This window comes from Sorangium sp. So ce381 (assembly GCF_051473845.1).
Taxonomy (GTDB): Bacteria; Myxococcota_A; Polyangia; order Polyangiales; family Polyangiaceae; genus Sorangium; species Sorangium atrum.
On record NZ_CP150336.1, the window covers coordinates 10,780,858 to 10,896,200 of the forward strand.

Genomic DNA, 115,343 nt, shown 5'->3' on the forward strand with positions numbered 1-115,343 from the left:
CTCGGCGTGCTGCAGATCAGCGAGCGCGACAAGAACGCGCGCGCCATCGCGGACATGATGACGAACGAGGGGCACCGCCTCGCGATGGTCCAGGAGTACCTGCCCGCCGTCGTCCACGGCGACAAGCGCGTCCTCTTGCTCGACGGCGAGCCGCTCGGCGCCATCCTCCGGGTGCCCCGCGACGACGATCACCGCTCGAACATCCACGTCGGCGGGCGCGTCGTCTCGACGGAGCTCTCGCCGCGCGAGCTCGATCTCGTCCGCGCTGTCGCGCCTCGCCTCCGCGCCGACGGCCTCTTCTTCGTGGGCCTCGACGTCATCGGCGAGCGCCTGACCGAGGTGAACGTCACGAGCCCGACGGGGATCCAGGAGCTCGGGCGCTTCACCGGCGCGGATCCGGCGGCGAGGGTGATCGCCTGGGCCGAGGAGCGGGCGCGCGGCCGGTCCGCGCGCGCGTGAGCCACCTGGCTCCGGAAAGTTGGCCCGGAGCGCCCGCCTCTGCGAAGGCTCCCCCATGGGCGAGTCATTCGAGCGGTGTGCCGTCTGCAGCGACGGCGAGCAGGGCGATCGGGAGGGCGGCGCGCCCGGGGATCCTCGCGCGAGGACGCGGATGGCGCGCGTGGTCATCCAGGGGCGCTCGCTGAGCCTGTGCCGGACGCACGCGGCGACCGTGGCCGCCGCCATGCCGGAGACGTTCGAGGAGATGCGCGCGCTGTTCGTGGGACTCCAGCGCAGCGCGCAGCCGGCGCAGCGCGATCCGTCCGTCGAGCGCCGCTCCCCGATCGCGCGCCGCAGCCCCGAGGATCGGCGCGTCTTCCCCCCGCGGCCGGAAGGCCGGCGGATCGGTGGAGGACGCCGCGCCTCGGATCCGGGCGAGTGATCGCGACGGCGCCCTCCTGGCGCGCGCCGGAGCCCACCGCGCGCGCGCCGGAGCCCACCTCGCGCCGCTCTCCGGAGCGATGCCCGCGCTCCGCGCGGAGCGCCGCGGGCCGCCGGATGCGCGCGGCGCATGGTAAGTTCTCGCCATGAGGCCCCGCCGGCGCGTCGTCATCGGGATCGGGTCGAGCCTGGGCGATCGCCTGGCGACCCTCCGCGCCGCCATCGCGGCGCTCGGCGCTGATCCCGATCTCGACGTCGTCCGCGAGTCGTCGCGCTACGAGTCGCCGCCCGCAGGCGGCCCTCCGCAAGGCGACTACGTGAACGCCGCGGTGCTCATCGCCACGTCGCTGCCCGCGCGCCAGATCCTCGAGCGCACCCTCGCCGTGGAGCGCTCGCTCGGGCGGACGCGCCCCGATCCCGTGCGATGGGGGCCGCGCACGATCGATCTGGACCTGCTCTGGATCGAGGGCGAGGCCGTCGCGGAGCCGGATCTCGAGGTGCCTCACCCGCGCCTCTGCGGCCGTGTGTTCGCGCTCAGGCCGCTGCTCGACGTCGCCCCCGACGCGCGCGACCCTCGCACGGCCGTCGCCTACGCCGCGCTGCCCGAGGCGAACGCGCCGATTCGCAAGCTCGATCCGAGCTGATCTGCGCCGCAGCGACGCGCGGGCGTGGCGCTCAGTCCGAGCTGATCTGCGCCGCAGCGACGCGCGGGCGCGGCGCTCAGCGCGAGCGCGGCGGGCCGGAAGCGGCGCGGGATCGGAGGCCGGCGCTGCCGCCGGCGTACGACGCCGCGCTGCCGATCGTGACCACCACGACCAGCAGCAGCGCCCACCCCAGCGCGCCCGCCGGCGCGCCCTCGGCGAGGGCGAGCGCCCAGGCGAGCGCCGCGACGACGGCGCCGCTCGCGGCGGCCTCGCGCCGCCCGGCGCGCCCGCCGAACCGCCCCACGAGGTAGCCGCCGGCGACCCCGGCGAGCGCGAACGCGATCACGTTGAGCCCCACCATCGCGAGCCGCACCGAGCCCTCTGCCCCGGCGTCCCCCGTCCGCTCGATCATCTTGCGCAGCAGCGTGTTGACGAGGCCCGCGAGCGGCAGCCACGCGATGAAGATCGCCACCGTCCCGAGCGCGATCCAGTGCCACGGCGGCCGGTCCTCGCCCTCGTCGTCGCCGCTGCTCTGCAGCACGGGGAGCTTGCGCTTCTCCGGCGCTGCCGCGCCGCCGCCGGAGGGCGCCGCGCCGCCGCCGGAGGGCGCCGCGCCGCCGCCGGAGGGCGTCGCGCCTGCCGCGCCGCTGCCGACGACCGGGAGGCGTCGCTTCGGCGCGTCCCCCATGACGTCAGCTGGGCTTCGAGGTCGGGGGCGGCGCGGCGGCAGGAGCCTTCCGCCAGAACTTCCGCGCTTCGTCCTGCTGGCGGACCAGCCGCCGCTGCTCCTGGATCAGGCCGCCGTAAGCGCGAGGCACCCGCGGATCCTTCGCGAGCGCGTACAGGACCTGGAGCGCCGCCTCGGCGTCGTCCGTCGCGCGGTGCGCCTTCTCGAGCGAGATGCCGAGCCGCGCGGCCATGTCGCCGAGGGCGCGGCTCTCCTCGTTCTTGTAGAGCTCGCGGGCGAACGTGAGCGGATCGACCCAGTCGACCTCGCGCCGCATGGCGGGCGGCGGCTCTTGCGGACGCATGCCCACGCGCTCGAGCTCGGCGAGCAGGAACGAGCGGTCGAAGGTGGCGTTGTACGCGGCGGGGATCGCCCCCTTGAAGCAGGCGAGGATCTCCTCCGCCACCTCGGCGAACGACGGCTTGCCCTCGACGTCCGCGTCCTTGATCCCGTGGATGGCGGTGCTCTCCGCGGGGATGGGCCGCCCCGGGTGGATGAGCCAGTTGTAACGCGTCAGGATCTCCCCGGCGCGGCCGATGACGATGCCGAGCTCGATGATCCTGTCACCCGCCGGATCGCGCCCCGTGGTCTCGACGTCGACGAAGGCGATGGGCTGCTCGATCCAGGCGCTGCCCGCGTCGATCTCCGACGCGACGCCGACGGCGCGCACCTTGAGGAGGTGCGCGATCCCAGGATAGTGCCGGCCCGTCGGGAAGCAGCCGCACGGGTCGGCGACCTTCACGGCGTCCTCGGCTTGGCGGGCTGAGCGGGCTGGACGGGTGCAGCCGAGGTCGCGGGGCGCGCCGCGCCGCCCGCCGGCGTGCTGGTGCCGGCGGCGGGCGTCGCGCTGGCAGCAGGGGTCGCGCTGGCCGCGGGGATCGCGCTGCCGGAGGGCGGCGCGTCGCCTGCCTTCGGGGGCGCAGGCCGCGGCGTCTTGCCGAGGAGCTCCAGATCGAGCTTGACCCACGCCTCGAGATCCTCGCCGGGGTTCGTGAGGAGCTGGAGGTTGACCTCGCGGCCGTTGATGAAGATGAGGGGCGTCCCCTCGAGCCCGACCCCGTCGGCCTGCAGCTTGTCCTTGTCGATGCGCCCCTTGGTGTCGGTCGAGACGAGATCGGCGCGGAACTTCACCATGTCGAGCTTGAGCCGCTGCGCGTAACGCTCGAGGTCGGCCTGCTCGAGCTTGTCCTGGTTCTCGAAGAGGAGGTGGTGCATCTCCCAGAACTTGCCCTGGTTGAGCGCGGCGGTCGCCGCGCGCGCGGCGGGCTCGCCGTGGACGTGCGCCGAGAGCGGGTAGAACTTGAAGACGAGGCGCACCTGCCCGTCGAAGCGCTTCACGAGCCCCTCGAGCAGCGGCGCCATGAGCCTGCAGAACGGGCACTCGAAGTCGGCCCACTCGACGATCGTGATCGGCGCGTCGGGCGGCCCCATCTCCGGCGAGCCGTCGGTGGCGAGCGTCTTCACCTTGTTCGCGTCGAAGCGCATGTGGAACGCGTCCTCGCGCTCCTTCTTCGACCGGCCGTCCTTGACCTGATCGAGCAGGAGCTGCGCGGCGGGGAGGCACGCCTTGCACGCGCGCTGCTCCTTCACGCACTGCGCGATGCTCACGGGCGTGTCCGGGCAAGGGGAGAGGAGCTCGGAGACCTGTGCCCCCCACTCCCGGCGCTCGCGGGGTGTCAGCGAGGAGGTGTCCACGCCCGGCAGCGAGACCGTGACCTCCGGGCTCGCGGCCGGCTTGGGCTCGTTCGAGCTCGGGTTCCCAGGACAGCCCGTGGCGCCGATCGCGAGCAACGGCAACGCGAGGAGCGGCGGCATCCAGCGCAGGAATGACATCGCGGCGCGAGCTTAGTCGGACCCCTTGCGAGATGCTAGCGCGGGTGTAGCGTCAAGAGGTGCGGAGCGTCCTCTACCGCTTCCCGGATCTGCAGCAGTTCGAGCAAATCGTGTGCGATCCGGAGGAGCGTGACCTCGAGCTCGGGCTGCCCGCGGGGGAGGCCGTGGCCGACGGCGAGTGGGTGCTCGCCATCTTCGAGCTGGGCGAAAACCGCCGCGCGACGTCGGCCGCGGCGTGCGCGTCGGTCTCACCGGAGGGGGCGCGGCTCACGTTCGAGCCGCGCGACTGGCATCGCCTGGCCCACTTCGCGCGGACGGAGGCGCCCCGCCCCGGATCCGTGCCCGACACCGACGCCGCGGCGCTCCTCCGCGCCGCGGACGGAGCCGGCGCCGCGCCGGCCGGCGTCCAGGGCGCCGGCCCGGCGGGCCGGGCGCCGCCGCCCCCTGCGCCGCCTCGGCTGAAAGGCAAGGGCTCACGGGTCCTCGTTGTCGACGACGACCCCCACATCCGCGAGCTCCTGTCGGCGATGCTCGAGGCGGTCGAGCTCACCGTCGTCGCCGTCGCCAGCGCGGAAGAGGCGCTGGCGCGGGTCCGCGGCTCGCCGTTTCACCTCGTCGTCCTCGACTGGAACCTCCCGAAGATGACCGGCATCGACCTGTGCCGGACGCTGCGGCAGGAGCCCGGGCTCCGCGATCTTCCGGTCCTCTTCCTGACGGCGCACGCCTCTTCGCAGGACATGGTCGAGGCCTTCGCCAGCGGCGCCGACGACTACATGGTGAAGCCCTTCCGCGCCCCCGAGCTGGGGGCTCGCATCTTCAGCCTGCTCCGCCGGACGCGGCGCTTCACCTCCTGAGGCCCCTCGCCGCGGCGCAGCGGCTCCGCCGCGACGCGGGCTCGCGCTCGGTCACCGCACGCAGATTCCGCGCGCAGATTCCGCACGCAGATTCCGCGCTCAGAAGGCGACATCGACGTTGAGGTTGAGCACGCCGATGTTCTGCGTGTAGTGCCCGCCGGAGTCGGGAGCCCTCGAGTTGGGGTGCAGGCCCGCGGTGATGCTGTCCCCCGTGGTGTCGCGGTCGACGTAGAACAGCTGGGTATACGACGCGGCGAGGTGCAGCTGCTCCGCGACATGGAAGCGCCCGCCCAGGGAGAACGAGACGTCGTGGAAATCGACGCCCGATGGATCCAGGGTCTCGTCAGGAACTGCGTTGGAGTCGTACCCGAGGCCGCCGAAGAACTCGATCGCGGGCCGTGGCCAGTGGCTCCAGCCCACGCGCACGCCGAACGTGTCGTTCCAGCGGCGGGCGATGTTCTGGACCACGCGGGCCCCCTCTCCGGCGAAGCCGTCGCTGTCGATCGCGCACGCCGCGCCGACCTGGGTGAGGCACTGGTTTTCCATCGAGCTCCACCGCGTCCAGTCGCCGAAGAGCCGGACCTCGAAGCGCTCCGCCGGGACGAAGCGGGCGCCGAGCCGCACGATGTCCGGCAGGCCCTCGTGCAGCTCCACGTCGCTCGGGGAGCCCGACACGCCGCTGAAGCGGTTGGTGAGCGTGCCCTCGAGCGACTCTCCCCCCGTGACGTTCGGCCGCGACTGGTACGACGCGCCGATCCAGAGCTGCTCCGGCACCGCCTCGACCAGCGCGCCGACGCCGAAGCTCGCGTGGAAGCCGCTCACCTCGAGCAGCGAGCGCCCCTCGGTCGCAAGGAGGTTGTCGCCGGAGGCGTTGCGGGCGCGCACGGTGTTCACCTGGGTCCGAATCAGGTTGCCCGAGACGCCGAGGCTGAGGCGGAGCGACGGGATCTTGTAGGCGGCGGCGAGGGTGAAGAACATCGCCTGGAGCGAAGACTCGATGGAGTGCCAGCGCTGAACCCCGTCCACCGGCCCGGCGAGCTCGCGATTGCCCTCGAACGCCGCGTTCGTGTCCCAGGACGCGGCGCCGCCGAAGGGCACATAGACGCCGGCGCCCAGCGCCAGGTCGCCGAGTTTGGCCGACGCGCCGAGCATCGGCGCGGCAGCCACGTTGAACAGGGTCGCCTTCCCCGTGTTCGCCTGCGGCACCGTCACGTCATCGGTCGCCGCCGCCGCGTGCGTGTAGGACGCGGAGCGCAGCGCGATGGTTCCGTCCAGGAACAGGTGAATCCCCTCGCTCTCGGCGAGGCCTGCGGGGTTGTAGTAGACCGCGGTCGGATTGCTCGTGATCGGGTTGCCGTGCTCGCCGCCAAACCGCGCGGTCGCGAACCCACCGGCGAGCGCGGATCCGGTCCAGGCGAGACCGCCGAGGAGGCCGACGGAGATCGCGAAACAGGTGCGGTTGATGGACATATCCGGTGTTCTCGATTCTGAGGGCGGAGGAATGCGGCGCCTGCGGCGGACCCTGCATGGTAGGGTTGCAACTCCTGCCACGTCGGGGAATGTTCTACCCGCTCAAGTCAAATGTCACCTTTCGAACGGTGTCAAATGCTTTTCTCCCGCACCATCCGGACAACGCTCGCCTCAGCTGCCCTCACCTCCACCGCGCTCCTCATCGGCTGCGCCGACCCGGAAGGCAGATACGATGACTTCGAAGCTCGCGATACAACGATCCGCGAAGACCAGAGCAGCGGCGGCGAGGGTGGTGGTGGTGGCGGCGACGGAAATGGCGGCGCTGGTGGCGGAGCGGACAACTGCCTGCCGGAGGCGGGCGCGGTCGACGGCGATTTCCTCTTCAGCCTCTCGGCCTATCTCAACCCGCGGGCCCCTATCCTCTTCGTGGCCAGCCTGACCACCGAGGCCAGCGACGGCGGCCTGAGCTTCTCGCTCACCTTCCAGCCGCTCACGGCCGCCGATCGCAGGACGCCCACGGGCGAGCCGTTCGATGTGGGTCCCTTCGAGCTGACCGCCGATGGGAAGTTCACCGCGCAGCTGCCCACGCTCATCGTGCCGGGCGACGCCAACCCCATCTCCGGCAGCGAGCTCGAGGCCACCATCACGCTCACCGGCTCCCTCTGCGCGCCCGCCGACTTCATCTGTGGCGTTGTCACCGGCAGCGCGGCGAGGCCGATCCCCCTGAATCTCAAGGGCTCTACCTTCGCCATGGAGCGAATCGCCGATCCGAGCAGCTACCCGGCGCCGGTCATCAACTGCAAGAGAGACCCGGCGAGCCCGCTCCCGTGAGCGCCCGGTCGGGTCACGCCGCGGCCTCCGCCGCGGCGGCGCCTTCGAGCTCGATCAGCGAGATCTCGGACGGCGCGCCGACGCGCATCGGCGGCCCCCAGTAGCCCGTGCCGCGGCTCACGTAGATCTGGCTGTCGCCGTGCGAGGACAGCCCGGCCACGTAGGGCTGGTCGAGCCGCACGAAGAAGTTCCACGGGAAGATCTGACCACCGTGGGTGTGGCCGCTGAGCTGCAGGCCCACGCCCCGCTCCGCGGCCTCCAGGATCTGCTTGGGCTGGTGCGCGAGCAGCACGAGCTCCCGGGAAGGGTCCCGCCCCGCGAGCGCGCGCGCGAGGTCGGGGCCATGGCCGCGGCCCATGCCGCGGGAGCTCCAGTCGTCGACGCCGGCCAGGTCGAAGCCGTGCTCGCCGTCGCCGATCGAGACGCGCTCGTTGCGCAGCACCGTCACGCCGAGCCGGCGGAGCTCCGCGATCCACGCCTCGGCGCCGGAGTAGTACTCGTGGTTGCCCGTCACGAAGAAGACCCCGTGCTTGGCGCGCAGATCGGCGAGCGGCGCTGTGTGCTCGCGGAGCTCTTCCACGGAGCCGTCGACGAGATCGCCCGTGATCGCGACGAGATCCGGCTCGAGCGCGTTCACGCGCGCGACGACGCGCTCGAGCCACGCCCGGCCGATCGTCGGGCCGATGTGGAGGTCGGTCAGCTGAACCACGCGAAAGCCCGACATCGCCGCGGGGAGGCGGCGGAGGCGGACGCGCACCGGGCGGACGGCGACCTCGCCGAGGGCGCTCGCGGCGCCGGCGACGCCGAAGCCCATGGCGAGCGCTCCGGCCGCGCCCGCGAGGGCGCGCGAGAGGAAGGTGCGGCGCTCGCCGTCGAGCGGCTGGTTCAGGATCGCGGTGAGGCCGTGGGCGCCGAGGCGGACGAGCTCGGAGGTGAGCAGGAGGAAGAAGAGCAGGACGGCGAGCCCGACCCACGTGTAGACGACGCCGGCCACGACGCCGGCGATGTGCCGGGGCAGCGCGCGGGTGAGCAGGAGGCCGAGGGGCACCAGCGACGCGAGCACCACCAGGGCCACGCTGCCGACGCGGTGCCAGAGCGGGCCGAGCTCGGGCGCGCGGATCAGGCGCTGCCAGAGGTAGTAGTGGACGCCCGCCACGATGGCGCTGAAGACGGCGATGAAGATGACGAAGGAGAGGAGCGGCCGCTGCACGCGTCCAGCATGACCACGGCGGCGCGCGCCCGCCGCTCCGATCCGCGCGGGAGCCGGGCTCTACAACATTTCTTAACGGAGCGACGCGGCGGACGACGGCTACGACGTGCTGACACACACGCCGAACCCGGCGGGGTAGATCGCGCTGCCGCCCTGGCACTTGGCGCCTGCGCCGCAGTCCTGCGCCCTGCTGTCGATCCGGCAGAGCTGCTTGCACTGGTTCGTCAGCATCGAGCACACGAAGCCGGGCGCGCACGGGCAATGCTCGCCGGTCCGCCCCTCGCCGGGGACCACGCAGCTCGTCGTCCCATCCTCGCGGACGATCGTGCAGGTGAGGCCCGTCGGGCACACGCTGTCGTTCAAGAGCTCGCAGTTCATCGCGGGAACACAGACCGGGATCGGGACCGGAGCGCTCGCCTCGACGACCGACTCGGCCATCGGTCGCTCGTCGCAGTACGTCCCGGCCGCGCAGCTCTCGACGTGACCGCAGCAGTACTGCCGGCACACGCCGCCCTCGCCGTCGGCAGCCACGCACCCCAGGCCAGCCGCACAATCGGCGCCGCTGTGACAGGGGCCGCCTGCCTCGAAGCGGCCCGCCGGACGGCAGCTCGGGATCGCATCGCCGTCGTCGAGCACGAGCTGACAGTGCAGCGTCTGCGCGGCAGGGAGCCCCGTCCCCGTCCCGGTCCCCGCGTCGCCATCCGACGAGCACTCGGTCGGCTCGCCGCCTGGGGTGCAGCCATCGCCGCACAGGTAAGCGAAGCGGGTGTAGGGATCCTGCGCCTCCGGAGCCGCCGGGATGTTGACGTCCTCGCTCACGACGCCGCCGCCGCTGCCGCTGCTGGTACCGCTGGCGCTGCCGCTCGCAGGCGGAGGGCTGGCGCCCGATTGGGTCGACTCGCTGTCGCCCCCCCCACCCGTGAACAGCCCGCTGCCGTCGTCGTACCCACCCGCCGCATCGAAGTCGCCCATCGAGCACGCGGAGAGCGCGAAAACCCAGGTCGCAACGAGGCCAGAAAGCAGCCGGGCGTGGTGTGAGCTCATTCCAGGACTACCAGAAAAGCACAAGCGGAATGAGCGTATCATGTCGCCTCCTGCATTCACAGAATGTGCCCATTCGGTGTGTCGTCGCCAGGGCGCCGAGCGCAACCTGGGTGGGGGCGCCACCCTGCGCGCCGCGGACACGGATGCGCCTCGCCTGCGGGCGCCCCTGGCGCAAGCATGACGCCCGTGTCGCGCCGAGCGCCGGGCCTCGCGCGACGGTGTGTGACGGCGCCTACCGCGCCTCGATGTCGCGGGTGACCACGTTGCCCGCGCTGTCATAGGCGCGAACCGCGATCAGGTGCGCGCCAGGCGGCACGATCGCGCCGAGATCCGCTTCGAACGGCTCGACGGCCTCGTCGAAGACGCCGTCGCTCGGGAAGATGGGCCGCCACTCCTCCAGGCCCGCGATCGAGACCTCGATGCGCGCGACAGGACCGAGGCCGTCCGCGACCTCGCCCGTGAGCCGGCGCCCCTGCAGCGCGAGCGCCCGGAACAGCGGCGGCGTGTTGTCGACAAGGACGGTGCCCGACTCGAGGCTGTGGCGCAGCGTGCGCTCGGGCGGGTTCGCCAGCTCGTCGCTCGCCTCGACGAGGATGCGGTACTCGCCTTCGGGAAACGCGGTCGTGTCCCATACGTGCTCGGCGCGCGTCACCTTCTCGCCCGGCTTCAGCAGGCTGCGCCAGGTCGACTGCCCCTCCATCCGGTAGGAGAGGCGGTAGCGGAGGTCGTCCTGGTCTGGATTGTCGACCTTCCATGTCAGCTGGAGCGCGCTCACGGGCTTCGGCGCCTCCCCGCCCGAGGGCGGGAGGCTCGAGCGAGAGGGCTTGGTCTGCCCCTTCGGCGCGGCCTCGATCGACGTGACCACGGCGCGCGCGTTGTCGGTGACGAACGAGAGCTTCACCTCGCGGAGCACCGCGCCCGGATCGCGGCGCCAGCGCGCGCGGATCTGCGCGAAGCGCGCCGGCGGGCTCTTCGCGTCGCCCGGCGCGGCGAGCGCTGTGGACCACGGGCTCCAGGTGCCGTCCGGCGCGTCGGTGTTTCCGCTCCGGGTCTCGAGCTCCAGCGCGCCGTCGGAGCGCCACGCCAGGCGCCCGAACGTGGCCCGCAGCCCGGCGTCGAGCACCTTGCTCGTCCACACCGCGTCCGGGCCGCCGACGCCCTTCACCTCGTGGAAGACCGCGGGGTCGGTGGTCGCGACGAACCTGCGCTTCCCGGCCATCATGAAGGCGCCGACCTGGCGCTCGTCGGTGTCGGCGACGAGCCGCGCGACGTGGTTGTCGCTCACGGTGTAGAGCTGGCCTTCCGCGCCCGTCCCGACGTACGGCGCCAGGTCGTCGCCGAGGCCGAGCGAGACGTAGTGGGTGTCGTCGTCGCTCATCATCTTCTCGGCGACGCCGCTCCGATCGAAGCGCATGAGCACGCCCTTGCCGGGCTTCTGCGCTCGCGCCGGCTGCGGCGACGGCGGCCCGCTCCGGTTGCGCTTCGGCGGGGCGAACGCCTCGGCGTACTTGTTGGCGATCGCGTAGATCGCGCCGCCCTTCGCGCCCGGCGCGACGGCGATGGCCTTCACGTCGTCGGCGTCGAAGTCGTAGAGCACGGTCGCGCGCCCGGGCGCCGTGAGCTTGTAGAGGAGCGCCTTGCCGTTCGAGCCGGCGTAGACGGCGCCGTCGTCCCCGACGGCGACGCTCATGAGGTGCGGCTCGTCGCTGTCGAAGTACACCTGGGCCTTGCCCGCGGCGTCGACGCGGAAGAGCTTCCCGCCGGAGCCGGTCGCCGCGTAGAGCGCCTTCGCCCTGGGATCGTACGCGAGGCCCCACACGTCTTCGGTGTCGGGGAGCTCGGCGAACACCTTCGCCGGGCCGCCGTTGCCCGCGCCGCGCGGCAGGCGGAAGAGCTTGCCCTCGGGGAAGGTCCCCGCGATGACGTCGCCATCGAACGCCAGCGCGAGCGCGCTGACCGCCATCTGCCCGGTCGTGGCCACGAGCGCGACCCGGCCGCCCGAGACGCTGTAGATCTTGCCCTCGTTGCCCGTGCCGAGCAGCACCGTCCCGTCCGGCAGCACCACGGAGCTCCAGATGGACGTCGCGTCCGGCAGCGGCGTCGCGCCGAGCGTCAGCCCGGCGCGCACGGCGCCGTTCGAGTCCACGCTGACGCCGGTGAGATCCCCGCCCTTCAGGTCCTCGAGCGATCGGAGCTCGAAGCTGCGCGTGCCCACCGCGTGGGCCGGCAGCGCCACGAGCCCCGCGGCGGCGACGGCGGCGGCGAGGAGCCTGCGCGGAGAGGGGATGGTGCGGCGAGGGTGAGGCGATCGGGGATGGGCAGAAGAGCGCTCTGTGCTCATGGGTCGCAAGATGGAGGGGGTCAGGGAGAGGGGGGGCCAGGGAAGAGAGGGAGGCGGGAAACCGGCGGGCTCAGCGGAGGATAGGCCGGACCGTGACGCTCACGGAGTCTTTCCCGACCAGGAAGCGCTTGAGGGACACCGGCACCTGCACCTGCGCGCCGAAGGTCTCGGGCGCGTCGGAAGCGGAGCTCGGGCGCAGCGTGTCCATCGCGCCCGGGGGGAGCCGCGACGCGACCTTGCCGCGGTACGCCGCGCCGTTCTCCCGGAGCCGGAACGTCGCGACGACGCTCTCCGCGTCGTGGGTCTGGTTCGGCAGCATCGCCACGAGCTCGGCGACGTTGTTCGGGGTCGCCATCGGGCGCTCCACCTCGTAGCCGGGCGCGAGATCGATGTCCACCTGGCTGCCGGCGAGCTCGCGCGGCACCGGCACCTCGATGACGCGCGACTCGATGGGGCCCTGGTGAGGCTGGAGATCCAGGCGGATCCGCGCGGGCGCGCCCGCCTCGATCTCCGGCTCGAGCACCTTCGCGCCGCGCAGCAGGACGACCTCGCGGTCGAAGGTGACCTTCACGCGGGTGTCGACGCGCTCGATCGAGACGTCCTCCCAGGGGTTGTTGAGCAGCGCGCCCATCGCCCGGACGAGCCGGCTGCGGACGAAATCGTCGCTGCTGAGCGGGGTGCCGTTGCCGGCGCCGAAGTCGACGAGCGAGATGGTGCCGTAGCGCCCGATCTTCACCTGGCTCACCGCGCGCCAGGTCATGTCCCGCCGCTCGGCCGTCGTCGCCTCGACGGCGTTGCCGACGGCCATCGAGACGAAGGCGGGCGCGAGGAACTGATCGTGCGCGACCTCGACATTCCACGTCGGGTGCGGCGCGCCCTCCACGCCGTCGATCTGGACGCGCATCGGGAAGACCGGCGCCTTCGCCGAGCTGTCGACGACGATCGCGGCCTGCCGATCGTTCACCAGCGTGCCCAGGGGCCGCACCGCCTCGCCGATCTTGAAGCTCCGGTTCTGGCTCGCGAGGATCCAGTGGACGCGCGCGATCGCGGCGGGGAGGTTCGTGACGCCGCCGTTCATCATCGGGTGGCCGAACGCGACAAGCTTGTCGCCCGACACGCGCGTGACCGTGCCGATGCCCATCGCGGAGATGTCGCCGCGCACGAGCTCGACGCCGATGGCCCCCCCGTCGACGTACTTGGTCGGCGCGCCCGGCTCCGGGTTCGCGGACGAGCCGCCGCCGGCCTGCATCGGATCGAGCCCCATGGGGCCGAGCAGATCGCTCGCGATGCGCAGCGACGTCCCGCCGAGCCCGCCGAGCATCACCGGCGTCGAGGCGCGCGCGAGGCCCGTCGACTCGGGCGGGGCGAGCGACGACGCGACGCGCGCGGCGATCTGGCCGGCGTGGCCGGCGAGATCGTAGGCGTCGACGGCCCCCAAAAAGCCGTGGCTCCCGTGCAGGCGGGCCGGCGCGGCGGCGCGCGGCGGCGGCGTCGCACCACCGGCGCGGCTCACCGGGGCGGGCAGCGGGCCGCCGACCTTCGGGGCGATCCCGCGCGGGAGCGGGCGCGCGAGCTCGTCGAGCATCGACTTGATCGGGGTGACGCCGGCGATCGCCTCCGCGCCGAAGAGCCAGCCGTACGCGTAGGCGCCGATCATCTTGCCGTTCAGGTAGATCGGGCTGCCGCTCATCCCCGCCACGGTGCGAGCGACCTCGAGGCGCGGGTGCTGCGTCTTGATGAGGATGAGATCCTGGTTCGGCCGGAAGTTGCGGAGCGTCGAGATGACCTCGACGTCGAACTTCTCGGGCGTGGTGCCGGAGAACACGGTCAGGCCGTATCCCTTCATCCCCGGCTTCACCTCGGAGATCGGCAACGTGTCGGGCGGGGCGGAGATCGCCTGAGCCGCGCCCACGCCGACGGCGACGCTGCACGCCGCGCCGGCGAGCAGGCTCAGGGGGATGAGGCGGCCGTCGCGGTCGACGAGGGCGCGGGCGGCGCCGGCGATCGCCCTCGCGCCGCGGGTCGCGAGCGGGGCGGCGCGCGCGGTGAGGAAGGAATCAGGACGAAAACACGGCATGTTGCGCAGAGGCACGGCCCAAGCTTAGCCCGGATTTGGTAGCGCGACAGAGCGGGGGCCAGAGGCGCGCCGGGAGGTCGCCGCGCCACCCGGGGTCGCCGTTTTCCAGAGGCGGGGCGCGCCGGCGACGCTAGGCTTCGCCCCGTGAAGGATATCGCGGCGACCGCGACGCTCGTCCTTTCGTTCGCCGCCTGGGTGACCACCCACGTCGCGCTGGCCGCGCGGCTCGCGCTCCGGAGCCAGCCGCGCTGGCGCGGGCTCGTCGCGCTGGTGGTGCCGCCGCTCGCGCCGATGTACGGCTTCCGGCTGGGGTGGCGGCGGACGAGCACCCTGTGGCTCGTATGGCTCATCGTGTACGTGCTCGCGCTCCTCGTCGCGCGGGCGTGAGGAGCGGGGCGTGGCGCCTGACGTGAAGGCTGACGACGTGAGCGCGGGAATGACGGCGAAGCGGCGCCCGGGCGCGCCGCCCGCGATCCTCGTCGGCACGATGAACTTCGGCGGCCGCACGCCGCCCGAGGAGGCCGAGCGCATCACCCTGCGCGCGCTCGATCGAGGGATCACCGCGTTCGACACGGCCAACCTCTACCAGGACGGCGCGTCCGAGCGGATCCTCGGCCGGGCGCTCCGGGGCCGCCGGGCCGAGGCGCAGATCGCCACCAAGGTCGGCCTGCGCCGCCTCCGGGGCAGGCCCGAGGGGCTCGGGCGCGAGCGCGTGATCCGCGCCGTCGAGGAGAGCCTCGCGCGCCTCGGCACCGACCACGTCGACGTCTGCTATCTCCACGCGCCGGACCCGGAGACGCCCATCGAGGAGACGCTGGCGGCGATCGACGCCCTGCTCGAGCAGGGGAAGATCCTGCAGTACGGGGTCAGCAACTTCGCGTCGTGGCAGATCCTCGAGATCATCGCGCGCCGCGACGCCGTCGGGAGGCCGCGCCCCGCCGTCTCTCAGGTGCTCTACAACGCGCTGATCCGCCAGCTCGACGTCGAGTACGCCGCCTTCGCGCGGCGGTACGCGCTGGCCACCGCGGTGTACAACCCGCTCGCCGGCGGGCTCTTGACGGGGCGGCACGCCGGGCCGGAGGCGACGCAGGCGGGCTCGCGCTTCGAGGGCAACGGCCTCTACCAGCGCCGGTACTGGAGCAGGCGCATGTTCGAGCTCGCGGCCGGCTACGCCGCGATCGCGGCGGACGAGGGGACGAGCCTGATCTCGCTGTCGTACGCCTGGCTCGCGGGGCGGGACGTCGTCGACTCCATCCTGGTCGGCCCGGTCCGGGCAGAGCACCTCGACGCGGCGGCCGACGCCGTCGCGCGCCCGCTCTCGAAGGAGGCGGCGCGGCGCATGGACGCGCTCTACCGCGATCACCTGGGCACCGACGCGAGCTACGCGCGATGATCGATCTCCTGCTGCCCGAGGCCAGGGATCTCGATCTCGCGGGCCCCCTGGCCGACTACGCCGCCCGCGGCCACGCCCGCCTCGGGCGCGTGATGACCGACGCGGGGCTCGCGGCGCTGCGCGCGCGCTCGGATGACCTGATGCTCGGGCGCGTCACGTACCCCGGGCTCTTCTTCCAGCACGACGCCGCGTCGGGCCGCTACGAGGATCTGCCGTACGGCAAGGGCTACCAGGGGCCGAGCACGTCGTACCGGAAGCTCGAGAAGCTCGAGAAGGACCCGCTGTTCCTCGCCTGGATCGAGAACCCGCTCTTCGAGAGGATCGCGCGCGCGCTCATCGAGGGAGAGGTCTCCATCTACCGGGCCGTGCTCTTCAACAAGGCCGCGTCGGGGGGCACGCCGCTGCCCTGGCACCAGGACGGCGGCAGCTACTGGGGGCTGGATCGCGACCCCGAGCTGCAGATCTGGACCGCGCTCGACGACGCCCCCACAGCCGGCGGTTGCGTGGAGGTGCTGGAAGGCAGCCACATCGACGGGCTCGCGACGCCGCTCGGCGGCGTCGTTCCGAGCGACCGCGTGCGCGCGGCCGACGCGGACGCCCGCAAGATCGCGCTGCCGGCGCGCGCGGGCGAGGCCCTGCTGATCCACAACTACCTCTGGCACTGCTCCGCCGTGAACCGGAGCGGCCAGCCGCGCCGGGCCTTCACGGTCTGCTACATGAGCAGGGCGACCCGATGCCTCCGGAAGAAGAAGGCCCCACGCACGTTCACGCCGGTGTTCTGAGCTCCCCCGGGCAGGCGGCCCCGGCGCGGTCGGCGGCCCCTCGCTCGCCAGCCCTCCCTCCTCCGCCGGCTTCCCCGGTGCGTTCTCCGGCCGGCGTCGACGTTTCGAGAATTTTTCAAGCCGGTGTCGCGTCCAGTTTGCACCCGTGTCGTAAGGACGGACGCCTGTAGCCGCGGCAAAGTGCCGCACCCCCGCGGCGGCCTGCCGCGGCGTGGACCTTCAGTTATCCACAGCGGCAATCTGCCGCAGTCACGCGGCACTTTGCCGTCTTGTCGCACCCCGCCAGCAAGCCATAACTGCGCCCGCGCGTCCCTCCGACGCCCACCACAACCCTATGGCGCGGTTCCTGTTCCCACGATGGGCCAACAAAGTGGTTCCGTTGGGGCTGCTCTTCGGAGTCCTGCCCCTCGGCGCCGCTGTGATCGGCGGATTCTGGTACTACGGTACCAACAAACATATCGAGGTCGGGTATCAGCCGGATCAACCGGTTGACTATTCCCACAAGCTGCACGCCGGCGACCTCGGTATCGACTGCCGCTACTGTCACAGCACAGTAGAGGTCTCCAGCTTCGCCGCAGTTCCCCCCACCGAGACGTGCATGAACTGTCATGCCAAGGTGCGGCGGGACAGCGAAAAGCTCCTCCTCGTCCAGGAGAGCTGGGCGACGGATCAACCCATCCCCTGGGTGCGCGTCCACAACCTGCCGGACTACGCCTATTTCGACCACTCGGCCCACCTGGCCGCAGGGGTCGGCTGCGTGAGCTGTCACGGCCGCGTGGACCAGATGCACAAGGTCCGGCAGGTCCAGCCGCTCTCGATGGGATGGTGCCTGGACTGCCACCGCAATCCGGGTCCCAACCTCCGCAATCCCGCCGACGTCACCAAGATGGATATGGCACCCGCGACGGCCGCCATGGCGGGCGCCGGCATCCCGGCGAGCCACGAGCCTTACAACGATCGCGTGCCAGCGGTCACTTCCTCCGGGCGGCAGGTGCAGGCGCCGCTTCACTGCTCGGGGTGCCACCGATGAGTAAACGAACTCCTCTCCCCCTCGCCCAGGACCTCTCTGGAAAGACCTACTGGCGCAGCTTGAACGAGCTCTCCGGCTCGCCCGACTTCGTCGACGCGCTCGGGCGCGAGTTCCCGCCGGCCGCGTTCGAGCCGCCGGAGGGCGTCGGGCGGCGCACGTTCCTGAGCCTCATGGGCGCGTCGCTCGCGCTCGGTGGCCTCGTGGGCTGCCGCCGGCCCGTCGAGCAGATCCTGCCGTACTCGCGGACCCCGGAGGAGGTCATCCCGGGCAAGCCGCTGTTCTTCGCGACGGCGCTCCCGATGATGGGCACGGCCTTCGGCGTCATCGTCGAGAGCCACGAGGGGCGGCCCACCAAGATCGAGGGCAACCCGAAGCACCCCGAGAGCCTCGGCAGCACCACCCTCTACACCCAGGCCGCGGTCCTCGACCTCTACGATCCCGATCGCAGCAAGTCGCCGCGCGAGGGCGCGAACGAGAAGTCCTGGGACGACGCCGCGGCGTTCCTCCGCACCGAGGGCGACAAGCTCCGCGGCCGCGGCGGCAAGGGCCTCACGATCCTGACCGAGGCGCACCGGTCGCCGACGCTGGCCGCGCGCCTCGCGGATCTCCGCAAGACGCTGCCCGAGGCGCGCGTCGTCCGGTACGAGCCCTTCTCGCGCGACGCCGCGCGGGAGGGCGCGCGGATCGCGTTCGGCAAGCCGCTCGAGACCACGCTCGACCTGACGAAGGCGCGCGTGATCGTCGCGCTCGACGCCGACCTGTTCGCCTCCGACGGCAGCCCGCTCAAGCAGGCGCGCGCGTTCTCGGCGGGCCGCGCGGTCGACAAGGACCCGAAGGCGATGAACCGCCTCTACGCCGTCGAGAGCACCTTCACGATCACCGGCGCGGCCGCGGATCACCGGCTCCGCATCCAGAGCCGCAAGATCCCCGCCTTCGCCTTCGCCCTCGCGACCGAGCTCGGCAAGCGCGGGGTCGCGCTCGACGCGGAGCTGCTCAAGGCGCTCGAGGGCAAATCGGAGGGGCTCGACGCCAAGGCGACGCGGCACGTCGCCGCCATCGCCGCCGACCTCGCCGCCAACCGCGGCCAGGGCGCGCTCGTGGCCGGGCGCTCGCTGCCGAAGGAGGTCCACGCGCTCGTGCACCTCATCAACCTCGCCCTCGACAACACGGGCAAGGCGGTCCGGCTCGTCGCGCCCTTCGACGACTCGCGCGAGGGCCCCGAGGCGCTCGTCGAGCTCGCGCGCTCCATCGAGAAGAACGAGGTCGAGACGCTGATCATCCTGGGCGGCAACCCGGCCTTCGACGCGCCCGCGGACGCGCGCTTCGCCGACGCGCTCGCCAAGGTGGCCGTGAGCGTGCACGTCTCGACGCACGTCGACGAGACGAGCGAGCGCACCAAATGGCACCTGAACCGCGCCCATCCGCTGGAGTCGTGGAGCGACGTCCGGGCGGAGGACGGGACGGCCAGCGTCGCGCAGCCGCTCATCGCGCCGCTCTTCGGCGGCAGGACGGACGCCGAGGTCATCGAGCTGCTGCTCGGCGGCTCGCGGACGGCGTACGACCTGGTGCGGGCGACCTGGCTGACCGCCGAGGGCGCGAAGCGCACCGAGGACGACTTCCGCCGCGCGCTGCACGACGGCCTCGTCGCGGGCACCCAGCTCGCGGACGAGCAGGTGGCCGCCGCGGCGCAGGGCGCGATCGAGGCGCTGCGCGCGTTCGCGCCCGCCGCGGGCGAGGGCCTGGAGGTGACCTTCCGGCCCGACGTGCACGCGTGGGACGGCCGGTTCGCGAACAACGGGTGGCTCCAGGAGCTGCCCCACCCGATGACGAAGCTCACCTGGGGCAGCGCCGCGAACCTCTCGCCCTCGACGGCGGCGCGGCTCGGCCTGAAGGACGGCGACGTCGTGACGCTGACGGGCAGCGGCGCGTCGGTGCGGATCCCCGTCCTCGTCGCGCCGGGGCAGGCGGACGACTCGGTGGGCATCACCGTCGGCCAGGGCCGGCGCGCGCAGCTCCGGGTCGGCCACGGCGTCGGCGTCGACACGACCCCGCTGCGGAAGAGCGACGCCTTCGAGCTCGCCGGCGGCTTCTCGCTGGAGAAGGCCGGCGAGGTGGTGGCGCTGGCGCGCACGCAGGAGCACTTCGTGATGGAGGGCCGCCCGCTCGCGCGCGAGGGGACGCTCGACGAGTTCCAGAAGGACGCGGAGTTCGCCGCCAAGCAGGTGCACGTGCCGCCGCTGCTCAGCCTGTTCAAGGAGCCGAACCGGCGGCAGGGGCACGCGTGGGGCATGAGCATCGATCTCAACGCCTGCATCGGGTGCAACGCGTGCGTGGTCGCCTGCCAGGCCGAGAACAACATCCCGGTCGTCGGCGCCGAAGGCGTGCGCATGACGCGCGAGATGCACTGGCTCCGGATCGACCGCTACTTCCAGGGCACGGACCCGAACGAGCCGGAGAGCATCCAGCAGCCGCTCCCCTGCCAGCACTGCGAGAACGCGCCGTGCGAGCAGGTCTGCCCGGTCGCCGCCACGACGCACAGCCCCGAGGGGCTGAACGACATGGCGTACAACCGGTGCGTCGGCACGAAGTACTGCGCCAACAACTGCCCTTACAAGGTCCGTCGCTTCAACTTCCTCGAGTACGGCCAGCCCGACTCGGAGGAGCGGAAGATGCAGTTCAACCCCAACGTCACCGTCCGATCGCGGGGCGTCATGGAGAAGTGCACCTTCTGCGTGCAGCGGATCAACCACGCCAAGATCGACGCCAAGCGAGAGGGGCGGGAGCACATCAAGGACGGCGAGATCGTGACCGCGTGCCAGGGCGCTTGCCCGACGCAGGCCATCGTCTTCGGCGACCTCGACGACGCCACGAGCCAGGTGGCCGCCACGTCCGCTAGCCCGCGCGGTTACAGGCTGCTGGACGAGATCAACACCAAGCCGCGGGTCACCTACCTCGCCAAGATTCGCAACAAGAACCCGGAGCTCGCCGACGCATGAGCGCCACAGCACCCCTCCAGGTCGACCACCCCCGGCTCTCGGACCGCGCCGCCCTCTTGGACGAGGCGCCCCTCGTGCAGGGGAAGGACGACTTCCGCTCTCTCACCGACAAGGTCTCGGGCATCATCCTCAGCAAGCGCCCCCCGGGGTGGCTCGTCCTGCTGTGCCTTGCCCTCAGCATCCTCCTTATCCTCGCCGGCTCGCTCGCTCACCTCGTCGGTACCGGTATCGGTATCTGGGGGCTGAACACGACGGTCAACTGGGCGTGGGACATCACCGGCTTCGTGTTCTGGGTCGGTATCGGCCACGCCGGCACGCTGATCAGCGCCATCCTCTTCCTCTTCCGCCAGAAGTGGAGGACGAGCATCAACCGCGCCGCGGAGGCGATGACGATCTTCGCGGTCGCGTGCGCCGCCATCTACCCGGTGGCCCACCTGGGCCGGATCTGGTTCGCCCACTGGCTGTTCCCGATCCCGAACCAGATGAGCATCTGGCCGAACTTCAAGAGCCCGCTGCTCTGGGACGTGTTCGCCGTCTCGACCTACGCGACGGTCTCGACCCTGTTCTGGTTCGTCGGCCTCATCCCTGATCTCGCCACGATCCGCGACCGGGCCACGACCCGGACGAAGCAGATCGTCTTCGGGATCCTCTGCCTCGGCTGGCGCGGCTCGCACCGCCACTGGCTGCACTACGAGAAGGCCTACCTGATCTTCGCCGGGCTCTCGACGCCGCTCGTGCTCAGCGTGCACACGATCGTGTCGTTCGACTTCGCCGTCTCGATCGTCCCCGGCTGGCACACGACGATCTTCCCGCCGTACTTCGTCGCGGGCGCGATCTTCAGCGGGTTCGCGATGGTCGTCACGCTGATGGTGTTCGCGCGGAAGGCGTTCGGCCTCGAGGGCCTCATCACGATGCGGCACCTCGAGAACATGAACAAGGTCATCGTCGCGACCGGCACCATGGTCGGTTACGCGTACGGGATGGAGCTCTTCATCGCCTGGTACAGCGGCAACGGCTACGAGCAGTTCGCCTTCCGGAACCGCATCCTCGGCCCGTACGCCTGGGCCTACTGGACCATGGTGAGCTGCAACGTGATCTTCCCGCAGCTCTTCTGGTTCAAGAAGGTGCGCACCAGCATCCCCGCGATGTTCATCCTCTCGATCCTGGTCAACATCGGGATGTGGTTCGAGCGCTTCGTCATCATCGTGACGAGCCTCCACCGCGACTTCCTCCCCTCGAGCTGGACCTACTTCCGCCCGACCATCTGGGACATCTCGACGTTCTTCGGTTCGTTCGGCCTCTTCTTCACGCTCTTCCTGCTGTTCGTCCGCTACCTGCCGATGGTCGCGATCAGCGAGGTGAAGGGGGTCACGGCGGCGGCCGATCCTCACGGCTCGCACAGCAACGACGAGGCTCATCATGCAGCGTAACAGCGATGCCCGACGCCAGAAGCGCTCCGGGAAGCCCGCCTCGGCCGAGGAGGCACGAGCGCACAAGGGCTCCGCGCGCGACAGCCAGCCCGACATCGAGCCGCAGGGCCACGTGCCCGAGGACGACGCGGAGTACTCCGAGCCGCACGAGAGCGGGCCGCACGGTCAGGCCGCGCTCTCGATCGAGCGCAAGCTGGAGCGCAAGGCCGAGCAGGAGGCGGACGGGGAGTCGGCCCTGTTCGGGATCATGGGCTACTTCACGAGCCCGAAGGACATCTATCACGCGTGCGAGGCGCTCCGGGACGCCGGGTACAGCCGCTTCGACGCGCACACGCCGTTCCCCGTGCACGGGCTGGAGAAGGCGATGGGGCTCAAGCCGTCTCCGCTGCCGTGGCTCGTGCTCGGCGGCGGCACGGCGGGGCTCGCCAGCGCCATCGCGCTCGCCTGGTACACGCAGTACTACGACTATCCGCTCATCATCAGCGGCAAGCAGTCATTCTCGTACCAGGCCTTCATCCCCATCTTCTTCGAGCTCACGGTCCTCTTCGCGGCGCTCACGTGCTTCTTCGGGCTCTTCGCGCTCGGGCGCCTGCCCACCTTGTTCCACCCCACCATGACGCACCCCTCGTTCCCGCGCGCGACCGACGACGCCTTCTTCATCAGCGTCGAGGCGAGCGACCCGAAGTTCGATTCCACGGAGACGCGCAGCCTCCTCCAGCGCCTCGGCGCCCAGGGCATCCGGGAGGTCTCGTCGTGAAGCGCTGGAGCATTCCCCTCCTCCTCGTCCTGGCAGGCTGCCGTGGACAGGCGAGCAGCGATCCCCCGATCCACGTCTTCGGAGACATGGACTGGCAGCCCAAGTTCCAGCCCGAGGAGGGTACGCGCCTGTTCCCCGACGGGCGGGCGATGCGGCCGATCGTCGAAGGCACGGTGGCCCAGGGATCGCTCGACGAGAGCGAGGCCTTCCGCACCGGCAAGGAGAAGGACGGCGAGACGTTCCTGGCGTTTGCGCCCATCACCGTCGATGAGGCGGTGATCCGGCGCGGCCAGGATCGCTTCCACATCTACTGCACCCCGTGCCACGACCACAGCGGGAGCGGCCAGGGCATGGTGGTGAAGCGCGGATACCCGCCCCCCATCGACCTCGCGTCGGACCGGGCCCTCGGCCTGCCCGACGGCGAGATCTTCAACGTCATCACGAACGGCGTGCGCAACATGCCGGCTTATCGGAAGCAGATCCCGGTCAAGGACCGGTGGGCGATCGTCACGTGGGTGCGCGTGCTGCAGCACAGCCAGCACGCGCACATCGACGACGTGCCCGAGGCCCAGCGGGGCAACATCGCGAAGGAGAGCGGAACTCCATGAAGTCCCACGGAAGTGCTCTGGCCGAGGACACGAAGGTCCTCGATCCGGCGGTCGCGAAGCGGCTCGTCTCGGGGAGCATGGTGCTGGCGATCGTCGGCGTGGTGCTCTCGGCGGCGGCGGCGGTGACGGACACGAAGCGCTTTGCGTTCTCGTACCTCACCGGCTTCACGTGGCTCGTGACGATCGCGCTCGGCGCGCTGTTCTTCGTGATCATCCAGCACCTGACCCGCGCGCGCTGGTCGGCGGCCGCGCGCCGCCACATGGAGTGGATGAGCGGCATCCTGCCCGCCTGCATCGTGCTGTTCCTCCCGGTCGCGGTGCTCGCCCACGACATCTACCATCACTGGATGGGGCCCGACGCCGCGAACGATCATGTGCTCCACCAGAAGGCGCCCTACCTGAACCCGACCTTCTTCTACATCCGCGCCGTGGTGTTCCTCGCGGCGTGGGCGGGCCTCGCGCTCTGGTTCATCAAGACCTCCCGCGCGCAGGACAAGAGCGCCGATTTCCGGCCCACCGCGAGGATGCGCGCCGGCGCGGCCCCGGCCGTCATCGTCTTCGCCCTGACCATCTCGTTCGCGGCGTTCGACTGGCTGATGAGCATCGACCCGCACTGGTACTCGACGATCTTCGGCGTCTACGTGTTCGCCGGCTCGGCCACGAGCTCGCTCTCGGCGCTCGCGCTGATCACGATCGCGCTCCACAAGGCGGGGCTCCTGCGCAAGGTGAGCAACGTCGAGCGCCAGCACGACATCGGCAAGCTGCTCTTCGGTTTCACGATCTTCTGGGCCTACATCGCGTTCTCGCAGTTCATCCTGATCTGGTACGCGAACATCCCCGAGGAGACGATCTTCTACCGCCACCGCTGGGAGGGCTCGTGGCACGTCGTGAGCCTGGCCTTGCTGTTCGGGCACTTCGTCATCCCGTTCCTCGTCCTCCTGTCGCGGCACGCGAAGCGGAGCCCGCTCGTGCTCGGCGCGGCGTCGGTGCTCCTCCTCGTGATGCACTATGTCGACCTCTACTGGCTCGTCATGCCGAACGTGGATCACCACCTGCACCTGAGCTGGATCGACCTCGCCGGCCTGCTCGGCCCGCTGGGCGTGGGAGCCTGGATGCTCGCGCTCCAGGCGGCCAAGAGCCCGCTGTATCCCCTGAACGACCCTCACCTTGCCGAAGCGGCTCGGATCGACAACCCGTAAGGAGCCGGCCATGAGCGAAGCGACCGACAACACAGCGACCGATCACGACGAGGCCCAGGCCGAGGCGGATCGACCGAACAACTCGCTCATCTTCGTGATCGTGATCGCCACGCTGTTTTCCATCGTGGTGACCGTGCTCTTCGTCAACGAGATCTTCAAGTCGACGATGGAGCACGAGATCTCGAGCAAGGTGCTCGAGCCCCCGAACAGCGCGCTCCGCGGCCTGCGGGCCATGGAGCAGGAGCGGCTCAGCCGCTACCAGTGGGCCGACGAGAAGAAGGGCGTCGTCCGCATCCCGGTCGATCAGGCCGTCGCGCTCACGCTGAAGGACTACCAGGAGAGGCGCGTGAGGAGCGCGGCCGCTCCCGCTGCGACGGCCGAGCCCGCGCAGCCCGCGGACGGCGCGGCGAAGCCCGACGAGGGCGCCGCCGCCGGCGAGCCGTCGAAGGCCGAGGACGCAGCGAAGCCGGGCGACAAGGACGCGGCGAAGCCCTCGGACGCCGCCAAGCCTGCCGCCACGGCCACGCCTGCGAAGCCTGCCGAGTCGGCCAAGCCGGCCGAGGCCGTGAAGCCCGCCAAGCCCGCGGACGCGAAGCCCGCCCAGCCTGCAGGCGCGGCGCCCAAGCCCGCGGCCCCGGCGACCCCCGCTCCGGAGCAGTGATGTCCCGCCCGCTGTCTAGCCTGCTCGCCGTTCTCGCGCTCGTGGTGGCCACGGTCACCCCGGCGCGGAGCGCGCGAGCTGCGGACACGACCATCCCCACCGAGCTCACCGGCATCGACATCGACGAGCGGCCGGGAGCCCTGCTCCCGCAGAAGCTCCGGCTCCGCGACCAGTCGGGGCAGGAGGTCGAGCTCGCCAAGTACGCGGCGGGGGACAAGCCCCTCGTCCTGGTGCTCGGTTACTTCGAGTGCCCGATGCTGTGCTCGCTGGTCCTGAACGGCGTGCTCCAGGCCATGAAGGAGAGCGCCTGGAGCGCGGGCAAGGAGTACCGCACCCTCGTCGTGAGCTTCGACCCCCGGGACACGCCCGAAGCCGGGCGCAAGAAGCGGGCGAACTACATCGAGGCGTACGGCAGGCCGGTCACCGGCGACGGCTTCGACTTCCTCGTCGGCGACGAGGCGTCGGTGCGCGCGCTCGCCGACGCGGTGGGCTTCCACTACCGGTGGGACGAGACGACGAAGCAGTACGCGCACGCGGCGGGCGCGTTCGTCTTCACGCCGGATGGACGCCTGTCGCGCACGCTCTACGGCATCTCCTTCCCACAGAAGAACTTCGGCCTCGCGCTGCGCGAAGCGGGCAGCGGGCAGGTCGGGAGCACCTGGGATCGCGTGCTCTTGTTCTGTTTTCACTACGATCCCAACGCCCGAGGGTACGTCCTGGCGACGAAGCGGCTGATGATGGCGTCAGGCGCCGTCACCGTCGTGCTCCTCGGGCTCTGGCTGATTCGCTTCTGGCGGACTGAACGCTCCCGCACGAGGGTGCGCGTAAACGAGGCTTCCTAGGTACAAGGTGGCGGAGCCACAACTATGGTGATGAAAAACCCGATCGAACTCGGCTCCTTCTGGCTGCCCCGCCAGGGCTCGACGCTCGCTGAGCGAATCGACTCCGCGTGGGCTGCGGCTTACTGGGTCTCCGTCCTCTTTTTCATCCTGGTGGCGGGGGCGACGGTCCTCTTCGCCATCAAGTACAAACGGCGCAGCGAGCGCGACAAGACGAGCCCCATCGACCACAGCACGACGGTCGAGGTCGTGTGGACGCTGATCCCGCTCGCCATCGTGATCTCGCTCTTCTTCGTGGGCATGCGCGGCTACGTGCACGCCTCCGTCGCGCCGGCCGAGGCCTATGAGATCAACGCCACGGGCGAGATGTACCTGTGGACGTTCACCTACCCCGACGGGACGACGACCGTGAACGAGCTCGCCGTGCCGCGGGGGCGTCCGGTGCGGATCATCCTGAGCTCGAAGGACATCCTCCACGCCTTCTTCATCCCGGAGTTCCGGGTGAAGCAGGACGTGGTCCCGGGCTCGTACACGTCGGTGTGGTTCGAGGCGACCGAGGCGCGCGAGACGGTGCTCCTGTGCGCCGAGTACTGCGGCTCCGGTCACTCCGACATGATGGCCACCGTCAAGGTGCTGGAGCCGTCGGACTTCGACAAGTGGCTCGAGGGCAACAACAACAGCGACCTGCCCCCCGAGGAGCTCGGCAAGCTGCTCTTCGCCAAGCGGAGCTGCGCGACCTGCCACTCGCTCGACGGGACGCGGATCCAGGGCCCGTCGCTCAAGGCTGTCTTCGGCCGCGAGGAGGAGCTCGCGGACGGGGCCAAGGTCGTCGTGGATGAGAACTACATCCGCGAGAGCCTGTTCAACCCCGGCGGCCAGGTCGTGCGCGGCTATCCGCCGGTGATGCCGTCGTTCAAGGGGCTCCTGAAGGACAAAGAAGTGGACGCGCTCATCGCTTATCTGAAGACGGTGAAGTGAGCGCCGGGGAGAAGCAGTCATGTCGCAGACCGTAACAACCCTCGACGTCAATACGGCACCCGACGGCGGCCACGGAACGGACTACATCCGGGCCCAGAGCGGGATCATGTCGTGGCTCACCACGGTCGATCACAAGCGGATCGGCCTGATGTACCTCATCAGCACGTTCATCGCGTTCGCGATGGGCGGCGTGTTCGCGCTCATCCTCCGGCTCGAGCTCCTGACGCCGAAGGAGACGATCATGAGCGCGAACACCTACAACCAGATGTTCACGCTGCACGGCGCGGTGATGACGTTCCTGTTCATCATCCCGAGCATCCCCGGCGCGCTCGGCAACTTCCTCCTGCCGATCATGATCGGCGCGAAGGACGTCGCCTTCCCCAAGCTGAACCTCCTCAGCCTGTACCTCTACTGGATCGGCGCCCTCTTCACGCTGTCGTCGCTCATCACGGGCGGCATCGACACCGGCTGGACGTTCTATGTGCCGTACTCGAGCACGGTGACCACGACGTCGGTCCTGAGCGTCACGTTCGGCGTGTTCATCCTGGGCTTCTCCAGCGTCCTCACGGGGCTGAACTTCATCGTCACGATGCACAAGCTCCGGGCGCCGGGGATGGGCTGGTACAAGATGCCGCTCATGCTCTGGGCGATCTACGCGACCAGCATCGTCCAGATCCTCGCCACGCCGGTCCTCGGCATCACGCTCCTCCTGCTCATCGCGGAGCGCGCGTTCCACATCGGCATCTTCGACCCGGCGCTCGGCGGCGACCCGGTGCTCTACCAGCACTTCTTCTGGTTCTACAGCCACCCGGCCGTCTACATCATGATCCTTCCGGGCATGGGCATCATCAGCGAGCTCATCTCCGTCCACGCGCGGCGCAGGGTCTTCGGCTACAAGGCCATCGCGTTCTCCAGCGTCGCCATCGCCCTGGTCGGCTTCCTCGTGTGGGGCCACCACATGTTCACCTCGGGCCAGAGCGAGTTCGCGGCGATCATGTTCTCGTTCCTGACCTTCCTCGTCGCCATCCCCAGCGGGGTCAAGGTCTTCAACTGGATCGCGACGCTGTGGCGCGGCTCCATCAGCTACAGCGCGCCGATGCTGTACGCGCTGTCGTTCCTCATCCTCTTCTCGATCGGCGGGCTCACCGGCATCTTCCTCGGGATGCTCAGCGTCGACCTGCACCTCCACGACACGTACTTCGTTGTCGCGCACTTCCACTACGTGATGGTCGGCGGCACCGTCATCGCCTACATCGGCGGGCTCCACCACTGGTGGCCCAAGATCACCGGGAAGATGTACTCGGAGCGGCTCGCGACGATCTCCTGCGCGCTCGTCTTCATCGGCTTCAACGTGACGTTCTTCTCGCAGTTCATCATGGGCAGCCGCGGGATGCCGCGCCGCTACTACAACTACCTGGACCAGTTCCAGCCGCTGCACGCCTTCTCGACCGTGGGCTCGTGGATCCTGGGCCTCGGCTTCCTCGTGATGATCATCTGCTTCATCAAGTCGCTGCGCTCCGGCGCGCCGGCGCCGGCGAACCCCTGGGGCGGCCTCAGCCTCGAGTGGACCACCGCCTCCCCGCCCATCACCGAGAACTTCGTCCGCACCCCGGTCGTGACCAAGGGCGCATACGACTTCAACACGGAGAACGCATGAGCGCGCACGCCGAGGCCGCCGACCGGCCGAACAAGGCAGGCACCGCCCTGTCCCCCGACTTCCACGTCGCCCATCATTTCGATTCCGCCGACACGCAGTTCGACGCCGGCCGGATGGGCATCTGGCTCTTCCTGGTCACGGAGATCCTGCTCTTCGGCGGGCTGTTCTGCGCGTTCGCCATCTTCCGCGGCTGGTTCTTCGATTCGTTCGTGGAGGCCCACCACCACCTCGACAAGGTGATGGGCGGCATCAACACGATCGTGCTCATCTGTTCCAGCCTCACGATGGCGCTCGCCGTCCGGTCTGCGCAGCGGAGCGACAAGAAGAACACCACGCGGCTGCTCGTGGTGACCCTGCTCTGCGCGGCCGTATTCCTCGTGATCAAGTACTTCGAGTACCAGCACAAGTTCCACGACGGCCTGCTGCCCGGGAAGTACTTCACCGCCCAGGGCTTCACCACGGCCCACGCGGGGACGTTCTTCGCCATCTACTTCATGATGACGGGCATCCACGGCCTGCACGTCGTCATCGGGATGGGGCTCATCACGTGGATCCTCATCCGCAACACGCGCGGTGAGTTCTCGAGCCGTTACTACTCGCCGGTCGAAGGGGTGGGGCTGTACTGGCACCTCGTCGACCTCATCTGGATCTATCTCTTCCCCCTGCTCTACCTGGTGGGCTGAGGCCTAGAGGACCGCATGTCGACACACGCAGAAGCAGCCGGCGCGCACGGGCACGGGCACGGCCATGGCCATGGCGCCGATCACGTGCCTCACGTCCTGCCGCTCAAGGTCTACATCGCCACGTGGCTCGCGCTGCTCGTGCTCACGGTCGTCACCGTGGGCGCGAGCTACGTCGACCTCGGCGCCGCCAACCTGGCGATCGCGATCATCATCGCGACGACGAAGGCGGGCGTCGTGGCGCTCATCTTCATGCACCTCAAGTGGGACCATAAGTTCCACGCCCTGATCTTCGCGTCGTCGCTCATCTTCCTGGCGATCTTCATCGGCTTCACGATGTTCGACACGGCCAACCGCGGCCGGGCCGAGCAGATCGAGGCCGAGCGGCCGGCGGACATCAAGGCGCCGTTCGACGGCAAGCGCGCCGCCGACGACTGGAGGATGAAGCGCTCGCACAAGGCGCCGCCGCCGCCCGAGCACGGCGCGCACGGCGGCGGAGCCGAAGAGGCCAAGTGACCGGCCCGGGGCCGAGCGCCCCGCCGGCACGAGGCCGGATGTAATCCGGCCAACAATCTCAAGTCACTGATTTCGCTGGGGTTTTTCCTGATAGCCCCAGGATGTGGGCCGGGGCGCACCTCGCGCGTGCTCGCGGCTTTCGTGCGCGGTACAAGGGAGCGGATGCAAGGCAACGTCGGAAGGTTGCTCCGGGATGGACGCCGGACGCCTCGACCGCGCCCTGGAAAGCCCCTCTGTCCGCGCGCGGATGCAATCCTCCTTCCAGCCATGGTCGCTTGACGCAGGTCCCGACCCCGCCAAGAGCAGCGCGCCCCCGGCGGCGCGCCGGCGGCTCGCGGTCCTGCTCTCCGGGCCGAAGCCCCCGTCCTGGGACACCGCCGACAGGTGGCTGATCCAGCTGCGGTGGGGGGCGATCGCGGGGATGATCGCGACAACGGTCGCGGGCAGGAAGCTCGTCCCCGAGCTCGGGCTCGCTCCGCTGATCGTCGGCATCGCCGCGATCGCGGCGGCCAACGTCGCCTGGACCGTCCGGGTCCAGCGCGCGCGCCGGCCGGACGGGGGCGAGCCCTCGGCGCGCGAGCCCGCGCAGGATCACGCGCGCGCCCAGCTCGTGGGCGACGTGATCGCGAACGCCTGGATGCTCTGGTTCTCGGGCGGGCTGGCGAATCCGTTCGCCGTCTTCCTCGCCTTCCACATCGCCCTCTCCGGCCTCCTCTGCCCGCGGCGCACGACCGTGCTCGTGGGCCTGTTGACGCTGGCCGCGATCGCCGTGCTCACGTACGCGGCGCCGCTGCCGCTCGACGCGGCGCCGCTCGGTGGCGAGCGCATCCGGCGGCTCGGCGACCTCGTGTCGCTCACGTCGCTGACGCTGTTCCTCGGCTTCTTCGTCGTCGTCTACGCGCACAGGCTCGAGGAGCTCCGGCAGCAGAGCCAGCGGAACGAGCGGCTGGCGATGCTCGGCCGCATGGTCGGCGGGATGTCGCACGAGCTCAGCACGCCGCTCGCGACGATCCTCCTCGCGAGCAAGGACCTCGTCGACGTGGCGCGGGAGACGGGCTCCGAGGACGCGGCGCGCATGGCCGAGACCGTGGCCGGCGAGGCGCGGCGCGCGAGCGACATCATCGGGCTGATGCGCGGCCAGATCCGGCTCGATCAGCGGCTGGAGCCGCTGGAGCTCACCCGCTTCGTGCGCGACCTGACGAAGGTCGAGCTCGCGCGGCTCGGCTACCGCGGCGCGCTCGCGTTCGATACGCCGCGGCCGGTGCAGGCGGACGTGCTGCGGCCGGCGCTCTGCCAGGTGCTCGTCAACCTGCTCGCCAACGCCGCCGAGGCGACGGCCGGCTCGGCCGAGCAGCGGATCGAGGTGAGCGTCGTCGAGCGCGGCGACGTCTGCGAGATCGCGGTCTCCGACAACGGGCCGGGGCTCAACCCCGACATCGCCGGGCGGCTCGGGGAGCCGTTCCAGACGACGAAGATGGAGCAGGGAGGCATGGGGCTCGGGCTCTACATCAGCTCGATGATGGCCTCCCGCATGAACGCGGTGCTGCGCATGGAGAGCGTCGAGACCGGCGGCGCGAAGGCGACCTTGCGCCTCCGCCTCGACGGGAGCACGGACCCCATGGACACGGATCTCCCCGGCGCGCTGAAGCGCTCCGGGGCCGCCTGAGGTGAAGATGACGCGACGGATCGAGACGGCGCTCCTCGTGGACGACGACGACGCGTTCCGCACCACCCTGCAGGGCGCGCTGCGCCGCCGCGGGGTCGTGGCGAGGACCGCGGCGACGATCGACGAGGGGCTCGTGGCGCTCGAGTACGAGCCGGTGGACCTCGTGGTCATCGACTACCGCATGCCGCGCGGCGACGGGCTCAGCGCGCTCGCCCAGTACCGCAAGCTGCAGCCCGACGCGGCGATCGTGATGCTGACCGGGTTCGGGGACATCCCGCTCGCGGTGGCGGCGATGCGCGAGGGCGCCGACACGCTGCTCAGCAAGCCCGTCGACGCGGACAAGCTGCTGCGCGAGGCCGCGAACCTCCGGGACCGCCAACGCCCCCCGCCCTCGGCGGCGCCGACGCCGCCGCCGGGGAGCCTGAAGCTCGACGATCTCGAGCGCGAGGCGATCCGCGCCGCGCTGAGGGAGTCGGGCGGCGTGGTGGCCACCGCGGCGAAGCTGCTGGGGATCGACCGGCGGACGCTGCAGCGGAAGCTGAAGAAGCTCGGTTAGCTCCGCCCGCCCGGGGTCTGGCGAGGGATCCGGAGAGAGGCAGATTCCTGGCAGGCCTTCTGACCCGCGGGGCTAGGGCTTGCCGAGCGCGTCGAGCGCGCCGACGATGTCCCTCACGACGTCCTCGGTCTCCTCGATGCCGACCGACAGGCGGATCAGCGCGGGGGAGATGCCGATCGCCGCTAGCTGCTCGTCGCTGAGCTCGTGGAAGCTCATGATGCAGGGCTGCTCGATGAGCGTCTCCACGCCGCCGAAGCTCGGTGCGATCGCCGCGATGCGCGCGCCGTCCACGACGCGCGACGCCGCCTCTCGCCCGCCGCGCACGATGAAGCTCACGACCCCGCCGAAGCCGCGCATCTGCTCGGCCGCGACCTTGTGATCCGGGTGGGACGGGAGCCCCGGGTAGAACACCCGCTCCACCGCGGGGTGCGCCTCGAGCGCGCGCGCCACGGCGAGCCCGGTCGCGTTCTGCCGCTCGACGCGGAGCGCGAGCGTCTTCATCCCGCGCCCGATCAGCGCCGCGGCGTGGGGATCCATGATGCTCCCAAGGACGCTCCGCATGTCGCGGATCAGCGAGATCAGCGCGCTCGATCCGGAGACCGCGCCGCCGAGGACGTCGTTGTGGCCCGACAGGTACTTGCTGGCGCTGTGGACCACGAGGTCGATGCCGCGGCCGATCGGGTCGGAGTTGCAGGGGGTCGCGAACGTCGCGTCGACGACCGTCTTCACCCGCGCCTTCTTGCAGATCTCGGCGAAGCGGGACAGGTCGATACAGTGGAGGTAAGGGTTCGTCGGCGACTCGCTGAGCGCGAAGCGCGTGCGCGGCCGGATGGCCGCCTCGAGCTGATCGAACGCGCCCGGGTCGATCAGCGTGTGCTCGACGCCGAGCCGAGAGAGCACGTTGATCACGAACTGCCGCGTGCGGCGGTACACGTCGCGGAACAGGATGACGTGGTCGCCCGCCTTGAGGAGCGCGAACGCCGTGGTCGTCACCGCCGCCATCCCGCTCGCGAAGAGCAGGGCGTCCTCCGCGCGATCGAGCGCCGCGATGCGCTGCTCGACCTCGCGCACCGTGGGATTGCCGTAGCGACCGTACTCCTGCCGCTCGGGATCCACGTCGCCTCCGGCGAAATAGCGCTCGAGGTCCGCCGTGTTCGCAAAGGTGTACGTCGCCGTCTGCGCGATCGCAGGCGCGAGGGTGTGGGAGGGGCGCTGGCGGAGTACGCCCGCGTGCACGGCTTCGGTCGAGTTCGGCAGAGCGATCTTCATGGTGCTGGAGGCCGGATACCACGTGGAACCGGCCGTGATAATTGTCGCACTTGACGCGTCGGAAATATAGGGAATACCATCGGTTATGTCGCAACGAGTCGAGCGCCTTGCGGCGGCCATCGACGTACACGCCGAGAACGTCGCCAAATTCAAACGTGGTGAGCTGACCCCCGACCAGTTCCGCCCGCTGCGGCTGGCCATGGGTGTCTACGCGCAGCTCGCGCACGTGAAGCACATGCAGCGGATCAAGATTCCTGGAGGGCAGCTCACGGCTGCGCAGCTGGAAGCCCTCGCGGAAGTCACGGAGCGGTGGGGGCGCGGCCTAGCGCACGTCACGACCCGCCAGGACATCCAGCTCCACTACCTGGAGATCGAAGAGACGATCGACCTGCAGCGCGTGCTCGTGCGCGCGGGGGTGACGACGGTCGGCGCGTGCGCGGACACGCTCCGCAACATCACCGCGTCCCACCTCGCTGGCGTGGTCGAGGACGAGGTGTTCGACGTGACGCCTTACGCGCTCGCGGTCACCCAACACTTCCTCTTCCACGAGCACAACCGGCGGCTACCGCGGAAGTTCAAGGTGGCCTTCTCGGGGAGCGCGCGCGATCACGCGCAGATCATGATCAACGACGTCGGCCTGCTCGCGAAGATCGGCGACCGCGGGCGCGGCTTCGCGGTGTACGTGGCCGGCTCGCTCGGCTCGACGCCCGAGATCGCGCACCTCTGGAAGGAGTTCATCCCGGAGTCCGATCTGCTGCCGGTGTGCGAGGCCGTGGTGAGCGTGTTCCACCGGGACGGAGAGCGGAAGAACCGGAAGAAGGCGCGCCTCAAGTTCCTGCTGCGCAAGATCGGCGAGGCGGAGTTCCTGCGCAGGCTCGACGAGGAGTTCGATCGCATCAAGGCGGAGCGCGGCGAGGCGCTCGCGGCCGAGCTGACGGAGGAGGTGGCCGGGTACCGGGAGAACGATCCTCCCCCGCTCACGCCGCTGCGGGAGACGCTCGGCGACGGCGCGTTCGCGCGCTGGAAGCGGACCAACACGATCGCGCAGAAGCAGCCCGGCTACCGGGTGGCGACCGTCAAGCTGCCGCTCGGCGACATCACCGGCGAGCAGCTGAGGCGCCTGGCCGACATCTCGCGGCGCTACGGCAACGGCGAGGTGCGGGCGACGAACACCCAGAACTTCGTGCTGCGCTGGGTGCCGGAGGGGCAGCTGCTCAGCCTGCACCGCGAGCTCTCGCAGATCGGCCTCGCCGAGGCGGACTCGGGGCACATCACGGACGTGGTGACCTGCCCCGGCGGCGACTACTGCACGCTCGCGATCACGAAGAGCATGGAGGTCGGCACGCGCATCCGGGATCACCTGGTGCCGAACGGCAGCCGCCAGGAGACCGACGACTTCGTCAGCGCCCTCGGCGAGTTCGACATCAAGATCTCGGGGTGCCCGAACTCGTGCGGCCAGCACCACGTCGCGGACATCGGGATGACGGGCCTGATGGTGAAGGGCAAGGACGGCGTGGAGCGCCCGCACTACTCGCTCCGCGTGGGCGGCTGCTGCGGCCCGAGCGCGCGCATCGGCGAGCGCCTCGACGGCCGCATCCCCGAGGAGGAGACGCCCAAGGTCATCGCCGCGATCGCGCGCTTCTACATGGCCGGCCGCGCCGAGGGCGAGAGCTTCCGCGACTTCGTCACGCGCAAGGGCGTGCAGGAGATCACCCGCGCCGGCTTCGCGGCCGCCGAGGGCGCCCTCTGACCGAGCCCCCGTCGTCCCGCGCCCCGCTCAGCTGCGGCGGCGCGGGATGAGGGGGGGATCGCCTGCGAACGGGTTCATCGACAGCGCGGCCAGCACGCCGGCCGCGCCCGCCTTCACCTTTTCCATCCCCGGAGCGACCGGCGCGAGCTCCTCGCGCTCCTCCAGGAGCTCGGGGGGGATCTCGAGCATGAACCGGCTCGGCGTCCTCGGCACCATCTTGCCGCGCGAGCCGCGGTGCTTGGCCCGCGTGAGGTAGAGCCGATCGCGGGCCCGGGTGACCGCGACGTAGAAGAGCCGCCGCTCCTCCTCGATGCTGTGACCGCCCGTGTCGCCGCCCTCCGCGCCGCTCGGCGCGGCGTCCGTGGCGCGCTCGTCGAGGCTGCGCTGGTGAGGCATCAACCCCTCCTCCAGGCCGATCACGAACACGTACGGGAACTCGAGCCCCTTCGCGCCGTGCATCGTGGTGAGCGTCACCCGATCGGTGGCCTCCTCTTCCTCGGAGTCCTGCCGCAGGGCGAGCAGCCGCAGGAACTCGGCGAAGCTCGCGCGGTCCCCCTTCCCCTTCTCGTCGCGGCGCGCGAAGACGTTGAGCAGGCCCTCGATGTTGCCCCAGCGGCGCGCCGCGGCGTTGGCCGTGGACGAGCCGGCCATGATGTCTTCCTTGAAGCCGGCGTCGGCGAGGAGCGCGCGGGCGACCTCCGCGGAGGGCTCGCCGCGCTCGAACCGCGCGCGCGTGGCCTCGATGATCCGGAGCAGCTGGCGGCAGCCCTCGATCGCGGCGGCGGTCAGCTCGTGGACGGCGTGCGGCCGCGACACCGCCGTCCAGAGCGTCGCGTCGTGCGCCGTCGCGTAAGCGCCGAGCTTGGCCACCGCGACGTCGCCGATGCCCCGCGCGGGGTAGTTCAGGATGCGCCGCAGGCACATCTCGTCGCCCGGGTTGAGCGCGACGCGGAGGTAGGCGATGAGATCCTTGACCTCCTTGCGCTCGAAGAACTGCTGGCCGCCGATCATCCGGATCGGGATCTGCCGCTCCTTGAGGGCCGACTCGATCGCGGCCGCCTGGAGGTTCGAGCGGTACAGCACGGCGATGTCCTTCGGCCGCGCGGCCTCCCGCTCCAGGAGGCGCTGCGCCTCCGTGGCCACGAAGCTCGCTTCGACGTCGGGGTCCACGCAGATGATGGACCGCACCTTGTCGCCCTCCACGCGGGTGGCGATGAGCGACTTCTTGTGCCGCCGGGCGCCGGACTTGGCGAGCACCGCGTTCGCGACGTCGAGGATCGGCTTGCGGGAGCGGTAGTTGTGCTCGAGCTTGACGACCTTCGCGCCCGAGAAGTGCTCCTCGAAATCGAGGATGTTGCGCACGTCGGCGCCGCGCCAGGCGTAGATCGACTGGTCGTCGTCGCCGACGACGACCACGTTGCGGTGCTCGCCGCAGAGCAGGCGCAGGAGCTCCAGCTGGGCGCGGTTCGTGTCCTGGTACTCGTCGACGATCACGAAGCGGTAGCGCATCCGCCAGCGCTCGAGGACGTCGGCGCGCGACTGCCAGAGGCGGACCACCTCGCAGATGAGATCGTCGAAGTCGAACGCCTGGAACGAGCGCAGCGCCGCCATGTAGCGCGGGTACACGAGCATCGAGATCTCGTCGTACTCGTCGATGCCCTTGCCCTGCCGCTGGGCCTCGGCCCAGGTCTCGGCGTCGAGGAACGCGTTCTTGGCGTTCGAGATGCGCGAGAGGATCGCGCTGACGTCGTAGCTCTTGCCGGCGCGGAGCTCGCGGAGGATCTCGCGGATGACCCCCAGGGCGTCGGACTGGTCGAAGATGGCGAAGGAGCCGCCGCGCAGGCCGAGGGCGCGGGTCTCCGCGCCGAGGACGTCGAGCCCGAAGCGGTGGAAGGTGCAGACCTTGAGCTCGCGCGCGACCTTGGAGCCGACGAGCTTGCCGACGCGCTCGTGCATCTCGGCGGCGGCCTTGTTGGTGAAGGTCATCGCCAGCATGGAGCGCGCCGGGATGCCGCGATCGAGGAGGCGGGCGATCCGCGTGGTCACCACGCGCGTCTTGCCGGAACCTGCGCCGGCGAGCACCAGCATTGGCCCGAGCTCGTGCTCGACGGCCGCACGTTGAGACGGGTTCAATAAGTCCGACACCGTGCCGTGGCCTAGCCCGGCGCGCGGCGGAGCGGGAGCTTGATTTTATCGGAGCGCGGAGGAGGCGCTGGATGCGCGCTGGAAAGGCTCAGATGCCGGGCGGCGTGGCGAACTGCCCAGGGAACGGGTCCGCCTCCCGGCGGCGCTGGACCTCGTCGAACGTCCAGGGCGTCGTCCCGCGCTCATTGAAGAGGGCGACGCCGATCACGCCGACGTTCCTCGTGTCGCCGTGCTTCTGGTTCGCGTAGGAGCCGCGGACCGAGCCGAAGCGGAACGCGGCGACCGTGTCCACGGACTGGCGGAAGCCGTCGATCTCGAGCTCGCCGTGGGGATCGATCAGGTAACCGCGCTTGCTGAACGCCGCGGCCTGGCCGTCCATGACGTCGAGGCCGTCGACGGAGACGACGCACTCGAGCCGGTTCGGCGTGAGGTTGCGCAGCACGATGCTGTAGCGCTGGCCGGCCTCGCCGACGACGTGGGTCTTCTCGCCGGCGACGAAGCCGCTCAGGAAGCCGCCGCCCTCGCCGCGGAGCCCGACCGCGACCGCGCCGCCGGCCAGCGTGAAGGCCTGCGGCGACGTGCGGCGGAAGCCGGACGCGCTCGCCATGGCGCGGGCGCCCTCGGCGTCGTTGTAGAAAAGGCTCGCGACGACGAAGGGGCGGTTGACGTCGGCCCGGACGAACGGCGCGGTCGAGATGCGCGACACGCGCGTCTCACCCCACTCGGTGCCGAGGCCCGGGCGATCGATGGGCTCCGGCGCGACCTGGCTGCTCGGCGCCTTGCGCGCCGCCCCCTCGGCGCGCGAGGCGCCGCCCGCGGCGGAGGGCTGCTCCAGCGCGGCCGAAGGCGCCGCGGGCGAGGCGTCGGGCGACGGCGGCGCGGCGGGCGCGCCCGGCTCGAACGCGGCGCCGTCCTCGAACCCCTGTGCGCCGGAGGGCTCGGGAGCGCCCGTGATCGCGCGTCCCCCCTTTGCCGTGGGATCCGCCGGCCGGGCCGCGGTGCCGCCGCCGCAGCCGGCGGTGCCCGCGAGGAGCGATATCGCCAAACAAGCCAGCCCGATTCGTCGCATCCGGTTCATGGTCCCTCCACTCCGCAACTGCGGTGTCGACGCGGTGTCGACGCGGTGTCGACCAAAGAACGGGCTCGACGAGGCTACCTTACAGCCGAGCGCGCCTGCGCCGCGGCGGGCGCGGACGGCGGCGCAGGCGCGGCGTGCTCGCTCGCCGCGATCCAGCGCTGCCCGAGCGCGAGCCCGAGCGCGGCCGACGCGACGGCGAGCGCGCCGATGGCGAGCGCGCAGACGGCGAGCGCGGAGGCGCGCGACGCCGCACGGGCGACGGGCCGCGCCGGAGGTGCGCGCCGCGTCGAGCGCGCCCTCGGGCGGCGCGAGAGGCGCGCGGCGCCGGCCGACGCGGCGAGCAGCGGTCGGCGGAGCACCTCGGCGGGCACCTCGCCGCGCGCAGGCGTGCAGGCCGCGACGGCGTCGGCCGTGGTCGGGGTGAGCGCGGTCGCGCTGACCGCCGGCGCGGCGCTCGACTGCGATCCGTCGTGCAGCCGGCCGTGCAATCGGCGCACAGCGGCTTCCATGTCGGCGGCCGTCTGGAAGCGATGCTCGGGCGCCTTCGCGATCGCGCGCAGGATCAGCTGCTCGAGCGGCGCCGGGATCGGCTGCGGCGCGAAGCGCGAGGGAGGAGGAGGCTCGCGCTCGCAGTGAGCGAAGCGGAGCGCGTCGCCCCGGCCGCGCAGCTCGTCGAAGGGGCCCCGCCCGGCGACGAGCTCGTAGAGGACGAGGCCCATCGCATAGATATCCGCGCGCGGATCGATCGGCTGGGCGGCGCACTGCTCGGGCGCCATCGTCCTGGGCGTGCCGATGACGGCGTCCGGGGCGGTCATCGAGGCGCTTGCGTGGAGGAGCTTCGCGACGCCGAAGTCGAGGACCTTGAGCGTGCCGTCATCGCACAGGAACAGGTTCTCGAGCTTGAGATCGCGGTGGACGATGCCCGCCGCGTGCGCGAGCGACAGCGCGGACAGGGCCTGCAGGACCAGGTCGAGCGCTGTCGGGACCGCGACCACGCCGAGGCGCGCGAGCTCGGTCCGGAGATCGCGCCCCTCGAGGAGCTCCATGGCGAAGTAGGGGCGGCCGCCGTCGGTCGCGCCGAGGTCGAACACGCCGGGGAGGCCAGGGTGTCGCAGGCGGGCGATCGAGCGCGCCTCGGCGCGCAGGCGCGCCGAGAGATCGCTGCGGCCGGCGTGGCTGCGGTGCAGCACCTTGACCGCGAACCGGCGGCCGAGCGCCCGGTGCTCGACCTCGTACACCTCGCCCATGCCGCCCTGACCGAGCAGGCGCAGCACGACGTACGGCGTGCCCCGCAGCGGCTCCCCCTCGCCCAGCGCGCGGAGCGGCCACGCGTCTTCGAGCGGCTCGCCCTCGCCTCTCGCGCGGAGCGGCCGCGCGAAAGGGGCCCTCGGCGCGAGCGACACCCCGCCCGCGTAGAGCAGCGTGCGCGCCCCGGAGCACTCGGCGGACGCGCCGCTCATCGCGCCCCTCCGGCCGCGAGGCGCGCCCGCGCGCTGCGCTCGCCGTCCGGCGGCGAGGCGCGCCCCGCTCCGCCGAGAGCCGGCGTCTCCCTGCCCCCGCCTTCGCCCTGCGCCTCCGCGAGCGCGGCGGCCATCGCGTCCGCCGTCTGCCAGCGGAGCCCCGGATCCTTCTCGAGCGCGCGCGCGACGGCATGATCGAGCGCCGGAGGCACCCAGAGGAGCGAGCGAAGCCGCGGCGCCGGTGTGCCGAGGTGCGCCCGCATCACCGCCATCGAGTCGACCACCGGAAACGGACCACGCCCTGTGATCGCCTCGAAGAGCAGGAGGCCCACCGCGTACACGTCGGTGCGAGCGTCGACCTCCTCGCCGCGGATCTGCTCGGGCGACAGGTAGCGCGGCGTGCCGAGGACGTTCGAGCCTGTCGACGGCTCCAGCCCCTCGCGGCTCACCTTCGCGATGCCGAAGTCGATGAGCACCGCGTGCTCGGCCTCGGGCGCACCGGACGCGCTGTCCAGATCGGCCAGGCCCTGCTCGGCGCAGCTCGATTGCGCGAGGAAGACGTTCGCCGGCTTGATGTCGCGGTGGACGACGCCGGCGCGGTGCGTCGCCGCGAGCCCGCCGAGCACCTGGATGGCGACGCGCACGGCGGTGGGCGTCGCGAGCGGTCCGCGCGCGTCGAGCCGCTCGCGCATCGTCTCGCCGAAGAGGCGCGGCATGACGAGGAAGGGCCGGCCGTCGCTCGTCACGCCGACCTCCTCGACCTTGACGATGTGGGGATGGCTCAGCGCCGACAGAGTGCGCCCCTCCTGGACCAGGCGCGCTCCGATCTCGCTCGACCCCTCGTGCATGGCGCGGAGCAGCTTGAGCGCCCGCAGCTGGCCGCGGCGCCCGGTCACCTCGAAGACCTCCGAGCACGAGCCTGCTCCGATCCGACGGAGCACACGGTAGGAAGTCCCCGGCAGCGGCTGTCCGTCTTTCTTTTGCACCATGTCCGTCGACCTCCCTTGCGGGGGCGCGCGGCGGAGCGCCGGCGCCTTCGTTCGGGAAGGGAATCGTCGCTCTCGCGGCGGAAGTTGCGCGAACAAACCGCTCAGATCATCAAAAAACGCGCAATCAACGGATGTGCAGTGCGGCGCGCTGCGAGCCGTTCAGGGCTGTACAAGGGGCGCGCGGCCTTCGCTCAGTGATAGAGGAACCACCGGACGCCCGGCTTGATCTCCATATGATAATGGTCGACGTGCGCCGCATTGAAATTGGGCGTCAGCACGTATGTAAAAATCCCGAGATCCGCCGCTTCGCACACGATGGACCGGAGCTCGCGCGCCTCGGGGAGCTCGGGCTGGGGCGCCCCCTCACCGCAGGTCTTGTCCCCGATGCGGCCGTGGAAGTGGCGCGCGACGCTGATCCAGGTGCCGTCGCGCTTCTTGAGCGCGCCGACGTCGATGGCCAGGCCGGCGGGATGCCGCGTGCCAGGCGGAGCCCACGTACCGCGAGGCTTCTGCGCTGCATCGCTGCGCAGAGCGACGTCGCCACGGTGCTTGACCGCAGACGTCGTGGCCCGGGTCGGCTCCACGGCTTTGCGCCGAGCAGCGCGGCGCGCTCCGACCTTGCCGGCGGCCTTGGCTTGCCCGCTGCGCGCCGCGATCGTGCGCGTGCGCTGGCCAGGAGCCTTGGATGCGGCGCTTGGCTCGGCTTCCGAGGCGCCCTTCTCCTTCGGCGCGGCCTGCGCTGCGGCCTTCTCCTTGGGCGCGGCCTCGGCCGCCCCCTTCTCCTTCGGCGCAGCCCCCGCTGAGGCCTTCTCTTTGGGCGCGGCCCCCGCTGAGGCCTTCTCCTTCGGCGCAGCCTGCGCCGCCCCTTTCTGCGTCGGCCCGGCCTCCGCTGAGGCCTTCTCCTTCGGCCCGGCCTCGGTGGCCCCCTTCTCCTTCAGGCGTCGCGGTGGCTCATCAGGCGCCTTCGACGCCCCATCGAGCGCGCCCTTCTTGCCGAGCTCCACCGGCGGCGCGGGCTCGACCGGCGAGGCCTGCCTCGTCGATTCCTCGCGGGCAGCGCCGTCCGCAGCCTCCGCCTGTTTCACCGCGCTGTCAGCGGCCTTCGCATGCGCGATGGGGTGCCCGTGCTCTCCGTCGCCGTCCACGCCCTCGCCGCCGCGCATCGGCACGTTGGGCCGATACATCGTGTAATGGACGACCTCGTCGATATCGTGCCTCGAGAGCACGGCCGCGAAATCGTCGAGGGCGAGCGCGAGGCGCGCGTCCAGGATCTCGAACATGCTCGTCACGCGCTGCTCGGGCGGGAGCACCGAATGAAAGTACACGCCGCTCAGCCGACCCGTGAGCCGGATCGGAGCGCGCACCCCGGGCGCGTGGTCGACCTTGAGATACAGGATCTTCCGGCGATCCAGCTCCGCCAGCGCCTCTTCGTTCGTCATGTTGGCATAGCGGTACGCCGGGGACGCCTCGGCGACGCTCGCCTCCGGCATCATGAGGAACGGCGACGCGGCCGACGCGGGCGCCGGACCGAGCGTCGCGACGGACGCAAGCAGCGCGCAGGCCAACGGCTTCATCAGACAGCGAAGTCGGGAAAACGCCACAGCGGCCGCACTCTAACGTGACCGGGCTGGAAGGCTAGAAAATGGGCGTTGGCTGGACCCGTGTGCAGCGCTCGAATCGCGCCGCCGTGAGCGCTGACCATCGCGGAGGGACATCCTGGCGGCTAGGCTGAGCGCGCGCGGCCGCGAACCCTGGTCGCCGAGACCCCCGCGTAAGCGCCCGCACCGCGCACTCCCCCTCCGCGACGAACACGCCTTGCAGCCGCCCACACCCATCGAACCGAGCCGCGACGCCCGCCCACGTGCCGGCGACGAGACACCTGCCGCGCCGGCGGACGCGAACGCCGTCCATGCGAGCGTCGGCGAGCGCCCGCGGGCGCCCGAGCCGACGGCCGCGCGCGCGCTCCTCGCCGCTGGCGTCACGACGGCCGCCGTGACGGCGGTGTCCTACGCGGCGCCGAAGAGCTACGCCGGGACGCTCGTCGGCCTCACCTTCTTCGCGGCGACGTTCTGGCTCGTGCTGAGGTACGACGAGTCGACGATCCGCGCCCACGGCCTGTCGCTCGGGGGGCTCCTGGAGCCCGTGCCGCTGTCGCCGAAGCGCCTCGTCCGCGCCGCGCTCCACGCCGTCGCCTGGGCGGCGCTGGTCGCCGCGATCGTCTTCCCGCTCTTCTGGCTGGGCTACCGGCTGTACTGGGGCGCGACCTCGCCGTTCGCGCTGCGCCCGCCGCCCTCGCTCGCCGACGAGATCGCCGCGCAGCTGCTCGTGGTCGCGCTGCCCGAGGAGGCGTTCTTCCGGGGCTACCTCCAGAGCGCCCTCGACCGCGTCTTCCCGCCGCGCTTCCGCGTCGCCGGCGCGACGCTCGGCCCGGCGTGGCTCCTCTCGTCGGCGATCTTCGCGCTCGGCCACGTGCTCACGATCCAGCACCCGGCCCGGCTCGCCGTCTTCTTCCCCGCGCTCCTCTTCGGATGGCTGCGGGCGCGCACCGGCGGCATCGGAGCGTCGCTCGTGTTCCACGCGGCGTGCAACCTCCTCTCCCTCACCCTCGCCCGCGGCTACGGCCTGTCGCCATGAGCGCCTCGCTCTAGGGCGCGGACCGCGCCTTTCGCAGCGCTCCGGCGCGCCGTCGCGTCACACCGGCGGTCGCGAGGCCGGCGGCGGTCGCGACGTCGGCGGCGGTCGTGACGTCGGCGACTTCAGCGAGGGTGGCGGCTGCGACGTGTGCGGGCCCAGCGGGAGGCTCGGACCGGGGATGCCCGCGCGCGTGTCGACCGCCCAGAGGACGATCGCGGCGACGACCGGGCCGATGAAGATCCCCGCCGCGCCGAACAGCTCGAGCCCGCCGAAGATGGCGAGGAGCGCGATGAGCGGGTGCATGCCGCCGTGGGAGCTCTGGACCCACGGCCGGATCACGTTGTCCGAGAGCCCGACGACGACCGCCGCGGCGCACATGCCGACGCCCGCCCCGATGCGCCCGACGACGAACAGGTAGATGGCCGCACCCAGCGTGACCGGCGTGGTGCCGATCATGGGGACGAGCGAGAGCAGCGTGGCCAGGAGGCCGAAGAGGAACGCGCCCGGCACCTTGCAGGCAAACAGCGCGATCGTCGTCAGCGTCCCCTGGACGGCCGCCGTCGCGAGCAGGCCGAGGACGGCGCCGTGCACCGTGTCCTGGATCGACGCGAAGAGGACGTCCGTCTCCTCGTTCCTGAACGGCGACTGCGTGAGCAGCCAGCGCAGCAGCAGGCCCCCGTCGCGGAGCAGGTAGTAGAGCCCGACGATGAACAGGAACGCGTCGACGATCGTCTGCGGCACCGCGGCGACCATGCCGCCCGCGAAGCCGGCGATCGAGCTGCCCACCCGCTGGAACAGGTTGCTCACGTACGTGCGGACATCGTCCCCGGACAGGCCGGCCCTGTTGAGGAGCCCCGTTATCCTCCCGTCGTTCAGGAGGCCTTGGACCCGCTCGATCGTGTTCGACCAGTCCCGCGCGAAGAAGCGGCTTATCGAGGCGGAGGCCTCGATGATGATCACCGCGAGCGGGATGCACACGAGGATGATCACGCCCACCGTCGAGATCGCGGGCGCGAACTTGCGGAAGCGGCCGAGTCGAGGCGCGAGGCGGCCCTGGAGCGGAGAGACGAGGAGCGCGACCAGACCGCCGAGCAGGACGGGGACGAGCAGCCCCTTCACCATCCAGAAGAACAGAGCGATGAGCCCCGCCCGGAGGGCGAACGACAGCCATCGATCGGACTGAAACTCTTGCTGCATCGCCGGGTGCGCTCGCTCCTGGCGCCGCGATCAGCGGCCCATCGCGGGCAAGGTAGGGTGGGCCTCCGGCAACCACCAGCGATTTCCGCGTTGCGCAAGCGCGGCGCCCCGGTTCCGGGCTACAGTCAGGCTCGGCGGACGACCGCGGGGGCGCACGGCCGTCTCCGCAGCCGCATCGGCTGGAGGGAACGAGGATGAGCACGAGCGGAGGCGGAGTTCCGCCCGGTGGCGGAGGCTGGGGCAACGCAGGCGGCTGGGGGAATGGCGGCTGGGGGTCCAACCCGCCGGGCGGCCAGGGCGTGGCGCCGGGCGAAGGTGGCGGCGCATCCTCGTCGGGCGGATACCCGCCGCCTCCACCCGGCGGATACCCGCCGCCGGGTGGATACCCGCCTCCTGGCGCAGGATGGGGCGCGCCCCCAGGCGGCTACGGCGCGCCGCCTGGAGGCGGCTGGGGCCCGCCGCCGGCTCATGGCGGCGGACCGCCTCACGGCGCCCCGGCGCACGCCTATTCCGACAAGGACCAGGCGACAGCCTTCATGCTCGCGGTGTTTCTCGGGACCTTCGGCGTCGATCGCTTCTACCTGGGCCAGACGGGGCTCGGGCTCCTGAAGCTGTTCACGTGCGGTGGCCTCGGCTTCTGGAGCCTCATCGATACGATCCTGATCGGCACCGGATCGATGCGAGACGCTCAGGGGCTCGTGCTCAAGCGCGACCCGCCCGTCGGCCACCCGACCAAGAGCCAGTCCACGCTGTTCTTGCTCTCCTATTTCCTCGGCTACTTTGGCGTAGATCGCTTCTATCTGGGACAGACCGGGCTCGGCATAGCGAAGCTCTTGACGTGCGGCGGGCTCGGCATCTGGTCGCTGATCGACATCCTCATGATCGGCATGGGCCGCTTCCGCGACGCAGAGGGCAACTCGCTGCGGTTCGAGCGCTGACCGAGGGCACACCGGGTCAGGAGGGGATCGAGCGGAGATACCGAGCCTCGCTGGCCGTCGCCGCGCGGCGGCGCGGCGGGGCTACTCCAGCGCGAGCATCCGCACGGAGCGAGGCACGAGCCGCACCTCGAGCGCCCCGCGCCGCGCCTCGAAGTGCGCGTCGTCCAGCACATCGCGCGCGCGCTGCGCGCTGACGGTGACGCGCGCCACCACATCCGCGTCCCCGGGGTTCAGCAGGAAGAGCACCCGCGGCGTGCCCGACGCGTCCTCGTGCAGCGTGGCGAACACGCTGTCCGGATCACACGCGAAGGTCGGCAGGCCGAGCGCGTCGATGGCGCGCGACACCGCGGCGTCGGCCGCGGCGGGGTCGTCCTGGAGGAGCGCCGGCAGGTTCTGGCCGGGGGCGAGGAGCCGCTTCAGATCGTAGGGCCGCGGCAGCTGGCGGAAGGCGCCGTCGAAGGTGGGCTCGCGGGGGCCGAGCGTGATCAGCGTCCCCTGCCTGGACGTCGCCTCGAGCCACGCGAACAGCTCCGGGCTCAGGCCGCCCGAGGTGGCGCAGATGACCCAGCGCGCCCCGACGAGCGAGATGTCGCGATCCTCGCCGCCGACGTGGGCGTAGGGGACGCCGCGCGCGTCGAGCGCCTCCTCGAACGCGCGCACGAACGTGTCGGACTCCACCGCCAGCGGGTAGCCGAGCCCGAGGTCGTCCTCGAGGCAGCGATCGCGGGCGCCGAAGTTCATGATCGAGAAGAACGCCCCGGTGAGCGGGCCGAAGGCGTGCATCACGCGGGAGAGCCGGCGCTCCGTGCGCGGCGTGACGATGCGCACCGGCGCCGGGCGGCGGAGCTCGTGGAACCTCGTCGCCTCGAGGGCCGCGGAGAGCTTCCGCCAGAACGCGGCGAAGGGGCGAGGACGGCCGCGCGGATCGATCGGCGCGCCGATCCAGCGGTCGCGCTCGACCGCCATGTAGATGTTGTACCCGCGCAGCCCGTAGGCGAGCGCGGCCATCATCACGAACACGCTGTCGCGCTCCTCGAGCGGCGGGAAGAACGGAGGGAAGCCGGCGCCCATCTCGCACGCGAACGGCGGCAGCGAGAGCGCCTCGCAGCGCACGGCGAGCTCGCTCGTCCGGCGGGCGATGATCTGCCGGGTGCTCGGGCTCGCGATGCTGTAGTAGTCGAGGCCGACGAGGTCGACGACGCGCGAGATGCGCGCAGGGTTGAGCGGCGTCGCGTCCTGTCCCATCGGGAAATTGTGCATCGTGGGCAGGCCATCGACGCCCGCCGCGGAGAGCGCCCTCGCGAAGCGGCCCATGGCGGTCTCGAGGAGGTGCTCGTGGAACTCGCTCCAGTCGAGGTGGCGCGCGAGATCGCCCGGCGTCTCGGCGTCGAACGCGACCGGCGGCGTGATCGTGGCGAACCGCAGGTCGCCCTCCTCGGCCTGCGCGCGCTCGCGGGCGACAGCGCGCACGAGCGTCGCGCCGACGTCCTCGGCCGCGTCGCCCTCCGGCGTGGGCTCCGCCCGCTTCGCGTAGGCGCGCTGGAGCGCCTCGATCGTCCGGTACTTCTCGCGCAGGAAGTCGCGGTACAGCGAGATCGCGTCCGGGTGGTAATCCTGATCGTACGCCCCGTCGCGGAAGTAGAGCGCGCCCTCGTTGTCGATCTGCAAGAGCACGATGGGCCCGTCCGGGTAGAGGTGCGGCTTCAGGACCGGGGCGAGCGCGTTGAAATAGCGGGCGACCTCGTCGTGGAATGCGTTGCTCGCGTAGCTCGGGACCGGGAACCCGTACGGCAACATCGGGAGCACGACCGGGTTGTTCCGCGCCGAGCGGGCCTGGCAGCTCGGGTCCCAGATGACGCGCTCGGGGATGCCGAAGCAGGTGAGCTCCGCGTTGATGTGCGGGCCAGGGCGGGCGATGACGTAAAAACCGAGCTCGTGCGCGAGGCGGAGAAAGGCGCCGACGTCGCGGCGCGGATCGGCCCGGCCGAAATCGAACTGCCCCGGGCCGGTCTCGTGGACGGCCCACGGCACATAGATGTCGATCAGGTGAACGCCGAGCGAGCGCGTGGCCTCGAGGCAGGCGCGCCAGTGCTGCGGGTCGAGCCGCCAGTAGTGCACGCTGCCGGCGTACAGCGGGACCAGCTTGCCGCCGATGTCCAGGCCGCCCGGGGCAAGGCGTACCCCCCGCGCGAAACGTTCCTCTGGAGAGCTCGCGTCCTGCGTCGTGGCCACGCGCGCGCACACTAGCAAGGATCGCAGGGAGATCGATACCGCCGCGTTCGGCCCGGCGCGCGCCGGACGGGGCGACGTCGGTCCTTGACTCAGCGCTCAGCGCTCAGCGCAGGATCGCCACCGAGCGCGCCACGAAGTCGTAAACGGGCCCCCAGTAGACCCCGAGCAGCAGGGTCGGAGCCGCGAGTGCGCACGTCGTCGCGCCGAGCAGCGGCCGCACCGGCGTGGGCTCGGTGCGATCGCTCTTCTCGAGATACATCGTGCGGAGCAGGCGCGCGTAATAGAAGAGCGAGATCACGCTGTTCAGCACACCGACGACCGCGAGGACCCAGCTCCACGCGCCCCCGGCGGCGAGCAGCGCCGAGAAGAGATAGAACTTGCCGATGAAGCCGGCCATCGGGGGCAGGCCGGTGAGCGAGACGAGGAACACGGCCATCGCCGCGGCGACGAGCGGGGCGCGGCGCCCGAGCCCCCGGAAGGAGGCGAACGTCTCGTCTCCGGCGCTCTCCTCGGCCACGGCCATCACCACCATGAACGCGCCGAGGTTCATGAAGCAGTAGGTGACGATGTAGAACGCGATCGCGGCGACGCCGGCGCCGCTGAACACCGAGAAGCCGAGCAGCATGTACCCCGCGTGCGCGATGCTCGAGTAGGCGAGCATGCGCTTCACGTTCTCCTGCTCGAGCGCCGACAGGTTGCCGACGGTCATGGTCGCCATCGCGAGGCACCCGAAGAGCACCGGCCACGGCGTCGCGACGCCGGGCGACGCGCTCCCGGCGCCGAGCGCGTCCGAGAAGAAGCGGATCAGCACCGCGAAGCCCGCCGCCTTCGGCCCCACCGAGAGGAGCGCGGTCACCGGGGTCGGCGCGCCCTCGTACACGTCGGGCGTCCACATGTGGAACGGGGCGGCGCTGATCTTGTAACCGAACCCCGCGAGCATGAAGGCCGTGCCGACGAACACGACCTCCGGCACCTTGCCCTGCTGCGCCGTGAGCGCGGCGATCCGCGCCCCGCACTCGTCGAGCCGCATCGACGCGGTGATGCCGAAGATCCAGCTCATCCCGTAGAGCATGATCCCCGACGCGACGCCGCCGAAGATGACGTACTTGAGCGCCGCCTCGCTCGATTTCGCGTCGTTGATCTTGAAGCCCGCCAGCACGAAGCTGATGATGCTGACGAGCTCGAGCGACAGGTAGATGAGCAGCAGGTGGCGGCTCGCCGCCATCAGGTTCATGCCCAGCGAGAGCACGAGGATCAGCGTGAAGAGCTCGCCCGAGTCGCGGCGGAGCTCGGGCTCGATCCCAGGGGCCCGCGGGGGCACCAAGAAGAGGACGATCGCCCCGGTGACGAGCGCGAAGATCACGCGGAAGAGGTTCGAGAAGCGATCGAACGCGAGCAGGCCGTGGAAGAGCGCGCGAGGGCCGGCGTCCGTCGCCAGGAAGTACGCGCCCAGCCCGCCTGACCAGGCGAGCGCCGCGAGGCTGAGGATCACGAGGCCGGCGAGCTTGAGGCGCGCCGGGGACGCGAGGTCCCACACGACGAGCAGCAGGGCCGCCGCGATGAGGCCGAGCTCCGGCGCGAAGTAGGCGAGGCTCGCCACGTTGTCGAGGGCGCGGGGTTCCACGGCTTACCTGGCGCTGGCGAGGGCGCCCTGGCCCGGCGAGGCGCCCTCATCCGGGGCGCCCGCGCGGGCGTACGCGGCGCCGCCCACGCTGTCCACGCTCGGCGCGCCGGCGATCTGGGACTGCCCCGGCCTGTCGACGAGGCGATGCACCTCGAGGGCCCCGCGATCGATGAGGCTGAGCAGCGGGCGCGGCCAGAAGCCGAGGACGAGGACCAGCGCCGCGAGCGGCGCGATCGACGCGAGCTCTCGCCCGCTGATCTCCGGGAACTTCCCGCCGAACGGCTCGAGGTACTTGCTCTGCCGCCACGACGCGCGGAACGTGCCGAGGAACATCCGCTGGAGGGCCCAGAGGTGGTAGGCCGCGGTGACGATCACGCCGACGGCGGCGAGGATCGTGAGGGCGCGGTAGCGCGGGAAGGCGCCGATGAACGTCATCGCCTCCCCCCAGAAGCCGGACAGGCCCGGCAGGCCGAGCGACGCCATGAACGCGAAGCCGACGAGCGCCGTGTAGAGCGGCATCTCGGAGGCGAGGCCGCCGAACCTGTCGATGTCGCGCGTGTGCACGCGGTCGTAGACCACGCCGACCAGGGTGAAGAGCATCCCGGTGATCAGGCCGTGGTTGAACATCTGGACGAGGCAGGCCTGGATGCCCTGCGGCGTCATCGCGCCGAGCGCCAGCAGCGTGAAGCCCATGTGGCTGACGGAGGAGTAGGCCACGAGCTTCTTCAGGTCGCTCTGCGCCATGGCGCAGAAGGCGCCGTAGAGGATGTTGACCACCCCGAACACCGCCATGGCCGGCGCGGCCCACTGCGTCGCCTCGGGCAGCAGGGTGAAGTTGATGCGGAGGATGCCGTAGGTGCCCATCTTGAGGAGCACCCCCGCGAGGATCACGCTGATCGCCGTGGGCGCCTCCACGTGGGCGTCCGGCAGCCAGGTGTGGAACGGGAACATCGGGATCTTGATCGCGAACCCGACGAACAGCCAGATCCAGACCACCTTCACCGCGGCGGCGCCGAGGATCGTGAGCCCCTGCGCCGCCCAGGCGACCCGAGAGAGCTCCGGGATCGAGAAGATGCGCTCGGTGGCCTGGCCGTCGACCAGGTAGGTGTGGCCGGCGTTCAGGTAGAACCAGATGAACGCGAGCAGCATGAAGACGCTGCCGGCCAGCGTGTAGAGGAAGAACTTGATCGCCGCGTACTCGCGCCGCGGTCCGCCCCAGATGCCGATGAGGAAGTACATCGGCAGGAGCATCACCTCCCAGAAGACGAAGAAGAGGAACAGGTCGAGCGCGATGAAGACGCCGAACATCCCCGTGACGAGGAGGTTGTACATCGCGAAGTAGCCCTTGAGCTGGTCGTGGACGCTGTAGCTCGCGAGGGCGCCCACGAACGAGATCAGCGCCGTGAGCAGGACCATCGAGATCGACACGCCGTCGACGCCGACGAAGTACTCGACGTTCAGCGAGCGGATCCACACGCCGTGCTCGATGAACTGGTAGCCGTCGTTCCCGTCGGCCCTCGTGAAGCCTCGGTCGAACTGCGCGTAGAGCCACGCGGCGAGGACGAGGTTCACGCCCATCAGCACGACGGTCATCAGCCGGAGCTTCCTGTCGTCCCGGTAACGAAAGAGGTGCGCGAGGAAGACAGCGACCACGCCGAGCAGCGGCAGGAACGTCAGGATCGAGAGGATGTGGTCGCCGACGAAGCCGAGGCTGCTCCCGCGCTCCGCGTGGATGCCCATCGCGACGGTCCGCCCCGGCACTGCTGCGCCGGCCGCCACCGCGTCCGACTCGACGACGACGTGCCCGTAGAGCTCGCGCGCGCGCACGCCCGCGGTCTTCCACCGGACCACGACCTTCCGGCTCGCGCCCGGCGCGAGGGTCGCCGAGGCGCCGCCGCCCTCGAGCTCCACGCTGACGCCCGGCGGGACGCGCGGGTCCTCGGGGGACGTCCGCACGATCACCCGCGTCACCTTCAAGGGGCCGTCGCCCTGGTTCTCGATCGTGAACGAGCCGACGTGGTCCGGCCCGCTCGCGGCGAGCTCGACAGGCGCGCCGGGCGGCTCCGCGCGCAGCGCGATCTGGCCGCGCGGCCCGGGCGCCCTCGGCGCATCGAGCGCCTGCGCCAGCGCCGGCGGCGCCGCCCCGAGCACGACGGAGAGCGCGACCAGGAGGGGGAGCAGGAGCTTCATCGAGGTGGACCTGGCCGATCTCGCGAGGGCGAATCCACGGCGCATGCTGACGAGGGAGAGGTTCGACATCGGCCGTTCACCGCAGGAAGTAATGAACGATGCTGAACAAGGCGACGCCGCCCAGGAGGAAATAGACGTAGCTCTGGATGCGCCCGGTCTGCAGGGTGCGGAGCTTCGCCCCGGCGCTCAGCGTGCCCTCGGCGACGAGGTTCACGACGCCGTCGACGAGGTACCGATCGATGGCGCCCGTGACCCAGGCGGCGGCCCGGGCCAGGACCGCGACCCCGTTGACGATGCCATCGACGATCCATCGATCCATCTCGGCGAAGAAGAGGCGCAGCGAGAGGGCGGCGCGCACCACCGTCGCGTCGTAGATCTCGTCGACGTAGTACTTGTTCGAGAGGAGCTGGAAGCCCGGGAGCCGCCGCTCCTCATCGGCCCAGCGCGGAGAGCGACGCGCGCCGTACCGGGCGCGCGCGAGCGAGAAGGCGACGATCGCGCCGCCGACGGAGAGCGCCATGAGCGCGAGCTCGAGCCCCAGCCCGTGGCGCCGGAACGAGACCTCCGCGTGAGCGAACACCGGATGGAGCCACACCTCCAGCAGGGGCTCGCCGTGGCCGCCGACAAAGTGGCTGGAGAAGCCGAACACGACGCCCGCGAACGCCGACAGGACCGCCAGCACCGCGAGCACCCAGGTGATCGCCGGCGGCGACTCGTGGACCCGGGTCTCGATCTCCTTTCGGGCGTGGGGCCCCTCGAACGTCAGGAAGTAGCTCCGCCACATGTAGAACGAGGTGCCGAGCGCCGCCGCGAGGCCCATCGCATAGAGGAGCAGCCCCGGGATCGGGCCGGTGTTCTCGGTGCCGAACGCCTTCCAGAGGATCTCGTCCTTGGACCAGAAGCCCGCGAAGAACGGGATGGGCGCGGCGGTGATCGCGAGGCACGCCGCCTGGTACGTCTTTGCCGTGAGCGGCATGACGCGGCGGAGGCCGCCCATGTTGCGCATGTCCTGGGCCGCGGCCTCGTCGTGCTCCACCGCGTGCATCCCGTGGATCACCGAGCCGGAGCCGAGGAACAGGCACGCCTTGAAGAAGGCGTGTGTCATCAGGTGGAACACGGCGGCCCAGTACGCCCCGACGCCGACCCCGATGAACATGAAGCCGAGCTGGCTCACCGTGCTGTAGGCGAGCACCTTCTTGATGTCGTACTGGAAGAAGCCAATCGTCGCCGCGAGGAGCGCCGTCGAGGCCCCGATCAGCGCGATGACGCCGCCTGCAACGGGGCTCAGCGAGAACAGGAAGCTGAGGCGCGCGACCATGTAAACGCCCGCCGTGACCATGGTGGCGGCGTGGATCAGCGCGGAGACGGGGGTCGGGCCGGCCATCGCGTCGGGCAGCCACACGTAGAGCGGGATCTGGGCGCTCTTGCCGGCGGCGCCGACGAAGAGGAAGAGACAGGCCAGCGTGATCAGCGCGACGCCGCCCCACACCGTCTTCGACTCGAGGGCATCCTTGAGGAATGCCTTGCCGCTCGCGTCCTTGATCACGAGCTGATCGTGGATCTCGCGGAACGTGACCGTCGAGCCCACGGTCGCCACCACGATCTCCTTGCCCGGCTCGACGCGCATCCGCTCGATCGCGGCGATCTCGACGCCGTCGCCCCCGATCACGGCGCCGTCGCCCGGCACGATCACCACGGAGTGCGCCCCGGCGTCGATCTCCTTGCGGATGAAGGGGGACACGCCGAACGGCCGCGGGTTCGAGGCGAGCTGAGCGGCGTCGGCGATACCGAGGTAGACGCGCGCGCCGGGATGACCGGTGAAGGTGAGATATCCCTTCGCCCCGGCGAGCGGCTGCGCCCGGCGCTCGCCCGCCTTGCCCCCGGCGCCGTCATGCGCCCCGGCGGAGGCGCCGTGATCGCCGCGCGCCTCCTCGGCCACCGCGATGAAGCGCGCGCGGTAATCGGAGAGGAACCGGCCGTCGTCGAGCCACCTGGCGCCGAGACCCCAGAAGAGGAGCGCGAGGCCGCACACGAAGCCCCAGTCGCCGATCCGGTTCACGACGAAGGCCTTCATGCCGGCAGAGGCCTTCTTGTAGTCGCTGTACCAGAACCCGATGAGCAGATAGCTGCAGAGGCCGACGCCCTCCCAGCCGAAGAACATCACGATGAAGTTGTCCCCGAGGACGAGGAGCAACATCGAGAAGACGAAGAGGTTCAGGTACGTAAAGAATCGCCAGTACGCTGGCTCGGCCTCCATGTACGAGGCGGCGTAAACATGGATGAGCGCGCCGACGCCGGTGATGATCAGCGTCATGAGGCAGCTCAGCGGATCCATCACGAACGCGAAGTTCGCGTCGAGCGATCCGATGCGGATCATCTGCCAGGCGAAGCTGTAGAGCGCGCGTTCCCCCGGAGCGAGCCCGACGAGCTGGACGAAGCTCGCGAGCCCGAGAGCGAAGGCGCCCAGCATGGCGCCCACCGCGACGAGCGTGACGCCGAAGCTCCCGATGTGGAGCCGCTTCGAAACATCGCGGCCGAACGCGCTCCGCTGCAACGCGCGGCCGAACAGCGCGTTGATCACCGCGCCGAGCATCGGCAGGAGCGGAATCCACCAGAGTGGCGTCAGCGCCGTGTGAACGTGCGTGACCTGGCCGGAGTAGTCGGGCATCGTTGGGGCAGCCGGTGAGAACATGGGCCGGCACGCGCGTCTTGCTCTGCAACCACCCCGCGACGTGTCAGTCGGCTCTGGTGACTCCCCCGCGGAACCGGAGGAGCCGCACGTTAATGGAGGGCCACTGGGCGGGTCAATACTTCCATCCGCCCTGTTCCACGGCGAGACGCGCCGCCTCTGCGTGCATCTCGCACCTCTGCGAGGTCACCCGTCGGTCGTCCTCGAGGCGTCGTCCTCGCGTCCCGCGTCGCCGCTCGGTGACGGCGCCGCGCCGCCGAGCCGCGTCACGCGCCGGATCGCGAGCCACAGATCCCGCCTGCCCTCGCCGGTGATCGACGAGAAGCCGATCGCGCGGCGGAGGGCGCCGCCCGCCGTGCGCGGGGCCGCCGCGGACAGCTGGTCCATCGCGCGCCGGACCGACGAGCGCGGCACCTTGTCGACCTTCGTCGCGACGAGCAGCAGCTCCACCGGCCGCCGGGCGACGTCGCGGGACGCCTCGATGAAGCGGATGAGCTCGAGATCGTCCTCCTCGAGGCCCCGCCGCGCATCGACAAGGAGCAGCACCGCGGCGAGCGTGACGCGCCCGCGCAGGTACCCCTCGATGAGCGACGCCCACGCCGCTTGCTCCGACTTCGAGCGCCGGGTGAAGCCGTACCCCGGCAGATCCACGAGCTGGAACACCGCGCCGTCGCGGGCCCGCGCCTCATAGAGGTTGATCTGCCGCGTCGAGCCCGGGTTCGAGCTCGTCCGCACGAGCCCTTTGCGCTCGACGAGCGTGTTGATGAGGCTCGACTTGCCGACGTTCGACCGCCCGCCGAACGCCACCTCCGCGCTGACGGGCGGAGGGAGCGACGCGAGCGAGCCCGCGCCGGCGACGAAGGACGAGTCGACGATCTGGAACGGATCGAGCTGCCGCTCGGCGCGGGCCGTCGGAGCAGCTTGAGGCTTGGGGGCGCGGCGGGAGGTGGTCACTTCGAGCGAGGCGGCTGGAACTGCGGCTTGCACTCGTCGCACTGGCAGAGCGAGCGCAGGTACCGGAAGGTGTAGATGCCCGAGTCGTGCCGATCGCCCCACGAGAACTGGAGGGCGTAGTTGCCGACCTGCTCGATCTCGCGGACGTTCAGGTCACCGCCGGGCACGAAGTTGATCGTGCCGCCGTGCCCCTGGCAGTTCGCGCACGGGCAGTACCCGCGCAGGATCTCGTGCGGAAGGACGCTGCGGTGGCCGTCGGCCCAGTGGATCTCCATCACCCGCGCTCCGTGCGGCGCCTTGACCTGAGTGGGAGTGAGCTTCGGATCCTGCGGCATCGTGCCCTTCCAGCCGACGGCAGTACCACGCCGATCCGGCGCTGCAAAGCGCGGCGGCGCGTCGACCGGGCGCCGCTCCGCTTTTCTCGGATCCGGCGGTGTCTCCGAGGCTTCCAGGGCTCCCGCCGGGCTCGACCGCGCCGGTGCTCTCCGCGCCCTCCGGGGCGCCTCGGGCTGGCCGAAGCGGGAGCGGACCGCGGCTACTGCACGTTATCCAGCGGCGACCACCCGCGCATCGACGGCGGCGAGCGTCGCCTCGACGCGCTCGAGGATCGTCACGACGGCGGCGCCCTCGTCGAGCGGCGTCAGCGGCGGCGCGCGGTCCTCGACGCAGCGGAGGAAGTGCTCGATCTCCACGGAGAGCGGCTCGCGCCACGGCACCTCGAGCTCGCGCCCTGCCGGAGCGAGCTCGAGGTGCGAGGCGCGCTCGCCGGCCGGCGCGCCCGCCGCGGCGCCGCGCGCGTCCAGGAACAGGATGCGGTCGGGCGCGCGCACGTCGTCGAAGACCGCGACGCCCGCGCTGCCGACGAGCCGCAGCCGCCGCTCCTTGGTCGGGCTCGACGAGCAGAGCTCGATCCGCGCCGCGAGGCCGCTCTCCAGGCGCGCCTCGAGCGTGACGAGCTCGCCGCACGGCGAGAGGTGGGCCCGCGCCTCGGCGAGCGGGCTCGAGTCGAGCGCCGAGAGCAACGACAGGTCGTGCGGCCCGAGCGTCCAGAGCGCCGACCGGGCCCCGCCGACGGCGCCGGCGGCGCCGGCGCTCATCGACAGGCGCGCCGCGCTGAAGCTCACGAGATCGCCGAGGCGCCGCTCGCGCGCGAGCGCGACGAGGCGCACCACGGAGGGGTGGTAGCGGAGCAGGTGGCCGACCATGCCGATCCGGCCGAGCGCCGCGGCGCGGGAAGCGCAGCGATCGGCCTGCGCGGCGGAGAGGGCCAGCGGCTTCTCCACGAAGACGTCCGCGCCGGCCTCGATGGCCCGCAGCGCGAGCTCGGCGTGGCTCGCCGCGGGGGTCGCGATGACCACCGCGTCCACGCGCGCGGCCAGCGCCTCGTCGATGGTGCGCACGAGCCGCGCCCGCGGGGCGAGCGCGCGCGCCCGCGAGAGGCGGCCGCGGTCGACGTCCGCCACGGCGATCACCCGCGCCCGCGCGTTCTCCGACAGCGCGCGGAGGAGCTTCTCCCCCCACCGCCCGCAGCCCACCAGCGCGACGCGGACGCTCGCGGCGCTCACGGCGCCCCCGGCGCGGCGGCGGACTCGGCCGGCCGGAGCGCGAGCTCGCCGAGGATCGCTTCGCCCTCGGCGTTGCCCGGGTGGATCGAGGGCCCGTTGATGTCGACGAGGAAGTCGTACGGCGCGCGCGCCTCGCCCTCGATCGTCGCGCGCACGCGGACGTGCTGGAAGCAGGCCGACTCGGTCATGGTGCTCCAGGCGGGCGCCTTTCCCGGGTGCCGCGCGCCGATCGCCTCCGGCACGCTCCGGCCGCCCTCGGGGCGGTACTGCTGCACGACGCCGAGCGCCGCCCTGCGGTCCGAGGCGTTGAACCTCGCCTGCGTCCAGAGGACCGCGCCGCCGGCGGCGGCGCTGGTGCCCACGAGCAGCAGCATCCGCACCGCCTTGCCGTAGTCCATCCGCGAGCCGTATAGCCCCGGCGCTCGAGGAGAGCCAGCCGGGGCGGGGCGCCGCCTAACCCACGAACGATCCGAGCCCGCGGAACCTGCGGTACCGGTCGTCGACGAGCTCCTCCGGCCCGAGCCCGTCCATCGACGTGAGCGTCGCCCAGAGCGCCTTGTCGAGCCGCACCGCGGCGTCGTCGTGGTCCTGGTGCGCGCCGCCGGTCGGCTCCTCGACGATCGTGTCGACGACGCCGAGCTGCAGCAGATCCGGCGCGGTGATCTTGAGCCGGGCCGCGGCCTCGTCGGCGCGGGAGCCGTCCTTCCAGAGGATGGCCGCGCAGCCCTCCGGCGAGATGACCGAGTAGCAGCTGAACTCGAGCACCAGCACCCGGTTGGCGACGCCGAGCGCCAGCGCGCCGCCCGAGCCCCCCTCGCCGATGACGGTCGCCACGATCGGCACCCCGACCCGCGCCATCGCGGCGAGCGCGGCGCCGATCGCCTCGCTCTGGCCGCGCTCCTCGGCGCCGATGCCCGGGTAGGCGCCCATCGTGTCGATGAACGTCAGGATCGGGAGCCCGAACCTGTCGGCCATCTCGTAGAGCCGGATGGCCTTCCGGTAGCCCTCCGGGTGCGGCATCCCGAAGTTGCGCTTCACGTTCTCCTTCGCGCCGCGCCCCTTCTGGTGGCCCACCACCACCACGCTCCGCCCGTGGTACGTCGCGAGCCCGCCGACGATGGAGCAGTCGTCGGCGAAGCGCCGATCGCCCTTCAGCTCGACCCAGTCGGTGAAGAGCCGCTTGATGTAGTCGAGCGTGTAGGGCCGGTTCGCGTGCCGCGAGAGCAGCACCTTCTGCATCGGCGTGAGGCCCGCGAAGATCTCGCGCGCCAGCCGGCCGGTGTTGTCCTCGAGCTGGGCGAGCTCCGGCTCGAACCGCGGGTCCGCCGCGGCGAGCGCGCGCAGCTCCCGCACCTTCTCGATGAGCTCTGCGACAGGTTTCTCAAAGGGTAGGATCGAAGCAGCCACGGCGCGGACCCTAACGCTGCAGCGGGCGGACGGCTACGGCGCTGTGCTGCCGCGCCGCATCGTCCGCGGGATGACGCGCGCGCACGCCCCGGCCGATCGGCCGAGGCGCCGCGTCGCCTCGGTCATTCGGGGAGCGCGTTGGTCGGCTCGGCGTGGATGAAGGCGTTCGCCGGGACCTGCGACATCGGCCGGCTCCGGATGACGTTGTAGATCGTGACCGGCTTGTCCTTGCCCTTCACCTTGGCGGGCTGGAGCTCCTCGGTCTCGAACCTTCCGCCGAGCTGCGCGTACGTGCTCTCGCTGATGACGATCTGCCCGGCCAGCGCGATGGAGCAGAGCCGCGCCGACGTGTTCGCCACGTCCCCGATCACCGTGTAGCTGAGCGCCTTCGAGCTCCCGATGTAGCCGGCGACGAGCGGGCCGGTGTGGATCCCGATGCCCACCGCGAGCGGCAGCTCGCCCTTCTCGAGCCGCTCGCGGTTGAACTCGCCGAGCACCTCGCCCATCTTCAGGGCGCACTCCACGCTGCGGACCGCATCGTCCCGGTGGGCGACCGGCGCGCCCCAGAGCGCCATGATCCCGTCGCCCATGAACTTGTCGAGCGTGCCTTCGAACTGGAAGATGGTGTCGACCATCCGCTCGAAGTACTCGTTCAGCATCTCGACGAGCTCCTCGGGCCGCTTGCTCTCGGCCATGCGCGTGAAGCCGCGGATGTCGCTGTTGAAGACGGTGCACTCCTCGACGTGCTGGCCGCCCTGCTTCACGGCGAGCTGGCCGCTCAGGACGCGCTCGGCGATGTTCGGCGAGAGCAGCCGGCGCAGCTGCTCGCGCGTGACGATCTCGTTCTCGATCTTCTTCCCGAGGATGTTGATCTCGATGAACATCGCCGCCTGATAGGCGATGGCCGTCACCAGCTCGAGGTCCTTGGGCTGGAACTGCGCGAGCGTCTCCGAGTCGAGCCAGAGCACGCCGAGCACCTCGCTGTTGTGCTGCAGCGGGGCAACGATCGCCGAGCTGATCCGGTTCAAGATCATGCTCTTGCCCTTCGACGCCGCGAAGTCCATCGCCGCGTCGTGGGTCAGAACCGCCGCCCGCTCGTGGACGACGTGGTTCAGGATCGTCGACGACACGCTGATCGGCGCCGTCGTCCCGTCGCGCCGCTGCATGGCCTGCGGGGTGAGCTCGCCGTTCTCGTTGCGCAGGAAGATCACCCCGCGGTCGGCGCGGATGAACTTGAACACGCTCGTGAGGATCTTCTCGAGCAGCTTCGTCGTGTCGCGCTCGGCGGCGATCTCGCGGGACAGCTCGTGCGACAGGCGCAGCCGCTCGTAGTCGGCGCGCAGCTGGTTCATGTCGTTGGCGATCCGATCGAACGCCAGGAACCCCTTGTCGACAGCGGCGATCTGGGTCCCGATCTGCCGGGCCTGATCGTTCACGTCGATGCGGGTGCCCTGCGCGACGAACGAGCCTCCGTGCGCCCCCGAGCGCCCTGGCAGCGGCGCCGTCCCGCCCGGCCCGGCGCCCAGCGGCGGCGGCGGCACGTACGGCTGGCGCGTCACCGGCGGCGCCGCCGGCGTACCCGGGAGCGGCGGCTGCGGCTGGCGCTGGTACTGCGGCGGCTGCGGCGGATAGCCGTGGCCCGGCGGCTGCGCCGGCGCCGCGCCCTGGTGGTTGACCACGGGCGGCCAGCCCGGGACGAGGGGCGGCGCGACCGGGGCGCCCGGATCGTCGAAGCGGCCACGCGTGGACCCCAGGGCGATCTCGTCCCCGTGCTTGAGCGGCGCTTCGCCCCGGACACGCTCGCTGTTGATGAACGTGCCGTTCAGGCTCCCCAGATCGCGCAGGACGAAGTGATCGCCCCGCTGCTCGATGATGCAGTGCTCCTTGGAGACGATCTTGTCGAGCAACTGGATGGAGTTGTTCGGGTGGCGCCCCAGCGAGTTCACGGGTCGCAGATCGATCGCCTGCTGGCCCTCGGCGGTCTGCAGGATGAGGCGGGCCATCGGTTCTGGCAGATTACCCAGCCGGGCACGGACCGACAATCTTTCCGGCCGAAGTCCAGCGTCGGCCGAGGAAAGCGGCCGTGCCGGGCCGCGCCCAATGCGCCTCGGCCCCGCTGGAAACACCTGCGCCGAGCTCGACCGCCCGGGGCGGCTGCCGTCGGCTGTCGCATGGATACCTGACCGGATGATTAGCCTGCCGGGCCCTGCATCTCATGGAGGCGTCGCCTGGAACGGCTATGCGCCCACATGCCGCCGCGTTAGTCGGCCGCATGGATTCCGCGTACCTCCTCGCGATCGACCAGGGCACCACCGGAACGACGTCTCTCCTCATGGACACGTCGGGCGCGACGCTGGGCCGCGCCACGCGCGAATTTCGCCAGCACTTCCCGGAGCCGGGCCTCGTCGAGCACGACCCGGAGGAGATCTGGCAGAGCGTTCAGGATGCCGTGGGCGAGACGCTCAGGGCGGCGGGCGTGGCCGGCAGCGCGATCAAGGCCATCGGCATCACGAACCAGCGCGAGACGACGCTCGTCTGGGAGCGCGCGACCGGGCGCCCGATCCACCGCGCGATCGTGTGGCAGGACCGCCGCACGGCGGCACGCTGCGCCGAGCTCCGCGCCGCGGGACACGAGCAGGCGGTCGAGGAGACCACCGGCCTCGTGCTCGATCCGTACTTCAGCGGCACGAAGCTCGCGTGGCTCCTGGACAACGTGCCCGGCGCGCGCGCGCGCGCCGAGCGCGGCGAGCTCTGCTTCGGCACCATCGACAGCTTCCTCGTCTGGCGGCTCTCGGGCGACGCGGCCGGCGGCTCGCCGGTGCACGCGACCGACGTCACCAACGCGTCGCGCACGCTGCTCATGAGCCTCGCGTCGCTGAGCTGGGACGACGCGATGCTCGCGATGCTCCAGATCCCGCGCCCGCTCTTGCCGCAGATCGTCGGGTCGGCGGGCCGCATCGCGGCGACTCGCGGCTTCCCGCACCTGCCCGACGGCATCCCGATCGCCGGCGTCGCGGGCGACCAGCAGGCGGCCCTCTTCGGCCAGGCCTGCTTCGCGACGGGCGACGCGAAGTGCACCTATGGCACCGGCGCGTTCGTGCTGGCCAACATCGGCGATCGCCCGCTGAGGAGCCGCTTCGGCCTGCTCACCTCCGTCGGGTGGAAGATCGGCTCCGAGGTGGTCTTTGCGCTCGAAGGAAGCGCCTTTATCGCCGGCGCGGCGGTGCAGTGGCTCCGCGACGGCCTGGGCCTCATCAAGAGCGCGGCGGAGATCGAGGCGCTCGCCCGCAGCGTGCCCTCGAGCGAGGGCGTCACGTTCGTCCCGGCGCTCTCGGGCCTCGGCGCGCCCTACTGGGATCCGGACGCTCGCGGGATCATCTCCGGCGTGACGCGCGGCACGACCGCGGCGCACCTCGCCCGCGCGACGCTCGAGGGAATCGCGCTCTCCGTGACGGATCTCGTGCGGGCCATGGCCGACGACCTGGGCCACCCGCTGCGCCGGATGCGCGTGGACGGCGGCGCCGCCGCGAACGACCTGCTCATGCAGTTCCAGGCGGACGTGGCGAACGTCGCTATCGAGCGCCCCACCGACCTGGAGACGACGGCGCGAGGCGCGGCAATGCTCGCCGGGGTCGGCGCCGGCCTCTTCCTCACAAAGGAGGACGCGGCCCGCATGTCCCGTGTGGGGCAGAGCTTCCAGGTCGCGATGAGCGAAGCGGATCGATCCGCCCACCTCCACCGCTGGGCCGACGCCATCGCCCGCACGCGCTCGAAGCGCAGCTGAGCACTCGCCGATTCCCCTGAATTTCCACGCTGTTTTCCGCTTGAACCAGGTCTTCCGAAGCTCTCTCCCGAGCCGTCGTCGCGCCGCGGCTCGGCGGCCGAACGGGCTTCCGGATCAAGGAATCAACCCTAGGTTGCGAGAGTTAGGCCCAGAAGCCCCCAACCAGCGTAGAGTGCTATGACGACGGCGCATTTCCGTTCAAACTTGGTGCACTTGAACCGAGGCGCGCGGCCAGCCCACCGCCGCCTCGCTGCTTTCGATGGAGACGAGGAGGACATGCCGACTACCGAGAATGCTTCAGCCGGCGGGACGGCCGTTCGCGACATCCCGATCGACTGGGAGGCGCTGGAGGACGCCTTCGAGAACAACGCCCCAGAGGTGCACTCGTACCTGCACCTCGGCACGGGCGACGTGCTGCGGGTGGTCGATGGCGTGGCGGATCCGCAGATGCACGCGCGCATCGCGGCGGACGCGAACTACCTCCGGATCGATCCCGTGAGCTCGCGCGAGCAGTACCGGTGGATGGAGCGCTACATCCCGATGGTGGAAGACATGGATCTCCAGGCGAAGCTCAGCCAGGCGATCGATGGCAAGGGCGCGTTCCGTCGCTTCAAGGATGTGTTGATGTCCTACGGTCCGGAGCGGGAGCGCTGGTTCGCGTTCCGCAGCGAGCGGCTGCGGATCTTCATGGAGGCGTGGCTGAGCGCTCACGCGCTGAACCCGGTCCCTCGCCCGCTCTGGGTGCCGGAGGTGCCGGCTCGCCCGGAGGCGGTCGTCCCCGCGGCCCCTGCGGTGGAGCCGCCGGCGCGCGAGCGCGAGCGTGAAGAGACGCGAGAGCCCCGCCGCGGCAAGAGCGTGGAGAGCCTGCGCAAGAACCTCCGCGACATCGCCGAGGCGCTCGGTCCGCGGGATCTCGACACGCTGACGGCGTTCGCGGAGTTCCTGAAGGCGCGCCGCGCGGCGCGCTCGTTCGCGCACCACTACCACGAGGCCCAGGGGCCGGTGGACGACGACGCCGGGCCTGCTTCGCAGGAGATCGCGAGCGAGTCGCGCAGCGATACGGCGTGAGGGCGCGCCGCCGGCGCCGCGATCGCGGCGCCGGGGCGCTGGCCTGAGGGTGGGTGGGGGAACGGAAGAGAGCGGCGGCTTCGAGGACCGAGCGGTCTAGAAGTACCAGTCGGTACGGGCACCGATGTACTGGCCGACCTTCGAGCCGACGCCCGGACCGGCGCCAACCCGCTGCAGGTAGCCGGACATCGCCGCATCCCTCGCGACATCGTTGTAGATGGCGAGCGAGTAGATGAGCTTGAAGTGCGGCCGCGCGCCGGCGCTCAGCTCGCCCGTCGGCACGAGGGTCGGGACGACCGAGACCTTGACCGCGGTGCCCAGGTCGCCGTCGCCGTCCTTCCGGCCCTGGAACGAGGCCTCGACGACGGGGTGGAAGTTCTTGTGCGCGAAGATCGTGGCGTTCGCCTGGACCGAGAAGTCCATCTGCTTCTCGAGGGCGGTGGGGGGCGCGGCGCCCTCGGCCTCGTACGCCGCCTTCGTGTAGTGGAAGGTGGCGAGGCCTTCCAGGGCGGCGGCGTCGCCGAGCCGGAAGCCGAGGTGCTCGACCGCCTCGATGGCGAAGGAGCCCGCGAAGGTGCCGTCCTCGTTCGGGGCGCCCCAGGTCTGGTACGTCTTCGCGCCGCCGGCGGCGCCGTTGGCGATGCCGGTGCCGAAGCGCACCGCCGTGTCGCTCCAGTTGCCCTGGCCGAGGCCGAGGTGGAGCTTCGCGCCGATGACGCCGCCGAAGTCCGCCGGCGCGTTGTCGGGCACCGCCCACCCCTCACCCCGCTTCGCGGCCGGCAGGACGTGGAACTCGCCGTGGACCTTGACGTGGTGCTTGGCCTCGCCGCCGAACTCCGCCTTGTAGTTGCCGGCGAAGACGGTGCGGAAGCGCTCGACGTCCACGCCGCCGTCGCCGTTCACGTCGACGTTGTAGGGGGGCGTGGTGTTGCCAAAGCCGCGATACCCGAGGATCGCGAGCTGAAGGCCGCCGTACTTGATGCCGCCGCCCTGGCCGCTGAGGTCGTCGAGGTAGAAGTAGTCGCCGATCGGCGCGTACTGCTCGCGGAAGAACTTCGCGCCGCCCCAGACGCTGAGGCCCGGGACGAGGAAGTTGCCGGCCTCGATGTACGCCTGGTTGAACTGCACCGTGATCGACTGGCCACCGTTCGAGGACGGCTGCATGAACGGCCCGCCGTACTGGTTCCAGATGGCGAAGGTCATCTCGGACTTGACGTAGAAGTCATCCGGCGTCGCGCCCTTCACCACGTGCGCGACGAACGACGGCTCGGAGTAATCGCCCTCTTCGTAGCGGCCGCCGATGCCGAACCCGAGCAGGTTCAGGGACGCGCCCTGGACGTTCTGCCCGTAGACCGGGGACCACGCCATGCCGAGGCGTGAGTACCAGTGCCACTCAAAATTCTCGCTCCCCACCGCGTGAGCCGACCGCGGCGCCGCCGTGAGGCAAAGGGCGGAGACGGAAAGCAGCCCGAGGGCTCGGACAGCGGCGCGCCGACCCGCGATTCGCTTGCTGGGGACCGACGACCTGTCTCTCATAAGTGATGTCATCGAACGACGCTCCTATCCATTCTCTGGGAGTGTGCTTGGGGTGATGGGAGGTGATTCGGCCAGATGGCCAAGCGCGGCAGAGGTAGTGGCCTGTCAAGAGAATCTAAGTTGACTCTGTAGGAAAGAGCCACCCGCTGCCACACATGCGGGGCCCGCGGGGGGCACAGTTAACAGGAACGTTCTGTTCATGTCAAAGGTCTCCGAACCGCCTTCGGCAGTTTGTCATCTTCTGCGGCGCGTTATTATTAAGTAATCGAAATCACTTGGTTAAGCAGGACCCGCCCTCTTCTTCGGGCCAGGAACGGGGGTCTGAAATGACGCGACGCACCAAAAACAGGCTCGTGCTGGCTCTCGCGCTGGCTGAAGTGTTGCCAGAAGAATTCACGGGTGCCCCCTGGTGCGTTACCGGGTGCGCGCCGCGCGCGTGACCGCGCGTGACACGGACAGGAAGGGTGCATTGGCGAGCCCCGGCCAGCTGCGCTTTCGCAGCTCGGTGGCGCCGCCGCGCCCGACGATGTGCCGCGTGTTTCGGGACCACGAACCTGGCTTTTCATGTCGACACCTGGCCGGGGCGCCGCCGGGGTGCTCGTCTCTCTCTCCTGGGTTGAACCCAGAGCGACCCCTCGCCCCGGTGAGCTTCATTGACGCTCGCCGGCGCACCGGACGCGCCGCGCCAGCGAGCCGATCCTGCGCGCGCGCGCAGGATCGGCTCGCCGAGCGCAGGCCGCGCAGCCGGATCGCCCTCGGTCGACACGATAACGCGTCGCGTCGCAACGGCGCAAGGACCTGCGCAGATCCAGAGCGGGCCAGTCTCGATTGCAGTGCAGCGCGGGTGGACATGTTCTTGTCCAGGAAGGGCGTTGCGCTGTCGCCCCGAGACATCCCAGGTGCTTCGGCGAGGCCGGGTGTGCCGGCAGCCCCCGGGCGCGGTTGCGGCGAGCGCCGCGATGCCACCGACTCGCCGCACCGAACGCTTGAGTTGAACGAGAGGCCTCCATCCTTCGCGTGGACAGCGGCATGTGAGCCCTCTTCGCGATGTCTGGTGCCGTCCATCGATATCGAGAGGTGGAATCGACCCGCGAGATGGACTTCCGCTCTCTCGCCGCTCGGTCATGCCACACCTGGCGCGCGACCGACCGGCCGCTCGCCACGTCGCGCGGCGCGGCTCAGCGAGCGGGCATGATGCTCAAGGAGACCCGGGCCCGCGCGTTCTGGTAGTACGCGTCGAGCGCCTGGGCGAGCCGCTGCCCGACATACCAGCGCTTCAGCGCCGGGGCGACCTCCTCGTAGCGTTGATCCTTGAACGGCGTGGCGCCGGAGCGCAGGACGATCTTGAGCTCGAAATCGGTGGGCTCGAGCATCGGCGCGACCATGCGGTCCAGGTACAAGCTCGCGCGCGCCTGACGGCGCAGCAGCGCGTCGAGCTCGTCGGAGCTCATCCCCTCGGCGGCCGCCGCGGCCAGGAGGCGCGCGCGGCCGCGAGCGCGCTGCTCCAGCGCGATCCGGGCGGCCTCGGCCCGCTGCGCCACCTCGGTCGAGGTCGGCGCCGGCGAGATCGGCAGGCTGGCGAGCAGCGTCTCTGCGATGTGCCTGTCGAGCGCGGCGCGGACGTGCCTGTCCCGGTAGAGCCCGGGCTCCGCGTCGGGATCCGCGAGCGCCTCGATGCGCGCCTCGAAGGCGAGCTCCCGCTCGAAGATGAACTGAGGTCGGCGCACACCGCCCGTCTCCGGCGCATGCCAGCGCACGACGACGCGGTCGAGCGGCACCGGCGCCGCCGCCGACGTCGCGGCCTGGCCATGGGCGCTCGGGGTCAACGACGCGAGCGCGAGCGACGCGAGCAGCGTCGTGAGGAGCCCGGAGCGGCGCACACCGGCAGGCTAGCGCAACGGCGCCGCGCATCCCATCCCGGGCTGCGCCGCGGCTGCTCGCGGAGCGTCGGTCAGCCGAGCGTCGGTTCGCGGAGGGTCCGCGCGCGGGCAGCGGGTATAGAATGGCGCCATGTACAGGCAGTTCGCGCTCGAGGGCGAGGTCCACGCCTCGCTCGACTGTGTGCCGCTCTCGGTGCGGCGGAAGCTGGACCTCGCCGAGATCAAGATCTCGCTCGCAGGGTGGCAGGCGCTGTCGCGCGCGGAGCGGCTCGCCCTGTGTCACCTGCCGGCCGACACGGACGAGGAGGTCGCCGTCTACGCCGAGGTGCTCCGCGGCTTCGCGGAGCGCGCCGGGGTCGCCCTCGCCCCCCTCGCGGGCGCGCCGGTGCGCCGCGCGGCCTGGGACCGGGACAGCGTCAGCGCGCGGCTGCGCGACCGGCTCGGCCCGGACGGCGCGCTCGACGAGGGCGCGCTCGGCCGCCTGGCAGAGCTGACCGAGGAGGAGCGCTACGCCATCGTCAAGCTTGCGGATCCGAAGCGCGGGCCCGAGAAGCTGCGCGCGCTGCTCGGCGAGCTCGGGCTGTCCCGGGACGCCGGCGGCGAGCGGCCGCCCGGCTGAGCAGCCGAGCGGCGCGCCGCTGTCGCCCGCTCGATCCATGCCCGCCGCGCTGCCCCTCCGCCGTGCCACCGCCGTCGTCGCGGCGCTCGCCGCCCTGTCGCTGTTCCTGCCCGCGCGCGGCGAGGCGCCCCGCGGCGAGGGCGAGCGCGCGGCGGTCCGCGTGGGCCTCGTCTTCGACGTCGGCGGGCGCGGGGACAAGAGCTTCAACGACGCCGCGGATCTCGGGCTCGCCCGCGCCGCGCGCGAGCTCGGCGTGACCACCGAGGTGCTCGAGCCGAGCGGCGCGGAGGATCGCGAAGCGGCGATGCGGCTGTTCGCGGCGCGCGGGTTCGACCTCGTGATCGGCGTCGGCTTCATCTTCTCGACCGACGTCGAGGTCGTCGCGCGCGGGTTCCCGGCCACCCGCTTCGCGTGCCTCGACTACGCGCCGCCGCCGTCCGGCGCGCTGCCGGAGAACCTCGCAGGCATCACCTTTCGCGAAGAAGAGGGGACCTTTCTGGTCGGCGCCGTCGCCGGGCTCACGACGGCGACGGGCCGCGTCGGCTTCATCGGCGGCATGGACATGCCGCTCATCCGCAAGTTCGAGGCGGGCTACCGCGCGGGCGTGCGAGAGGTCTGCCCCGCGTGCGACGTCAGCGTCGCCTACGCCGGGACCACGCCCGACGCGTTCCGCGATCCGGTGAAGGGCAAGGCGCTCGCCGTGAGCCAGGCCGCGGCGGGCGCCGATGTCCTCTTCCACGTCTCCGGAGCGACGGGTCACGGCGTGCTCGAGGCGGCGCGCGACATGGGCGTCAAGGCGATCGGCGTCGACAGGGACCAGCACGACGAGATGCCAGGGACGGTGCTCACCAGCATGATCAAGCGCGCCGACGTGGCGGTCTTCGAGGTGATCCGCGCGCTCGTGGAGGGTCGCTTCGAGGGCGGCCTCTCGTCGTTCGGCCTGGCCGAGGGCGGCGTCGGCTACGTGAGCGAAGGCCCGCACGCGGCGGGGATCCCGGGCGCGACGAAGGCGCGGGTGAGCGCGCTGTCCGCGCGGATCGCGCGGGGCGAGCTCGTGGTCCCCTCGCGCTGACGTCCGCGGCGGCGGAGCGTCAGCGCGCCGCGCTCACCACTTCACCATGACCTTCGACGGGTTGACCTCCGCGGTGACGCGCGGAACGTCGACGAGCACGTCGAGGAAGTCGCTGCCCGGCTGGCTCAGATCGAGGTTCGCCGCCTTGGGCTCCACGCGCGCCACAATGGCGTCGGCGTTGACGGCGCCCACGTCCTCCGGCGTCCCCGTGATCCGCACCTGCACGACGGCCGGCGCGACCGTCGCGCGCGGGATGCCGATCACCTCGACCTTGCGCTCGAACGTCCGCGTGGCGAGCTCGCGCCCGATCTCCAGCGTCGCCATCACGCTCTCGAAGCTGTACGTCACGAGCTTCGGCGGCCGATCGAGCGCGAGCTGCCGCTGGTAGGTGCCCTCCGTGAGGCCGCTGATGTCGAACGGCGCGGTGCGCGCGAGCTGCATCACGTCGACGACCGAGCGCGGGCCGCGGGCGCTGACCATCGGCGGCTCGACCGAGACCATCCCCTTCACGAGGAACCCCTGCGCGGCGTCCCCGGTGCGGGGCACGTGCACCGGGATGGCCCGGGTCACGACGTCGTCCCAGCCGAGCTCGATCGTCGACGGGTACATCTGCTCGACCACCAGCCCGGCCGGCACGTGGAACATCGAGGCGTCGAGATCGATGTGCGTCACCGTGCCGTTGCGGAGATCGAGCCGCAGCGTCCCGAGGCTCTCGGCGCGCAGATCGTCGAGCTGCGTCCGGGAGCCCCGCACCGTGACCGCCACCTCGTTCGGGATCTGGGTCATGAGCTGCCGGTTGCTCGACTCGGGCGGGAGGATCGAGACGACGCTGAGCATCAGCGTGCGCTGCGCGTTCTCCGCGCCGTGGATGAAGGCGTAGAGGCACAGCGCGAAGGTGATCGAGAGCAGCTTGAGGCCGAGGTTGTCGAGCAGCGCCGAGCGGAGCGCCTCGCGGATGCCGGCAAGCGTCATGGCTCATCTCGCGGGGGCATCCCCTCCGCGCTCCCCTTGGATGCGGCGGTCGCCGCCACCTGCCCGGTCGGGACGAAGGTGCGCTGTGACGGGACGGGAGAGTCGGTCGCGGCCGCCGCGGGGACGTCGACCATGGCCGGCCGGCCGCGCTCGGACGGGTGATCCGCGTCCTGCGGCGTGGCCGGCCCCCCCGAGCCCCGCGCCTCGGCCGCGGCGCGCAGGTCGGCGCTGGATCCCATCGCGGCGCGCGCCTCGGCGCCCGAGCGCATCGGCGTGGACGTCGACATCCGCGCCATCGGCCGCGCGTCGGGGTCCACGGCCGCCCTGATCATCGAGGACGTCTTCGAGACCGGCGCTGCTGCAGGCTTGGCCTCGATCGGCGCAGGCTTCGCGGCGGCGGGCTTGCCAGGCTCGTGCGCCTGCCCGGCGCCTTGCGTCGTGCCCACGGCGGGGCCGCGCGCCGCCGCCGGCGTAGGGAGGCTCGCGCGGCCGACCTGGGCGACCTTCTTGGCGAAGCGCCGCCTGCGCGACGAGCGGCCGAAGAGCCCGAGCAGCGCGTGCCGCAGCGACTGGCCGTCGAGGTTCGAGACGATGTTGCCGCTGAAGCAGAAGCTGATCGTGCCGCGCTCCTCGCTGACGACGACGACGACCGCGTCGGTCTCCTCGGTGATCCCGAGCGCGGCGCGGTGGCGGGAGCCGAGGCTGGCGTCGAGGATCTTGGTCTCCGGCATCGGGAAGAAGACGCCGGCGCGCGCGATCTTGAGATCGCGGATCAGCACCGCGCCGTCGTGCAGCTTGTTCACCGACTCGGGGACGAACAGCGAGACGAGCAGCTCTCGGGTGACGACCGAGTCGATGTGGATCCCCTCGCTCTTCACGAACTCCAGCACGTTGGCGTCCTGCTCGAAGGCGATGATCGCGCCCATGCGGTGGCGGGCGAGCTCGGTCGCGGCGGCGACCACCTCGTCGATGACGCGCGACTGCTGCTCGCGGCCGCTCGTGAACCAGTTGCTGCCGCCCACGCGGATGAGGGCGCGGCGGATGTCGTTCTGGAAGACGACGACCACGATGAGGATGATCGAGGAGAGGAGCCAGGAGAGGAGGTTGAGGAGCGTGGTCAGGCCGAAGATCTTCGCCCCGAGATAGATGAGGAAGACGATGCCGAGCCCGAGGCCCATCTGCATCGCGCGGGTCCCGCGCAGCACGAGGAGCGCGCGATAGACGACGTAGGCGACGATGAAGATGTCGAAGAAGTCCCGGATGACCTGCGTCGCCGGCCTCACCGAGAAGAGGCGGAGGAACCCTTCAACCATCGCCGCGCGCCCCCTGGGCGACGGGGCCATCCGCGCGCCGACGGTCGCCGGCGCCCGCGCGCTCGATCGCGCGCATCACGTCGAGGGCCTGGCGCACGGGGAGGACGTCGTGGACACGGACCGCCGCGGCGCCGCGCGCGACGCACGCGAGCGCGGCGGCGACGGTGCCGCCGAGGCGGTCGGGGGGCGGCGCGAGCGGCGCTTCCCCGCCGTCGCCTCGCCCCGCGGCCTCCGAGGCCGCGGCGCGCGCCAGGAACGACTTGCGGCTCGGCCCGACGAGCACGGGAAAGCCGAGGGCGCAGAGCTCGCGCAGCCTGGCGCACAGCTCGAGCGACTGCCGCGCGTTCTTGGCGAAGCCGAGGCCCGGATCGAGGACGAGCTCGCCCTCCGGCAGGCCCGCCTCGAGCGCCCGCGCGGCGGCGCTCGACCACTCGCGGGCCACGTCGGCCACGACGTCGCCGTAGGCGTCGTCGGGGTACGCGGAGAAGCCGGCCATCGCCGACATCGGTCCGCGGCTGTGCATGAGCACGAGCGACGCCCCGCGCCGAGCGCAGAGCGCGCCGAGCTCCGCCGCGCTGTCGAGCGAGATCGAGTTGACCACGGCCGCGCCGTCGTCGAGCGCGCGCGCCGCCACGGCGGGGGAGGTCGTGTCGATGGAGACCACCGCTCCCCTCCTCACCGCGTCGCGCACGCTCCCGCCGATGCGCGCGATCTGCTCGTCATCCGGCACGGGCCGCGCGCCCGGCCGCGTCGACTCCGCGCCGATGTCGATCATGTCTGCCCCCTCGGAGAGCATCGCATCGATCTGCGCGAGAGCCGTATCTTCATCCGCAAAGCGACCGCCATCGGAGAACGAGTCCGGCGTGCGGTTCAGGACCCCCATGATCACCACGCTCCTGCGGCGTTCGAGCAGCATGCGCAGCGGGGACATTTCCTGTGGGTAGCAACTTTTGCGCCGAACGGCAATTGTCTGCTCGAATCGATGTTTTCCAGGAGCAATTGGAACATCGCGAGGGTGGTCCGGCGCCTTGCGCTCCCGCCAATGTTGGGTGGGCCGACGGGCGCGCGCCGGCGTTGGACGGCGCACCGGCGTCCACATTCGCTTCGGGCGCCGGCTTCCCGGCGGCCGCCCCGCCCTCGGGCGGGGACTCGGAGCGGATCATGGGGAAGAAAGGGAACCGAGGGAACGGACGGAACGCAGAGAACCGAGGCAATCAAGCAAGGGGGCGGCGTGCCCGGGGGCCCGCGCTCCGCGCGCCGCTGACTCGGCCTTGCTTCTTTGCTAGGGTCCCGCCTACACATTGACATCGGCGGCCCCTCGCGGTCGTCCGGTGGAGGCGGGGAGACGCGCGAGCGTGCCCCGTCAACCGTTTCTCAGGCTGCACCAGCGGACGATACCGAGCGGTTCCATGCTGCGCACGCGTATCCGGGCAGGTCCCCTCGCCGGCTTCGTCTTGAGCGCCCTCTTCGCGGCGTGCTTCGCCGTGCTCGGCGTCGGCGAGCTCTTCATCCCTGCGCTCAGCCCCGAGATGGGCAAGCCTGCGCCCGTGACGCTGCGCGTCCCGTACGGTCCACGGATCGTGCGCGACACGCACGACGGGAGCTTCACGCTCTCTTACGAGCACAGGCGCGTGATCGTGCCGCGCGGCACGGTCCTCTCGGAGCACAACGAGGATCACAACGCCGCGATGGCGTACGAGACGGTGCGGCGGATGAGGCGGCCCGGGCTCGGCGCGCGCCTCGCGAGCATGTACGCCATCTACCTCATCGTCTGCCTGATGCTGACGGTCTACCTGCGTCGCTTCGGGCAGAACCGGGTGCGGCTGCTCCGCACGCAGGTGGGCATGTTCGTCCTGATGACGGGCTCGCTCATCGTCGCGAAGCTCCTCCTGCTCTTCACGGCGCTGCCCGAGTTCTGGATGCCGGTCGCGGCGCTCCCGCTCTGGGTCGCGATCGCGTTCGATCGGCGGACCGCGTTCCTCGTCGAGGTCGGGGTGGCGTTCATCGCGTCGTCGCTGCTCCGGTTCGACGTGGTGCTCCTGTCGGTGCTGCTCGTGCGCGGCATCGCCGCGACGATGTTCTTCTTCAAGCGCAAGGGCTCGCGGCAGCTGCTCGTCGCGGGCAGCCTGGCGGGCATCGCCGGCGCGATCGGGTTCATCGCGCTGACCGTGCTGTTCGAGGGGAGCTTCGATCTCGGCGCCGATCTGAAGCGCTGGCTCGGCTCCAACGTCCTGGCCTGCGTCGGCGGGGGCCTGCTCGTCGGCGTGCTCGGTCGGAGCCTGAGGGAGCCGGCCGAGCGGGCGATGGGGCACGTGCCCCGCGACAAGCTGCTCGACCTCACCGACCTGGAGCAGCCGCTGCTCAAGAAGATGGCGGCGGAGGCGCCGGGCAGCTGGGAGCACGCGCGCGCGATGGCGAACCTCGCCGAGGCCTCGGCCGCGGCGATCGGCGCCGACGCGCTGCTGACGCGCGTGGGCGCCTACTACCACGACCTCGGCAAGACCGTGCAGCCCAAGTACTTCATCGAGAACCTCCCGCACGGCGAGCGATCGCCGCACGAGGAGCTCGAGCCGGAGGTGAGCGCCGACGCGATCATGGCGCACGTCGTGATGGGCACGAAGATCCTGCGCGAGGGCAACATCCCCGAGCCGGTGGTCGAGTTCGCGTACACCCACCACGGCACGCAGGTCGTCGAGTATTTCTGGCACAAGTGCGTCGAGCACGGGAACCCGAAGGATCTGACGCAGGAGCACTTCCGCTATCCCGGCATGAAGCCGCAGACGAAGGAGACGGCCATCCTGATGCTCGTCGACTCCATCGAGGCGGCGTCGCGGACCATCTGGCCGCCCGAGCACAAGAAGTTCGAGGAGATGATCCAGCGGGTGATGTTCTCGAAGCTCGCGTCTGGCCAGCTCGATCAATCCGGGCTGACGATCGAGGACCTGCGCATCATGACGAGCCGGATGGCGTCGACGCTTGTCAACATGTACCACGGGCGCATCAAGTACCCGTGGCAGCGCGAGAGCGATCGCGCCGGGCACACGCCTGCGCCGCCGACGGTCACGCCGCACCCCACGCGCCCCGCCACGCCCACGCCCGTCCCGGCGTCCAGCGCGCCGGGTCGGGACGGGAGCGCTGCCCCGCCGCCCTCTTCGAGCGCACGGGGCGCCGCCCCGTCGCCCTCTTCGAGCGCGCGGGGCGCCGTCCCGCCGCCCCCCTCGAGCACACGGGGCGCCGTCCCGCCGCCCTCCTCGAGCACACGGGGCGCTGTCGCGCCCGTCGTCGTCGACGAGGCCGGAGGGCCCGTGAAGGACGAGAGCCCGGCGGAGTCCGTGCGGACGCCGAGGAAGACGCACTGAGCAGGCCGGGCGCGCCGCGCGCTCCCGCGGAGGCCGAGCGGCCTGCTCCAGGAAAGGACGGTCCGATGCCTCCCATGATCGAGCAGAGCTTCATGAAGGCCCTCTTCCACGGCATCATCGCCGAGGACATCATCTTCCCGTATCCCGAGATGCCGGCCGAGGACCGGGAGACGACGTCGATGATGCTCGACAGCGTGCGGAGGTTCTTCGCGTCGAGCGTCGACAGCGGCCGGATCGACCGGGAGCACGCCATCGATCCGGGCCTCCTGGCCGAGATGAAGAGGCTCGGCCTGATGGGCCTGCAGATCCCGGCCGAGCACGGCGGCGTCAACCTCAGCAACATGGCGTATGCGCGCGTGATGCAGGAGATCGGCGGGCTCGACGCGTCGATCGCCGTCACCCTCGGCGCGCACCAGTCGATCGGCTTCAAGGCGATCCAGCTCTTCGGGACGGAGGAGCAGAAGCAGCGGTATCTCCCGAAGCTCGCGACCGGCGAGTGGATGGCGGCCTTCGCCCTGACGGAGCCGGGCGCCGGCTCCGACGCCGCGGCGATCAGGACGCGCGCCGAGATATCGGCCGACGGCTCGTACTACACGCTGAACGGGTCGAAGATCTGGATCACGAACGGAGGCTTCGCCGACGTCTTCACGGTGTTCGCCCGGACCTCGGCGCTCGAGGAGGGGAACAAGCCGAAGCTCACCGCCTTCATCGTGGAGCGGAGCATGGGCGTGAAGAGCGGGCCGAACGAGCAGAAGCTCGGGATCCGCGGCTCGTCGACGACGGAGCTCTTCTTCGACGACGTGAGGGTGCCGCGCGAGAACGTGCTGGGCGAGGTCGGCAAGGGCTTCAAGGTCGCCGTCGAGGTGCTCAACAACGGGCGCCTCGGGCTCTCGGCGGGGTGCGTCGGCGGGTGCAACACGCTGATCCGGATGGCGCTCGACCGGGTCCAGGAGCGGCGCGCGTTCGGCCGGAGCATCGGCGACTTCGGGCTCATCAAGGACAAGATCGCGACGATGCTGGCGCACACGTATGCGCTCGAGTCCATCACGTACCTGACGGCGAGCCTCGTCGACGCCAAGGTCCCCGACTTCTCGATCGAGAGCGCGATCTGCAAGGTCATGGGGAGCGAGACCCTCTGGTTCGTGGTCAACGAGACGCTCCAGATCGCGGCCGGCATCGGCTACATGGAGGAGTACCCCTACGAGCGCCACCTGCGCGACGCTCGGATCAACATGATCTTCGAGGGGACGAACGAGATCCTGCGCTGTTTCATGGCGCTCTCCGGGATGAGCGGCCCGGGCAAGGCGCTCGCGGACGTCGCGAAGGCGATGCGAGAGCCCATCAAGGGCTTCGGGCTGCTCAGCGATTTCGCGCTCCGCAAGGCGCGGTCGGTGCTCGGGCGCGAGCGGATGTCGAAGGCGCACCCGCTGCTCAGCCGGGAGGCGGTGATCTTCGAGGACTGCACCGCCGAGCTCGCCACCCACAGCGAGGACATGCTCCGGAAGCACGGGCGGGAGATCGCGGAGATGCAGTATGCGCAGCGCCGCATCGCGGAGATGGCCATCGATCTCTACTGCATGGCCGCGTGCATCTCGCGCACGACCCGGGCCATCGAGCGGCGCGGGGAGGACGGCGCGCGGCGGGAGATCGATCTCACGACCGTGTTCACCGGCATGGCGCAGAAGCGGCTGCGGCAGCACGTCGCCGACTTCCAGAAGAACGACGACGAGCTGCGCAAGGCCATCGCGGTGCGAGCGTATGCGGATCGCGCCTACCCCTTCGATATCCTGTAATCGCAGGCTGCCGCACCTCGGCAGACATCGATTCACCTCAAGTCACATCGAGTCACACGTGCGCCATGCGCGTTTCGGCGCAGCACGCTCATTCCTTGTGAGCTGCGCTCTGTTTCGGGACGTTTTCGGATCACCGTCCGGACGGATTGCTCTATAGTTTGATCAGGCGTAGTATCGGGGGTGGGCCCTTCGACAGGAATCGGGTGATCACTTGTCCCAGGCTAGAGCAGTGGGTGGCAGGTGCGGAGCCATGAAGGAGACTGCTGAAGGTCGTGCCGTGATGGACAAGTACCGTCTCGAGCGCAGGCTCGGAGGCGGTGGGATGGGTGATCTGTGGCTGGGCTTCGATATCAAGCTCAGGCGGCGGGTCGTCATCAAGTTCATCCGCAGCTTCGCGGCGACGGAGCCCGAGCTCATCGCCCGCTTCGAGCGCGAGGCCCGCGCGTCCGCGCGTGTCCGGAGCCCCTACGTCATCGAGACCTACGATTACGGCGTCGATCGCGGCTGCGCGTTCATCGTGATGGAGTACCTCGAGGGAGAGGACCTGAATCGCCGCCTCGAACGCGAGGAGCGGATCCCGCTCGCGCAGGCGACGACCTTGTTCACGCAGCTCGGCAAGGCCCTCGACGCGATCCACGCCGCGGGGGTGATCCACCGGGATCTGAAGCCGGGGAACATCTTCATCACGTCTTCGGCCGGCGACGATCTGGTCAAGGTCCTCGATTTCGGCGTCGCGAAGTCGTCCTGCTCTCGCGATCGGATCACGAAGACGGGCATGGTCCTCGGGACGCCCAGGTACATGAGCCCCGAGCAGACCATGGCGCCCAGGCAGGTCGATTACAGGAGCGATCTCTGGTCGATGGCGGTGATCCTTTACCGCGCGATCACCGGCCAGTGTCCTTTCGCGGGCGCCAACATCAATGAGCTGGTCAGGCACATCTGCCAGACGTCGTTCCCGAAGGCGTCCGAGCTCGCGCCGGAGCTCCCGCCCGGGATCGACGCGTTCTTCGCCCGGACGTTCGAGTTCGAGCCCGAGGCGCGGTTCCAGTCGGGCAAGGAGATGATGGAAGCGTTCTCCGCGATCGTGCAGGCGCCGGCCTCCCTGCCATCGTCGGAGTCGCTGCGAGCGATCCCCGTCCCGCCGCCGTCCGAGCGGAGCGCGATCGTGAAGCGGAGCGCGATAGGCGCGGTCGCGGCCCCGCTCCGCTGCACGATGGATGATCAGACGACCATGGCCGCCATGCTGGCGACGCCTGCGAACGATCTCGGCAGCACCACGGCGACGGACGCGGCCGTCGAGCCCGCCTCCGCCTCGTGCGACCGGCAGAGCGAGGTCGTGCTGGACAGCCGCGTCCTTCCGCCGCTGCGGGTCCCCTGGATGGTCGCCGTCGGCCTGCTCATCGCGGCCGCCTGCGTCGTTGGCCACAGCGTGGCCCAGGGCGCGCCGTGGTCGCTCGAGGCCGCGGAGAGCCCGGCGCCCACGGGACCTTGATCTCGAGGGGCGCCGCGACGCCGCCGTGGCGCTCGCATCACGGGCCATCGCCAGCGCGTCGGCGCCGCTACCGCGCGCTGGTCGTGGGCGCCTCGGTGATACCGGACGTCCACTTGAGCTTCGGGGCGCCCTCGTCGATCCAGCGGTCGCGCACCCGGCGCGCGAGCTCGGGGTGCTGGGTCGACTTCACGGCCATCGCGGCCACGAGGCATGTCCCCGGCCACGACTCGTAGACGGCGATCGCTCCGACGTACTCGTCGCTCACGAGCACCGAGTCGACGCTGCCCTCGAGGACCTTGAACACGAGCGGCCGCACCTCGCCGTCGATCTCCTGCGTCGTGCGGATGATCTGCGCCTCCCCGAGCCGCACGCCATAACCGTCGGCGAGCGGCGCGTTCTTCGCCCAGAACTCGTCGAGGCAGCTGTCCGGGTCGCTCGGCCCCGAGGTGGTCGTGTACACGACCGACAGGGCGGCGTAGTGCTCGTCGCCGTACCGGAAGGTCGCGCGCGTCGGGTAGGTCAAGACCCGCACCCTGCGCCAGCTCTTCCAGTCGACAAGCGGTACGTCGAGCGTGTTGAACCGGTCCTGCCGCCTGCCCCACGGCTCGGCCAGCAGCCGCTCTAGCGCGGCCCGCTCCGGGTCTGCCGCGTCGCCCCCCGGGTTCTCGCGGGTGACCGAAGCCGGCGTGGGAGGCAACCCCGGCGGCCTCGTCGGGGGGGTGCTGCTGCAGGCGACGACCGCGAGGGACGCGACGAGCGGGACCACCGGCGCGGCCCTCCGGCGTGTGGACGAGCGCGCAGTCGACCTGGAGCAGGACATGAGCAACACGAGCCTCGGCGAGCGGCCTCATCGACGGCGGTCACGCGGGCGGATCCCGCGGCGCCGCTACAATCCGACCTCGCGCATCGCGATTTTATTCTTGTCGAAGACGCCCAGACCGAGCTCGCCCGCGATGCGGATGTACGAGGGTTCACGGCTCGCCTCTTTCAGCGTGGGCAGCCCGTTCTCCTTGCGCCACGCCTCGATCACGCCCCAGCCGATCACGTCCATCGCGACCGGATCGGTCGTGGCGTAGACCGACTCGTGGAGGACACGCCGCTTCGGGTTCTTGTCGAGCGGGCCCTGGTCGTAGATGAGCTTGAAGCCGTCCGTGATGTGCAGGCGGACACGGCTCTTCACGACGTCCTGCCCGTAGAGCTCCGCGATCTGCGGACTCGCGGTGTGCTCATGGAAGGAGTGCGGGTTGATCGTCGTGCCATGGGTGATGTTCTTGAGGCAGCCGGTATAGCCGCAGATCGAGTGGTCCTTGATCAACGAGACGTTGATCACCGCGGTCGCCTCGGTGAACGGGCGCACGAACTTGGTGGGGATGCCGCAGACCGAGATGCTCGGCATCACCGCGTCCTTGTTCTCGTGAACCGCGGCGCGGATCCCGGCCGGGAACTCGGCAGCAGGCTTGGCGCTGCGGTCGGCGCAGCGGGTGCCGGCGAGGAAGGACGGGTACTGCTCGAAGATCTCCACGTTCTCCGCGGGGACGCCCGCCGCGATCACCCCGCGCACGATCTCGAGCACGAGCTCCTTGTTGGTGGCCATGGTCGCCCCCTTCTGGCCGGCGATCCCGTTGGTCTTGATCGCCACGCGGTCGTCCTTGTGGACGAACCGCGCGAAGGCGGCCCCGAGGTCCGCCTTTCCGGTGAGCTCGGCCATGGCCCGCTCGAGCATCACCTTCGCCGCGGACGCGTCGGGCCAGAGGCCGTTCGGCTGCATCGAGTTCGACTTCGTGACCTTCACGATCTTCCCCGGAATGGAGAGCGGTGTGAAGCCGGGGGGCGGCGTGGCCGCGAGGCTCAGGGGCTCCTCGGCGAACGCCGCGCGCGAGCCGAGGAGCGCGGCGCCCGCGGCGCCGGCGACGAGCCCGCCGAGGAAGCCTCGGCGCGAGCGCCCCGCGGGGCCGGGATCAACGAAGCGACGGGGATCGTGGGGCATAAGACCTCGTGGTGAGCGCCTTGCGGCGGTGGTGGATGCCGCCGGTCGCGGGGCGCCCGGGGCGGTGATGGTAGCCGAGCTTCTCGCTCGAGACACGGCGCTCGGCCGCCCGCCGGCGAGGTCGACCGCGCCGCGCCGGCCGCGCCGCGCGCCTCCGCCATGGCGGCGCCAGGCCCCGGAGCGCCTGGCACCAGGGATTTGCTCGGGTTTCCAGGCAAGCGCGCGCCGGCACGCCGTTCGCCAGGCGACCACGCCGAGGAGACGAACGCCGCTCGCTTGTGCGCGGAGGGCGACGTCCTTGGCATGGGAAGGAGACGCGGAACGATGCAAACGACATCGAAGGGGACGGGCTCGCACGCCGGGCCGGCAGATGCAGTGCAGGACGACGAGGTGTGTCGCCCGTGGCGAGAGCGAGCGCTGGCAGCGCTGAGGGACTCGGCCTGGACCGCGCTGGGCGGCAAGGTCGCGGCCTACGTTGCGGGGTTCTTCGCGCTGGCGCTCGTGGGCTCCGGGCATGCGCTGAGCCTGCTCCCGGCCCGCCCGGCCAACCCGGGCCGCCCGGCAGACCCGACCGCAGGGCTGGCGATGGTCGCCGGCGATCCAGCGCCGCTCGGCTCCGCGGTAAGCCCCCCGCCCCAGGCCACCTCCGAGCCGGCCGCCGATGCGGGGGCTGCGGCGGTAGAGCCGCCGCCGCCCAGCGATGGCGGGGCGGGCGCTCCCGCTGGCGTGACCGCAGACGGAAAGGTCGTGCTGAACCTCGCGACCGAGGCGGACCTCATGCGCCTTCCGGGCGTCGGTCCAGCGAAGGCGGCCGCGATCCTGGCGCTCCGCGCCAAGCTCAAGCGCTTCCGGAAGGTCGATGACCTGCTCCGGGTCAAGGGGCTGGGCCGGCGGTCGCTGAAGCGGCTGAGGCCGCTCGTGCTCGTCGATCCGCCTTGACGCTGGACGCGAGCCGCAGCGCAGCGGCCCGCTCGCCCTTTCGGCGGCCCACTCGCCTTTTCGGTCGAACCACCTTTTCCGTCGAGCCGCCTTTTCGGTCGAGCCGTCCAGACAAGGAGTCTGCAAGGGCCGGTAAACGCGCCGAGCGCGAGATGTCGAGTCACGGGGAGCTCGCTGTCTTCGGTATCCGTCTCCCCGCAACGAGGTTGCGCGCGCGACTCCAGGCATCGCGGGCGTGGCGCGCGGCGACTCCCTGGGACCGGCGCGGTCTGGCGAGCTCTCGCGCGGATGCCCCCTTGCCCCCCCGGGGCGCTCGGGCACACTGCGCCGCGATGCACGTCCACTTCGTCGCCGTCTCGGGCACCGGCATGGGTGCGCTGGCGGGGCTCTTCAAGGCCGCGGGGCACGACGTCTCGGGCTCCGACGTCTCGTTCTACCCGCCCATGGGGCCGGCCCTCGAGCGGTGGGGCATCCGCCTCCTGACCGGGTTCGATCCCGCGCACCTCGACCCCCGGCCCGATCTCGTCGTGATCGGCAACGTCTGCCGCCCGACGAACCCCGAGGCCCGCGCCGCGATCGACGGAGGCATGCGGGTGACCACGATGGCGCACGCGCTCGCGGATCACATGCTCGCCGGCCGCTCCCCGCTCGTCGTGGCCGGCACGCACGGCAAGACGACGACGAGCTCGATGTGCGCGTGGATCCTCCACGAGGCGGGCAGGGACCCTGGCTTCCTCATCGGCGGCCTGCCGAAGAACTTCGAGGCGAGCTTCCGCCTGCCCCGGAGCGCCTCCTCGGCGAGCGACCGCCGCGGCCTGCCGCTCCTCGGCGAGGCGGGCGCGGGTCGCCGCAGGACGCCGTTCGTCGTCGAAGGCGACGAGTACGACACCGCCTTCTTCGAGAAGACGCCGAAGTTCTGGCACTACCAGCCCGAGGTGGGGGTCGTCACGTCGATGGAGCACGATCACATCGACATCTACCCCGACGCCGCGTCCTACGAGGCAGCGTTCCGCGGGTTCGTCGAGCGGATCCCGGAGACCGGGCTCCTCGTGGCGGCGGCGCACGATCCGCGGGTCGTCGAGGTGGTGTCGCGCTCGGCGCGCGCAGAGGTCGCGTGGTTCGCGCTCGAGGGCGACGACACGCACGGGCAGCCGCCGCACTGGCTCGCCGCGCCCGCGGAGGCCGGCGAGAGCGGCCAGTCGTTCGATCTGTACGCCGGCGGCGTCCTGGCCGGGCGCTTCGCCCTGCAGATGCCGGGGCACCACAACGTGCGCAACGCCATCGCCGCGATCGCGGCCGCGGCGCAGGGCTTCGGCGTGCCGCTCTCGACCGCGACCACGGCGCTCGCCGGCTTCACGGGCGTCCGGCGCCGGCAGGACCTCCTCTTCGAGGCGCGCGGGGTCCGCGTCTACGACGACTTCGCGCACCACCCGACCGCGGTGGACGAGACGCTGCGCGCGCTCCGGTCCAGGCACCCGGGAGGCGCGCTGTGGGCGGTGTTCGAGCCGCGCAGCGCGACCGCGTGCCGCGCCCTCCACCAGGAGCCCTACGCGCGCGCGTTCGACGCGGCCGACCGCGTCGTGCTGGCGCCGCTCGGGCGCCCCGACATCGCCGCCGGCGAGCGGCTCGATCTCGACAGGCTGGTGCACGACCTCGAGCGCGGGGGCAAGCGCGCGGAGGCGGCGGGCTCGGTGGACGCGATCGTCGCAGCGATCGCGCGCGACGCGCGGGAGGGCGACACGATCGCGCTCCTCTCCAACGGGGCGTTCGGCGGCATCTACGAGAAGCTCCGCGGCGCGCTGTCGGCGGGGGCGCGATGAGCGGGCGCGGATCAGCCGAGCTGCTCGAGCTCTCCGCGATCGCGCTGCGCGTCGCCGAGGAGGCAGCGGCGCTCGTCCTGGCCGGGTTCCGGGCAGGGCCGCGCGGCCTGCACGTGGAGGAGAAGGGGCCGCACGACCTCGTGACCGAGTTCGACCGGGCGAGCGAGGACCTGCTCGTCGCGCGGCTCAACGCGCTCACGCCCGGCGTCGCCGTCGTCGGCGAGGAGCAGAGCGCCGCGCGCCGCGAGGAGCCGCGCGGCGGGCTCGTCTGGTACGTCGATCCGCTCGATGGCACGACGAACTTCGTCCACGGCCACCCGTTCTGGTGCGTGTCCGTCGGCCTGATGGATGACGACGTGCCCGTCGCCGGCGCCGTCGTCGCGCCCGCGCTCGGGCTTCGCTGGACGGGCTTCCGGCCGCGCGAACCAGGCCCGCGCGACGCCGCTCGCGCGCCGGTGAGCACGGCGGCGATCGACGGAGAGGCGCGCCGCAACGGCGAGCGATGCACGGTCAGCGCCACGGCGTCGCTGCAGCGCGCGATGGTGGCGACCGGCTTCCCGCCGATCCGCGACCGGGCGCCGGACAACAACTTCGACGCCTTCATGACCGTCAAGCGCAACGCTCAGGCCGTGCGTCGTTGCGGCAGCGCGGCCATCGATCTCTGCATGGTCGCGGACGGAACCTACGATGCGTACTGGGAGCGCCGGTTGTATGCGTGGGACGTCGCCGCCGGAAGCGCGATCGTGCGCGGCGCGGGCGGCGTCATCACCGCGCTCGACGGCGGTGCGCCGAACTACCCTACAGGCAACATCGTGGCGTCGAACGGCCTCGTCCATGCCGCCATCGTCGCGCTGTTCTCTCACCCGGGCCCGCCGACCTGCTAGGCGCCGGCCAGCTCGGGGCTACCCGTACGCCATCAGGCTCTCATGCCTGACCCGTGAATGACTCGCGGGCGAATCGAGCGAGATCCGTGCGCGATTCATGCATGACCCGTGCGAGGCGAGGCGAGCGACGTGAACCGCGAGCGACGTGCGGCGCGCGCCGCGCGACGAGTGGCGAACGGCGAGCGTCAAGAGTCAAGAGCGTCAAACGTCAGACGACGAGCGCGCCCATCAAAACATGAGCAAAACATGAGGACGTGCGGAAGAGCGGTTGACGGAGCCGCCCAGTGAACTATCCTATGGTTGTTCCCTCTGCCGACTTCGTGAGGCGCTGGACGATTGAATCCCGAGTAAGCAAGAACCAGGGAGCCAACAACGATACCGTGGTGAGCTAGGCCCGGAACCATTCACCGGGAAGCCTGAAGCGGTACTTAGGCTCCCACCTAGCAGCTATGCTAGGGGTTCAAGTCCTTCGGCCCACGTCCTCGGCGGTACGGAACATCTCTCTCCTGCGGGCCGTCCAAGCGGCCCGCAGTTTTTTGATGTCCTCGACATGCGCCCGGCGGCCGGCGCAGCGCGGCGTCACCTGACGGCGGGGGGTACCCCGCCTGGGCGCGGCGCTCGCGGCGCTCGCGGCATGGAGCGCGGCTCGAAACAAGGCCGAGCACACCGCACAAGGAACGGGGAGCCCGGGGGGCGGCTCAGGCGGGGCACGCGGAGCACGGCCCGGCTTTTGTTTCCGTTCTCATCCCCCTTCCGGTAGCTTCGGGCCTGCGATGGATACGAGATCCCCTCGATCTGCAGGTGCGCAGCACGGCGAGCAGCGCCCGCTCGTCGGCGCAGCGCGGTTTGGGTCGTCAGGCCACCTCGCGCGCCGCCTCCCCGGCGGCTCGCGCTTCGTCCGGCGCCTGGCCTTGACGCTCGCGATCCTCACCGTGCCCGGCGCCGCCCTGGCAGCGGTGACGATCAAGGGCCGGACCACGGGCATGCCCAAGCTCCTGAACCCGGTCTGGAACGAGGCCAAGGACCCGAAGACGAACCGGTACACCTTCCGCGAGCCGTCCCCGACCGTCCGCGCCGATGTCCGCGCGCTCTTCGGCTACGCGCCGAAGGAGCTGTGCATCGCCGCGCTCGGCGAGAAGGGCGCGCCGCTCAAGACGCCGCGATCGATCGTCATCGCGGGCGGCCGCACCTCCCCGGTGACGGTCGTCGTCGCCGAGGGCCAGCAGATCCAGTTCGAGAACCAGGACCCGTTCCCGCACAAGATCTACGACGTCGGCAACAAGGGGCTCCAGCCGGTCGAGATCGCCGCGGCCAAGACCCGCGCCTGGACGCCGCCAGGCCCCGGCAAATACGAGCTCCGCGACCAGCTCGCCCCGAGCGTCCGGTCGTGGATCGTCGTCGAGCCGAAGGCGGTGGCCATCGCCTACCCGGATCGCCAGGGCAACTTCGCCATGGAGATCGAGGCCGGCACGTACACGCTGCAGGGCTACTTCAACGGCGAGCCGGTCGGGAAGGCCATCGAGGCGATCGTGAAGCCCGGGCCGGACGAGCAGTTCATCAAAGACGCGGTCGTCGTGGGCGAGACCGGCGGACCGAGCGCGGAGGCTGGAAAGTAGGCCATGCTGCTGTCGCGTTTCTGGTACGGGGTGCTCGCGCTCGCGCTCGGCGCCGCGGTCTTCGTCCTCTTCGTCGCCGCGCAGCTGTACAACCGCTCGAGCCACCGCGCGATGAGCGAGGCGCTCAGCGCCGACTCCAGCGCGGTCGAGTGGTTCCTCAACGACGACGCCAGGAAGCGCTCGAGCGCGCTCATCCGGGTCGCGCTGAACCCGGCCCTGCGGACCGCGCTGGCCAAGTCGTCGACCGAGGCCAAGCCCGGCGCCGAGCTGCGCGAGAAGGCCCGCACCGCGCTGCGCACCGCGACCGCGGAGGTGCCCCCGGAGCTCAAGTTCGATCACGTGTGGGCCGTCGACGCGGCCGGGCGGGTGATCGCGTCGGTGGACTTCGAGCACCGCGAGGACTGGGAGCTCGGCGGCTACCCGCTGGTCGCCGACGCCCTCCACGGCTGGATCCGCGATGACGCGTGGGTCTGGAAGGGCCGCATCCTCCGCGTCGTGGCGCGCCCCGTCGAGCAGGACGTCAACGGCGAGCCGGTGGGCGCCGTGATCGGCGCCAAGATCATCGACGACACCTTCGCCCGCGCCGTCACGAAGCGCACCGGCGCCGCCGTCGGCTTCTACGCCGAGGGGGCGCGCGTCGCCTCGGGCGCGCCCGAGGGGTTCGACAAGGCGAACCTCGACCAGATCACGCAGGATCTGAAGCTGCTCGACGACAACAAGGACTACGTCGAGAAGGGGCGCTCGGAGGTCCGCGTCATCGGCCAGCACCTCGGCGTCGTCTACGCGCGGCTGCCCGGCGAGGCGTGGGAGCTCGGCGCCGGCTACGCGGTCGGCCGCCTCGCGGCGTCGGTCGAGTCGCCGCTGAACTTCCTCGACAAGGCGAACAACGACGACAAGAGCGAGGTGCCCACGGTGCTGATCCTGGCGGGCGTCCTCGGCATGGCCGCGATCGGGCTGGTGCTCTCGTTCCTGGAGCACACGCGGCCGCTCCATGTCTTCCGCGGCGAGGCGGCGCGCTTCGCCAAGGGTGAGGTCGACGTGCTGGCGCCGAGCCGCTTCCGCGGCGCCTACCGGAAGATCGCGGCCGACATCAACGACGGCGTCGAGAAGGTGGCCGCGAAGGGCGGCGCGCCCCGGAAGGCCGCCGACCTCGAGCAGGTGCTCGGCCCGATCCCGACGCAGCCGGCGATGAGCGCGTTCTCGGTGCCGCTCGGCCCCGGCGAGCCGCGCCCCGACTCGCGCCCGTCCTACCCGAAGCCCATGGTGAGCCCGCGCGGCCCGACGCGGCGGCCCGGCTCGCACCCGCTCAGCGGCCCGCCGCCGGCCCGCGACTCCGTGGAGCCTGTCGAGGCGATCGAGGAGGTCTCGGACGCTGGGATGGCGATCTCCGCCCTCGAGCCCGCGAGCGCTCCCGGGCGCCCGCCGCCGCGGCGCCCGCCGCCGCCGCCGCCGCCCAGGGCGCCGGGGGCGCCTGCCGTGCCGAACCCGATCCCCGAGGCGGCGAGCGCGCCGGCAGCGCCTGCGCCGCAGCAGGACGGCGCGGGAGATCCGGACGAGCTCACCGAGTGGAACGCCGTCTACGAGGAGTTCCTGTCGGTGAAGCAGCAGTGCGGGGAGCCCACGAACGCGCTCACCTTCGAGAAGTTCAAGGGGACCCTGCAGCGCAACAAGGACGCGCTCGTGGCTCGCCACAACTGCTCGCGTGTTCGCTTCACGGTCTACGTGAAGGACGGCAAGGCGGCGCTCAAGGCGTCTCCGGTGAAGTGAGGCCGCGCGGCGGGGATCGCCGCGCGGCGGGGACGGGGGGTCATGAGACGAGGATCTGCCGGCGCCGCGGGCGCCGCGTTCGCTGCGATGGTGGCCGCCGGCGCCGCGCGCGCGTCGTCGGGGCTCGACTCGCCTGACATCGGGGTGCTCCAGCTCGGCCGCGGCGGGGCGTGGGTCGCGCGGGCGGACGATCCGCTCGCCGCGTACTTCAACCCGGCGGGGCTCGCCGCGCAGCGGAGCGGCGCCCACGGCGGCGTCCACTTCATCCAGCTGGCCCAGTGCTTCACGAGGCTCGGCCCCGGCGGCCGCCCCGTCCCGCCGAGCGCCACGACGGCGATCCCGGCGCCCGGCAGCGACGGCGGCCCCGACCCCGAGGTGTGCGCCGAGGGCGGCCTGTTCCCGAACCCGCAGCTCGCGGCGACCCTGCGCTTGAGCGACGCGCTCGCCCTCGGCGTCGCGGTGCTCGGCCCGCACGGCGTCGGCGAGCGGGCGTGGCCGGAGTCGCTCCGGTACACGCACCCGAGCTTCGGCGATATGACGCAGCCGTCGCCCCAGCGGTACCTGCTCACGTCGCTCGACGCCCTGATGTTGATGCCCACGCTGTCGGTCGGCTTCACCCCCGCGGAGGGGGTCTCGCTCGGCGCCGGCTTCATCTGGGGCACGGCGGCCATCGATTTCGTCAATTTCAGCGAGGCCCTCTCGGGCGAAGGCGGCGACGACTTCAAGGCGCACGGCGATCTGCGCACGCGCGCGAAGGCGACCGACCTCTTCATCCCAGGCTTCGTCCTCGGCGCGCGCTGGGCGGCGGCGGCTCACCTCGACCTGGGCGCATGGTTCAAGTGGCAGGACGCCGTGCGCGCGAAGACCGATCTCACCATCGAGTCTCGCTACTGGACGCCGGCAGGGGCGAAGGACGAGGACCCCTGCAAGGGCGAGGCGCCGAAGTGCAACGTCACCGAGGAGCAGAACGCCGGCGATCTCACGATGCGGATCCCCATGGAGGCGAAGCTCGGCCTCCGGTACCACAGGCCTCGCGCCGGCGCGCGGAGCGCGGCGAGCGCGCGCCGCGCCTCCGCCGCCGAGCCCCGCGTCCGCGACCCGATGGCGGATGACGTCTTCGATGTGGAGCTCGACTTCACCTGGGCCAACAACAGCGCGGTCGACGCGATCGAGGTCCGGTTCCGCGAGGGCATCCCCGTCCGCGGCACGAGCGTGGGCACGGTGCCTCCCAACGCCGACGTCCCGCACCGCTGGCGAGACGTCCTGGGGGTCCGGCTCGGCGGCGATTACGTCGTGCTCCCGAGCCTCCTCGCGCTGCGCGCCGGCGGCTTCTTCGAGAACAAGGGGCAGGACGACGCCGATCTGAACCTCGACTTCCACCTCGGCTACCGGATCGGCGTCGGGGCCGGCGTGACCGCGCGGGTCGGCCCGGTCGACATTTCGGCCGCGTTTCAGCACACGTCGTTCGGTGCGCTGGACAACGGCGGGAACGGGCGCCTCAAGGCCGTATCCGGCGCTGCGCTGAGCGGCTACCGCAGCATCCAGAGCGTCAACGGCGGCCGCTTCGAGAGCAGCCTGGACGAGTTCGGTCTGAGCGGAACCATGCGCTTCTGAGCGGGCGGCTGCTCGGGCGCGGCTCCGGCGTGCCTCCGGTGTGCCTCCGGTGTGCCTCCGGTGTGGATGACCGGAGCGCAGGACGCGCGGAGCTGCGGCGCAGCGGAGGCGCGCCGGGCCGCCGGGGCGGTCGACGCGGAAGGCGGTCGCGCCTATAAGATGCCTCCATCATGAGTGAATCGAACGTCCGCAACCTGGTCATCATCGGCTCCGGCCCCGCCGGGCTCACCGCCGCCATCTATGCGGCGCGCGCCAACCTGAAGCCGCTCCTCATCGAGGGCTTCAGCGCCGGCGGCCTGATCCCGGGGGGCCAGCTCATGTTCACGACCGACGTCGAGAACTACCCCGGCTTCCCCGAGAAGATCACCGGCCAGGAGCTGATGCAGCGCTTTCGCGACCAGGCCGCTCATCAGGGCACGGAGATCGTGACGGCGGACGTGACCAAGGTCGAGCTGACGGGCCACCCCTTCAAGATCTGGGTGGAGGACACGCTCTACCTGACGAAGGCGGTGGTGGTCGCGACGGGCGCGCGCGCCAACTACATCGGCCTCGAGAGCGAGGACAAGCTCAAGAACAAGGGCGTCAGCGCCTGCGCGGTCTGCGACGGCGCGCTCTTCCGCGGCCAGGACGTCGTGGTCGTCGGCGGCGGCGACACGGCGATGGAGGAGGCCACCTACCTGTCCGGGCTCTGCAGCAGCGTCACGCTGGTGCACCGCCGCGACGAGTTCCGGGCGTCGAAGGCGATGGTCCAGCGCGTGGTCGAGAACCCGAAGATCAAGATCCTCTACAGCCACGTGGTGGAGGAGGTGCTCGACGTGAAGGCCGATATGGTGACGGGCGTCCGCGTGAAGAGCACGAAGACCGGCGACAGCCACCTCGTGCCGGCGGCGGCGATGTTCGTCGCGATCGGCCACACGCCGATGACCGATCTCTTCGTCGGGCAGCTCGACACGCACCCGAACGGCTACCTGAAGACGGCGCCGGGCTCGACGCGCACCAACATCCCGGGCGTCTTCGCCGCGGGCGACGTGCAGGACTGGAACTACCGCCAGGCCGTCACGGCCGCTGGCACGGGCTGCATGGCCGCCCTCGACGCGGAGCGCTGGCTCGCGCAGCAGGGCGGCCACTGAGGGGACGACCATGGTCGAAGCGCTGCGCGAAGAGCTCGCCGATCTGACCGCCTCGGTCCGGGCGTTCCTGGAATGGCACGCAACGACCGGCGCAGACGGAATGCCGGGCCACCCTGCAGCGCTCCACGAGGCGCTGGGTGCGGCGTCTTCGGAAGGCGCTCCGCCGGCGCCTCGGCGGCCGGAGCGCGGCTTCTCCGGGCTGGATGCGCCCTCGCCGCCGATGGCGCGGGGGGGCAGCGGCGCGGCTTTCTCGCCTCCGGAGCAGCGCGGTGGCGCCGCGGGCGCCCCTCTGCCGCCTCCGGAGCAGCGCGGGAGCGCCGCGGGCGCCTCCCCGCGTCCTGAGCAGCGCGGCGGCCTCGAGTCGCAGGGGGCGTGGTCGCCGGCGCAGGCGCAGCGGGGTCCCGAGCCGTCGCCCCGGCCTGCCGTGAGCGCCGCACCGGCGCCTCGCGCGGAGACGGCTGCGCGCGCGAGCGCAGCGCTGCCGGACACGAAGGAGGAGCGCGTGGCGCGCCTCGCGCTCCTCGCGGAGGAGGTCCGCACCTGCCAGAAGTGTCCGCTCCACGAGGGCCGCACCCACACGGTGTTCTCGCGCGGAGACCCGAGCTCCGAGGTGGTGTTCGTCGGCGAGGGGCCAGGGGCGGAAGAGGACCTGCAGGGGCAGCCGTTCGTCGGCGCGGCCGGGCAGCTGCTCGACAAGATGATCGCGGCGATGGGGTACCACCGCGACGAGGTCTACATCTGCAACATCGTGAAGTGCCGGCCGCCGAAGAACCGGAAGCCGGAGCCGGCCGAGATGGCGGCCTGCAGCCCGTACCTCACGGCTCAGCTTGCGCTGATCAAGCCGAAGGTGATCGTGGCGCTCGGCGCCACCGCGGTGCAGGGGCTGATCGGCACGAGCGAGGGGATCACGAAGCTCCGCGGCACGTGGAAGCTCTACAAGGGCTCGATCCCGATCATGCCCACGTTCCACCCGGCCTACCTGCTGCGCCAGCCGGGCGCGAAGCGAGAGGTCTGGAGCGATCTGAAAGAGGTGATGCGCCACCTCGGCAAGAGCGCGCCCGACAGGGGCTGAGGTGGCCGCGTGCGCTTCCGGGCGCGGGCAGCCGGCGGCGCAGGTACCCGCCGCCGGGCGCGTGGGCGCCGAGCCGCGCGCGCTCGCCGCTGTCGGCGCAGGCGCCGAGCCGCACGCGCCCGGCGAATCGAGCCCGGCCGAGCAGCCCTCGCTGCTATCGATCGTGCGCTGGGCGCTGGTGTTCCTCGGCGCCCTGCCCTGGTGCCTCGCCCTCGCGCGGAGCCGGGCGCCGCTCGGAGAGCTCGGCGCAGCGCTCGATCGAGTCTTCGCGCCGCTGTGCCACCGGATGCCCGAGCGATCCCTCGCGCTCGACGGCGTCGTCATGCCGCTCTGCAGTCGCTGCGCTGGCATCTTCGCCGGGTTCGCCGCGGGCGCCGCGATCGCGCGCCCTCGCCTGGCGGTGACGGCGTGGCGCCCGATCCTCATCGCCCTCGCCGCGCTGATGGCGGTCGACGTGGCGACCCAGGACCTCGGGCTGCGCCCCGTCTGGCATGCGAGCCGCCTCGCCACGGGCGTGGCCTTCGGCTACGCCGCGTCCGCGGCGTTCCTCGCGCAGATCGCTCGCCGCCCGCTCTGAGCGCTACTTGCGGCCGCCCATGGCCCTGCACTCGTGGATGGGGCCCTTCGTGGCATTGCGAACGCAATCGCTGTACGCGGCGAGGCCATCCTTCCACTTGCCCGTGTCCTGGAGCGCCGAGCCCAGGTAGAGGTAGGGCAGCGCGTCGCTCGGATCGGCCGCGATGGCCGCGCGGGACGCCTCGATCGCGTCCTTGTACCTGCCGCGGTTGAGGAAGCTCAGCGCCTCCTTCTTCAGCTTGCCCGCGTCCTCGGCGCTGGCCGCCGGCGCCTCGGCCTTCTCCGCCGCAGCCTTCTCTGCCTCGGCCTTCTCCGCCGCAGCCTTCTCTGCCTCGGCCTTCTCCGCCGCAGCCTTCTCTGCTTCGGCCTTCTCCGCCGCAGCCTTCTCTGCTTCGGCCTTCTCCGCCGCAGCCTTCTCTGCCTCGGCTTTCTCCGCTTCGGCGGCCGCCTTCACCGGATCGGGAACGGCACCTGCCCCCTTCGCAGAGGGCTCCATCAGCGCCGACTCGGTCTGCGCGGGCGTCTTCGCCCGTCCTGGAGCGGGGGCACCCGCGGCGGCCAGGAGCTTCGTCTCGACGGGCGCTGGCTTCGGAGCCGGCGCGGCCATCGCGACCGGAGCAGGCGAGGACGGCTTGCTCGAGAACACCGCCTTGGCGACGACCGCCACGGAGATCACCCCGGCGAGCCCCGCGACCGCCGCGACGATCCGACGAAGGCGCGCCCGCCGGGCGAGGGTCTCGGGCGACAGCTGATGAACCACCACGAGGCGCTCGTCAGCGTGATCGTCGGGGCCGCTGGCCACCTCGGCGAGAGGCGGGAACGACTCCTCCTCCTCGCGCCGGAAGAACGCCGCCGTGGGCGAGGAAGGGTCGATCAGATCGAGCGCATCCGAGTCGGGCGCCAGCTCATCGGACGGGGACGCAAGGGCACCCGGCTGGTTCGGGGCGCCGGCTTGTCGAGCCACGATCAACAGGTCGTGATCCAGCGCCTTGTCAGGGTCCGCGTCGTCCGTGCCGCCTGGAACGGCGCGCTGCGCGGCGAGCGCCTCGGACGCCGGCGCAAGTGCGGCGACCGGCGCTGCCGCGGCGACCGGCGCAGGCGCGTCGACTGGCGCTGCCGCAACGACCGGCGCTGCCGCAACGACCGGCGCTGCCGCTGCGACCGGCGCTGCCGCTGCGACCGGCGCTGCCGCAACGACTGGCGCTGCCGCAACGACTGGCGCAGGCGCGGCGACCGGCGCAGGCGCGGCGACCGGCGCTGCCGCGGCCACCTCCGCCACGATCGGTGCAGCGGGCGCCTCGAGAGCCGGCGACACGGCGGGAGCATCGTCCTCAGCGGCAGCCGCTAGCGCAGGAGCGGCGGAACACTCAGCTTCCTCGGCGACGACGTCCGAGCCGTTCGCGGCCGGCCTCGCGGAGTCCCTGGTCGCGACGGCCGGCCCCTCAGGCGCCGCCGACACCCGCGGCTGGGAGGCCCGGGGACGGAGACTCCGGCCCCTGTTCGCGCGGGCCGATCCAAGAAGTCGCTTCGACATGTCCGAACCATCCTCCCGTGATTGTCACGCCCCCGATGGCGCAGGGGACCGGCGACTCGCCCTATTCATGATCCAGGCCGACCCCAACGGCGAGCGCTCACCCGCGCATTTCCGTGCCCTCGCAGCACCATCGCGTGTGCCGGATCGTGCCGCGGTCACCCCAGCCAACCCTACCCGCGCTCGAACGAGCACACACGTGATCTCGCCCCGCCGCGTCCGACAGCCACTTCGCAAAAATGCGCACCGAGCGCACCCGCTGCCCGATGCGGCCGGTGCGCCCCGAAGGCACGGCGGTCCAGGCGATGGAGCCCCCCGGCGCCATGCACGTCAGCCTCCACCGAGCTGCACCGGCCGCCCCGCGACCGGGGCAGCGCGGAGCAGGACGAGCGTGTCGAGCTTCTTCTTCGCGTCGGAAGCCATGACCGTGCCCGCCAGGTTGTGCGCCATCTCCCAGGGCACCTCGTCGTCCGCCGAGAAGAAGGCCACCGTCGCGCTGCACGCGGCGATGTCCTTCGTGAGCTGCTCGCCTGTGTTCGAGAGGTCCGGGCCGGCGAGCCCCTTGCGCTGCTTCTTGCCCAGGCCGCCGCCGAACGGCCAGATCGCCGTCGCGAGGTCCTTCAGCACCATCGTGCTGACGGCGCAGGAAGGCGGCTTCGACGCGCGCCCCTCGGGCACCACCGTGATCTCCTTCGGGAGGTCGTCTCGCCCGTCGGTCTTGATGACGACCTTCGGCGCGCCGGCCGCGCCGAGCTCCGTCACGACGGCGGCGACAGCGCTCGGCTTCGCCCTCTTGTCGGCCAGCAGCGTCACGGGCTTGCCCTCGATCGGCAGCTCGCGGATCACCTTCGTCAGCTTCTCGGGCCCCTCCTTCTGCGCCAGATCCACGCGCTGGCCGCCGATGTAGGGGCCCATGGAGTCGACGAGCAGCTCGGGCATGCCCTTCGGCTTCGGCGGCTCGACGGGCGCCTCGACGCTCGGGGCCGCCGTCACGGCCGCGCCAGGCCCGGAGGGCTTCGGCGCGCTCTCGCACGCCGCCACGGCGAAGATCAGGCCGGCGGCGACCGCGAGGCGCGGCGAGGCGCTGAAAAGGAGGCAGGAAGCTCTCATGACGCGGCAGTGTAACCAACCGGCCTGGCTCCGCGCACCTCCGCTGTGCGAGAGTTCGCGCGATGGCTTCCCCGCTCGTCGACCGGCTCGCGCAGCTCGGCTCGTCCGCCCGAACCGCCGTCGAGGACGAGCGGGGGCAGACCACCTTCGCGGCGCTCCTGGAGCGAGCCCTCCGCGTCCGCGGCGCGCTGCTCGCCGGCGGCGCGGGTGAGGTCGATAACCCGAGCTCGCTGGAGGGCGAGCGGATCCTGCTCCTCGTGTCGCCCGGCGCGGCGTGGGTCTCGGCGTTCCTCGGGACGCTCCTCGCCGGCGGGATCGCGCTGCCGCTGTCGGCGCTCTATCCGCCGGCAGAGCTCGAGTGGCTCGCGAGCGACGCCGGCGTGCGGCGGATCATCACCGACGGCGATCTCGCCGGCGTGGCCGCCCCGATCGCGCAGGGCCGCGCCGTGCTCCGCGTGGAGGACCTCGAGCGCGCCGCCCCGGGGCGCGACGCGGCGATCTCCGACATCGCCGCGGACGATCCGGCGCTCCTGCTCTACACGAGCGGCACGACCGGCAAGCCGAAGGGGGCGCTGCTCACGCACCGGAACCTGGCCGTGCAGGCGGAGCTCCTGCGCGCGGCCTGGGGCTTCTCGGATCACGACATGCTGCTGCACGCGCTGCCGCTGCACCACCTCCACGGCGTCGTCATCGCGCTCATGACGTCGCTGCTCGCGGGCGGCGCGACAAGGATGCTGCCGCGCTTCGACGCCCGGCGCGTCGCCGCCGAGATCGAGCGCCGCTCGGTGACGTCGTTCATGGCGGTGCCGACCATGTACCAGCGGCTGTTCGAGCACGTCGACCGGGGCGGCGCGCCCGGCTTCGCCGCGGGGGCGCAGGCCCTGCGGCTCGCGACGAGCGGCTCCGCGGCGCTGCCGGTGACGCTCGCCGAGCGCTGGCGCGACCTCACCGGCACGATCCCGCTCGAGCGCTTCGGGATGACCGAGATCGGCGTCGGCATGAGCAACCTGCTCGATCCAGGCGCGCGGCGGGCAGGCTGGGTCGGCTTCCCGCTGCCGACCGTCGAGGCCCGCATCACGGACGACGCGGGCAACGCGTGGGCGCCGGGCGACCCGCCAGCGCCGGGCGGCGGCGCCGCGGTCGCGCGAGGCGAGCTCTGGATCCGCGGGCCCAGCGTCTTCAAGGGATACCTCGGGCGCGAGGACGCCACGGCCGCGGCCTTCCAGGACGGCTGGTTCCGCACCGGCGACGTCGCGGAGCGCTCGGCCGACGGGTGCTTCCGGCTCCTCGGGCGTACCTCGGTCGATATCCTCAAGAGCGGCGGATACAAGCTGTCTGCCCTCGAGATCGAAGAGGCGCTGCGGGAGCACGGCGCGATCGCCGAGGTCGCGGTGATCGGCGTCCCTGACGAGGCGTGGGGAGAGCGCGTCGTCGCGGTCGTCGTCGCCGCGCCCGGACGAGAGGCGGAGTGCGCCACCGGACCGCTCCGCGCCTGGGCGAAGGAGCGCCTCGCGCCCTACAAGGTCCCACGCGAGTCGATCGTCGTGCGGGCCCTGCCGCGCAACGCGATGGGCAAGGTCGTCAAACCAGAGCTCGTGAAGGCCATCGCCGCGGGGATTGCCGTCGATGAGCGCGGCCCGCTCGCGCGGTAGAGACGCGGTAGTCGCCGCTTGACCGACGCGCTCGGCTCCGGCCTACTCGACGCCAATGCAGACTGCCAGCCCCATGGTCCAAGCCCAAGCCGCGTACGGCGGCCTCGCAGTTCAACCGTTCTCGCACCCCACGTACACGATCAAGCGGCCTTTCTGGTCGCTGCTCGGCCGCAAGTTCCACGTCTATGCGCCCGACGGCTCCCTCGTCTGCTTCGTCAAGCACCCGCTGCTCAAGCTGCGTGAGGAGTTCACCCTCTTCGCGGACGAGTCGGAGTCGCAGCCGCTGCTCACGATCCGATCGCGGCAGGTCATCGCCCTCAATCGGTGCCTCGACGTCCTCGACGCGCGCACCGGCGAGCGCGTCGGCACCATCCGCTCGCGCGGGCTCAAGTCGATCGTCCGCGACACCTGGGACATCCTCGACCCCGCGGATCAGCCGGTCGGGCTGATGCAGGAGGACGGCGCCGCGCTGCTCCGCCGCATGTTCCCGCTCCTCGTCGGGAAGTGGCACATCGAGCTCCACCAGCAGGAGGTCGCGAAGGTGAAGCAGGTGTTCCGGTTCTTCGTGAAGGAGTTCACGCTCGACCTGTCGATGAACCAGGGGCGACTCGACGCCCGGTTCGCCATCGCCTGCTCCCTGCTCGCCCTCATGGCCGAGACCGCGCGCGAGTCCCGCTAGGCCCGCCCGCCGGAGGTCCGGCCAGGGGATCGGGAGAGAGATTTCAACGCGAAGTCGCAAAGTCGCAAAGACGCAAAAAAGAACAGATTTTGTGCATTTTTGCGTCTTCGCGCTCTTGGCGTCTTTCCGTCAGGACCTCTCTTCGTTTGCGAGACAGATCCCTGGCGGGATCTGTGACACGCGGAACTAGGGCCGGCGCTGTCGGCGGTCGCGCGATCGCCGAAACTTGGCCCATTTCCGCGAGCTCTGCGAGGGTCCCGCGCGATGCGCCTCGATCCTGTCTCCCGCCTCGACTCCGCCTCCGAGGAGGGCCGACCGACGTCCCCCCCTGCGCCCCCGTGCGGCACGGCCCGCTTCGCCCCGAGCGGGCAGGGCGCCGACTCCGAGCGCGAGCTCAGGTCGCAGCGCTTCCTCTGGGCGAGCGCCCCGGCGGCGCCCGACGGGCAGCTCCGCGCGACGATCGAGGAGGCCGTCGAGCTCGCGCTGGCCCTGCGCGGCGCGCTGCCGCCGCGGGTCCAGGCAGGCGCGCCGGTCGAGGTGGTGATCGCCGACCAGATCTTCCGCGCCAGGGCGCTCGGCGCCGCGGGCCTCGCCGTCGCCCTGCCGCGCCTCGCGGCCGGGCGCGCAGCCTCGCGATGCGCGCTCCACCCGGACGACAGCGCGACGCTCCTCGCCTGGCTCGGCGCGGCGCGCGAGGCGCCCGTCGCGCTCGTCTTCGACGCGGACGACAGGTCCGCGCAGGTGCTCGCGCCGGTGCCCCTCGCGGATCTCGTCGAGAGGAGCGCGTGCGACGGGTACGGCGCGATCTCCTCCGTGTCCCCGCGCGGGCAGGCGCGGAGCCTCGCGGCGCGCGGGGAGGAGCGCCCCGTCGGGCCGGCGCAGCCGAGCGCCGCAGCGAGAGCTCCGGTCGAGGCGCTCCCCGCCGGACCGACAGCGCTGGACGACGCGCGCCCGGCCAGACCGACAGCGCTGGACGACGCGCGCCCGGCCAGACCGACAGCGCTGGACGACGCGCTGCAGGCCGGGCCGACAGCCCCGGACGAGGCGCTCCGGGCCAGGCCGACGGCCCCCGAGACGCACGGAGCCGCTGCGTCGACCGCCTCCGCCGAAGGGCGGACGGAGGGGCGGCTGCGCGGCGTGCTGCCCCCCCGCTCCTCGAGGATCCGCCGCGCGGACGCGCCGGCGGCCGTCGCCGGGAGAGGCGCCGTCGCGGCGCGGGCGCCGGGCGCGAGCACGCCGCCCGCCGCGGACGAGGCGGCCGCGATGGCGCCCGCCAGCGCCGAGCCGGTCGCGCCGGCCGCCGAGCCCCCCGCGCCGCACGAGGAGCACGGCGCAGGGACGACGCTCAGGCCGCCGCGAGGGGCGCACGAGGCTGCGCCGAGCGCGCCGAGCGCGCCGAGCGTTGACGCGGCCCAGGCGGACGCCGACGCGCCCCCGCAGGCGCGGCGGGAGCGGAAGGCGCCGCGCGACCGGGTCCTCAGCGCGGCGGAGTGGCGCGCGCTCGCCGTCGAGCTCGACAACGCCCGCGGCCCCAAGCCGGTCCGGGTCATCGAGCAGCTGTTCGCGACGCACTACACGCCGCTGCTCGGCGCGACGCTCGCCGGCGAGACAGACGCCGCGGTGCGCGGCGTCGTCGACAGCTGGAGGACCAGCTTCGAGCACAGCTACCGCGAGGCGTTCTCGGCGCTGCGCGTGACTGGCAAGCGGCCGCCCATGGTGTTCGATGCGCCCGACATCGCCGCCCGCATCGCCCGGCTCAACGGGGCGCGCGGGGTGAAGCTCCTGCTCGTGGACGCGATGCGCTTCGACCTCGGCGAGCGGGTCGCCGCGCACCTGAGGGAGATGATGATGGATCGGGCCATCCTGGTGGAGCGATCGCTGCTGTGGGCGGCGCTGCCGCCGACGACGACGGCGCAGATCTCGCTGCTCGCCCGCGGTCCTGACGGGCTCCGCGAGACGATGCCCCCGAGCGAGGCGGAACCCGCCATCGCCCGCGGGCGCGCGGTGGCGACGCTGCGGCGCGAGCGGGTCGGGTCGCGCGAGCTGATGAAGCTCGACCTCGTGGAGGCGCGCCTGCGCGCCGCGGGCCCGCCGCTCGCCGAGCGGATCGAGGCCATCGCGGAGGAGGTCGCCGACGTGGTCGCGCGGTTCATGGCCAGCCTGCCGCCGCGGACGCTGCTGCTCGTGTTCGGCGACCACGGGTTCCGCATGACGCCGATGGGAGACGGCAGCGCGACCGGCCCGGCGTCGCAGGGCGGAGGCTCGCCCGAAGAGGTGCTCGTCCCGGCGCAGGCGTGGCTCGTCGGCGGCGTGCACTGAGGCCCTCGACCGCGATCCTCCCATCCCGGACCGCGATCCTCCCATCCCGGACCGCGATCCTCCCATCCCGGACCGCGATCCTCCCATCCCGGACCGCGATCCTCCCATCCCGGACCGCGATCCTCCCATCCCGGACCACGATCCTCCCCTCCTGAACGGCGCGGCGGTGTCGCGCCACCGCATGAGGGCTACGGGGATGAGGCTGCACCGGCCGAGAGAAACGCCGTGAGCGCCGGGAGGACGAGCGCCGGGTCCTCCAGGTGGGGCGCGTGCCCGAGCGGCACCATGTGCAGCGTGGCGCGGGGGATCGCCGCGGCCGCGGCGATGCCGATCGGCGCCGGGAACACGTCGTCGCGCTCGCCCCAGAGCACCAGCGTCTCCGCGTCGATCTCGCCGAGCCGCGGGAGGCGATGGGGAACGGCGCCGAAGGCGGGGAACAGCGCGTTGAACGCGGCGACGGGCGCGACCCGGCCGTCGGGCACGGCGTAAAACTCGCTGTGCAAGGCGGCCAGACGCTCGCCGAGCGGGGTGGGCCGCGGCGGATGGATGCGGCGGAAGAGCGCGGGGCCGAGCACCCGCACCAGGCGCTCCGGCGGGGCGCGGAAATAGGCGCGGCTCCAGGAGGTCATGACGGGACCGACCCCCATCGCGCCGATGAGCACGAGCCTCCGCGGGCGCGCGCGCTTGCGGAGCGCGATCTCCGCCGCGACCAGCGCGCCGAGGGAGTGGCCGACGAGCGCGGCGTCGCCGAGATCCAGCTCGAGGAGGAGCTCCTCCACGGGATCGGCGAAGAAGCGGAGCCCCTCCTCGAAGCCCCCGCCCTCGAAGGGCGGAGACGAGGCGTGGCCGAAGCCCGGCAGATCCACAGCGACGACGCGGTGGCGCCGCGCGAGCTCGGGGAGCAGCGGGAACCACGTCGTCGCGGCGTTCCCGCGGCCGTGCAGGAGGACCACCGGCGAGCCGCCGCCGCCCTCCAGGTAGCGGAGCGTCGAGCTCAGCGCGGCGCGGCGGTGCACCGCGAACGGGGGCGCGCCCGCGGTGAGCTCCGCAAGGATCGCGCCCTCGACAGGGCCAAGGCGGGAGACGACGGCGTGGACGTTCGTCACAGGCGCATGCCGTAGCGCGATCGAATCGGCGCGGGAATGCCGCAGCCCGGAAGCAGCCCAGAACCAGAAGAACCACGAGGAGAGGGCCACCGTCGCGCCCCCTCCTTCAGTCCCTGCCGTGCCCGGGGCCGAGGATGAGCTGCATCTTGGCCACGGGATCGAAGCCCTCCACGTGCGGCGGGTGGTGACACTGCGTGACGCAGCTCTGGGGCGGGGGCGAGAGCACGATGAGCCCCTTCTTGTCGGGATCCTTCGCGTGCAGCGAGCCGGGACCGTGGCACTCCTCGCACTGCACGTTCTGCAGCGAGGCGTTGTGCGTCACCGTGGAGCCGCCCGGCTTGGCGTACCCGGTCACGTGACAGCTCACGCAGTCCAGGTTGAACTCCTTGAAATCCTGCTGCAGCGTGGCGTAGGCGCGCGCGTGCGCGGTGCCGTCGAAGACCTTGCGCTCCTCGTCGTGGCAGTTCGTGCAGGCGTCGATGCCGATGTAGCTGGCCTCGCCCTTCGCCGGCTTCTCGGGGACGCGATCCGCGAAGGCCTGCTTGTTGTGGTCGTTGACCCGCTTGTAATAGGCGAGGAGCTGCCCGGCGACGTCCTTGTCGGCCCCGAGCTTCTCGCGCACCTCGACCGAGCTGTAGCGGAAGAAGCTGCCGGTCACCTTCGTCTCCGCCGCCTCGAGCTGCGCCTTCTCGGCCCGGAGCTTCTCGAGATCCGCCTTCCGCGCCTCGACGTCCTTCGCCGCGACCCGCTTGTCGCCCTCCCAGCCGTTGAGGCGGATCTCGAGCTCCCGGATGCGCTCCGACAGGCTGATGAGCGCCCCGGCCTTCGCGACGCCGCCCGCGTCGGCGAACACGAGCGGGCCGCTGCCGCCGCCTCGGACGAAGAGATCCACGACCGCCACCGACTGGAGGTGGTTCGGCGTCTCCACGACCAGCGTCGACCCGATGATCTCGGGCGGCTTTGGGCCGTCGTTGCCGTCGCCGCGCTCGCTCGGCTTGCCGAGCACCAGCACGTGCAGCTCCGGCACGTTGTCCGCGAGCCGCAGCGCCTCGCCCCTGGGCAGCGCCGCGAGCCCCACGAAGACGCTCGCGCCCTGCTTCTTCGCCTCCTCGACGCCCGCCTTCATCGCGTCGATCGCCGGGGCGGCCTTGACGCCGTCGGGGTAGGCGCCGGCGCGGCCCTTCGGGTCGCTCACGCCGATGAGGCCCACCTTCACGCCGGAGACGTCGCGCACGACGACCCCCTGGACGTCCTTCGCGCCCTCGAGGTTCTTGCCGAGCAGCGCCGCCCCGGACTGCTCCTGGTACTTGCCGAGCGCCTCCGCGCCGAGCGCCCAGTCGTTCTCGCCGGGCGCCCACGCCGTCAGCCCGATCTCCTTCGCCGCCAGCGCCATCGCCTCGGCCTTCCACGCGTCCTGCGAGGAGCGCTCCGGCTTCACCTCGGGGTCCGTGAAGAGCAGCGGCCCCGCGCCGACGACGAGCCGATCCGGGGCCTCGCCGCGCTGGGCCTCGATCAGGGCGGCGAGGTGGTCGATGCCTCCGAGCTGGTCCTTCGTGCAACCGCACGGCTCCAGCGCGCCAGCCACGGTGCTGAGCACGTAGAGGCGCACCGTCGGTCTGTTCGCGTTCGCGTCCACGTCCGCGTCCGCGCTGACGGCGGCCGTCGCAGGGAGCTTGCACCCCTGACAGGCCGAAGCGAAGGCCGCCGCCGAGATCGCGGCGAAAGGGATCAAGAGCGCGTATCCGCGACGCACTCCGCGAAGAAGCGAGCGCTTCATGCTCGCGCTATAGCACAGGGGCTCGTGCGCACCGCCGGGGCCGCGCCGAGAGGGCGGGGGCGCGATCAGAAGCTCGACGGCGCGAAGGGCGGGGGCGCGATCAGAAGCTCGACGGCGCGAAGGGCAGGACCGTCTTCAGGTCCGCGTCGTTGAACCGGAGCTGCAGGCCGATGAAGTAATCCCGGCGATCGGCGTTCAGGATGTCGTCCATCCCGCCGAGCAGCCACAGCTTCCGGATGAACTCGTAGGCGAGCGCGACGCGCCAGCGCGGCGACAGCTCCTCGCCGAAGCCGAAGAGGTCCTGGCGGAGCTCGAACCGATCGTCGAGCAGGTGGAGATCGAGGCCGAGGCCGCCCGTCGACTCCTTGATGCCGAACCGGCCCGTGAAGGGGCCGAGCCGCTTCGCGAACTGGAACGAGAACCGGAAGGCGTTCGTCGTGATCGTGCGGACCTCGCGGTAGTGCGCGGGCTCGTTCGGGTTGGTCGTGTCGATGTCGATCTGCTGGAAGTCCGTCTTGCCGCGCGGGTCGTTCACCAGCTCGACGACGTAGTACTTGTCCTCCGCCGGCTGGAGCCTGAGCTCGACGTAGCTCTTGATGGTGTTCGCCAGGAAGTTGTAGTCGGTCCGCAGCCCGACCACGGTCTGGAACCGGCTGAGCCCGCCGACGAGCTCGCCGACGTTCTCGACGACCGTCTCGACCTCGTTGATCAGCGTCTCGTCCCGGGTGATGCGGCCGAGCGTCCCCTCCCCGCGGTCGACGCGCGCGGCGACGCTGTCCACGTGCTTCAGCGCCGACTCGAGGCTCTCGGTCGCGCGGCCCACGCGCTCCGCGGCGCTGCGGAGCTCCCCGGGCTGGCCGTTCCGGCCGGGCACCTCGGCCGCGGCCGTCATCGTGCGGATGTCGCGGGTCACCTGCTCGACGTTGCGCAGGATCTCCCGCAGGCGCGGGCCGGACTCGCCGGTGATCTGGTTGATGTTGTTGATCGTCTGCGTGACGCCCGCGCGGTTCTCGCGCACGGTCGCGTTCATCTGCTCGGTGACCTCGGCGAGGTTGTCGAGGATCTGGGCGAGCCGCTCCTGCCCGTTCTCGGAGCCGACGGTGTTCCTCAGCGTCTCGGTGACGGTCTTGACGTCCTTCAGGATCTCGGCGACCTGCCCCTGCATCGACTGGATCGTCGGCTCGTCGATGTAATAGAGGACCCTCCCCTCGTCGGGGATGCGCGGCTTGCCCTCGGTGCCGGGCGAGAGCACGACGAACGACTCGCCGATGAGGCTCGTCGCGCGCTTGCCGATGGCCGCGTCCTCGTAGAGCGGGACGTCGGGGCTCATCTTGATGTCGATGCGCGCCTGGCCGTTGTAGAGCGAGATCTTGTCGACGACGCCGACCTGGATGCCCGAGATCATCACCCGCGACTGCGGCGATACGCCGATCGCGTCGGGCAGCGTGGCCCAGACCCGGTAGCCGCTCCCGCCGCCGACGTCGCGCGAGACGAAGCGGTACCCGCCGTAGGCCGCGCCCGCGAGCACGATCGTCATCACGCCGACCTTCGCGGCCTTGGAGACCTCAGCCATGCTGCGCGACGGCCACGGTAGCACGAGCCGCCCGCGGGAATGCGCGGCTTTCGCGGCGACGCAGGTGGATGCGGGGAACGCGGGTGAACGAGCGCCGGGGCGGGAAACCTGCTAGCCGAGTCGAATGCGGTCATGGTGGGCCAGCGGGGTGCTCGGCGCGGCGCTCGCCTCCGCGGGCGCGGCGGCAGCGGAGCCGCCGGCGCTCACGTGGGAGGCGACGACGCGCTCGCCACAACCCCCGAGGGCGGTCTCGCCGGAGATCGCCGCGCTCGCGGCGCATTGCGGCAGCGCGGACTCGGCGCTCGCCGCCGTCGCCCAGCGCAACGTCGAGCGGCAGCTCCAGGGCGGGGAGATCATGCCGCCCGACGAGCTCGCGTTCACGCTGCGCGCCGCCGGCGCGCCGCACGCCTGGCCGAGGGGATGGTCCATCTCCGGCCAAGGGCTCGGGCCCGCGGAGATCGGGGCGCGGATCGACGGGTGGCTCTCGGGATGGCCCACCCTCGGGGTGCGGCGATGTGGGGTGGCCCAGGCGAGGAAGCCGGACGGGACGGTGATCGTGGCCGCGATCGGGGTGGACGCGCTCGCGGATCTGTCGCCGCTGCCGACGACCGCGCGGGTGGGGCAATGGGTGACCCTCGAAGCGACGATGCGGGTCCCGGCGACCGCGGCAAAGGTGGTGCTGCTGGGGCCGCGGGGCGCGCCCAAGACGGTGCTGAGCTCCCTCTCGGGCGCGCGGCTCCGCTCGAGCTTCGCGGTCGACCAGCCGGGGAGCTGGCTCGTGCAGGTGCTGGCCACGGTGTCGACAGGGCCGAGGCCCGTGCTGGAGGCGATGATCTTCGCGGGGAGCGCTCCGCCGGGCCGGTTCGTCCGCGCGGCGGCGCCCGGCGAGGACGCCGCGAAGGGGGCGCAGGGCGACGACGACGCGATGCTGCGGATGATGAACGCCGCGCGGGCGTCGGAGCGCCTGCCCGCGCTCGCGCGCGACGCGGCGCTCGCCGCGCTGGCGCGGGCGCACTCCGAGGAGATGATCAAGGCGAAGATGGTGGGCCACGACGTGGGCTCGGGCGATCCGGCGGCGCGCCTCAGGGCGGCCGGGTACGAGGCGACGATCGCGGGGGAGAACGTGGCCAGCTCGGGCACGACCGAGGGAGCGCACCGCGCGATCTGGGCCAGCCCGTCGCACCGGGGCAACCTGCTCGACCCGCGCTACCGGAGGACCGGCGCGGCGGTCGTGCGCGACCCGAGCGGCCGGGTCTGGGTGACGCAGCTGTTCGCAGGGTGACCGCGGGCGTCGCGGCGCTGCGCTGACGTGCGCCGTCCCCGTACCCCGAGGGCGGACGCGCCTCGCGACGAGCGGGCGCCCGCGGCGAGGCGCCGCGCGGGCGCTTCGCCGGGCGTGTTCCGTGCCTCACCGGGCGGCCGCCGTTCCGCGCGTGTATCCTTCCGAGCGATGGCTGCACGCCCGCTTTACGTCGGCATCGACCTCGGCACCACGAACTCGACCGCCGCCGCCTTCGACGGCGAGAAGGTCACCCTCGTCAGGAACTCCCAGGGCGCGACGCTCACCCCGAGCGTGGTGCGGATCGACGCGCGCGGGACGGTCACGGTCGGCGCGCGCGCGCGCCGGTTCCTGGAGAGCGATCCGCAGAACACCCGCGCGGAGTTCAAGCGGCTGATGGGGACGGCCCAGCCGATCGAGTTCGCGGCGGCGAAGGTCGCGAAGAAGCCCGAGGAGCTCGCCGCCGAGGTGCTGCGCTCCCTGCGCGCCGACGTCGCGGAGCACCTCGGGGTCCTGCCGGCCTCGGCGGTGATCTCCGTGCCCGCGCTCTTCGAGCTTCCCCAGAGCGCGGCGACGTCGGAGGCGGCGCGGCGGGCGGGGTTCGAGCGCGTCGAGCTGATCCAGGAGCCGGTGGCCTCGGCGCTGGCCGCCGGCTGGACGGCCGAGGAGTCCACGGGCAGCTGGCTCGTCTACGACCTCGGCGGCGGGACGTTCGACGTCTCCCTGCTCGAGACGCGCGACGGGCTGCTGCGCGTCGTCGGGCACGACGGCGACAACTTCCTCGGCGGGCGCGATTTCGACTGGGCGATCGTCGACTGGGCGCTCGCCGAGATCGCGCGCACCCAGGGCGCGACCGTGAGCCGCGCCGATCCGCGGCACGCCGCCGCGCTCCGCAAGCTCAAGCTCGCGGTCGAGGAGATCAAGATCGAGCTCACCCGCGCCGAGGAGGCGGCGCTCGCGGTGCCCGCGGCGTTCGAGGTGGACGGCGCGCCCGTCGACGTCGACCTGGTCCTGCGGAGGTCCACGCTCGACGCGCTCTGCGCGCCGATCATCGATCGCTCGATCGAGGTGTGCCGGCGGCTGCTCGCGGCGCACGGGCTCGATGCGTCGCAGCTCGCGCGCGTGGTGCTCGTGGGCGGGCCGACGGTGATGCCGGCGCTGCGCGAGCGCGTCCGGGAGGCGCTCGGCGCGCCCTTCGGCGAGGGGCTCGACCCGATGACCCTCGTCGCGCAGGGCGCCTCGATCTACGCGGCGACGGCGGGGCTCGACGCGCGGGCCTCCTCCTCGATCGTGCGGGCCAAGGAGGAGGGTCGCCGGCTGTGGCTCCAGTACCCGGCCATGTCGAGCGATCTCACGCCTCACGTTGTCGGCCGCGTCATGGAGGGGCCGGGGGCCGCGCCCGAGCGGATCCGGCTCGCGCGCGAGGGCGACGGGTGGACGAGCGCCGAGGCCCCGCTCGACGCCGAGGGGGCGTTCGTTGTGACCGTCGACCTGCTCCCGCGCCGGCCGAACGTCTTCAACATCGAGGCGAGCGCGGCCGGCGGCGCGAGGGTGCCGGTGCACCCGCAGACGATCACGATCGTCCAGGGGCTCACGATCGGAGATCCGCCGCTGTCGCGCACGATCGGGGTCGCGCTCGCGGACAACTCCGTGCGCGTCTACTTCGAGCGGGGCGCGCCGCTGCCGGCCCGGCGGACGTTCGTGCACCACAGCGTGGAGAGCGTCCCGAAGGGCTCCAGCGCGTGCGTGCTGAAGATCCCCGTCGTGCAGGGCGAGCTCGACGTCGCGCACCTCTGCCGCGTGGTCGGGGCGCTCGAGATCGACGGGAGCGGGCTCACCGCGACCCTGCCCGCGGGCTCGGCGATCGAGCTGACGCTCGAGCTCGATCGGGGCGGGCACCTCTCGGCGCGCGCGCTGATCCCGTCGCAGGGGCTCGTGTTCGAGCGCGTCGCGCACCTCCTCGTCCCCGAGGCGGCGCCCGAGGTGCTCGACGCCTCGCTCGCGGCCATGCGCGAGCGGCTCGCGGCGGTGCGCCACGCCGCCCTGCGCAGGGACGCGCCGCACGCGCTCGGCAAGGTCACGTACGTGGAGTGCGCGCTCGCCGAGGTGGAGCGCGACGCCGCCGCGGCGCGCGGCGGCGACGCCGACGCGGGGCAGAAGGCGCGGCGCGCGCTGCTCGAGCTCGACGTCCTGCTCGAGCAGGCCGAGGCCGACAAGCGCTGGCCGGAGCTCGACGCCGAGGCCCAGGCCGCCGTCGCGAACGCGTCGACGTGGATCTCACAGCTCGGATCGAGCACCGAGAAGGCGCTCCTCGAGGAGGCCGCGCAGGGCGTGGCGCGCGCGCGCGCCGAGAAGAACCAGGTCGAGCTGCAGCGGCAGCTCCGCCTGGTCCGCAACCTGAGCAGCGCGGCGTTCCACCGCCACCCGAAGGCGTGGGAGTGGATGTTCGAGGACGCCGCCTCCGAGGCGCACCAGGCCTCGGATCTGGTCCGCGCGCAGCGGCTCGTGCGCGACGGGCGCGGCGCGGCGGGGCGCGGCGACACGGCGGCGCTCCGGACGATCACCGAGGAGCTCTGGCGCCTCCTGCCGGTCGACGCGCAGAAGCGCAGGCTCGGCCACGAGTCCGGGGTGCGGTGATGGACGACGCGCTCGGCCGCATCCGCGACAACCCGTTCTACGTGCTCGGCCTGCGCCCGAGCGCGAGCCGCGCGGAGATCGAGCGCGAGGGGCAGAAGCTGCTCGGGATGCTGGAGCTCAAGCTGGCGAGCGCCGCGACGTACCCGACGCCGGTCGGCCCCGGCGCGCGGACGGCCGACAAGGTGCGGCAGGCCATGGCGGCGCTGCGGGACCCGGAGCGCCGCCTGGCGCACGAGGTCTGGGCGCGGCTCGACCCGAGGCCCCCGCCGAAGGACGACCTCGACGACGATCTCGGCGAGCTGCCGCCGCCGGAGCCGCCCGGGGAGGATCCGCGCGCGCCGTGGCCCGAGGCGCTGTCCGCGCTCGGCTGGAGGGCGCGATGAACTGGTTCGGCCTCCTGGTGCTCGCCCTCCTCGCGCGGGTGATCAGCGAGGCGACCGCGCGGAAGGCGTCGCCCGGGGCGGCGCCGCGCCCCCCGATGCTCGGCGTGGGCCTCTGGAACGTCGTCGTGCTGTTCGTCTTCGTGCCGATCGCGATCCTCCTCGCGCTCGCGCTCGCGGGGGGTCAGCTCTGGTGCGCGGTGCCGCTCGCGCCGCTGGCGTTGCTCATGGCGCCCTGGCCCCTCGCTCGCCACGTGATCATCCCGCTCGGGCTTCCGCGCGCCGCGTACTGCGCCGCGTGGCTGTCGGACTGGACCTTTCGCGCCGACCGGCGCGGCGGCGCGGCGCTCGCGGCCGCGTGGGCGCTCTGCCGCGCGCGGAAGCCGGGCGCCGCGGTGGAGGCCTGGGTCAGCGAGCTGATCGAGCGCGGCGGGGAGCGCATCGGCGCGGGGCCTGCGCCGTCTCCGACGTCGCCGAGCGCCGTTCCGCTGCGCGGCGCGGGGATCGCCGCCGGCGCGATGCTCGCGGCGCACCGCGGGGACGTGGAGGGCGCGCGGGAGCTCTTCGACAGCGTCGCCAGCCTGGACGAGCGCGCGTGCCCCCGCGAGGCCCGCCGCATCGCCGCGGGCTGGCTCGCCGCCGAGGCGGCCTCCCGCGGCGACTGGGCGGCCGTGTCCGCGCACGCGTGCGTGGGGGGCGGCCGGGCGCTGTCGCTGCTCGGCGCCATCGCCGCGCGGCTTGTCGGCGAGGAGCCCGCGCCCGGGGCGCTCGAGCTCTGGCTGCGCTGGCTCATCGCGCCCCGCCGCCGCGCCACGCTGCCGCTCGTGCGCCGCGCCCTGGCCGCGGGCGCGGGCGCGCCGCGCCCGGAGCCGGAGGCGCCCGAGCCCTGCGCCGCGAAGGTCGCCGAGGGGGACCTGTGGAGCCGGGCGGTGCTGCTCCACGCCGCGCTTCTGCTCCGGCCTCGGGGCCAGGTCTCGGGCGACGACCTCAGGCGGCTCGGCGGCGCGTGGGACGCGGCGCTCGACGACGAGCGCGCGCAGGCCGAGCTCCGCGAGCGCGCGGCGTCGCTCGGCGCCTCGGGGGCGCAGGCGGCGCTCGGCCCGCTCGCGCGCGCGGTCGAGGAGGATCTCGCGGCGACGCTGCGCGCGGCGCGCGTGCCGCGCGAAGCGTGGGACGACCTCGGCGCGACCATCGGCCGCACGCACCGGCGCCTCCGGGACGAGCTCCTGTCCGAGGTGGAGATCGCGTGCGACGCCCTGCGCCGCCGCGTCGACGAGCGGCGCGAGCTCCCGCCGCTCTCGGAGTGGCGCGAGTGGACCGCGCTGCGCGCGCAGTACGAGGCCGCGGCGGTGCTGGTCGGCACGGAGTTCCGCCGCCTCGCGTTCCCCAAGCTGCACGCCGACGTGTGCCACGCGGCCGTCTGGCTGTTCAACACGCGCAAGGAGCGGGCGATCGCGAACGCGATGTTCCGGTGGCTCCTCGCCGAGGCCGAGGCGCTCGGCGACTCGCGCCTCACGGGGCTCCAGCGCGGCAACGTCGACTGCGGCGTGTGACGCGGGCCGGAGAGCCGGATCTAGAGCGGCGCTCAGCCGCCCCTGAACCACGCGTCGCCGAGCGGCGGTCACCCGCGCAGGAGACGGGCCCAGATCGGCGTTTTCGGCGCGGAAGCGCACGAAAGGGCGCTGAGCACCGAAAACGTCGAGATGGGCCCGTCTCCGACGCGGGTGACCGCCGCTCTAAGCGCCCGCGGGCCCGTCCCCGCGCGGCGCCCCGGCGCCCGGCCGCCTGAGCGTCACCAGGTGCTCCTCCTGGAGCGGCTCCGGCTGGATCGTGCAGTGGTTGAGCGCGTGCTTCTCGCGCAGCCGCCGGGCCACCGCGGCGGCCACGTTCGTGCCATGGTGCCCCTTGGCGAGGACCACGTGCACGGTGAGCACGTTGAAGCCGTCGGAGATCGACCAGACGTGCAGATCGTGGAAGTCGACGACGCCGGGCACGCTCCGGATGGTGTCCTCGACGTGGGCGAGATCGATCTCGATCGGGCTGCCCTCCATGAGCACACGGGACGTGTCGCGCACGAGCCGCCAGCCGCCCCAGAGCACGAGGGCGCCGATGGCCGCGCTGATCACCGGGTCGGCCCGCGTCCAGCCGAAGGAGAGGATGAGCACGCCCGCCGCGATGGCGCCGATCGAGCCGAGCGCGTCCGACACCACGTGCGCCAGCGCGGCCCGCGTGTTGATGTTGTGCCCGTGCTCGCCGGTCGAGAGCAGCACCGCCGCGACCACGTTCACGATGAGCCCCAGCGCCGCGGTGATCGCCAGCGCCTCGGCGTGCACCGCCTGCGGCGCGCGCCAGCGGTGGGCCGCCTCGATGAAGATCCAGATCGCCGTCAGCGCCAGCGCGACGCCGTTGGCGAAGGCCGCGAGCACCTCCGCGCGCCGGAATCCGTACGTCCGCTCGCGCGTCCGCGCCTGCGCCGCGATGCGCTGGGCGATGATGGCGATGCCGAGCGCCGCGGCGTCCGCGAGCATGTGGCCCGCGTCGGCCAGCAGGGCGAGGCTCTTCGACCACCACCCGACCGCCGCCTCGACGACCAGGAACGACGCCGTGAGGGCGAACGCCGCGATCAGCCGGCGGAGCGGCGCGCGCCGGAGATCGTGGCTGTGGTCATGGTGGTGCGGGTCGCCGTGGTCGTGGTCGTGGCCGTGATCGCTCCCTGGAGCGTGGTGATGCCCGTGATCGTGCCCCTCGCCGCGTCGAGCGCCGCGCCCGTGCTGGTGCTCGTGAGAGGCGCTCTCGTGCTCATCGCGCACCTCCATCACCGCGCCGGAGCGGCTCACACCCGCTCGATGATGGTGGCCACGCCCATCCCTCCGCCGATGCACAGCGTGATCAGCGCGGTGGCCTTGCCGGCGCGCTCCAGCTCGTCGAGCGCCGTCCCGATCAGGCAGGCCCCGGTCGCGCCGAGCGGGTGCCCGAGCGCGATCGCGCCGCCGTTCACGTTGACGCGGTCGAGGTCGATGCCGAGCTTGCGCGCCGTCTGCAGCGGCACCGCCGCGAACGCCTCGTTGATCTCCCAGAGATCGACGTCGCGCGCCTGCATGCCCGCCTTCTTGAGCGCGCGCTCCGACGCGGGCGCAGGGGCCGTCAGCATGATCACCGGCTCGGCGCCGGCCGTCGCCGTGGCGCGGATCCTCGCCCGCGGGGCGAGCCCGTGCGCCTTCACGTAGTCGCCGGACGCGAGCAGCACGACGGCCGCCCCGTCCACGATGCCGCTCGAGTTGCCCGCCGTGTGCACGTGCTGGATCGACGCCACCTGCGGATAGCGCGCTAGCGCCAGCGCATCCACGGTCTCGCCGGCGGGGCCCATCGGCGTCGACCCGAGGCTGGCGAACGCGGGCTCGAGCTTCGCGAGGGCCTCCATCGTCGCCCCGGCGCGCGGGTGCTCGTCCCTGTCGAGCAGCGGCTTGCCGTCGAGATCGACGACCGTGAACAGGCTCTTCGCGAAGCGCCCCTCGCCCGCCGCCCGCTCGGCCTTGCGCTGGCTCTCCAGCGCGAAGCGGTCGACGTCGTCGCGCGAGAAGCCCTCGATCGTGGCGATGAGGTCCGCCGAGATGCCCTGCGGGACCATCGCGAGCTTCTTGCGGAGGGCGAGGTTGTTCCCGTCGAGGGGCGCGCCGTCCGAGCCCATCGGCACGCGCGACATGCTCTCGACGCCGCCGCCGATGGCGACCTCCTGCTGGCCGGACATGACCCCCATCGCCGCGAAGTTCACCGCCTGCGCGCCCGAGCCGCAGAAGCGGTTGACGGTCACGCCGGTCACGGCGTCCGGCCAGCCGGCCGCGAGGATGGCGGTGCGCGCGATGCACGCCCCCTGCTCGCCCGCCTGGGTCACGCACCCGACGACCACATCCTCGACGTCCTGCTTGCGGACGCCGGTCTTCTCGGCGAGGCGATTGAGCGTTTGCGCGAGGAGCTCTTGAGGGTGCACGCCCGAGAGCGCTCCCTTGCCCGCCTTGCCTCGGCCGCGCGGCGTGCGAACGGCATCCACGATGAAGACGTCTCGCATGACAGGCCTCCGAGCCCGATGTCCGGCCCGTGCTTAGCACACCGCCCGTTCCCGGGGCAGCCTCGGTCGCGACGGGTCTCGGTGGACCGGAGCCGGCGCGGATCGGCTATGCTCGCCGCCGATGACGGACCGGTCGCAGCGCATGGTGTGGGTCGATCTCGAGATGACGGGGCTCGACGAGAGCTCGTGTGCGATCGTGGAAATCGCGACCATCGTCACGGAGCCCGACCTGACCGTGGTCGCCGAGGGGCCGTGCCTCGTCATCCACCAGGCGGAGAGCGTCCTCGCGGGGATGAGCGACTTCGTCCGCGATCTCCACGAGCGCTCGGGGCTCCTCGAGCGCATCCGCGCGTCCACGCTCTCGGTCGGCGACGCGGAGTCCCAGACGCGGGCGTTCCTCGAGGCGCACTGCGACAAGGGAACGGCCGTGCTGTGCGGCAACTCCGTGTGGAAGGACCGCGCCTTCCTGCAGCGCTACATGCCGGAGCTCCTCTCCTTCCTGCACTACCGCATCGTGGATGTCTCGACCCTCAAGGAGCTCGTGCGCCGCTGGTACCCGACGCGCGCGGCGCCCAGGAAGCGCGAGATCCACCGCGCGCTCGACGACATCCGCGAGTCGATCGAGGAGCTCAGGTGGTACCGGGCGAGCGTGTTCCAGCCGCTCCCTGGGAACGAGCTCCGCTGAGCGCTCGCGGAGCGCCGAGGGGAGTCTGAAGGCCGCCCGCGTCCTCGGGCTTGCGGTTCAGCGTCCCCGCTCGCCGGCGTCCTCAACCTCGGTCGGTTCGCCCGCCCGACGCCTCAACCTCGGTCGATTCGGCCCGCCGGCACCTCAACCTCGGTCGGCGCCCTGCCCTCAACCTCGGTCGGTTCACCCGCCCGACGCCTCAACCTCGGTCGGTTCGCCCCGCCGGCACCTCAACCTCGGTCGATTCGGCTCGCCGGCACCTCAACCTCGGTCGGTTCGCCCCCGCCGGTACCTCAACCTCGGTCGGTTCGCCCAGCGCCTCGCCCTCCGAAATCCGGCTGAAAAGGCGGCTCTGCTGGCAATCGAAGAAAAATTCTCCGCGAAGTGAGAAAATACGATCGATCGAGGCAATGCTTTTAGTAGGGTAGCCATGCGTCCAGGCCTCCGGCACGAGGTCTGCGGCGTAGACACCCCGGCGGCCCCAATCCGCCGGGGTGTCGTTTGCTACCGGACTTGCGGGATTGCCTTAAAAAAGCTGGTCGCCGTACCACCGTGGCCCGGGGCTACCCTTGGCTTCCACGGCCGGAGTCGCGACCAGCGGGGCCGGCTCGACACGGTGCGTCGCCCCGGACTTCGTCGCCGGCGCCTCGACGGACGGACCCACCGCCTCCGAGGCGCCGGGGTCGCACTGTGCCGGTGAGGCTGTCGACTCATCGCGATGTGAATCACTTGCGTGCGCCGGCGGCTCGGCCGGTGGGGGCGGTGTCCCCCGTTGGGCGATGTACGAGCTCAACGGCACCGCGACGGCGGCGCTCGTCAACGCCACGAGCAGCAGCGCTCCACCGGCCAACAGGACGTTGTTGCGCGAGCGCGGTGCGGCGATCTCGACGACGGGGTGCCGCATGGCCTCCGGAGGGAAGGTCCCGGTGGGCAGCGTGTTGCGGGACGCCGGAGCGGGCACGCTCCGCTCCGTATCCGGCGCCGACTCCTGCAGTGACGGGGCCCCCGCTGCTTGCGGGCGCGCCACCCTCGGCGGCGGAGCGCCCCCCGCCAGCGGCGCCGCAGCAACGAGCAGCGGCCGCACGGCGGCCATGAGCTCGTGGACCGTCTGGAACCGCGCGTCAGGGTCCTTGGCGAGCGCCCGGGTCAGCGCCTCGTTCACCTGGGCCGACACTCCCTCGAGCGGCGGCGGCACCTCGTCGAGCGCGCACACATCCAGATCGTCGCGGCCGTCGAACGGGCGCTGACCCCCGAGGAGGCAATACAGCAGCATCCCGAGGCCGTAGACGTCGGTTCGTTGATCGATCGCACGCGAGTCGAAGAGCTCCGGCGCCCGGTACCGCGCCGCATCCGCCATGGCGTCCTCGGGCGCCCCGAACAGCAGGTGCAGCCCGAACGCCCTCAGGACAGCGGCGCCTTGACCGGTGACCACCACCGTGTGCGGGCCGAGATCCCCGTGCGAGAGCCCCAGCGCGTGCGCCGCGCCGAGCGTCCGCGCGACGTCGACGACGAGCTCGTACGCGACGGAGCGAAGCCGGGGCAGCAGATCTTCCACCGAGGGATCGTCGCTCTGCCGGGCAGCGATCCACCCCGCGTCTCCCTCCATCCCGCCCGCGATCACAGGCACGATGCCGTGCACCCCCGCAGACAGCGAGAGGAGCCGCTCCAGCGCGCCGCGGAACACATCGGCGTCGGTGCCCATGCCCTCCTGGACATAGAGCGTCACCTCGCGGCCATCCGCGTCGAGCGCGCGATACGCCTCCGCCGGAGCGGGAGAGTCGAGGCTCGCGACGATGGTGTAGCCCGCGAACTCCTGCCCCAGGATCACCATGGCCCCTCCGCCTCGGCCAGCGCGATGGAGACGGAGGATTCAGGTCCCGCGCGCGGGAAGAAGAAAAGGGAGAGGACGGCGCGGCGCGCGCTCTTCAATGCTGGCTGCGGTGTTGGATCAGCCCAAAAGATTCTGCTCACTGCGTCGGACCTCCGGCACGAGGTTCGAGTCCATGACACCCCCGGACACGGCGCGGGGAACATCGGTTGGCGGGGACAGTAACAGAGGTCTCAGGCGCGCGGAAGCCGTCGCCAGCGCGGACCGGCGCCACGGAGCGCGCGAGGCGGGTCTATCACTTTCCGGAACGACGGCTCGACGGCGGAGTAATACGCCCTGAGAAAGCGCGCTCCGGCCGGGGCGACTTGGGCGGAGCTGCCGGGCGTGCGCGCTCCGGATCTTCGCTGGCGAGGGCGAGCATTGCTTGCTTTCTCGGTGAATCGTCAGGCTCCATGAGCAGAAAGAGGATCGCGCTCTGGAGCGTCTCCTCGGCCTGGTCAAAGCGCTCTGCCACGATGGATGCGACAGGGCTGCGCCCGTCGCCGGGGAGCAGGAGGCGCGGCTCGCACTGGAGCCCCTGGGCGATCAGGCCGAGCGCGCCGAGCCCGAGATCCCGCTCGCCTCGCTCGACCTGCCGCAGGTACGTGGCCGAGAGCTGCGCCCGCTCCGCGAACTCCTGCATGCTGAGCCCACGGAGCAACCGGAGGATGTGGACCGCCTGGCCGACCTCCTTGGGGAGCGTGTCGCGCATGAGCGCGAGCCTAGCAGGCAGAGCTCGCCTGAGCCCCCGAGAAGGCAGGCCGCCTCGCGTGAGCAGCGCGCCGCCTCGCGTGAGCAGCGCGCCGCTCGCTCGCCGGCGCGCCGAACGCGCCGCGCCGGCGGCGCTACAGGTACCCTTCGGCCTGCAGCGCGAACATGCGGGCATAGCGCTGGCCGCGGGCGACGAGCTCGTCGTGGGTGCCTTCCTCGACGATGCGCCCGCCGTCGAGCACGACGATGCGGTCGGCCATGCGCACGGTCGGGAAACGGTGAGAGATGACGATGGTCGTCCGCCCCTTCGACAGCGACCGGAACCGCTGGAAGACCGCGTGCTCGGCCTCGGCGTCGAGCGCCGCGGTCGGCTCGTCGAGCACGAGGATGTCGGCCTGCTCGCGCATGAAGGCGCGCGCGAGCGCCACCTTCTGCCACTGCCCGCCGCTCAGCTCGACGCCGCCCTTGAACCAGCGCCCGAGCTGCGCGTCGAGGCCCCCGGGCACGGTCGTCACGACCTCGTCGGCGCCGCCCTCGGCGACCGCGCGCGCGACGCGCGGCTCGTCCGCGAGGTGCTCGACGCTGCCCAGCCCGACGTTCTCGCGCAGCGTGAGCTGGTATTGGTTGAAGTCCTGAAAGACGACACCGATCCTCCGGCGGAGCGCGTCGGGCTCCCAGGCGCGGAGATCCTTGCCGTCGAGCAGGATTCGCCCCTCGGTGGGCTCGTACAGCCGCGCGAGCAGCTTGATGAACGTGGTCTTTCCGGCGCCGTTGTGCCCGACGAGCGCCAGGCTCTGGCCGCTCGGGATGTGGAGATCGATCCCCCGGAGCGCCCAGCGCGACTGGCCAGGATACCGGTAGCCGACGCCCTCGAACCGCACGCCCCGGTCGTGCGCGCCGTCGGCCGACAGGGGCGCAGGCGCATCTCCGCTGACGGCCGGCAGCGCGGCCGGCTCGCCGGTCGGGATGGCCAAATACTGAAAGAGATTCGACATGTAGAGGTTGTGCTCGTACATGCCGCCGACGCCGGCGAGGACGGCCTGGAACGCCTGCTGGCCTTGCCGGAAGGCGGCGACGTAAAGGACCATCTCGCCGAGCGAGAGCCTCCCCGCCGCGGCGCCGGCCGCCATGGCGCCATAGCACCCGTAGAACGCGGCGGTGCCGAGGAGCGACAGGCCGTAGGACCACCCGGCGCGGCGGACCGCGAGGGCGCTGTCCTCCCGGTAGAACGACGTCGCGAGCGCCTTGTACCGCTCGAGGAACATCGGCCCGAGCCCGAAGAGCTTCACCTCCTTGGCGTGGCCGTCGTTGGCGAGCACGTACTCCAGATAGTTGAGCTGGCGGGCCTCGGGAGAGCGCCAGTTCCGGAGGCGGAACGCCGCGCCGGAGAAGCGAGCCTCGGCGACCGTGGCGGGGACGGCCGCGAGCACGAGCGCGATCACCGCGAGGGCGCTGAACCCGACGAGCAGCGCGGCGTACCCCGCGAGCGTGATCAGGTTCTGCACGAGGGAGAAGCTCTCGGTCACGACGGAGGCGGGGCGAGACGACGCCTCGCGGCGCGCGCGGGTGAGCTGGTCGTAGAACTCCGAGTCTTCGAAATGGACCAGCGAGAGCGAGAGCGCCTTCTCGAGGATCATCCCGTGGATGTCGATCGAGAGCCGCGCGCCGAGCAGCTGCCGCATCAGCGAGAGCCCGCGCTGCACGAGCGCGAGCGCGGCCACGAGGCCGAGCTCGACCGAGACCCACACGAGCGCCGCGCGCTCATCGCGGGCGACCACCGCGTCGGTGATCGCCTTTCCCACGTAGGCCACCCCGAGCGGCAGCCCCGCCGCGGCGAGCGTGAGCGCGCCGAGGGCGACGCTCGCCGCCTTCGACGAGCGCCAGACGAGCTGGAGCGTC

91 protein-coding genes and 1 other RNA gene (2 of these 92 only partly in view) are annotated in these 115,343 nt (G+C 71.7%); 50 read left to right on the forward strand and 42 right to left on the reverse strand.

Annotated features, from left to right (window positions below):
- The 3 genes from gshB to folK form a co-directional block, all read left to right on the forward strand.
- Positions 1-459, forward strand: the end of a protein-coding gene (gene gshB / locus WMF29_RS40425; RefSeq protein WP_437325418.1) for a glutathione synthase. It extends 498 nt beyond the left edge of the window; only the last 459 of its 957 coding nucleotides appear in the window; the start codon falls outside the window, past its left edge; its stop codon occupies positions 457-459.
- Positions 460-514: 55 nt separating this feature from the next.
- A complete protein-coding gene (locus tag WMF29_RS40430) occupies positions 515-880 on the forward strand; it encodes a hypothetical protein (protein WP_272102459.1) in 366 nt (121 codons plus the stop codon).
- 145 nt (positions 881-1,025) lie between these two features.
- Complete coding sequence (gene folK / locus WMF29_RS40435; protein ID WP_437325419.1) at positions 1,026-1,523, forward strand: 2-amino-4-hydroxy-6-hydroxymethyldihydropteridine diphosphokinase; 498 nt, start codon at positions 1,026-1,028, stop codon at positions 1,521-1,523.
- A 76-nt stretch (positions 1,524-1,599) separates the two neighbouring features.
- Here the strand turns inward: folK and WMF29_RS40440 are convergent, their stop codons facing one another.
- The 3 genes from WMF29_RS40440 to WMF29_RS40450 are packed head-to-tail and all read right to left on the reverse strand — an operon-like array spanning position 1,600 to position 4,083.
- On the reverse strand, positions 1,600-2,211 hold the full coding sequence (locus tag WMF29_RS40440) for a hypothetical protein (protein WP_437325420.1): 612 nt from the start codon (positions 2,209-2,211) through the stop codon (positions 1,600-1,602).
- Between the two features lie 4 nt (positions 2,212-2,215).
- Positions 2,216-2,992 (reverse strand): 3'-5' exonuclease, encoded by a 777-nt coding sequence (locus WMF29_RS40445; protein WP_272102456.1) that lies wholly within the window; start codon positions 2,990-2,992, stop codon positions 2,216-2,218.
- Positions 2,989-4,083: a DsbA family protein gene (locus WMF29_RS40450; RefSeq protein ID WP_437325421.1), complete on the reverse strand. Its 1,095-nt coding sequence runs from the start codon at positions 4,081-4,083 to the stop codon at positions 2,989-2,991. The genes WMF29_RS40445 and WMF29_RS40450 overlap by 4 nt, the downstream gene beginning before the upstream one ends.
- 59 nt (positions 4,084-4,142) lie before the next feature.
- On the opposite strand from WMF29_RS40450, the gene WMF29_RS40455 reads away from it, so the two are divergent.
- Complete coding sequence (locus WMF29_RS40455; protein ID WP_437325422.1) at positions 4,143-4,937, forward strand: response regulator transcription factor; 795 nt, start codon at positions 4,143-4,145, stop codon at positions 4,935-4,937.
- A 99-nt stretch (positions 4,938-5,036) separates the two neighbouring features.
- Here the strand turns inward: WMF29_RS40455 and WMF29_RS40460 are convergent, their stop codons facing one another.
- Positions 5,037-6,407, reverse strand: coding sequence for an OmpP1/FadL family transporter (locus tag WMF29_RS40460; protein ID WP_437325423.1), 1,371 nt, complete (start codon positions 6,405-6,407; stop codon positions 5,037-5,039).
- A 135-nt stretch (positions 6,408-6,542) separates the two neighbouring features.
- On the opposite strand from WMF29_RS40460, the gene WMF29_RS40465 reads away from it, so the two are divergent.
- Complete coding sequence (locus WMF29_RS40465; RefSeq protein WP_437325424.1) at positions 6,543-7,238, forward strand: hypothetical protein; 696 nt, start codon at positions 6,543-6,545, stop codon at positions 7,236-7,238.
- 13 nt (positions 7,239-7,251) lie between these two features.
- On the opposite strand, the gene WMF29_RS40470 is transcribed toward WMF29_RS40465, so the two are convergent.
- From WMF29_RS40470 to WMF29_RS40485, 4 genes are all read right to left on the reverse strand, one after another.
- Positions 7,252-8,448: a metallophosphoesterase gene (locus WMF29_RS40470; RefSeq protein ID WP_437325425.1), complete on the reverse strand. Its 1,197-nt coding sequence runs from the start codon at positions 8,446-8,448 to the stop codon at positions 7,252-7,254.
- 99 nt (positions 8,449-8,547) lie between these two features.
- Entirely contained in the window at positions 8,548-9,420 is an 873-nt protein-coding gene (locus WMF29_RS40475; RefSeq protein WP_437325426.1) for a hypothetical protein, read from the reverse strand.
- 304 nt (positions 9,421-9,724) lie between these two features.
- Positions 9,725-11,833: a hypothetical protein gene (locus tag WMF29_RS40480; RefSeq protein ID WP_437325427.1), complete on the reverse strand. Its 2,109-nt coding sequence runs from the start codon at positions 11,831-11,833 to the stop codon at positions 9,725-9,727.
- Between the two features lie 70 nt (positions 11,834-11,903).
- A complete protein-coding gene (locus WMF29_RS40485) occupies positions 11,904-13,925 on the reverse strand; it encodes a SpoIVB peptidase S55 domain-containing protein (RefSeq protein WP_437325428.1) in 2,022 nt (673 codons plus the stop codon).
- Between the two features lie 129 nt (positions 13,926-14,054).
- On the opposite strand from WMF29_RS40485, the gene WMF29_RS40490 reads away from it, so the two are divergent.
- The 17 genes from WMF29_RS40490 to WMF29_RS40570 all read left to right on the forward strand — a co-directional run bounded on the left by WMF29_RS40490 (position 14,055) and on the right by WMF29_RS40570 (position 31,658).
- Positions 14,055-14,297, forward strand: a complete 243-nt coding sequence (locus WMF29_RS40490) for a hypothetical protein (RefSeq protein WP_012240189.1) — start codon at positions 14,055-14,057, stop codon at positions 14,295-14,297.
- 10 nt (positions 14,298-14,307) lie between these two features.
- Positions 14,308-15,303, forward strand: a complete 996-nt coding sequence (locus WMF29_RS40495; protein ID WP_437325429.1) for an aldo/keto reductase — start codon at positions 14,308-14,310, stop codon at positions 15,301-15,303.
- On the forward strand, positions 15,300-16,085 hold the full coding sequence (locus WMF29_RS40500; protein ID WP_437325430.1) for a phytanoyl-CoA dioxygenase family protein: 786 nt from the start codon (positions 15,300-15,302) through the stop codon (positions 16,083-16,085). Before WMF29_RS40495 ends, WMF29_RS40500 begins: the two co-directional genes overlap by 4 nt.
- Before the next feature lie 334 nt (positions 16,086-16,419).
- Positions 16,420-17,115, forward strand: a complete 696-nt coding sequence (locus WMF29_RS40505) for a cytochrome c3 family protein (RefSeq protein ID WP_437325431.1) — start codon at positions 16,420-16,422, stop codon at positions 17,113-17,115.
- Positions 17,112-20,111 carry a TAT-variant-translocated molybdopterin oxidoreductase gene (locus WMF29_RS40510; protein WP_437325432.1) on the forward strand — a complete coding sequence of 1,000 codons (3,000 nt, stop codon included), beginning with the start codon at positions 17,112-17,114 and terminating at the stop codon, positions 20,109-20,111. Before WMF29_RS40505 ends, WMF29_RS40510 begins: the two co-directional genes overlap by 4 nt.
- Positions 20,108-21,541, forward strand: a complete 1,434-nt coding sequence (gene nrfD / locus WMF29_RS40515) for an NrfD/PsrC family molybdoenzyme membrane anchor subunit (RefSeq protein ID WP_272102442.1) — start codon at positions 20,108-20,110, stop codon at positions 21,539-21,541. Before WMF29_RS40510 ends, nrfD begins: the two co-directional genes overlap by 4 nt.
- The gene (locus WMF29_RS40520; protein WP_437325433.1) at positions 21,531-22,298 is read left to right on the forward strand and encodes a DUF3341 domain-containing protein; all 768 of its coding nucleotides are present in this window, start codon (positions 21,531-21,533) and stop codon (positions 22,296-22,298) included. The genes nrfD and WMF29_RS40520 overlap by 11 nt, the downstream gene beginning before the upstream one ends.
- Positions 22,295-22,906, forward strand: a complete 612-nt coding sequence (locus WMF29_RS40525) for a c-type cytochrome (RefSeq protein WP_437325434.1) — start codon at positions 22,295-22,297, stop codon at positions 22,904-22,906. The genes WMF29_RS40520 and WMF29_RS40525 overlap by 4 nt, the downstream gene beginning before the upstream one ends.
- Positions 22,903-24,105 carry a hypothetical protein gene (locus tag WMF29_RS40530; protein ID WP_437325435.1) on the forward strand — a complete coding sequence of 401 codons (1,203 nt, stop codon included), beginning with the start codon at positions 22,903-22,905 and terminating at the stop codon, positions 24,103-24,105. The genes WMF29_RS40525 and WMF29_RS40530 overlap by 4 nt, the downstream gene beginning before the upstream one ends.
- Positions 24,106-24,115: 10 nt before the next feature.
- The gene (locus WMF29_RS40535; protein WP_437325436.1) at positions 24,116-24,766 is read left to right on the forward strand and encodes a hypothetical protein; all 651 of its coding nucleotides are present in this window, start codon (positions 24,116-24,118) and stop codon (positions 24,764-24,766) included.
- Positions 24,766-25,608 (forward strand): SCO family protein, encoded by an 843-nt coding sequence (locus WMF29_RS40540; RefSeq protein WP_437325437.1) that lies wholly within the window; start codon positions 24,766-24,768, stop codon positions 25,606-25,608. Before WMF29_RS40535 ends, WMF29_RS40540 begins: the two co-directional genes overlap by 1 nt.
- A 30-nt stretch (positions 25,609-25,638) precedes the next feature.
- Positions 25,639-26,583 carry a cytochrome c oxidase subunit II gene (gene coxB / locus WMF29_RS40545; RefSeq protein ID WP_272102436.1) on the forward strand — a complete coding sequence of 315 codons (945 nt, stop codon included), beginning with the start codon at positions 25,639-25,641 and terminating at the stop codon, positions 26,581-26,583.
- Positions 26,584-26,602: 19 nt separating this feature from the next.
- Positions 26,603-28,240 carry a cytochrome c oxidase subunit I gene (gene ctaD, locus WMF29_RS40550; protein ID WP_437325438.1) on the forward strand — a complete coding sequence of 546 codons (1,638 nt, stop codon included), beginning with the start codon at positions 26,603-26,605 and terminating at the stop codon, positions 28,238-28,240.
- Positions 28,237-28,923, forward strand: coding sequence for a cytochrome c oxidase subunit 3 family protein (locus WMF29_RS40555; RefSeq protein WP_437325439.1), 687 nt, complete (start codon positions 28,237-28,239; stop codon positions 28,921-28,923). The genes ctaD and WMF29_RS40555 overlap by 4 nt, the downstream gene beginning before the upstream one ends.
- A gap of 15 nt (positions 28,924-28,938) precedes the next feature.
- On the forward strand, positions 28,939-29,436 hold the full coding sequence (locus WMF29_RS40560; protein WP_437325440.1) for a cytochrome C oxidase subunit IV family protein: 498 nt from the start codon (positions 28,939-28,941) through the stop codon (positions 29,434-29,436).
- 193 nt (positions 29,437-29,629) lie between these two features.
- On the forward strand, positions 29,630-31,102 hold the full coding sequence (locus WMF29_RS40565) for a sensor histidine kinase (RefSeq protein ID WP_437325441.1): 1,473 nt from the start codon (positions 29,630-29,632) through the stop codon (positions 31,100-31,102).
- 7 nt (positions 31,103-31,109) lie between these two features.
- Positions 31,110-31,658 (forward strand): response regulator transcription factor, encoded by a 549-nt coding sequence (locus WMF29_RS40570; RefSeq protein WP_437325442.1) that lies wholly within the window; start codon positions 31,110-31,112, stop codon positions 31,656-31,658.
- 72 nt (positions 31,659-31,730) lie between these two features.
- Here WMF29_RS40570 and WMF29_RS40575 read toward each other — a convergent pair whose 3' ends face one another.
- Positions 31,731-32,927 carry a trans-sulfuration enzyme family protein gene (locus tag WMF29_RS40575; protein WP_437325443.1) on the reverse strand — a complete coding sequence of 399 codons (1,197 nt, stop codon included), beginning with the start codon at positions 32,925-32,927 and terminating at the stop codon, positions 31,731-31,733.
- An 85-nt stretch (positions 32,928-33,012) separates the two neighbouring features.
- Between WMF29_RS40575 and WMF29_RS40580 the strand changes: the two genes are divergently transcribed.
- A complete protein-coding gene (locus WMF29_RS40580) occupies positions 33,013-34,677 on the forward strand; it encodes a nitrite/sulfite reductase (RefSeq protein ID WP_437325444.1) in 1,665 nt (554 codons plus the stop codon).
- A gap of 27 nt (positions 34,678-34,704) precedes the next feature.
- On the opposite strand, the gene WMF29_RS40585 is transcribed toward WMF29_RS40580, so the two are convergent.
- The 5 genes from WMF29_RS40585 to WMF29_RS40605 form a co-directional block, all read right to left on the reverse strand.
- Positions 34,705-36,822, reverse strand: a complete 2,118-nt coding sequence (locus WMF29_RS40585; protein WP_272102428.1) for an ATP-dependent helicase — start codon at positions 36,820-36,822, stop codon at positions 34,705-34,707.
- Between the two features lie 88 nt (positions 36,823-36,910).
- Positions 36,911-37,900, reverse strand: a complete 990-nt coding sequence (locus WMF29_RS40590; protein ID WP_437325445.1) for a hypothetical protein — start codon at positions 37,898-37,900, stop codon at positions 36,911-36,913.
- Positions 37,901-37,974: 74 nt separating this feature from the next.
- A complete protein-coding gene (locus WMF29_RS40595) occupies positions 37,975-39,360 on the reverse strand; it encodes a serine/threonine-protein kinase (protein WP_437325446.1) in 1,386 nt (461 codons plus the stop codon).
- Positions 39,357-40,349 carry a serine/threonine-protein kinase gene (locus WMF29_RS40600; RefSeq protein ID WP_437325447.1) on the reverse strand — a complete coding sequence of 331 codons (993 nt, stop codon included), beginning with the start codon at positions 40,347-40,349 and terminating at the stop codon, positions 39,357-39,359. The genes WMF29_RS40595 and WMF29_RS40600 overlap by 4 nt, the downstream gene beginning before the upstream one ends.
- Positions 40,350-40,540: 191 nt before the next feature.
- Positions 40,541-41,923: an extensin family protein gene (locus WMF29_RS40605; RefSeq protein ID WP_437325448.1), complete on the reverse strand. Its 1,383-nt coding sequence runs from the start codon at positions 41,921-41,923 to the stop codon at positions 40,541-40,543.
- Between the two features lie 241 nt (positions 41,924-42,164).
- Here WMF29_RS40605 and mrtC point away from each other — a divergent pair, with 241 nt between their 5' ends.
- Complete coding sequence (gene mrtC / locus WMF29_RS40610; RefSeq protein ID WP_437325449.1) at positions 42,165-42,983, forward strand: myxosortase MrtC; 819 nt, start codon at positions 42,165-42,167, stop codon at positions 42,981-42,983.
- A 57-nt stretch (positions 42,984-43,040) separates the two neighbouring features.
- Here the strand turns inward: mrtC and WMF29_RS40615 are convergent, their stop codons facing one another.
- Positions 43,041-44,180: an AI-2E family transporter gene (locus tag WMF29_RS40615; protein ID WP_437325450.1), complete on the reverse strand. Its 1,140-nt coding sequence runs from the start codon at positions 44,178-44,180 to the stop codon at positions 43,041-43,043.
- Positions 44,181-44,374: 194 nt separating this feature from the next.
- Here WMF29_RS40615 and WMF29_RS40620 point away from each other — a divergent pair, with 194 nt between their 5' ends.
- On the forward strand, positions 44,375-45,118 hold the full coding sequence (locus tag WMF29_RS40620) for a TM2 domain-containing protein (protein ID WP_437325451.1): 744 nt from the start codon (positions 44,375-44,377) through the stop codon (positions 45,116-45,118).
- A gap of 81 nt (positions 45,119-45,199) precedes the next feature.
- Here the strand turns inward: WMF29_RS40620 and WMF29_RS40625 are convergent, their stop codons facing one another.
- The 10 genes from WMF29_RS40625 to WMF29_RS40670 all read right to left on the reverse strand — a co-directional run bounded on the left by WMF29_RS40625 (position 45,200) and on the right by WMF29_RS40670 (position 59,782).
- A complete protein-coding gene (locus WMF29_RS40625; RefSeq protein WP_437325452.1) occupies positions 45,200-47,350 on the reverse strand; it encodes a beta-galactosidase in 2,151 nt (716 codons plus the stop codon).
- Positions 47,351-47,453: 103 nt separating this feature from the next.
- Complete coding sequence (locus WMF29_RS40630) at positions 47,454-48,974, reverse strand: NADH-quinone oxidoreductase subunit N (RefSeq protein WP_437325453.1); 1,521 nt, start codon at positions 48,972-48,974, stop codon at positions 47,454-47,456.
- 3 nt (positions 48,975-48,977) lie between these two features.
- Complete coding sequence (locus tag WMF29_RS40635) at positions 48,978-51,233, reverse strand: complex I subunit 4 family protein (protein WP_437325454.1); 2,256 nt, start codon at positions 51,231-51,233, stop codon at positions 48,978-48,980.
- Positions 51,234-51,240: 7 nt separating this feature from the next.
- Positions 51,241-53,832, reverse strand: a complete 2,592-nt coding sequence (locus WMF29_RS40640; protein ID WP_437325455.1) for an NADH-quinone oxidoreductase subunit L — start codon at positions 53,830-53,832, stop codon at positions 51,241-51,243.
- Positions 53,833-54,039: 207 nt separating this feature from the next.
- Positions 54,040-54,807, reverse strand: a complete 768-nt coding sequence (gene yihA / locus WMF29_RS40645) for a ribosome biogenesis GTP-binding protein YihA/YsxC (protein ID WP_437325456.1) — start codon at positions 54,805-54,807, stop codon at positions 54,040-54,042.
- Positions 54,804-55,142 (reverse strand): gamma-butyrobetaine hydroxylase-like domain-containing protein, encoded by a 339-nt coding sequence (locus WMF29_RS40650; protein ID WP_437325457.1) that lies wholly within the window; start codon positions 55,140-55,142, stop codon positions 54,804-54,806. Before WMF29_RS40650 ends, yihA begins: the two co-directional genes overlap by 4 nt.
- A gap of 210 nt (positions 55,143-55,352) precedes the next feature.
- Positions 55,353-56,372 carry a Gfo/Idh/MocA family protein gene (locus WMF29_RS40655; protein ID WP_437325458.1) on the reverse strand — a complete coding sequence of 340 codons (1,020 nt, stop codon included), beginning with the start codon at positions 56,370-56,372 and terminating at the stop codon, positions 55,353-55,355.
- On the reverse strand, positions 56,369-56,770 hold the full coding sequence (locus WMF29_RS40660; RefSeq protein ID WP_437325459.1) for a hypothetical protein: 402 nt from the start codon (positions 56,768-56,770) through the stop codon (positions 56,369-56,371). Before WMF29_RS40660 ends, WMF29_RS40655 begins: the two co-directional genes overlap by 4 nt.
- 55 nt (positions 56,771-56,825) lie before the next feature.
- Positions 56,826-57,779: an acetyl-CoA carboxylase carboxyltransferase subunit alpha gene (locus tag WMF29_RS40665; protein ID WP_437325460.1), complete on the reverse strand. Its 954-nt coding sequence runs from the start codon at positions 57,777-57,779 to the stop codon at positions 56,826-56,828.
- 122 nt (positions 57,780-57,901) lie between these two features.
- Positions 57,902-59,782 carry an adenylate/guanylate cyclase domain-containing protein gene (locus tag WMF29_RS40670; RefSeq protein ID WP_272102411.1) on the reverse strand — a complete coding sequence of 627 codons (1,881 nt, stop codon included), beginning with the start codon at positions 59,780-59,782 and terminating at the stop codon, positions 57,902-57,904.
- A 236-nt stretch (positions 59,783-60,018) separates the two neighbouring features.
- Between WMF29_RS40670 and glpK the strand changes: the two genes are divergently transcribed.
- Together glpK and WMF29_RS40680 are read left to right on the forward strand one after the other, a co-directional pair.
- Positions 60,019-61,563: a glycerol kinase GlpK gene (gene glpK, locus WMF29_RS40675; RefSeq protein WP_437325461.1), complete on the forward strand. Its 1,545-nt coding sequence runs from the start codon at positions 60,019-60,021 to the stop codon at positions 61,561-61,563.
- Between the two features lie 276 nt (positions 61,564-61,839).
- Positions 61,840-62,631, forward strand: a complete 792-nt coding sequence (locus WMF29_RS40680; RefSeq protein ID WP_272102409.1) for a UPF0158 family protein — start codon at positions 61,840-61,842, stop codon at positions 62,629-62,631.
- Positions 62,632-62,727: 96 nt separating this feature from the next.
- Here WMF29_RS40680 and WMF29_RS40685 read toward each other — a convergent pair whose 3' ends face one another.
- Complete coding sequence (locus WMF29_RS40685; protein WP_437325462.1) at positions 62,728-63,999, reverse strand: carbohydrate porin; 1,272 nt, start codon at positions 63,997-63,999, stop codon at positions 62,728-62,730.
- 1,346 nt (positions 64,000-65,345) lie between these two features.
- Positions 65,346-66,047: a hypothetical protein gene (locus WMF29_RS40690; RefSeq protein ID WP_437325463.1), complete on the reverse strand. Its 702-nt coding sequence runs from the start codon at positions 66,045-66,047 to the stop codon at positions 65,346-65,348.
- Positions 66,048-66,177: 130 nt separating this feature from the next.
- Here WMF29_RS40690 and WMF29_RS40695 point away from each other — a divergent pair, with 130 nt between their 5' ends.
- Positions 66,178-66,666, forward strand: coding sequence for a nitrate reductase associated protein (locus tag WMF29_RS40695; protein WP_437325464.1), 489 nt, complete (start codon positions 66,178-66,180; stop codon positions 66,664-66,666).
- Between the two features lie 37 nt (positions 66,667-66,703).
- Entirely contained in the window at positions 66,704-67,738 is a 1,035-nt protein-coding gene (locus WMF29_RS40700) for a BMP family lipoprotein (protein ID WP_437325465.1), read from the forward strand.
- A gap of 33 nt (positions 67,739-67,771) precedes the next feature.
- On the opposite strand, the gene WMF29_RS40705 is transcribed toward WMF29_RS40700, so the two are convergent.
- From WMF29_RS40705 to folP, 3 genes are read right to left on the reverse strand one after another with little or no spacing between them, the layout of a single operon-like run.
- Positions 67,772-68,710 (reverse strand): CdaR family protein, encoded by a 939-nt coding sequence (locus WMF29_RS40705; protein ID WP_437325466.1) that lies wholly within the window; start codon positions 68,708-68,710, stop codon positions 67,772-67,774.
- Positions 68,707-70,023 (reverse strand): diadenylate cyclase CdaA, encoded by a 1,317-nt coding sequence (gene cdaA, locus WMF29_RS40710; RefSeq protein ID WP_437325467.1) that lies wholly within the window; start codon positions 70,021-70,023, stop codon positions 68,707-68,709. The genes WMF29_RS40705 and cdaA overlap by 4 nt, the downstream gene beginning before the upstream one ends.
- On the reverse strand, positions 70,016-70,954 hold the full coding sequence (gene folP / locus WMF29_RS40715) for a dihydropteroate synthase (protein WP_437325468.1): 939 nt from the start codon (positions 70,952-70,954) through the stop codon (positions 70,016-70,018). The genes cdaA and folP overlap by 8 nt, the downstream gene beginning before the upstream one ends.
- 478 nt (positions 70,955-71,432) lie before the next feature.
- Here folP and WMF29_RS40720 point away from each other — a divergent pair, with 478 nt between their 5' ends.
- From WMF29_RS40720 to WMF29_RS40730, 3 genes are all read left to right on the forward strand, one after another.
- On the forward strand, positions 71,433-73,382 hold the full coding sequence (locus tag WMF29_RS40720; protein WP_437325469.1) for an HDIG domain-containing metalloprotein: 1,950 nt from the start codon (positions 71,433-71,435) through the stop codon (positions 73,380-73,382).
- Positions 73,383-73,447: 65 nt separating this feature from the next.
- Positions 73,448-75,175 (forward strand): acyl-CoA dehydrogenase family protein, encoded by a 1,728-nt coding sequence (locus tag WMF29_RS40725; protein ID WP_437325470.1) that lies wholly within the window; start codon positions 73,448-73,450, stop codon positions 75,173-75,175.
- 280 nt (positions 75,176-75,455) lie between these two features.
- Positions 75,456-76,667 (forward strand): serine/threonine-protein kinase, encoded by a 1,212-nt coding sequence (locus tag WMF29_RS40730; protein WP_437325471.1) that lies wholly within the window; start codon positions 75,456-75,458, stop codon positions 76,665-76,667.
- Between the two features lie 67 nt (positions 76,668-76,734).
- Here WMF29_RS40730 and WMF29_RS40735 read toward each other — a convergent pair whose 3' ends face one another.
- Together WMF29_RS40735 and WMF29_RS40740 are read right to left on the reverse strand one after the other, a co-directional pair.
- Entirely contained in the window at positions 76,735-77,433 is a 699-nt protein-coding gene (locus WMF29_RS40735; RefSeq protein WP_437325472.1) for a hypothetical protein, read from the reverse strand.
- A gap of 120 nt (positions 77,434-77,553) precedes the next feature.
- Positions 77,554-78,654 carry a DUF362 domain-containing protein gene (locus WMF29_RS40740; protein WP_437325473.1) on the reverse strand — a complete coding sequence of 367 codons (1,101 nt, stop codon included), beginning with the start codon at positions 78,652-78,654 and terminating at the stop codon, positions 77,554-77,556.
- Positions 78,655-78,978: 324 nt separating this feature from the next.
- Here WMF29_RS40740 and WMF29_RS40745 point away from each other — a divergent pair, with 324 nt between their 5' ends.
- The 10 genes from WMF29_RS40745 (at position 78,979) to WMF29_RS40790 (ending at position 90,073) form a co-directional block, all read left to right on the forward strand.
- Positions 78,979-79,593 carry a ComEA family DNA-binding protein gene (locus WMF29_RS40745; RefSeq protein WP_437325474.1) on the forward strand — a complete coding sequence of 205 codons (615 nt, stop codon included), beginning with the start codon at positions 78,979-78,981 and terminating at the stop codon, positions 79,591-79,593.
- Between the two features lie 332 nt (positions 79,594-79,925).
- Entirely contained in the window at positions 79,926-81,413 is a 1,488-nt protein-coding gene (locus WMF29_RS40750) for a UDP-N-acetylmuramate--L-alanine ligase (RefSeq protein ID WP_437325475.1), read from the forward strand.
- The gene (locus WMF29_RS40755) at positions 81,410-82,297 is read left to right on the forward strand and encodes an inositol monophosphatase family protein (protein WP_437325476.1); all 888 of its coding nucleotides are present in this window, start codon (positions 81,410-81,412) and stop codon (positions 82,295-82,297) included. The genes WMF29_RS40750 and WMF29_RS40755 overlap by 4 nt, the downstream gene beginning before the upstream one ends.
- A 303-nt stretch (positions 82,298-82,600) precedes the next feature.
- Positions 82,601-82,793, forward strand: a non-coding RNA gene (gene ssrS / locus WMF29_RS40760) — 6S RNA.
- A gap of 277 nt (positions 82,794-83,070) precedes the next feature.
- Complete coding sequence (locus tag WMF29_RS40765; RefSeq protein ID WP_437325477.1) at positions 83,071-83,913, forward strand: hypothetical protein; 843 nt, start codon at positions 83,071-83,073, stop codon at positions 83,911-83,913.
- 3 nt (positions 83,914-83,916) lie between these two features.
- On the forward strand, positions 83,917-85,680 hold the full coding sequence (locus WMF29_RS40770) for an MXAN_5187 family protein (protein WP_437325478.1): 1,764 nt from the start codon (positions 83,917-83,919) through the stop codon (positions 85,678-85,680).
- 42 nt (positions 85,681-85,722) lie between these two features.
- Positions 85,723-87,294, forward strand: a complete 1,572-nt coding sequence (locus WMF29_RS40775) for an OmpP1/FadL family transporter (RefSeq protein ID WP_437325479.1) — start codon at positions 85,723-85,725, stop codon at positions 87,292-87,294.
- A 170-nt stretch (positions 87,295-87,464) separates the two neighbouring features.
- Positions 87,465-88,424, forward strand: a complete 960-nt coding sequence (gene trxB / locus WMF29_RS40780) for a thioredoxin-disulfide reductase (RefSeq protein WP_437325480.1) — start codon at positions 87,465-87,467, stop codon at positions 88,422-88,424.
- A 10-nt stretch (positions 88,425-88,434) separates the two neighbouring features.
- Entirely contained in the window at positions 88,435-89,496 is a 1,062-nt protein-coding gene (locus tag WMF29_RS40785) for a uracil-DNA glycosylase family protein (RefSeq protein WP_437325481.1), read from the forward strand.
- 1 nt (position 89,497) lies between these two features.
- Positions 89,498-90,073 carry a DUF2085 domain-containing protein gene (locus WMF29_RS40790; RefSeq protein WP_437325482.1) on the forward strand — a complete coding sequence of 192 codons (576 nt, stop codon included), beginning with the start codon at positions 89,498-89,500 and terminating at the stop codon, positions 90,071-90,073.
- Positions 90,074-90,076: 3 nt separating this feature from the next.
- Here WMF29_RS40790 and WMF29_RS40795 read toward each other — a convergent pair whose 3' ends face one another.
- Together WMF29_RS40795 and WMF29_RS40800 are read right to left on the reverse strand one after the other, a co-directional pair.
- Positions 90,077-91,387 carry a hypothetical protein gene (locus tag WMF29_RS40795; RefSeq protein ID WP_437325483.1) on the reverse strand — a complete coding sequence of 437 codons (1,311 nt, stop codon included), beginning with the start codon at positions 91,385-91,387 and terminating at the stop codon, positions 90,077-90,079.
- Positions 91,388-91,933: 546 nt separating this feature from the next.
- Positions 91,934-92,713: an ExbD/TolR family protein gene (locus WMF29_RS40800; RefSeq protein WP_437325484.1), complete on the reverse strand. Its 780-nt coding sequence runs from the start codon at positions 92,711-92,713 to the stop codon at positions 91,934-91,936.
- Between the two features lie 62 nt (positions 92,714-92,775).
- Here WMF29_RS40800 and WMF29_RS40805 point away from each other — a divergent pair, with 62 nt between their 5' ends.
- The 3 genes from WMF29_RS40805 to WMF29_RS40815 all read left to right on the forward strand — a co-directional run bounded on the left by WMF29_RS40805 (position 92,776) and on the right by WMF29_RS40815 (position 97,363).
- Positions 92,776-94,365, forward strand: coding sequence for an AMP-binding protein (locus tag WMF29_RS40805; protein ID WP_437325485.1), 1,590 nt, complete (start codon positions 92,776-92,778; stop codon positions 94,363-94,365).
- A 73-nt stretch (positions 94,366-94,438) separates the two neighbouring features.
- The gene (locus WMF29_RS40810) at positions 94,439-95,044 is read left to right on the forward strand and encodes a hypothetical protein (RefSeq protein ID WP_272102385.1); all 606 of its coding nucleotides are present in this window, start codon (positions 94,439-94,441) and stop codon (positions 95,042-95,044) included.
- A gap of 264 nt (positions 95,045-95,308) precedes the next feature.
- The gene (locus tag WMF29_RS40815) at positions 95,309-97,363 is read left to right on the forward strand and encodes a hypothetical protein (RefSeq protein ID WP_437325486.1); all 2,055 of its coding nucleotides are present in this window, start codon (positions 95,309-95,311) and stop codon (positions 97,361-97,363) included.
- A gap of 188 nt (positions 97,364-97,551) precedes the next feature.
- Here the strand turns inward: WMF29_RS40815 and WMF29_RS40820 are convergent, their stop codons facing one another.
- The 3 genes from WMF29_RS40820 to WMF29_RS40830 form a co-directional block, all read right to left on the reverse strand.
- Entirely contained in the window at positions 97,552-98,469 is a 918-nt protein-coding gene (locus WMF29_RS40820) for an alpha/beta fold hydrolase (RefSeq protein WP_437325487.1), read from the reverse strand.
- Between the two features lie 106 nt (positions 98,470-98,575).
- Entirely contained in the window at positions 98,576-100,246 is a 1,671-nt protein-coding gene (locus WMF29_RS40825) for a multiheme c-type cytochrome (protein ID WP_437325488.1), read from the reverse strand.
- A gap of 100 nt (positions 100,247-100,346) precedes the next feature.
- Positions 100,347-101,819, reverse strand: coding sequence for an MlaD family protein (locus WMF29_RS40830; protein WP_272102381.1), 1,473 nt, complete (start codon positions 101,817-101,819; stop codon positions 100,347-100,349).
- 124 nt (positions 101,820-101,943) lie between these two features.
- On the opposite strand from WMF29_RS40830, the gene WMF29_RS40835 reads away from it, so the two are divergent.
- The 4 genes from WMF29_RS40835 to WMF29_RS40850 all read left to right on the forward strand — a co-directional run bounded on the left by WMF29_RS40835 (position 101,944) and on the right by WMF29_RS40850 (position 107,668).
- Positions 101,944-103,101 (forward strand): CAP domain-containing protein, encoded by a 1,158-nt coding sequence (locus WMF29_RS40835; RefSeq protein WP_437325489.1) that lies wholly within the window; start codon positions 101,944-101,946, stop codon positions 103,099-103,101.
- A 168-nt stretch (positions 103,102-103,269) separates the two neighbouring features.
- Positions 103,270-105,735, forward strand: a complete 2,466-nt coding sequence (locus WMF29_RS40840) for an Hsp70 family protein (protein ID WP_437325490.1) — start codon at positions 103,270-103,272, stop codon at positions 105,733-105,735.
- Positions 105,735-106,118 (forward strand): hypothetical protein, encoded by a 384-nt coding sequence (locus WMF29_RS40845; protein ID WP_012240257.1) that lies wholly within the window; start codon positions 105,735-105,737, stop codon positions 106,116-106,118. Before WMF29_RS40840 ends, WMF29_RS40845 begins: the two co-directional genes overlap by 1 nt.
- The gene (locus WMF29_RS40850) at positions 106,115-107,668 is read left to right on the forward strand and encodes a hypothetical protein (RefSeq protein ID WP_437325491.1); all 1,554 of its coding nucleotides are present in this window, start codon (positions 106,115-106,117) and stop codon (positions 107,666-107,668) included. Before WMF29_RS40845 ends, WMF29_RS40850 begins: the two co-directional genes overlap by 4 nt.
- Before the next feature lie 183 nt (positions 107,669-107,851).
- On the opposite strand, the gene WMF29_RS40855 is transcribed toward WMF29_RS40850, so the two are convergent.
- Both WMF29_RS40855 and WMF29_RS40860 read right to left on the reverse strand, forming a co-directional pair.
- On the reverse strand, positions 107,852-108,952 hold the full coding sequence (locus WMF29_RS40855) for a cation diffusion facilitator family transporter (protein ID WP_437325492.1): 1,101 nt from the start codon (positions 108,950-108,952) through the stop codon (positions 107,852-107,854).
- Positions 108,949-110,181 (reverse strand): acetyl-CoA C-acetyltransferase, encoded by a 1,233-nt coding sequence (locus WMF29_RS40860; RefSeq protein ID WP_437325493.1) that lies wholly within the window; start codon positions 110,179-110,181, stop codon positions 108,949-108,951. Before WMF29_RS40860 ends, WMF29_RS40855 begins: the two co-directional genes overlap by 4 nt.
- A gap of 121 nt (positions 110,182-110,302) precedes the next feature.
- Between WMF29_RS40860 and orn the strand changes: the two genes are divergently transcribed.
- A complete protein-coding gene (orn, locus tag WMF29_RS40865) occupies positions 110,303-110,866 on the forward strand; it encodes an oligoribonuclease (protein ID WP_437325494.1) in 564 nt (187 codons plus the stop codon).
- Positions 110,867-111,392: 526 nt separating this feature from the next.
- Here orn and WMF29_RS40870 read toward each other — a convergent pair.
- The 3 genes from WMF29_RS40870 to WMF29_RS40880 all read right to left on the reverse strand — a co-directional run.
- Complete coding sequence (locus WMF29_RS40870; RefSeq protein WP_437325495.1) at positions 111,393-112,697, reverse strand: serine/threonine protein kinase; 1,305 nt, start codon at positions 112,695-112,697, stop codon at positions 111,393-111,395.
- A gap of 292 nt (positions 112,698-112,989) precedes the next feature.
- A complete protein-coding gene (locus WMF29_RS40875; RefSeq protein WP_272102373.1) occupies positions 112,990-113,445 on the reverse strand; it encodes a helix-turn-helix domain-containing protein in 456 nt (151 codons plus the stop codon).
- Positions 113,446-113,578: 133 nt separating this feature from the next.
- A protein-coding gene (locus tag WMF29_RS40880) for an ABC transporter ATP-binding protein (protein WP_437325496.1) crosses the window boundary here: on the reverse strand, positions 113,579-115,343 show its 3' portion. It continues 47 nt past the right edge of the window; only the last 1,765 of its 1,812 coding nucleotides appear in the window; its start codon lies off the right edge, out of view; its stop codon occupies positions 113,579-113,581.

What these genes read in the sequence shown, in the direction of transcription:
- WMF29_RS40830 (WP_272102381.1), bottom strand. Translation starts at nt 101,819, where the DNA reads ATGGCTGAGGTCTCCAAGGCCGCGAAGGTCGGCGTGATGACGATCGTG.
- WMF29_RS40540 (WP_437325437.1), top strand. Translation starts at nt 24,766, where the DNA reads ATGTCCCGCCCGCTGTCTAGCCTGCTCGCCGTTCTCGCGCTCGTGGTG.
- ctaD (WP_437325438.1), top strand. Translation starts at nt 26,603, where the DNA reads ATGTCGCAGACCGTAACAACCCTCGACGTCAATACGGCACCCGACGGC.
- WMF29_RS40725 (WP_437325470.1), top strand. Translation starts at nt 73,448, where the DNA reads ATGCCTCCCATGATCGAGCAGAGCTTCATGAAGGCCCTCTTCCACGGC.
- WMF29_RS40660 (WP_437325459.1), bottom strand. Translation starts at nt 56,770, where the DNA reads ATGGACTACGGCAAGGCGGTGCGGATGCTGCTGCTCGTGGGCACCAGC.
- WMF29_RS40475 (WP_437325426.1), bottom strand. Translation starts at nt 9,420, where the DNA reads ATGGGCGACTTCGATGCGGCGGGTGGGTACGACGACGGCAGCGGGCTG.
- WMF29_RS40640 (WP_437325455.1), bottom strand. Translation starts at nt 53,832, where the DNA reads ATGCCCGACTACTCCGGCCAGGTCACGCACGTTCACACGGCGCTGACG.
- WMF29_RS40845 (WP_012240257.1), top strand. Translation starts at nt 105,735, where the DNA reads ATGGACGACGCGCTCGGCCGCATCCGCGACAACCCGTTCTACGTGCTC.
- WMF29_RS40680 (WP_272102409.1), top strand. Translation starts at nt 61,840, where the DNA reads ATGCCGACTACCGAGAATGCTTCAGCCGGCGGGACGGCCGTTCGCGAC.
- WMF29_RS40695 (WP_437325464.1), top strand. Translation starts at nt 66,178, where the DNA reads ATGTACAGGCAGTTCGCGCTCGAGGGCGAGGTCCACGCCTCGCTCGAC.
- orn (WP_437325494.1), top strand. Translation starts at nt 110,303, where the DNA reads ATGACGGACCGGTCGCAGCGCATGGTGTGGGTCGATCTCGAGATGACG.
- WMF29_RS40575 (WP_437325443.1), bottom strand. Translation starts at nt 32,927, where the DNA reads ATGAAGATCGCTCTGCCGAACTCGACCGAAGCCGTGCACGCGGGCGTA.
- WMF29_RS40500 (WP_437325430.1), top strand. Translation starts at nt 15,300, where the DNA reads ATGATCGATCTCCTGCTGCCCGAGGCCAGGGATCTCGATCTCGCGGGC.
- WMF29_RS40450 (WP_437325421.1), bottom strand. Translation starts at nt 4,083, where the DNA reads ATGTCATTCCTGCGCTGGATGCCGCCGCTCCTCGCGTTGCCGTTGCTC.
- glpK (WP_437325461.1), top strand. Translation starts at nt 60,019, where the DNA reads ATGCGCCCACATGCCGCCGCGTTAGTCGGCCGCATGGATTCCGCGTAC.
- WMF29_RS40730 (WP_437325471.1), top strand. Translation starts at nt 75,456, where the DNA reads ATGGACAAGTACCGTCTCGAGCGCAGGCTCGGAGGCGGTGGGATGGGT.
- WMF29_RS40440 (WP_437325420.1), bottom strand. Translation starts at nt 2,211, where the DNA reads ATGGGGGACGCGCCGAAGCGACGCCTCCCGGTCGTCGGCAGCGGCGCG.
- WMF29_RS40755 (WP_437325476.1), top strand. Translation starts at nt 81,410, where the DNA reads ATGAGCGGGCGCGGATCAGCCGAGCTGCTCGAGCTCTCCGCGATCGCG.
- WMF29_RS40620 (WP_437325451.1), top strand. Translation starts at nt 44,375, where the DNA reads ATGAGCACGAGCGGAGGCGGAGTTCCGCCCGGTGGCGGAGGCTGGGGC.
- WMF29_RS40520 (WP_437325433.1), top strand. Translation starts at nt 21,531, where the DNA reads ATGCAGCGTAACAGCGATGCCCGACGCCAGAAGCGCTCCGGGAAGCCC.
- WMF29_RS40720 (WP_437325469.1), top strand. Translation starts at nt 71,433, where the DNA reads ATGCTGCGCACGCGTATCCGGGCAGGTCCCCTCGCCGGCTTCGTCTTG.
- WMF29_RS40775 (WP_437325479.1), top strand. Translation starts at nt 85,723, where the DNA reads ATGAGACGAGGATCTGCCGGCGCCGCGGGCGCCGCGTTCGCTGCGATG.
- WMF29_RS40510 (WP_437325432.1), top strand. Translation starts at nt 17,112, where the DNA reads ATGAGTAAACGAACTCCTCTCCCCCTCGCCCAGGACCTCTCTGGAAAG.
- coxB (WP_272102436.1), top strand. Translation starts at nt 25,639, where the DNA reads ATGAAAAACCCGATCGAACTCGGCTCCTTCTGGCTGCCCCGCCAGGGC.
- WMF29_RS40565 (WP_437325441.1), top strand. Translation starts at nt 29,630, where the DNA reads ATGGACGCCGGACGCCTCGACCGCGCCCTGGAAAGCCCCTCTGTCCGC.
- WMF29_RS40800 (WP_437325484.1), bottom strand. Translation starts at nt 92,713, where the DNA reads ATGAGAGCTTCCTGCCTCCTTTTCAGCGCCTCGCCGCGCCTCGCGGTC.
- WMF29_RS40810 (WP_272102385.1), top strand. Translation starts at nt 94,439, where the DNA reads ATGGTCCAAGCCCAAGCCGCGTACGGCGGCCTCGCAGTTCAACCGTTC.
- WMF29_RS40835 (WP_437325489.1), top strand. Translation starts at nt 101,944, where the DNA reads ATGCGGTCATGGTGGGCCAGCGGGGTGCTCGGCGCGGCGCTCGCCTCC.
- WMF29_RS40745 (WP_437325474.1), top strand. Translation starts at nt 78,979, where the DNA reads ATGCAAACGACATCGAAGGGGACGGGCTCGCACGCCGGGCCGGCAGAT.
- nrfD (WP_272102442.1), top strand. Translation starts at nt 20,108, where the DNA reads ATGAGCGCCACAGCACCCCTCCAGGTCGACCACCCCCGGCTCTCGGAC.
- WMF29_RS40460 (WP_437325423.1), bottom strand. Translation starts at nt 6,407, where the DNA reads ATGTCCATCAACCGCACCTGTTTCGCGATCTCCGTCGGCCTCCTCGGC.
- WMF29_RS40505 (WP_437325431.1), top strand. Translation starts at nt 16,420, where the DNA reads ATGGCGCGGTTCCTGTTCCCACGATGGGCCAACAAAGTGGTTCCGTTG.
- folP (WP_437325468.1), bottom strand. Translation starts at nt 70,954, where the DNA reads ATGTCCCCGCTGCGCATGCTGCTCGAACGCCGCAGGAGCGTGGTGATC.
- WMF29_RS40530 (WP_437325435.1), top strand. Translation starts at nt 22,903, where the DNA reads ATGAAGTCCCACGGAAGTGCTCTGGCCGAGGACACGAAGGTCCTCGAT.
- WMF29_RS40785 (WP_437325481.1), top strand. Translation starts at nt 88,435, where the DNA reads ATGGTCGAAGCGCTGCGCGAAGAGCTCGCCGATCTGACCGCCTCGGTC.
- WMF29_RS40700 (WP_437325465.1), top strand. Translation starts at nt 66,704, where the DNA reads ATGCCCGCCGCGCTGCCCCTCCGCCGTGCCACCGCCGTCGTCGCGGCG.
- WMF29_RS40590 (WP_437325445.1), bottom strand. Translation starts at nt 37,900, where the DNA reads ATGAACCGGATGCGACGAATCGGGCTGGCTTGTTTGGCGATATCGCTC.
- WMF29_RS40430 (WP_272102459.1), top strand. Translation starts at nt 515, where the DNA reads ATGGGCGAGTCATTCGAGCGGTGTGCCGTCTGCAGCGACGGCGAGCAG.
- WMF29_RS40870 (WP_437325495.1), bottom strand. Translation starts at nt 112,697, where the DNA reads ATGGTGATCCTGGGGCAGGAGTTCGCGGGCTACACCATCGTCGCGAGC.
- WMF29_RS40535 (WP_437325436.1), top strand. Translation starts at nt 24,116, where the DNA reads ATGAGCGAAGCGACCGACAACACAGCGACCGATCACGACGAGGCCCAG.
- WMF29_RS40850 (WP_437325491.1), top strand. Translation starts at nt 106,115, where the DNA reads ATGAACTGGTTCGGCCTCCTGGTGCTCGCCCTCCTCGCGCGGGTGATC.
- trxB (WP_437325480.1), top strand. Translation starts at nt 87,465, where the DNA reads ATGAGTGAATCGAACGTCCGCAACCTGGTCATCATCGGCTCCGGCCCC.
- WMF29_RS40685 (WP_437325462.1), bottom strand. Translation starts at nt 63,999, where the DNA reads ATGGCGTGGTCCCCGGTCTACGGGCAGAACGTCCAGGGCGCGTCCCTG.
- folK (WP_437325419.1), top strand. Translation starts at nt 1,026, where the DNA reads ATGAGGCCCCGCCGGCGCGTCGTCATCGGGATCGGGTCGAGCCTGGGC.
- WMF29_RS40805 (WP_437325485.1), top strand. Translation starts at nt 92,776, where the DNA reads ATGGCTTCCCCGCTCGTCGACCGGCTCGCGCAGCTCGGCTCGTCCGCC.
- WMF29_RS40750 (WP_437325475.1), top strand. Translation starts at nt 79,926, where the DNA reads ATGCACGTCCACTTCGTCGCCGTCTCGGGCACCGGCATGGGTGCGCTG.
- WMF29_RS40860 (WP_437325493.1), bottom strand. Translation starts at nt 110,181, where the DNA reads ATGCGAGACGTCTTCATCGTGGATGCCGTTCGCACGCCGCGCGGCCGA.
- WMF29_RS40840 (WP_437325490.1), top strand. Translation starts at nt 103,270, where the DNA reads ATGGCTGCACGCCCGCTTTACGTCGGCATCGACCTCGGCACCACGAAC.
- WMF29_RS40555 (WP_437325439.1), top strand. Translation starts at nt 28,237, where the DNA reads ATGAGCGCGCACGCCGAGGCCGCCGACCGGCCGAACAAGGCAGGCACC.
- WMF29_RS40670 (WP_272102411.1), bottom strand. Translation starts at nt 59,782, where the DNA reads ATGGCCCGCCTCATCCTGCAGACCGCCGAGGGCCAGCAGGCGATCGAT.
- WMF29_RS40770 (WP_437325478.1), top strand. Translation starts at nt 83,917, where the DNA reads ATGCTGCTGTCGCGTTTCTGGTACGGGGTGCTCGCGCTCGCGCTCGGC.
- WMF29_RS40765 (WP_437325477.1), top strand. Translation starts at nt 83,071, where the DNA reads ATGGATACGAGATCCCCTCGATCTGCAGGTGCGCAGCACGGCGAGCAG.
- WMF29_RS40570 (WP_437325442.1), top strand. Translation starts at nt 31,110, where the DNA reads ATGACGCGACGGATCGAGACGGCGCTCCTCGTGGACGACGACGACGCG.
- WMF29_RS40825 (WP_437325488.1), bottom strand. Translation starts at nt 100,246, where the DNA reads ATGAAGCGCTCGCTTCTTCGCGGAGTGCGTCGCGGATACGCGCTCTTG.
- WMF29_RS40465 (WP_437325424.1), top strand. Translation starts at nt 6,543, where the DNA reads ATGCTTTTCTCCCGCACCATCCGGACAACGCTCGCCTCAGCTGCCCTC.
- WMF29_RS40580 (WP_437325444.1), top strand. Translation starts at nt 33,013, where the DNA reads ATGTCGCAACGAGTCGAGCGCCTTGCGGCGGCCATCGACGTACACGCC.
- WMF29_RS40600 (WP_437325447.1), bottom strand. Translation starts at nt 40,349, where the DNA reads ATGGTGCAAAAGAAAGACGGACAGCCGCTGCCGGGGACTTCCTACCGT.
- WMF29_RS40650 (WP_437325457.1), bottom strand. Translation starts at nt 55,142, where the DNA reads ATGCCGCAGGATCCGAAGCTCACTCCCACTCAGGTCAAGGCGCCGCAC.
- WMF29_RS40605 (WP_437325448.1), bottom strand. Translation starts at nt 41,923, where the DNA reads ATGAAGCCGTTGGCCTGCGCGCTGCTTGCGTCCGTCGCGACGCTCGGT.
- WMF29_RS40815 (WP_437325486.1), top strand. Translation starts at nt 95,309, where the DNA reads ATGCGCCTCGATCCTGTCTCCCGCCTCGACTCCGCCTCCGAGGAGGGC.
- WMF29_RS40615 (WP_437325450.1), bottom strand. Translation starts at nt 44,180, where the DNA reads ATGCAGCAAGAGTTTCAGTCCGATCGATGGCTGTCGTTCGCCCTCCGG.
- WMF29_RS40560 (WP_437325440.1), top strand. Translation starts at nt 28,939, where the DNA reads ATGTCGACACACGCAGAAGCAGCCGGCGCGCACGGGCACGGGCACGGC.
- WMF29_RS40875 (WP_272102373.1), bottom strand. Translation starts at nt 113,445, where the DNA reads ATGCGCGACACGCTCCCCAAGGAGGTCGGCCAGGCGGTCCACATCCTC.
- WMF29_RS40705 (WP_437325466.1), bottom strand. Translation starts at nt 68,710, where the DNA reads ATGACGCTTGCCGGCATCCGCGAGGCGCTCCGCTCGGCGCTGCTCGAC.
- WMF29_RS40635 (WP_437325454.1), bottom strand. Translation starts at nt 51,233, where the DNA reads ATGTCGAACCTCTCCCTCGTCAGCATGCGCCGTGGATTCGCCCTCGCG.
- WMF29_RS40595 (WP_437325446.1), bottom strand. Translation starts at nt 39,360, where the DNA reads ATGAGCGGCGCGTCCGCCGAGTGCTCCGGGGCGCGCACGCTGCTCTAC.
- cdaA (WP_437325467.1), bottom strand. Translation starts at nt 70,023, where the DNA reads ATGGTTGAAGGGTTCCTCCGCCTCTTCTCGGTGAGGCCGGCGACGCAG.
- WMF29_RS40480 (WP_437325427.1), bottom strand. Translation starts at nt 11,833, where the DNA reads ATGAGCACAGAGCGCTCTTCTGCCCATCCCCGATCGCCTCACCCTCGC.
- WMF29_RS40740 (WP_437325473.1), bottom strand. Translation starts at nt 78,654, where the DNA reads ATGCCCCACGATCCCCGTCGCTTCGTTGATCCCGGCCCCGCGGGGCGC.